At 71.5% G+C, this 112126-nt stretch carries 108 protein-coding genes, 1 tRNA gene and 1 riboswitch (2 of these 110 cut by a window edge); of the genes, 60 read left to right on the top strand and 49 right to left on the bottom strand.

The features are described from left to right. The 8 genes from ACLBYG_RS03705 to ACLBYG_RS03670 all read right to left on the bottom strand — a co-directional run. Positions 1-323, bottom strand: partial view of an ABC transporter ATP-binding protein gene (locus ACLBYG_RS03705; RefSeq protein ID WP_091679999.1) — the 5' portion only. It extends 703 nt beyond the left edge of the window; 323 of the gene's 1026 nt are visible here — the first part of the coding sequence; it begins with the start codon at positions 321-323; its stop codon lies beyond the left edge, outside the window. An 8-nt stretch (positions 324-331) separates the two neighbouring features. Next, positions 332-1387 (bottom strand): ABC transporter ATP-binding protein, encoded by a 1056-nt coding sequence (locus ACLBYG_RS03700; RefSeq protein WP_331326361.1) that lies wholly within the window; start codon positions 1385-1387, stop codon positions 332-334. Beyond that, a complete protein-coding gene (locus ACLBYG_RS03695; protein ID WP_020093449.1) occupies positions 1384-2319 on the bottom strand; it encodes an ABC transporter permease in 936 nt (311 codons plus the stop codon). Before ACLBYG_RS03695 ends, ACLBYG_RS03700 begins: the two co-directional genes overlap by 4 nt. Positions 2320-2333: 14 nt before the next feature. After that, positions 2334-3287 carry an ABC transporter permease gene (locus ACLBYG_RS03690; RefSeq protein WP_020093450.1) on the bottom strand — a complete coding sequence of 318 codons (954 nt, stop codon included), beginning with the start codon at positions 3285-3287 and terminating at the stop codon, positions 2334-2336. Between the two features lie 160 nt (positions 3288-3447). After that, positions 3448-5070, bottom strand: coding sequence for an ABC transporter substrate-binding protein (locus tag ACLBYG_RS03685; RefSeq protein WP_447680623.1), 1623 nt, complete (start codon positions 5068-5070; stop codon positions 3448-3450). 107 nt (positions 5071-5177) lie between these two features. Continuing rightward, a complete protein-coding gene (gene hpxZ / locus ACLBYG_RS03680; protein WP_447680622.1) occupies positions 5178-5561 on the bottom strand; it encodes an oxalurate catabolism protein HpxZ in 384 nt (127 codons plus the stop codon). Next, positions 5558-6958 (bottom strand): AtzE family amidohydrolase, encoded by a 1401-nt coding sequence (locus tag ACLBYG_RS03675; RefSeq protein WP_447680621.1) that lies wholly within the window; start codon positions 6956-6958, stop codon positions 5558-5560. The genes hpxZ and ACLBYG_RS03675 overlap by 4 nt, the downstream gene beginning before the upstream one ends. Beyond that, the gene (locus ACLBYG_RS03670) at positions 6955-7149 is read right to left on the bottom strand and encodes an AtzG-like protein (protein WP_447680620.1); all 195 of its coding nucleotides are present in this window, start codon (positions 7147-7149) and stop codon (positions 6955-6957) included. The genes ACLBYG_RS03675 and ACLBYG_RS03670 overlap by 4 nt, the downstream gene beginning before the upstream one ends. A gap of 770 nt (positions 7150-7919) precedes the next feature. Here ACLBYG_RS03670 and ACLBYG_RS03665 point away from each other — a divergent pair. The 3 genes from ACLBYG_RS03665 to ACLBYG_RS03655 all read left to right on the top strand — a co-directional run bounded on the left by ACLBYG_RS03665 (position 7920) and on the right by ACLBYG_RS03655 (position 9169). Continuing rightward, entirely contained in the window at positions 7920-8300 is a 381-nt protein-coding gene (locus ACLBYG_RS03665; RefSeq protein WP_447680619.1) for a DUF6481 family protein, read from the top strand. 171 nt (positions 8301-8471) lie between these two features. Then, positions 8472-8777, top strand: a complete 306-nt coding sequence (locus ACLBYG_RS03660) for a hypothetical protein (RefSeq protein WP_447680618.1) — start codon at positions 8472-8474, stop codon at positions 8775-8777. Positions 8778-8881: 104 nt separating this feature from the next. Next, positions 8882-9169 (top strand): hypothetical protein, encoded by a 288-nt coding sequence (locus ACLBYG_RS03655; RefSeq protein ID WP_447680617.1) that lies wholly within the window; start codon positions 8882-8884, stop codon positions 9167-9169. Between the two features lie 14 nt (positions 9170-9183). On the opposite strand, the gene ACLBYG_RS03650 is transcribed toward ACLBYG_RS03655, so the two are convergent. The 4 genes from ACLBYG_RS03650 to ACLBYG_RS03635 all read right to left on the bottom strand — a co-directional run bounded on the left by ACLBYG_RS03650 (position 9184) and on the right by ACLBYG_RS03635 (position 11409). Next, complete coding sequence (locus ACLBYG_RS03650) at positions 9184-9390, bottom strand: hypothetical protein (RefSeq protein WP_091680024.1); 207 nt, start codon at positions 9388-9390, stop codon at positions 9184-9186. A 189-nt stretch (positions 9391-9579) separates the two neighbouring features. Then, a complete protein-coding gene (locus ACLBYG_RS03645) occupies positions 9580-10245 on the bottom strand; it encodes an HAD family hydrolase (protein ID WP_103985329.1) in 666 nt (221 codons plus the stop codon). A gap of 154 nt (positions 10246-10399) precedes the next feature. Beyond that, on the bottom strand, positions 10400-10834 hold the full coding sequence (locus tag ACLBYG_RS03640) for a DUF2934 domain-containing protein (RefSeq protein WP_447680616.1): 435 nt from the start codon (positions 10832-10834) through the stop codon (positions 10400-10402). Between the two features lie 107 nt (positions 10835-10941). Further along, positions 10942-11409, bottom strand: a complete 468-nt coding sequence (locus tag ACLBYG_RS03635; RefSeq protein ID WP_056522717.1) for a hypothetical protein — start codon at positions 11407-11409, stop codon at positions 10942-10944. A 190-nt stretch (positions 11410-11599) separates the two neighbouring features. Here ACLBYG_RS03635 and ACLBYG_RS03630 point away from each other — a divergent pair, with 190 nt between their 5' ends. The 11 genes from ACLBYG_RS03630 to ACLBYG_RS03580 all read left to right on the top strand — a co-directional run bounded on the left by ACLBYG_RS03630 (position 11600) and on the right by ACLBYG_RS03580 (position 23842). Continuing rightward, positions 11600-12166, top strand: coding sequence for a NifU family protein (locus ACLBYG_RS03630; RefSeq protein ID WP_020093462.1), 567 nt, complete (start codon positions 11600-11602; stop codon positions 12164-12166). 288 nt (positions 12167-12454) lie between these two features. Beyond that, positions 12455-13129, top strand: coding sequence for a tRNA (adenosine(37)-N6)-threonylcarbamoyltransferase complex dimerization subunit type 1 TsaB (gene tsaB / locus ACLBYG_RS03625; RefSeq protein ID WP_026604975.1), 675 nt, complete (start codon positions 12455-12457; stop codon positions 13127-13129). Beyond that, complete coding sequence (locus ACLBYG_RS03620; protein ID WP_012317649.1) at positions 13126-13641, top strand: GNAT family N-acetyltransferase; 516 nt, start codon at positions 13126-13128, stop codon at positions 13639-13641. The genes tsaB and ACLBYG_RS03620 overlap by 4 nt, the downstream gene beginning before the upstream one ends. A 4-nt stretch (positions 13642-13645) precedes the next feature. Beyond that, positions 13646-14512 carry a lysophospholipid acyltransferase family protein gene (locus ACLBYG_RS03615; protein ID WP_091977043.1) on the top strand — a complete coding sequence of 289 codons (867 nt, stop codon included), beginning with the start codon at positions 13646-13648 and terminating at the stop codon, positions 14510-14512. 343 nt (positions 14513-14855) lie between these two features. Further along, positions 14856-16592 (top strand): L-lactate permease, encoded by a 1737-nt coding sequence (locus ACLBYG_RS03610; protein ID WP_447680615.1) that lies wholly within the window; start codon positions 14856-14858, stop codon positions 16590-16592. Positions 16593-16747: 155 nt separating this feature from the next. Beyond that, positions 16748-18085 carry a tRNA (N6-isopentenyl adenosine(37)-C2)-methylthiotransferase MiaB gene (gene miaB / locus ACLBYG_RS03605; RefSeq protein ID WP_447680614.1) on the top strand — a complete coding sequence of 446 codons (1338 nt, stop codon included), beginning with the start codon at positions 16748-16750 and terminating at the stop codon, positions 18083-18085. A gap of 37 nt (positions 18086-18122) precedes the next feature. Next, positions 18123-19229 (top strand): PhoH family protein, encoded by a 1107-nt coding sequence (locus tag ACLBYG_RS03600; protein WP_447680613.1) that lies wholly within the window; start codon positions 18123-18125, stop codon positions 19227-19229. 2 nt (positions 19230-19231) lie between these two features. Further along, positions 19232-19711: an rRNA maturation RNase YbeY gene (gene ybeY, locus ACLBYG_RS03595; protein ID WP_447680688.1), complete on the top strand. Its 480-nt coding sequence runs from the start codon at positions 19232-19234 to the stop codon at positions 19709-19711. Between the two features lie 36 nt (positions 19712-19747). Then, complete coding sequence (locus ACLBYG_RS03590) at positions 19748-20881, top strand: hemolysin family protein (protein WP_447680612.1); 1134 nt, start codon at positions 19748-19750, stop codon at positions 20879-20881. Between the two features lie 88 nt (positions 20882-20969). Next, the gene (lnt, locus tag ACLBYG_RS03585) at positions 20970-22601 is read left to right on the top strand and encodes an apolipoprotein N-acyltransferase (RefSeq protein ID WP_447680611.1); all 1632 of its coding nucleotides are present in this window, start codon (positions 20970-20972) and stop codon (positions 22599-22601) included. After that, positions 22598-23842 (top strand): MFS transporter, encoded by a 1245-nt coding sequence (locus tag ACLBYG_RS03580; protein ID WP_447680610.1) that lies wholly within the window; start codon positions 22598-22600, stop codon positions 23840-23842. The genes lnt and ACLBYG_RS03580 overlap by 4 nt, the downstream gene beginning before the upstream one ends. Here the strand turns inward: ACLBYG_RS03580 and ACLBYG_RS03575 are convergent. Beyond that, entirely contained in the window at positions 23794-24270 is a 477-nt protein-coding gene (locus ACLBYG_RS03575; RefSeq protein ID WP_447680609.1) for a cupin domain-containing protein, read from the bottom strand. The two genes, ACLBYG_RS03580 and ACLBYG_RS03575, sit on opposite strands and share 49 nt — an antisense overlap. Positions 24271-24355: 85 nt before the next feature. Beyond that, positions 24356-25945 carry a catalase gene (locus ACLBYG_RS03570; RefSeq protein ID WP_056522549.1) on the bottom strand — a complete coding sequence of 530 codons (1590 nt, stop codon included), beginning with the start codon at positions 25943-25945 and terminating at the stop codon, positions 24356-24358. A 136-nt stretch (positions 25946-26081) separates the two neighbouring features. Between ACLBYG_RS03570 and ACLBYG_RS03565 the strand changes: the two genes are divergently transcribed. From ACLBYG_RS03565 to ilvA, 5 genes are all read left to right on the top strand, one after another. Beyond that, positions 26082-27017, top strand: a complete 936-nt coding sequence (locus tag ACLBYG_RS03565; RefSeq protein WP_056522542.1) for a LysR substrate-binding domain-containing protein — start codon at positions 26082-26084, stop codon at positions 27015-27017. 90 nt (positions 27018-27107) lie between these two features. Continuing rightward, positions 27108-28598: an argininosuccinate lyase gene (locus tag ACLBYG_RS03560; protein WP_447680608.1), complete on the top strand. Its 1491-nt coding sequence runs from the start codon at positions 27108-27110 to the stop codon at positions 28596-28598. Between the two features lie 110 nt (positions 28599-28708). Further along, the gene (locus ACLBYG_RS03555; RefSeq protein WP_447680607.1) at positions 28709-29767 is read left to right on the top strand and encodes an AbrB family transcriptional regulator; all 1059 of its coding nucleotides are present in this window, start codon (positions 28709-28711) and stop codon (positions 29765-29767) included. After that, on the top strand, positions 29764-30111 hold the full coding sequence (locus tag ACLBYG_RS03550; protein ID WP_447680606.1) for a diacylglycerol kinase: 348 nt from the start codon (positions 29764-29766) through the stop codon (positions 30109-30111). Before ACLBYG_RS03555 ends, ACLBYG_RS03550 begins: the two co-directional genes overlap by 4 nt. Position 30112: 1 nt before the next feature. Continuing rightward, the gene (gene ilvA, locus ACLBYG_RS03545) at positions 30113-31729 is read left to right on the top strand and encodes a threonine ammonia-lyase, biosynthetic (protein ID WP_447680687.1); all 1617 of its coding nucleotides are present in this window, start codon (positions 30113-30115) and stop codon (positions 31727-31729) included. 34 nt (positions 31730-31763) lie between these two features. Here the strand turns inward: ilvA and ACLBYG_RS03540 are convergent, their stop codons facing one another. The 3 genes from ACLBYG_RS03540 to ACLBYG_RS03530 all read right to left on the bottom strand — a co-directional run bounded on the left by ACLBYG_RS03540 (position 31764) and on the right by ACLBYG_RS03530 (position 34855). Next, a complete protein-coding gene (locus tag ACLBYG_RS03540) occupies positions 31764-32423 on the bottom strand; it encodes an MgtC/SapB family protein (protein WP_273562479.1) in 660 nt (219 codons plus the stop codon). A gap of 82 nt (positions 32424-32505) precedes the next feature. Next, positions 32506-33444, bottom strand: a complete 939-nt coding sequence (locus tag ACLBYG_RS03535; RefSeq protein ID WP_447680605.1) for an EcsC family protein — start codon at positions 33442-33444, stop codon at positions 32506-32508. A gap of 25 nt (positions 33445-33469) precedes the next feature. Next, positions 33470-34855 (bottom strand): AmpG family muropeptide MFS transporter, encoded by a 1386-nt coding sequence (locus tag ACLBYG_RS03530; protein ID WP_447680604.1) that lies wholly within the window; start codon positions 34853-34855, stop codon positions 33470-33472. A 203-nt stretch (positions 34856-35058) separates the two neighbouring features. Here ACLBYG_RS03530 and ACLBYG_RS03525 point away from each other — a divergent pair, with 203 nt between their 5' ends. Both ACLBYG_RS03525 and ACLBYG_RS03520 read left to right on the top strand, forming a co-directional pair. Beyond that, positions 35059-36135, top strand: a complete 1077-nt coding sequence (locus tag ACLBYG_RS03525) for a histidine kinase dimerization/phosphoacceptor domain -containing protein (protein ID WP_447680603.1) — start codon at positions 35059-35061, stop codon at positions 36133-36135. A 57-nt stretch (positions 36136-36192) separates the two neighbouring features. Continuing rightward, positions 36193-36630, top strand: coding sequence for a response regulator (locus ACLBYG_RS03520; protein ID WP_020093483.1), 438 nt, complete (start codon positions 36193-36195; stop codon positions 36628-36630). Positions 36631-36670: 40 nt separating this feature from the next. On the opposite strand, the gene mutS is transcribed toward ACLBYG_RS03520, so the two are convergent. The 5 genes from mutS to ACLBYG_RS03495 form a co-directional block, all read right to left on the bottom strand. Next, positions 36671-39400 carry a DNA mismatch repair protein MutS gene (gene mutS, locus ACLBYG_RS03515; RefSeq protein ID WP_447680602.1) on the bottom strand — a complete coding sequence of 910 codons (2730 nt, stop codon included), beginning with the start codon at positions 39398-39400 and terminating at the stop codon, positions 36671-36673. Positions 39401-39542: 142 nt separating this feature from the next. Beyond that, positions 39543-39851, bottom strand: a complete 309-nt coding sequence (locus tag ACLBYG_RS03510; protein WP_026604979.1) for a hypothetical protein — start codon at positions 39849-39851, stop codon at positions 39543-39545. A 237-nt stretch (positions 39852-40088) separates the two neighbouring features. Further along, positions 40089-40946, bottom strand: a complete 858-nt coding sequence (locus ACLBYG_RS03505; protein ID WP_447680601.1) for an alpha/beta fold hydrolase — start codon at positions 40944-40946, stop codon at positions 40089-40091. Positions 40947-41016: 70 nt separating this feature from the next. Beyond that, positions 41017-41220, bottom strand: a complete 204-nt coding sequence (locus ACLBYG_RS03500; RefSeq protein ID WP_427509382.1) for a hypothetical protein — start codon at positions 41218-41220, stop codon at positions 41017-41019. A 127-nt stretch (positions 41221-41347) separates the two neighbouring features. Continuing rightward, on the bottom strand, positions 41348-43081 hold the full coding sequence (locus tag ACLBYG_RS03495; protein ID WP_447680600.1) for a patatin-like phospholipase family protein: 1734 nt from the start codon (positions 43079-43081) through the stop codon (positions 41348-41350). Between the two features lie 210 nt (positions 43082-43291). On the opposite strand from ACLBYG_RS03495, the gene ACLBYG_RS03490 reads away from it, so the two are divergent. The 4 genes from ACLBYG_RS03490 (at position 43292) to mmsB (ending at position 48516) form a co-directional block, all read left to right on the top strand. After that, complete coding sequence (locus ACLBYG_RS03490; protein ID WP_020093489.1) at positions 43292-44041, top strand: SDR family oxidoreductase; 750 nt, start codon at positions 43292-43294, stop codon at positions 44039-44041. A 543-nt stretch (positions 44042-44584) separates the two neighbouring features. Next, positions 44585-45658 (top strand): multiple monosaccharide ABC transporter substrate-binding protein, encoded by a 1074-nt coding sequence (gene chvE, locus ACLBYG_RS03485; RefSeq protein ID WP_447680599.1) that lies wholly within the window; start codon positions 44585-44587, stop codon positions 45656-45658. A 99-nt stretch (positions 45659-45757) separates the two neighbouring features. Further along, positions 45758-47293, top strand: coding sequence for a multiple monosaccharide ABC transporter ATP-binding protein (mmsA, locus tag ACLBYG_RS03480; protein ID WP_447680598.1), 1536 nt, complete (start codon positions 45758-45760; stop codon positions 47291-47293). Continuing rightward, positions 47290-48516 carry a multiple monosaccharide ABC transporter permease gene (mmsB, locus tag ACLBYG_RS03475; protein WP_447680597.1) on the top strand — a complete coding sequence of 409 codons (1227 nt, stop codon included), beginning with the start codon at positions 47290-47292 and terminating at the stop codon, positions 48514-48516. Before mmsA ends, mmsB begins: the two co-directional genes overlap by 4 nt. 184 nt (positions 48517-48700) lie before the next feature. Here mmsB and ACLBYG_RS03470 read toward each other — a convergent pair whose 3' ends face one another. Then, positions 48701-49672, bottom strand: a complete 972-nt coding sequence (locus ACLBYG_RS03470) for a polyprenyl synthetase family protein (protein ID WP_026604982.1) — start codon at positions 49670-49672, stop codon at positions 48701-48703. A 35-nt stretch (positions 49673-49707) separates the two neighbouring features. On the opposite strand from ACLBYG_RS03470, the gene mtgA reads away from it, so the two are divergent. Together mtgA and ACLBYG_RS03460 are read left to right on the top strand one after the other, a co-directional pair. Beyond that, entirely contained in the window at positions 49708-50478 is a 771-nt protein-coding gene (gene mtgA / locus ACLBYG_RS03465) for a monofunctional biosynthetic peptidoglycan transglycosylase (protein WP_447680686.1), read from the top strand. A 62-nt stretch (positions 50479-50540) separates the two neighbouring features. After that, complete coding sequence (locus tag ACLBYG_RS03460) at positions 50541-51185, top strand: hypothetical protein (protein ID WP_091680081.1); 645 nt, start codon at positions 50541-50543, stop codon at positions 51183-51185. Positions 51186-51234: 49 nt separating this feature from the next. Here the strand turns inward: ACLBYG_RS03460 and ACLBYG_RS03455 are convergent, their stop codons facing one another. Then, entirely contained in the window at positions 51235-52473 is a 1239-nt protein-coding gene (locus tag ACLBYG_RS03455; RefSeq protein ID WP_447680596.1) for an argininosuccinate synthase, read from the bottom strand. Positions 52474-52685: 212 nt separating this feature from the next. Here ACLBYG_RS03455 and ACLBYG_RS03450 point away from each other — a divergent pair, with 212 nt between their 5' ends. The 7 genes from ACLBYG_RS03450 (at position 52686) to ACLBYG_RS03420 (ending at position 59581) form a co-directional block, all read left to right on the top strand. Further along, positions 52686-53312 (top strand): 2-hydroxychromene-2-carboxylate isomerase, encoded by a 627-nt coding sequence (locus ACLBYG_RS03450; protein ID WP_020093497.1) that lies wholly within the window; start codon positions 52686-52688, stop codon positions 53310-53312. Between the two features lie 129 nt (positions 53313-53441). Next, on the top strand, positions 53442-54140 hold the full coding sequence (locus ACLBYG_RS03445; RefSeq protein ID WP_056522497.1) for a DsbA family protein: 699 nt from the start codon (positions 53442-53444) through the stop codon (positions 54138-54140). A 216-nt stretch (positions 54141-54356) separates the two neighbouring features. Then, positions 54357-54929 (top strand): F0F1 ATP synthase subunit delta, encoded by a 573-nt coding sequence (locus tag ACLBYG_RS03440; RefSeq protein WP_447680595.1) that lies wholly within the window; start codon positions 54357-54359, stop codon positions 54927-54929. Positions 54930-54983: 54 nt separating this feature from the next. Further along, the gene (gene atpA / locus ACLBYG_RS03435) at positions 54984-56516 is read left to right on the top strand and encodes a F0F1 ATP synthase subunit alpha (RefSeq protein WP_354454275.1); all 1533 of its coding nucleotides are present in this window, start codon (positions 54984-54986) and stop codon (positions 56514-56516) included. Between the two features lie 135 nt (positions 56517-56651). Then, positions 56652-57542: a F0F1 ATP synthase subunit gamma gene (locus ACLBYG_RS03430; RefSeq protein ID WP_103985306.1), complete on the top strand. Its 891-nt coding sequence runs from the start codon at positions 56652-56654 to the stop codon at positions 57540-57542. 42 nt (positions 57543-57584) lie between these two features. Then, positions 57585-59039, top strand: coding sequence for a F0F1 ATP synthase subunit beta (atpD, locus tag ACLBYG_RS03425; protein WP_020093502.1), 1455 nt, complete (start codon positions 57585-57587; stop codon positions 59037-59039). Positions 59040-59179: 140 nt separating this feature from the next. Next, on the top strand, positions 59180-59581 hold the full coding sequence (locus tag ACLBYG_RS03420) for a F0F1 ATP synthase subunit epsilon (RefSeq protein ID WP_020093503.1): 402 nt from the start codon (positions 59180-59182) through the stop codon (positions 59579-59581). Positions 59582-59588: 7 nt separating this feature from the next. Here the strand turns inward: ACLBYG_RS03420 and ACLBYG_RS03415 are convergent, their stop codons facing one another. The 7 genes from ACLBYG_RS03415 to hrpB all read right to left on the bottom strand — a co-directional run bounded on the left by ACLBYG_RS03415 (position 59589) and on the right by hrpB (position 66664). After that, complete coding sequence (locus ACLBYG_RS03415; RefSeq protein ID WP_447680594.1) at positions 59589-60827, bottom strand: CCA tRNA nucleotidyltransferase; 1239 nt, start codon at positions 60825-60827, stop codon at positions 59589-59591. Further along, entirely contained in the window at positions 60824-61081 is a 258-nt protein-coding gene (locus ACLBYG_RS03410) for a DUF6111 family protein (protein WP_020093505.1), read from the bottom strand. The genes ACLBYG_RS03415 and ACLBYG_RS03410 overlap by 4 nt, the downstream gene beginning before the upstream one ends. 9 nt (positions 61082-61090) lie before the next feature. Further along, complete coding sequence (locus ACLBYG_RS03405; RefSeq protein ID WP_056522483.1) at positions 61091-61762, bottom strand: CoA pyrophosphatase; 672 nt, start codon at positions 61760-61762, stop codon at positions 61091-61093. Continuing rightward, positions 61759-62343, bottom strand: a complete 585-nt coding sequence (locus ACLBYG_RS03400; RefSeq protein WP_331299465.1) for a DUF1285 domain-containing protein — start codon at positions 62341-62343, stop codon at positions 61759-61761. Before ACLBYG_RS03400 ends, ACLBYG_RS03405 begins: the two co-directional genes overlap by 4 nt. Before the next feature lie 90 nt (positions 62344-62433). Further along, the gene (locus tag ACLBYG_RS03395) at positions 62434-63657 is read right to left on the bottom strand and encodes an SMP-30/gluconolactonase/LRE family protein (RefSeq protein WP_447680593.1); all 1224 of its coding nucleotides are present in this window, start codon (positions 63655-63657) and stop codon (positions 62434-62436) included. A 74-nt stretch (positions 63658-63731) separates the two neighbouring features. Next, entirely contained in the window at positions 63732-64157 is a 426-nt protein-coding gene (locus tag ACLBYG_RS03390) for a PaaI family thioesterase (RefSeq protein WP_447680592.1), read from the bottom strand. Positions 64158-64198: 41 nt separating this feature from the next. After that, positions 64199-66664, bottom strand: a complete 2466-nt coding sequence (gene hrpB / locus ACLBYG_RS03385; protein ID WP_447680591.1) for an ATP-dependent helicase HrpB — start codon at positions 66662-66664, stop codon at positions 64199-64201. A 185-nt stretch (positions 66665-66849) separates the two neighbouring features. Between hrpB and ACLBYG_RS03380 the strand changes: the two genes are divergently transcribed. The 4 genes from ACLBYG_RS03380 to ACLBYG_RS03365 all read left to right on the top strand — a co-directional run bounded on the left by ACLBYG_RS03380 (position 66850) and on the right by ACLBYG_RS03365 (position 69171). Next, positions 66850-67497, top strand: a complete 648-nt coding sequence (locus ACLBYG_RS03380; RefSeq protein ID WP_020093511.1) for a carboxymuconolactone decarboxylase family protein — start codon at positions 66850-66852, stop codon at positions 67495-67497. Positions 67498-67647: 150 nt separating this feature from the next. Beyond that, positions 67648-67881: a hypothetical protein gene (locus ACLBYG_RS03375; protein WP_447680590.1), complete on the top strand. Its 234-nt coding sequence runs from the start codon at positions 67648-67650 to the stop codon at positions 67879-67881. 107 nt (positions 67882-67988) lie between these two features. Then, entirely contained in the window at positions 67989-68360 is a 372-nt protein-coding gene (locus tag ACLBYG_RS03370; RefSeq protein WP_447680589.1) for a hypothetical protein, read from the top strand. Positions 68361-68472: 112 nt separating this feature from the next. Beyond that, on the top strand, positions 68473-69171 hold the full coding sequence (locus tag ACLBYG_RS03365; RefSeq protein WP_447680588.1) for a YoaK family protein: 699 nt from the start codon (positions 68473-68475) through the stop codon (positions 69169-69171). Here ACLBYG_RS03365 and ACLBYG_RS03360 read toward each other — a convergent pair. The 5 genes from ACLBYG_RS03360 to ACLBYG_RS03340 all read right to left on the bottom strand — a co-directional run bounded on the left by ACLBYG_RS03360 (position 69161) and on the right by ACLBYG_RS03340 (position 71294). Next, positions 69161-69409 (bottom strand): flagellar protein, encoded by a 249-nt coding sequence (locus ACLBYG_RS03360; protein WP_447680587.1) that lies wholly within the window; start codon positions 69407-69409, stop codon positions 69161-69163. The two genes, ACLBYG_RS03365 and ACLBYG_RS03360, sit on opposite strands and share 11 nt — an antisense overlap. 93 nt (positions 69410-69502) lie before the next feature. After that, complete coding sequence (locus ACLBYG_RS03355; protein ID WP_020093516.1) at positions 69503-69685, bottom strand: hypothetical protein; 183 nt, start codon at positions 69683-69685, stop codon at positions 69503-69505. 25 nt (positions 69686-69710) lie between these two features. Further along, positions 69711-69797, bottom strand: a tRNA-Leu gene (locus ACLBYG_RS03350). 33 nt (positions 69798-69830) lie between these two features. Continuing rightward, positions 69831-71024, bottom strand: a complete 1194-nt coding sequence (locus tag ACLBYG_RS03345) for an FAD-dependent monooxygenase (RefSeq protein WP_447680586.1) — start codon at positions 71022-71024, stop codon at positions 69831-69833. 12 nt (positions 71025-71036) lie between these two features. After that, on the bottom strand, positions 71037-71294 hold the full coding sequence (locus ACLBYG_RS03340) for a zinc-finger domain-containing protein (RefSeq protein ID WP_020093518.1): 258 nt from the start codon (positions 71292-71294) through the stop codon (positions 71037-71039). Positions 71295-71494: 200 nt separating this feature from the next. On the opposite strand from ACLBYG_RS03340, the gene map reads away from it, so the two are divergent. From map to ACLBYG_RS03310, 6 genes are all read left to right on the top strand, one after another. Next, positions 71495-72322: a type I methionyl aminopeptidase gene (gene map / locus ACLBYG_RS03335; protein WP_056522448.1), complete on the top strand. Its 828-nt coding sequence runs from the start codon at positions 71495-71497 to the stop codon at positions 72320-72322. Positions 72323-72328: 6 nt separating this feature from the next. Next, positions 72329-73075 (top strand): RadC family protein, encoded by a 747-nt coding sequence (gene radC / locus ACLBYG_RS03330; RefSeq protein WP_447680585.1) that lies wholly within the window; start codon positions 72329-72331, stop codon positions 73073-73075. A 96-nt stretch (positions 73076-73171) separates the two neighbouring features. Then, positions 73172-74605, top strand: coding sequence for a circularly permuted type 2 ATP-grasp protein (locus ACLBYG_RS03325; protein WP_020093520.1), 1434 nt, complete (start codon positions 73172-73174; stop codon positions 74603-74605). Positions 74606-74670: 65 nt separating this feature from the next. After that, positions 74671-75618, top strand: coding sequence for an alpha-E domain-containing protein (locus tag ACLBYG_RS03320; protein ID WP_020093521.1), 948 nt, complete (start codon positions 74671-74673; stop codon positions 75616-75618). 21 nt (positions 75619-75639) lie between these two features. Next, positions 75640-76467 carry a transglutaminase family protein gene (locus tag ACLBYG_RS03315; RefSeq protein WP_100252221.1) on the top strand — a complete coding sequence of 276 codons (828 nt, stop codon included), beginning with the start codon at positions 75640-75642 and terminating at the stop codon, positions 76465-76467. A gap of 44 nt (positions 76468-76511) precedes the next feature. Continuing rightward, complete coding sequence (locus ACLBYG_RS03310; RefSeq protein ID WP_020093523.1) at positions 76512-77264, top strand: peptidase; 753 nt, start codon at positions 76512-76514, stop codon at positions 77262-77264. A 58-nt stretch (positions 77265-77322) separates the two neighbouring features. On the opposite strand, the gene ACLBYG_RS03305 is transcribed toward ACLBYG_RS03310, so the two are convergent. The 4 genes from ACLBYG_RS03305 to thiO are packed head-to-tail and all read right to left on the bottom strand — an operon-like array spanning position 77323 to position 80214. Beyond that, positions 77323-77979: a thiamine phosphate synthase gene (locus ACLBYG_RS03305; protein WP_447680584.1), complete on the bottom strand. Its 657-nt coding sequence runs from the start codon at positions 77977-77979 to the stop codon at positions 77323-77325. After that, the gene (thiG, locus tag ACLBYG_RS03300) at positions 77976-78779 is read right to left on the bottom strand and encodes a thiazole synthase (RefSeq protein WP_447680583.1); all 804 of its coding nucleotides are present in this window, start codon (positions 78777-78779) and stop codon (positions 77976-77978) included. The genes ACLBYG_RS03305 and thiG overlap by 4 nt, the downstream gene beginning before the upstream one ends. Before the next feature lie 2 nt (positions 78780-78781). Then, positions 78782-78994 carry a sulfur carrier protein ThiS gene (gene thiS, locus ACLBYG_RS03295; RefSeq protein ID WP_447680582.1) on the bottom strand — a complete coding sequence of 71 codons (213 nt, stop codon included), beginning with the start codon at positions 78992-78994 and terminating at the stop codon, positions 78782-78784. After that, positions 78991-80214 carry a glycine oxidase ThiO gene (gene thiO / locus ACLBYG_RS03290; protein WP_447680581.1) on the bottom strand — a complete coding sequence of 408 codons (1224 nt, stop codon included), beginning with the start codon at positions 80212-80214 and terminating at the stop codon, positions 78991-78993. The genes thiS and thiO overlap by 4 nt, the downstream gene beginning before the upstream one ends. A gap of 64 nt (positions 80215-80278) precedes the next feature. Beyond that, positions 80279-80407, bottom strand: a riboswitch (TPP riboswitch). A 233-nt stretch (positions 80408-80640) separates the two neighbouring features. Between thiO and ACLBYG_RS03285 the strand changes: the two genes are divergently transcribed. Beyond that, positions 80641-81147: a retropepsin-like aspartic protease family protein gene (locus ACLBYG_RS03285; protein WP_244491783.1), complete on the top strand. Its 507-nt coding sequence runs from the start codon at positions 80641-80643 to the stop codon at positions 81145-81147. A gap of 398 nt (positions 81148-81545) precedes the next feature. Then, complete coding sequence (locus tag ACLBYG_RS03280; RefSeq protein WP_244539839.1) at positions 81546-82667, top strand: glycosyltransferase; 1122 nt, start codon at positions 81546-81548, stop codon at positions 82665-82667. Positions 82668-82757: 90 nt separating this feature from the next. Here ACLBYG_RS03280 and ACLBYG_RS03275 read toward each other — a convergent pair whose 3' ends face one another. The 4 genes from ACLBYG_RS03275 to ACLBYG_RS03260 all read right to left on the bottom strand — a co-directional run bounded on the left by ACLBYG_RS03275 (position 82758) and on the right by ACLBYG_RS03260 (position 88726). Then, the gene (locus tag ACLBYG_RS03275) at positions 82758-84017 is read right to left on the bottom strand and encodes an adenylate/guanylate cyclase domain-containing protein (RefSeq protein ID WP_020093530.1); all 1260 of its coding nucleotides are present in this window, start codon (positions 84015-84017) and stop codon (positions 82758-82760) included. A gap of 76 nt (positions 84018-84093) precedes the next feature. After that, a complete protein-coding gene (rpoD, locus tag ACLBYG_RS03270; protein WP_020093531.1) occupies positions 84094-86076 on the bottom strand; it encodes an RNA polymerase sigma factor RpoD in 1983 nt (660 codons plus the stop codon). Positions 86077-86274: 198 nt separating this feature from the next. Further along, a complete protein-coding gene (gene dnaG, locus ACLBYG_RS03265) occupies positions 86275-88164 on the bottom strand; it encodes a DNA primase (RefSeq protein ID WP_447680580.1) in 1890 nt (629 codons plus the stop codon). A gap of 100 nt (positions 88165-88264) precedes the next feature. Then, positions 88265-88726: a GatB/YqeY domain-containing protein gene (locus ACLBYG_RS03260; RefSeq protein WP_447680579.1), complete on the bottom strand. Its 462-nt coding sequence runs from the start codon at positions 88724-88726 to the stop codon at positions 88265-88267. A gap of 192 nt (positions 88727-88918) precedes the next feature. On the opposite strand from ACLBYG_RS03260, the gene carA reads away from it, so the two are divergent. Together carA and ACLBYG_RS03250 are read left to right on the top strand one after the other, a co-directional pair. After that, the gene (gene carA, locus ACLBYG_RS03255) at positions 88919-90142 is read left to right on the top strand and encodes a glutamine-hydrolyzing carbamoyl-phosphate synthase small subunit (RefSeq protein WP_447680578.1); all 1224 of its coding nucleotides are present in this window, start codon (positions 88919-88921) and stop codon (positions 90140-90142) included. Positions 90143-90329: 187 nt separating this feature from the next. Beyond that, positions 90330-90707: a hypothetical protein gene (locus ACLBYG_RS03250; protein ID WP_020093535.1), complete on the top strand. Its 378-nt coding sequence runs from the start codon at positions 90330-90332 to the stop codon at positions 90705-90707. Between the two features lie 33 nt (positions 90708-90740). On the opposite strand, the gene ACLBYG_RS03245 is transcribed toward ACLBYG_RS03250, so the two are convergent. Next, positions 90741-91130 (bottom strand): pseudoazurin, encoded by a 390-nt coding sequence (locus ACLBYG_RS03245; RefSeq protein ID WP_447680577.1) that lies wholly within the window; start codon positions 91128-91130, stop codon positions 90741-90743. A gap of 353 nt (positions 91131-91483) precedes the next feature. Here ACLBYG_RS03245 and carB point away from each other — a divergent pair, with 353 nt between their 5' ends. The 7 genes from carB to ACLBYG_RS03210 all read left to right on the top strand — a co-directional run bounded on the left by carB (position 91484) and on the right by ACLBYG_RS03210 (position 99587). Next, complete coding sequence (gene carB, locus ACLBYG_RS03240; protein WP_447680576.1) at positions 91484-94957, top strand: carbamoyl-phosphate synthase large subunit; 3474 nt, start codon at positions 91484-91486, stop codon at positions 94955-94957. Between the two features lie 90 nt (positions 94958-95047). After that, positions 95048-95524 carry a transcription elongation factor GreA gene (gene greA, locus ACLBYG_RS03235; RefSeq protein WP_170855149.1) on the top strand — a complete coding sequence of 159 codons (477 nt, stop codon included), beginning with the start codon at positions 95048-95050 and terminating at the stop codon, positions 95522-95524. A 4-nt stretch (positions 95525-95528) separates the two neighbouring features. Next, positions 95529-96029 carry a hypothetical protein gene (locus tag ACLBYG_RS03230; RefSeq protein WP_447680575.1) on the top strand — a complete coding sequence of 167 codons (501 nt, stop codon included), beginning with the start codon at positions 95529-95531 and terminating at the stop codon, positions 96027-96029. A 51-nt stretch (positions 96030-96080) separates the two neighbouring features. Continuing rightward, positions 96081-97130 (top strand): mitochondrial fission ELM1 family protein, encoded by a 1050-nt coding sequence (locus ACLBYG_RS03225; protein WP_447680574.1) that lies wholly within the window; start codon positions 96081-96083, stop codon positions 97128-97130. 14 nt (positions 97131-97144) lie between these two features. Beyond that, positions 97145-98125, top strand: coding sequence for a thioredoxin-disulfide reductase (trxB, locus tag ACLBYG_RS03220; protein ID WP_447680573.1), 981 nt, complete (start codon positions 97145-97147; stop codon positions 98123-98125). Positions 98126-98394: 269 nt separating this feature from the next. Continuing rightward, positions 98395-99285, top strand: coding sequence for a LysR family transcriptional regulator (locus ACLBYG_RS03215; RefSeq protein ID WP_012317569.1), 891 nt, complete (start codon positions 98395-98397; stop codon positions 99283-99285). A 41-nt stretch (positions 99286-99326) separates the two neighbouring features. Then, positions 99327-99587 carry a YARHG domain-containing protein gene (locus tag ACLBYG_RS03210; protein WP_132366935.1) on the top strand — a complete coding sequence of 87 codons (261 nt, stop codon included), beginning with the start codon at positions 99327-99329 and terminating at the stop codon, positions 99585-99587. A gap of 96 nt (positions 99588-99683) precedes the next feature. Here the strand turns inward: ACLBYG_RS03210 and msrP are convergent, their stop codons facing one another. The 4 genes from msrP to ACLBYG_RS03190 all read right to left on the bottom strand — a co-directional run bounded on the left by msrP (position 99684) and on the right by ACLBYG_RS03190 (position 104936). Next, positions 99684-100637, bottom strand: coding sequence for a protein-methionine-sulfoxide reductase catalytic subunit MsrP (msrP, locus tag ACLBYG_RS03205; RefSeq protein ID WP_447680572.1), 954 nt, complete (start codon positions 100635-100637; stop codon positions 99684-99686). 161 nt (positions 100638-100798) lie between these two features. Continuing rightward, the gene (locus ACLBYG_RS03200) at positions 100799-102544 is read right to left on the bottom strand and encodes an AMP-binding protein (protein WP_447680571.1); all 1746 of its coding nucleotides are present in this window, start codon (positions 102542-102544) and stop codon (positions 100799-100801) included. 99 nt (positions 102545-102643) lie between these two features. After that, positions 102644-103375: a hypothetical protein gene (locus ACLBYG_RS03195; RefSeq protein WP_447680570.1), complete on the bottom strand. Its 732-nt coding sequence runs from the start codon at positions 103373-103375 to the stop codon at positions 102644-102646. Between the two features lie 49 nt (positions 103376-103424). Beyond that, positions 103425-104936, bottom strand: a complete 1512-nt coding sequence (locus ACLBYG_RS03190) for a leucyl aminopeptidase (RefSeq protein ID WP_447680569.1) — start codon at positions 104934-104936, stop codon at positions 103425-103427. Between the two features lie 184 nt (positions 104937-105120). On the opposite strand from ACLBYG_RS03190, the gene lptF reads away from it, so the two are divergent. From lptF to rsmA, 5 genes are all read left to right on the top strand, one after another. Next, entirely contained in the window at positions 105121-106281 is a 1161-nt protein-coding gene (gene lptF / locus ACLBYG_RS03185; protein WP_447680568.1) for an LPS export ABC transporter permease LptF, read from the top strand. 8 nt (positions 106282-106289) lie between these two features. Further along, complete coding sequence (gene lptG / locus ACLBYG_RS03180) at positions 106290-107378, top strand: LPS export ABC transporter permease LptG (RefSeq protein ID WP_091680187.1); 1089 nt, start codon at positions 106290-106292, stop codon at positions 107376-107378. 77 nt (positions 107379-107455) lie between these two features. Next, positions 107456-110035 (top strand): LPS-assembly protein LptD, encoded by a 2580-nt coding sequence (locus ACLBYG_RS03175; protein ID WP_091680147.1) that lies wholly within the window; start codon positions 107456-107458, stop codon positions 110033-110035. A 97-nt stretch (positions 110036-110132) separates the two neighbouring features. After that, positions 110133-111248 carry a 4-hydroxythreonine-4-phosphate dehydrogenase PdxA gene (gene pdxA, locus ACLBYG_RS03170; RefSeq protein WP_091680149.1) on the top strand — a complete coding sequence of 372 codons (1116 nt, stop codon included), beginning with the start codon at positions 110133-110135 and terminating at the stop codon, positions 111246-111248. 10 nt (positions 111249-111258) lie between these two features. Beyond that, a protein-coding gene (rsmA, locus tag ACLBYG_RS03165) for a 16S rRNA (adenine(1518)-N(6)/adenine(1519)-N(6))-dimethyltransferase RsmA (RefSeq protein WP_056522390.1) crosses the window boundary here: on the top strand, positions 111259-112126 show its 5' portion. The gene runs 11 nt beyond the window's last position; the window shows 868 of its 879 coding nt (coding positions 1-868); it begins with the start codon at positions 111259-111261; its stop codon lies beyond the right edge, outside the window.

The raw sequence follows: 112126 nt of genomic DNA, 5'->3' as shown, positions 1-112126 counted from the left end.
ACCGTGTAGACCGGGTCGAAGGCGAGCAGCGGCTCCTGGAAGATCATCGAGACGTCGCCGCCGCGGAAATCGGCGAGCTGGCGCCGGGTCAGCGCCTGCACGTCCTTGCCGGCGGCCCGGATGCCGCCCTCGATCCGGCTGCGCCCCTCCGGGAACAGCCGCAGGATCGCCCGCAGGGTGACGCTCTTGCCGGAGCCGGATTCGCCGATGAGCGCCAGCGCCTGACCGCGCTCCAGGCTCAGGTCGACGCCGTCGACGACCTGCACCTTGCCGAAGGCGACGCGCAGGTTCTCGAGGGCGACCGCGGGTTCTGAACCGGACATCGGGGTGCTCATGCTGCCAGCGCGCCCGCGGGCGCCGCGGAGTGGCCGGAACCCGGCTGGCGGGCGAGGCAGGCGACGCGGTGCAGCGGCCGGATCGTGTCGAGGGGCGGCTCCGTCCGGCCGCAGACGTCCTCCGCCAGGGCGCAGCGCGGGTGGAAGCGGCAGCCCGACGGCGGGTCGATCGGGTTCGGCGGGTCGCCCGCGAGCAGCGCCGCCTGGGTGCGGTTGTCGGGATCGAGCGACGGCATCGAGGCGAGCAGCGCCTCGGTGTAGGGGTGCGCCGGCGCGTCGAGCACCGTGTCGGAGGGGCCGATCTCGGAGACCCGGCCGAGATACATCACCATCACCCGGTCGGAGATGAAGCGCACGACGTTCAGGTCGTGGCTGATGAAGATGTAGGTCAGGCCGAACTCGGCCTTCAGGTCGAGGAGCAGGTTCAGGACCTGCGCCTCGACCGACTTGTCGAGCGCCGAGACCGCCTCGTCGAGGAGCACCAGCCGCGGCTCCAGGGCGAGCGAGCGGGCGATGTTCACCCGCTGGCGCTGGCCGCCGGAGATCTCGTGCGGGTAGCGGCCGGCGAAGCGCTTCGGCTCCAGCCCGACCCGGGCGAGCAGCCCGCGGGCGCGCTCCACCGCCTCGCGGGCGGGCACGCCGTTGACCTTCGGGCCGAAGGCGATCGACTGCTCGACGGTCATGCGCGGGTTGAGGGACGCGTAGCTGTCCTGGAACACCATCTGGGCCTGGCGGCGGTAGGACCGCCAGGGCATGGCGCGCTCGCCGACCGGCTGGCCGTCGTACAGCATGGTGCCGGAATCGCGCTCGATCAGGCCCATCAGCAGCTTGGCGGTCGTCGACTTCCCGCAGCCGGATTCGCCGACGATGCCGAGCGTCTCGCCCTTCAGGACATCGAAATCGACGCCGTCGACCGCGCGGACAACCTGCTTCTTGCCCCCGGCCTTGCGGACCGGGAAGTGCTTGACGAGGCCGGAGACCGACAGGAGCGGCTGGCCGGGTCCGCCGCGGTCGCGGGCGAACGGGTCGGGGGCGTCCGGGATGACGCTCACTGGCGAATCTCCATGGCGGACCGGAGCCCGTCCGAGAACAGGTTGAAGGCGATCGAGACGATGAAGATGCAGACGCCCGGGAGGGCGGCCACGACCGGATTGACGTAGATCGCGGTGCGCAGGGTGTTGAGCATCAGGCCCCATTCGGGCTCGGGCGGGCGCACGCCGAGGCCGAGGAACGAGAGGCCGGAGGCCAGGATCATCGAGACCGAGATCAGGCTGGTCGCGTAGACGAAGATCGGCCCGACGACGTTGCCGAGCACCTGCACGCGCATGATCGTCAGGGCCGAGGCGCCCGACAGCTTGGCGGCGTCGATGTAGTCGCGCTTGCGGATGCCCGTGGTGACGCTCTCGGCGACGCGGGCGATCTGGGGCACGAACACGCAGGTCAGCGACACGATCGAGTTGAAGATGCCGGCGCCGAGCGCCCCGGACAGCGCGATGGCCAGCAGCACCGACGGGAAGGCGAAGAAGACGTCGATGGTGCGCATCAGGATCGTGTTGGTCCAGCCGCCGACGTAGCCGGCGAGGATCCCGATCGCGGAGCCGATCACGAAGGCGATCAGCACCGGCGTGACGCCGATGAACAGCGACAGCCGCGAGCCCAGCATCAGCCGGCTGATCATGTCGCGGCCGAGCTCGTCGGATCCGAGCCAGTAGGTGGCGTCGCCGACGTGCCTGAGGCGGCGCAGCATGGAGCCCTTGTAGGGGTCCATCGGGGTGATCCAGGGCGAGAGGATCGCGATCAGCACGACGATCAGGATCACGGCGCCCGCGCCCATGGCGACGGGGTCGCGCACGAGCCGGTGGCCGACATGGCCCCAGAAGCCCCGCGACGGGGCGAAGGCGGCCTCGGGCCCGTGGGTCACGTCCTCGGCGGCGAGGACGCCGCCGTCGAGGGCCACGGAGGCCGCGGTGACGGGAACGGTCATCGTCGGGCTCCGGCTCAAGCGCGCTCGATGCGCGGGTCGAGGGCGGTCTGCATCACGTCCACCAGCAGGTTGAGGAGCACGAAGAACATCGCCAGCACGAGGATCGAGCCCTGGAGCAGGGGCAGGTCGCGCTGGAAGATCGCGGCGTTGAGAAGGAAGCCGGTGCCCGGCCACGCGAACACGGTCTCGACCAGGATCGAGCCGCCGAGCAGGTAGCCGAGCTGCAGGCCCATGATGGCGAGCGCGGTCGGGGCGGCGTTGCGAACGACGTGGCGGAACACGCCGCGCTCGTCCATGCCCTTGGCGCGCAGGGCCTCGACGAAGTCCTGGGACAGGATGTCGGCCACCAGCGCCCGGACCGTGCGGGCGATGATGCCCATCGGGATCACCGACATCGTGATGGCCGGCAGGATCAGGTAGCGCAGGTGCTCGAAGTCGGGCCGCCAGTTGCCGGAGCCGTCGGGCCCGGCCCCGGTGGGCGGCAGCCAGCCGAGATTGGCCGAGAACACGATCACCAGGACCATGCCGAGCCAGTAGTGCGGCACGCTCACGCCGAAGACCGACACGGCCGAGGCGGCCCGGTCGGCCAGCGAGTTGCGGTGATAGCCCGCCACGAAGCCGAACAGGGTACCGAAGGTGAAGCCGATCACGGTCGCCACCGAAGCGAGGATCAGCGAGTTCACCACGGCGCGGCTGACCTCGCCGAGCACCGGGCGGCCGGTGGCGATGGAGGTGCCGAGATCGCCGTGCAGCACGTGCCAGAGCCAGATCAGGTACTGGACCGGCAGGGGCTTATCGAAGCCGTAGGCCGACCGCATCTCGTCGATGGTGGCCTGGGTGGCGTCGGCGGGCAGGACCGCGCTCAGGGGATCGCCCGGGGCGAGGTGGACGAGGAGGAAGCAGACGACGCTGACCCCGAACGCCACGGGCGTCACGTAGACCAGTCGTTTGAGGATGTAGAGCAGCATTCAAGGGCCTGTTGTCTACTCAGCCGAGACTATTCCCCTCCCCCTTGTGGGGAGGGGTCAGGGGTGGGGGTGGTTCAGGAGGCACCGCAACGCTCTATCCTGCACCACCCCCACCTCCGGCTCCTCCCCACAAGGGGGAGGAGAGAGGCGCCCCGTTACGCTACCGCCCCGCCGAGGCGATGGTAATCTTCGAGAAGTCCTGGAACCAGTTCTGCGCCTGGACGAAGCCCTTCACCTTGGGGCTCATCGCGCGCGGATTGACGTCGTGCGTGATCATGATGAACAGCGCGTCGTCGACGTACTTCTCGTGGACCTTCTCCAGGACCTTCGTCTGCTCGGCCTTGTCGAAGGTGTTGCGGACCTGATCGAACAGCTTGTCCATCGCCGGATCGCAGTAATAGCCCCAGTTCGTGCCGTTCGGCGGCGCGAAGTTGCACTGCAGGTGGCGGATGAAGCCGGTGAACGGGTCCTGGATGAAGTACGAGTAGTTGATCGCCGAGACGCCGCGGGAGATGTCGGCCTTGGCCCCGGCCCGCCAGATGTTGATCAGCGTGTTCCACTCCACGACCTCGTAATCGACCTGGATGCCCACGTCGGCGAGGTTCTGCTGCACGAACTCGTTCATCGGCAGCGGCTGCATCTGCCCCGAGCCGGAGGCCGAGATCGCGACCATCAGCTTCAGGGGCTTGGCCGGGCTGTAGCCCGCCTCGGCCAGCAGCTTCTTGGCGGCGTCCGGGTCGTACTTGATGTCGAAGGTCGGGTGGCCGAACCACTGGTGGCCGGGCGGCATGAAGCCCTTGGCGGGGATCGCGAGGCCGCCGAGCAACTCCTTCAGCCCGTCACGGTCGATGGCGAGGTTGGCGGCCTTGCGGACGCGGATGTCGTTCCAGGGCGAGCCCTCGACCCGCGACAGGTGCCACGTCCAGTTATGCGGATAGGCGTTGGTGACGATGGTGAAGCCGGCGCTCTTCAGCGAGGCTACGGAATCGGGTGCCGGCGCCTCGATCCAGTCGACCTGACCGGAGCGCAGGGCGGCCGTCCGGGCGTTGGCCTCCGGCAGCGGGATCAGCACGAGCTTGTCGAGCTTCGGCACGCGGTCCTTGTCCCAGTACTCCTTGAACGGCACCATCTCGGCGCGCTCGCGCGGGGCGAACAGGGTCAGTTTCCACGGGCCGGTGCCCGAGGGCTGCTTGGCGAAGGCGTCCCAGGATTTTCCGAGCTTTTCCCATTGGGCCGGCGACGACATCATGATCCAGGCGATCTGATAGGGCAGCGTCGCGTCGGGGGCCTTGGTGGTGATCTCGACGGTCAGCGGGTCGACCACCCGGTAGCTCGCGACAGCCGGGATGCGGGTCTTGCCCTGCGCGGACTGGCGCGGGTCGTATTGCGGCGCGTCGGCCTTCAGGAGCTTGTCGAGGTTCCAGACCACCGCGTCGGCGGTGAAGTCCGAGCCGTCGTGGAATTTCACGCCCGGCCGGAGCTTGAAGGTCCACTTGGTCTTGTCGGTGGCGTCGACGCCCCAGCTGGTGGCGAGCCCCGGCACGAGGTCGGAGGCCAGCTCGGCGCTCGACAGGTCCCAGTTGATGAGGCCGTCGTAGACCGTGTAGCCCATGAACCGCATACCCTCGCCGCCGTTGTCGGTCTGGCCGGTGGTCAGCGGGATGTCGGAGGCGGTCATGCCGATCCGCAGCGTCCCCTGCGCGAGGGCAGCGGTGCTCGCGGAGAGCGCCAGGGCACCGGCCAGCGCCGCACGGGCGCCGAGTTTTCTCAGACGGGACAGCATCTTGGGTCGGGTACTCGCGTTGGTCCGCGCCAGACGGCGCGGAATACGCTCGACCGTATGCAAGCCCGCGGCCACACGCCCCCGCCGGGGCGCGGGCCGCTCCGCGGCTAGTCCGCGTCGATCAGGCTCACGTGGGCTGCGACCACCCGCCAGCCCTCCGGGAAGCGCGCCCAGGTCTGGCTCTGGCGACCGATCTTCCCCGGTGCGTTGGCGCGGGTGAACAGCGTCATCGCGGTGGCGAAGTCGCGCCCGTAGGTGGTGATCTGCGTCCGCGCCAGGGTCCGCTCCAGGCCCACCGGGGAGCGGGCCCGGCGGAAGGCGCGGATCGCGTCCATGCCGTAGAGGTTCTCGCCGATCCCGTAGCGGATGGTCAGCGGATCGTCCCGGAACAGCGCCTCCAGGGTCGGGACGTCGTTGGTGGTCAGCGCCGTCTCGTAGGCCCGGAACGCGGCCTCGACCTCGGCCTTCACGGCGGGATCGTCGATGATCATCGGTCAAGCTCCGCGATGGGCGCCGCGCTGACGCCGGTCCGTTCGAGATGGCGCGCCGCGCGCAGGACGAGATCCTCGCGCCAGGGGGCGGCGATGATCTGGACCCCCAGCGGCAGACCGGCGTCGAGCCGGACCGGCGCCGCCACGACCGGGAGGCCGATGAAGCTGACCGGCTGCGTGAACACGCCGATATTGGCGCGCACCGGCAGCGTCACGCCGTCGAGGACGAAGTGGGTCTGGCCGCCCCGCGGCGCGCGGCAGGGCGTGGCCGGGGCCAGGATCACGTCGACGGTCTCGAACAGCTCCAGCACCCGCGCCCGGTACCAGCGGCGGAACCGCTGCGCCCGCTCCACGTGGGGCGCCGGGATCATCGCCCCGGCGATCAGCCGGTCGCGCACCGCCGGGTCGAAATCCTGCGGCCGGGTGCGCAGACGGTCGAGGTGGAGCGTGGCGCCCTCCGCGGCGGTGATCAGGTAGGCGGCCGCGCGGGCGCGGTGCGCCTCCGGCAACTCGACGGTGCGCCGCGCGCCGAGCGCCTCGGCGGCGCGCGCCACCGCCGCGAAGGCTTCCGGATCGCCGTTGCGGGCGAAATGGCCGCCGGCCACCGCGACGCGCAGGCCGTCGATCCCCGCCTCGAGCCGCGGCAGGACCGGCTCCGCCGGGCGGAGCGTCGCCACCGGATCGTCCGGATCGGGGCCCTGCATGGCGTCGTAGGCGAGCGCGAGATCGGTCACGCTCCGGGCCATCGGCCCGAGGTGGTCGAGGCTGCCCACGAAGGGGAAGCTCCCCGCGCGGGTCAGCCGGCCGTAGGTCGGCTTGAGGCCGAAGCAGCCGCAGAACGCGGCGGGGACACGGATCGAGCCGTTCGTGTCCGAGCCCAGCGTGAGCGGCACCATCCCGGCGGCGATGGCCGCGCCCGAGCCGCCCGACGAGCCGCCGGTCATGTGATCCAGGGCGTGCGGGTTGTGGGCGTCGCCGTCGTGGATGTTCTCGCCGGTGAAGTCGTAGGCGTACTCACCCATGTTGAGGGCGCCGACGAGGATCGCCCCCGCGGCCTCCAGGCGCCGGACCAGGGCGCCGTCCCGCTCGGCCGGCGGCCGCTCCCGGTTGATCTTCGATCCGGCGCGGGTCGGCAGGCCGTCGATGTCGATCAGGTTCTTCACCGCGAACGGCACGCCGGCCAGCGGGCCCGGCGACGCCCCGTCGCGGCGCGCCGCGTCCTGCGCGTCGGCCCGGGCCAGGGCGCGGGCGGACAGCACGTCGGTGAAGGCGCCGACCCGGTCGTTGAGGCGCCCGATCCGGTCGAGCGCCGCCGTGACGGCCTGCCGCGCGGTGGTCCGGTCATCGGCGATCGCTGCGGCGATCGCCGTTGCCGTCGAGGGATCGCTCGCGCTCACGCTTCGAACCTCGGGGCCGCGTCGATCTCGTCGGCGAGCGGGAAGGCCTCCACCAGCTCGGCCGCCGCGGCCAGGACGCGCAGATTCGCGGTCACCGGGGCGATCCACGCGGGATCGAGGGTGAGCCCGAGATGGGCCGCCGCGGCCGCGGCGTAACTCTCGGGATCGTACGGGGGGCGGGTCTCGGACATGGAACTCCTCCGGCCGATCGCGCGGGACGCGATCGATCGCGGCAAGCAGGCCCTGTGCCGCGAGCCCGCGCGCAGTGCCGCGAACCAGCGCGCTCGCGTGCCTAGATCATAGGCAGGCAGGGACGTGCTGGCGATGGATTCGATGCGCTCCGATCCGCGTGCACAAGAATTAGGCGGCGGCGGAAGAGCGGTTTCCGGGCACGCCCGCGCGCCGAAGCGGAAGCGCGCCCCCCCCCCGCGGGATCGAAGGTCCGGCGACGAATACGCTGTCGATTTTGCAGGTCTGCTTTGCGATGAAAGTATAGGTCCGTCCAGCGGACAGGTGCGCCACGGGCGCCGGGCGAACACGAATCTTGTCTTCGCCCGGCGCGCGACCCATCTAGGGCTGGCAGGCAAGTCCAGGGGATGGATGCGCGCCCACCTGTCGAGCACCGAAGCCCCTGCCGGCCGCCGGCCTGAGGTATTTCCGCACCGCGGGTCGAAACTCTTACAGAGTGGGCCGGGATTGTCGCTGGACCGACCGCCTGCGCAGGTCTCGCCGATTGCATCTCGCGTGAAGCTCTGATTAAGGGCTCTGCGATCTTCGAACAATGGTCCGACCCGAGCGTTCAGACGCAGGCCGAACGCTCGGGTCGGACCATCGGTACAGCCGGTGGATCGGTGCGGTTCCGGGGCGCGGGGATGGCGTCGGAACCTGCAGACTCCGTACGTGCCCGGCCCCGCCGGATGTCCCCGCGACACGCGAGACGTACCCAACTGAGAAAGGTCAGATGAGCGCATTCGACTACAGGAATTTCGACGACCGTCGCCAGAACTCGCAGAACGCCAAGGCCGCCCTGCTGGCCAAGTTCAAGGCTCGCCCCGCGGCCGATGACCCCGAGGTGATCGCCAAGGCGAAGGCCCGCGCCGAGGTCGCCAAGGCCCGCGAGGAGCGCTCCCGCGAGCGCGAGGCTGCCCGGATCGCCGCCGAGCGGAAGGCCGCCGAGGAAAAGCGGCAGCGGGAGGAGGCGGAACTCGCCGCCCAGATCGCCCGCGAGGCCGCCGAGCTGGCCGCCGCGCAGGAGCGCAAGTCGGCCGACCTGGCCGCCAAGAAGGCCCAGCGCGACGCGCGCTACGCGGCCCGCAAGGCGAAGGTCAAGACCAAGCGCTAAGCGCAGGCCGTCGGCTCACCCGAGCTTCGGACGCCCACGACGCCCGCCCCTAAGGCGGGCGTCGTCGCGTTCGGGGGAGCGTGTCCGCACGCGGCAACCAACGCGCGCGGCAACGCGTTGAGGGCGGCCGAACCGCGACGCGCCCGTCCGGCGCGGGCAGCCGAGGCCGCGATGCTTTCCCGATCCCGACAGGTTCTCCCCGCGGTCCTCGTCCTCGCCGCCCTGTCCGGCGCCGTCGCGCCCCGGACGGCCCGCGCGCAGGGGGCGGACTCGGTGATGGCCTGCGAGACGCTGATCGCCGCCCGGCGGATCGACGCTGCCTCTGGCAGCAGTGGCCCCGCCCCCGCGGAGGCCGGCTGTCGGCGAATCCCGCGCAGCGCGATCGGCACCGTGGAGCAGCGGGCCCTGATCGGCGGGGCGCCCTACGAGTGCCTGACCGTCGCCGGCGGGGGGCCGTGCCGCTGGATCGTGCCCTGACGCGAAGGCTGTCGATTATTGCCGGAGCCCGCACTCTGACCAAGCTTCACGGGTGATCGAGACGCTCTATCTATGTCTCGAGCGAGTGAGGTCCGAACGTTAGTATGCCGAGTACCCTGGCAAGCACGCGCGTATCGATCGTGGCAGCGACCTGGATCGTCTCGGCCCTGGCCTGCGGGGCCGCCCGCGCGGAGCCGCCGATCCGGAGCCAGGAGGACGCGGCCTGCCGCAACGAGGCCCGCGCGAAGGTGTTCTCGGCGCCCAACCCGCAGGGTCTTGAACTCGAGGAGATCGGGCGCCGGATCTACTTCGCCTGCATGGACCGCGTCGCGAAGGCGGCCGCACCGGCGGCGAAGCGGGGTGGCCGGCGCCATCGGCACCGGCGGCATTGACCCGCGACGCGGGGTCAGGCGTCGAGCGGCGCGCCGATCCGGGCGCGGAGCCGCAGCCGCAGGGCCTCGTTACCGCCTTCGGCATCGAGGGCGGCCATCAGGCGGAGCAGCTGGCTGAGCGGGGTCGACCGGCTCTCGACCGCGTCGGCGATCTGCTCCGGCAGCGACTTGGCGACCGGTACGAAGCGCGGTGCCGGGCCGGCCTGGTGAGTCTGGGGCATGCGAGGCGCTCGTCCTTCGAAGGAGTCCAGATTGGCGGGCGGGTCGCTACGCCTTTCGATCGACGGGCACCAGTCCTTTTCGCGTGAATACGTAGCCGGCATCGCTCCGCGTCACCGCGCTGCAACAGCGTGGCGGGAATGTGTGGACGACGCCGGACCCGCCGCGGAATCCGCTTGCCGGGCCGGCGCTCAGCCGCCCGCCAGCGGCGACTCCGCGAATCGGTCGAGCAGATCCTCGGGGTCCCGGTAGATCGCCGCGCAGCCGGCCGCCCTCAGGTCCGCCTCCGGAAAGCCGCCGCAGAGGAGGCCGACGGTGCGCAGGCCCGCCTTCGCGGCGGCCTCGGCGTCGTAGGGGGTGTCGCCGACGACGATGATCGCGTCGGGCGGGACGCCGTCGAGCTTCGCCAGGGCGGCCTCGAAGATGTCGGGGTGCGGCTTGGACCGGTCCGCGTCGTCCGAGCTCGTGGCGACGTCGACGAGGTCTCCGATCTCCAGGATCTCGGTGTAGTGCTCGACCTCGGAGCGCTTGCCCGACGAGGCGAGCGCGATCTTCAGCCCGGCGGAGCGGATGTGCTCGAACAGCGGCCGGACACCCGGGAACGGCCGAACCTCGGACAGGTAGCGCCGCTTGAACAGGTCGGAGCGGTAGGCCTCGATGGTCTCGCCCTCCCGCGCGATCCGCTCCTCCGACAGGAAGACCGGCATCAGCTCGTCGCCGCCCTTGCCGATCTGCCGGCGGACTTCGGCGAAGCCGGTTTCCACGCCGAAATGCGCGAAAGCCTCCACCCAGGCGCGGGCATGCAGGTCGACGCTGTCGAGCAGCGTCCCGTCGATGTCGAAGATCACCGCGCGCATCGCAGCCCCGTCGCGGAGCCCTGCGCCCGCATCAGGCCGGACAACCTGCCGGCGCCCGGCCTGTTCCGCGCTGGGCCCACGAACGACGGAAGCCCGCCCCTGCGCGAGGGGCGGGCTCCGGGAAAGGCCGTGGTGGCGCCGCGGCGCCGACCCTTCAGTGCATCGAGGCCGGGGTCCGGGCAGGCTTCGCCTTGGCGGCGAGGCCGGCGGTCACCGCGGCCTTGGAGGCGCGGGCGGGCTTCGGAGCCGCCGGCTTCGCGGCGGCCTTCACGGCCGCGGGCTTGCCAGCGGCGGTCTTCGACGCGGCGGCCTTGGCGGCGGGCTTTGCAGCGGCGGTCTTGGTGGCAGCGGTCTTGGCGACCGGCTTGGCGACCGGCTTGGCGGCGATCTTCACCGGCGCGGCCTTCGCGGCGGCCTCGACGGGCTTGGCGGCCTCGACCGTCGCGGACGCGGCGGCCGCGAGCATCGCGTTCGCGCGCAGCTCGGACTCGGCGCGGATCCAGTGGGCCGCAGCGCGCCCGTGAATCCGGCCCTCGTTCTCCCAGATGTAGTAGGCGCACTCGCGCACGTGGTGCTCGCTGATCAGCATGCGGTCGATCTCCTGTCCGTCCCGGGGACGACGATGGGAGAGCCGGGTTAAGCGTCGGTTAACCCTGCCGCCGGCGACCGGTCGCGGTGCGCGCGCTTCGGGCCGCCCTATTGGGCGATCCCCAGCACCCGCCGCGCCTCGGTCAGCAGCACGGCGTGCCGGGCCGCGCCCGGACCCTGATCCGGCGCCTCGCGGCCGGCCCGGGCGATCAGGTCCTGGAAGCGCCGCCGGTCGAGGGCGCGGTGCCCGATGCTGGCGAGGACCGCGCCCAGGACGATCCGGACCGCCTCGGTGCGCTCGTCGGCCATCGCGGCGGCTTCGGACGCGGCCGCGTTCGCCTGCGCGTCCACCTGCGTCTCGGTCCGCGCGGTCGTGGCCGCCTCCGCGCGGGTCTGCGCCTCCGCGAGCGCCGCGGCGAGGCGCTGCCCCTCCTGCCAGGCCTGGTCGTGCTGATGCGTGCGCAGCGCGAGCAGCACCTTGAGCGAGGCCGCTTCCGCGCGCGCCGCGTCCAGCTTGGCTTGGGCCTCGCGCAGATCCTTCAGCAAGTCCTGCGCGAGGGTCTGGTCCGCGGTCATGTCCACTGCCGGCTCCTCTGGCGTTCGACGGCGTTCGTCCTGTCGCGCCGTCGGCCGAATGTCCACTCTCGCGCGCCGGCGGGACCGGACGACAGGTTGAGAAAATCCGATCGCCGGTCCACATGGGAGGCGGCGCCTCGCGGCGCCTGTCCCGGCCGGCCTTGAACCGGCGCAGCGGAGTATCGCCACCATGTTCATCCAGACCGAAGCCACGCCGAACCCGGCCACCCTGAAGTTCCTGCCCGGCCGCGTCGTGCTGGCGGAATCGACCTTCGAGGCGCGGGACGCCGAGGCCGCCGCCCGCTCGCCCCTGGCAGCGGCGCTGTTCACCGTCCCGGGCGTGGCGGGCGTCTATTTCGGCCACGATTTCATCTCGGTGACCAAGGCCGAGGACGGCTCGGACTGGGCGCAGGTCAAGCCGGCGGTGCTCGGCGCGATCATGGAGCACTTCCAGTCCGGCGCGCCCGTGATGGCCGAGGGCGGCCACGGCGAGATCGAGCCGGGCGACGAGTTCTACGACGAGGCGGACCACGACACCGTCGTGACCATCAAGGACCTGCTCGAGACCCGGGTGCGCCCGGCGGTGGCGGGCGATGGCGGCGACATCACCTTCCGCGGCTACAAGGAGGGCGTGGTCTATCTGGAGATGAAGGGGGCCTGCTCGGGCTGCCCGTCCTCCACGGCGACCCTGCGGCACGGCGTGCAGAACCTGTTCCGGCACTTCCTGCCGGAGATCCGCGAGGTCCAGGCGATCTGAGGATTTGCGCCCGCGCCGCGGTGCGGGCGGCACGCCGGAGGGCCGGAACGGCACTCGGCTGCCCCCCGGCTCCCGCCTTCGCGGCGGAGCCGGGGGCCGGTGCGCCGGACCCGTCCGAGGCCGCGGGCGCGCACCGGCGCAAGCCGGCAACACTCCACCGGTGATCCGCCCGGTGCGGGCACCCCGCCGCTGACGAGGCGGCGGTTTTGCTCTAACGCTGGAGGCTCTTCGCGCCCGTCGCGGCGCAGGGAGGCAACCGTCGGCGCGGACCGGCCTGTGGGAGTGAGCGTGCGTATCCTGGCCATCGACACAGCGCTGGACACCTGCGCCGCCTGCGTCATGGCGGAGGAGTCCGAGGCGCCCCTCGCCGCCGAGTCGCTGCCCATGGCGCGCGGCCACGCGGAATCCCTGCTGCCGCTGATCGAGCGGGTGATCGCCCGGGTCGAGGGCGGATTTGAGGCGATCGACCGGGTCGCCGTGACGGTCGGGCCCGGCAGCTACACCGGGCTGCGGGTCGGCCTGTCGGCGGCCCGCGCCATCGGCCTCTCGACCGGCAAGCCCGTCGTCGGCGTCGGCACCCTCTCGGCGCTCCTCGCGCCGCTCCTGGCCGACACCGTCGCGGGCACGATCGCCGCGGTGATCGACGCCCGCCACGGCGCCGTCTACGTGCAGGCCCTCGGGCCGGGCGACGGCCTCGCGCCCGCGCATCTCGCCGTCGAGGCGGCGGCCGAGCAGCTGGGCGACGGCCCGGTGGTGCTGACCGGTTCCGGCGCGCCGATGCTGGCCGCCGCGCTCGCCGCGCGCGGCGTCGCGGCGCGCGTCGCCCATGTCGGCGGTCCCGATATCGCGGCGGTGGCCTCCCTCGGCCTCGTCGCCGACCCGGCGCAGGCCCTGGCGCGGCCCCTCTACCTGCGGGGGCCGGATGCCCGGCCGCAGGACCACGCGCGGATCGCACGGCGATGACGCGCCCGCTGCCCTTCTGGCCCTTCGACTGGTGGTTCGCGTGGTGGGACGCGCTGACCCCGGAGCCCTACGTCGCGCCGCTCCGCGACGCCGCGCAGGCCCCTGCCCTCGCCCGCCTCCACGCGACCGCCTTCGCGCGGCCCTGGGACGCGCACGAGTTCGAGCGGATGCTCTGCGAGCGCTCGACCCACGCGCACGCCCTCTGGCGCGCGGGCGTGCTCCAGGGCTTCGTGCTCTCGCGCCGGGCCGCCGACGAGGCCGAGATCCTGACGGTCGTGCTGTCCCCGGCTCTGCGCGGCGGCGGCCACAGCCGCAAGCTGCTCCGCGAGCACCTGGCGAGCCTCGCCCTCGACGGCGTCGCCCGGGTGCATCTGGAGGTCGACGAGGGGAACGCCCCCGCCCTGCGGCTCTACGCCCGGCACGGATTCCGGCAGGTCGGTTCGCGCACCGGCTACTATCTCAAGGCCGACGGCAGCCGGGCGACCGCGCTGACGATGAGCGCCGACCTGTGACGCCGTGAGCCGCCTCGGCATCGCCTGGCGCGTCGCGGCCCTCGCCCTCGCCTTCGCGGTGCTGGGACCGCCCCACTGGATCGCCCTGCGGCTCCTCGGCCGCCGCGCGACCCTGGCGCCGATCCTGTTCCACCGCGTCTTCCTGTGGCTGTTCGGGGTGCGGGTCACGCAGAGCGGGACGCCCCCGGCCCCCGGCGAGGCGGCGCTGGTGCTCGCCAACCACGTCTCGTGGCTCGACATCATCGCGGTGGGCTCGCTGCGGCCGCTCTCCTTCGTGGCGAAGTCCGAGATCGCCGGCTGGCCGCTGATCGGCGTCCTCGCGGGGCTCCAGCGGACGATCTACATCGACCGGCAGCGCCGCGGCGCGACCGCGAGCGTCAGCACCGCCATGGGCCACCGCCTGGCCGAGGGGGAGCTGGTCGTCCTGTTCGCGGAGGGGACCACCGGCGACGGGACCCGGCTCCTGCCGTTCCGCTCGTCCCTCGTCGGCGCCGCCCGCGCGGCGCTGCAGGCCGAGGCCGGGCGCGGACGGGTGCGCCTCCAGCCGCTCGCCATCGCCTATCCACGGCGCAACGGCCTGCCGGTCACGCGCGCCGAGCGCGCGGAGATCGCGTGGTACGGCGACATGGAGCTGGTGCCGCACCTCGCGACCTTCGTGCAGGGCGGCCCCATCGACGTGCACGTGGTCTGGGGCGCGCCGATCCCCTTCGAGGCGACCACCGACCGGAAGGTCGCCACCGCGGCCGCCGAAGCCGAGGTGCGCGCGGCCCTGCGGGGCGCCGGCACGGGCGCCGGCACCGCCCCGGCACCCGACGCGCGGCCGGCCGCCCCGGAGATCGGTCTCCAGGGGCCGGAGATCGCGCCGGTTTGAATCCTCGGCGCTGCGCCGGACGCTGCGCCCGCCTCGGGATCCGGAGCCGGCGCGCCCGCGACCCCGGCACCGCGGGAGGCGCGCGCGGCCTGCTTCTCCACGCCTAAGCTCTTGACCGCGAACGGAATCCTGTCTCAGCTCCAGACTTTACGCCTGTTCCGGACGGGTCTGATCCTTTCGAGACCAGCTCGTCGCTGTTCGACCGGGCGGATCCGCCGATCCGCGCGAGAGAAAGCCGGTGGAATCACCGTCAGAATACATGATTCAACGCATTGAGCGGCCGGAACACGTCTGCTAGCTAGGCCGCAATCCGGAACAGACGGAAATTATTGGAGGACGCCCGGTGCAAACCTGGAACCAGGTTTACGACCCGTTCGGGAGCCCGTGGCTCTCGACGCTCGCCGCTTCAGTGCCGGTCATCGCACTGCTCGCCATGATCGCCAGCGGGCGCGTGAAGGCCCATATCGCGGCCGTCATCGCCCTCGGCCTCGCCATGCTGGTGGCCATCGTCGGCTTCGGCATGCCGACCGATCTCGCCACCCGCGCCGCCATCCTCGGGATGGTCACGGGCTTCTTCCCGATCGGCTGGATCATCCTCAACGTCATCTTCCTCTACCGGCTCACGGTGGAGAAGGGCTGGTTCGCGATCCTGCAGCAGTCCGTGGCCGGCATCACGGCCGACCGGCGGTTGCAGCTGCTCCTGGTGGCCTTCGCGTTCGGCGCCTTCTTCGAGGGCGCGGGCGGCTTCGGCACGCCGGTCGCCGTCACGGGCGCGATCCTGATCGGCCTCGGCTTCTCGCCGCTCGCCGCGTCCGGCCTGTCGCTGATCGCCAACACCGCGCCGGTGGCCTTCGGGGCGCTCGGCGCGCCCATCCAGGGCCTCGCCTCGGTGACCGGATACCCGCCCGAGATCCTCGGCGCGATGATCGGCCGGCAGCTGCCGCTGTTCTCGCTGATCGTGCCGTTCTGGCTGATCTGGGTGTTCGCGGGCTTCCGCGGCATGATCCGGGTGTGGCCGCCGATCCTGGTCTGCGGCGCCTCCTTCGCGGTCGCGCAGTTCCTGATCTCGAACTACGTCAACCCGTGGATCGTCGATATCGGCGCCTCGCTCGCCTCGATGCTCGCGCTGGTGCTGTTCCTGAAGGTCTGGCAGCCCAAGGAGATCTGGTCGTCGCCGGCTCTGCGCGGCCACGATCCGTCGCTCGCCGTCGCCGGTCCGCGGCCCGTGGCGCTCGGCGCCGGCGTGCCCGGCACGCCCCCGGTCCATACCGGCGCCCGCACCGCCTCGCAGGGCGAGATCCTGATGGCCTGGGTCCCGTGGATCGTCCTCTCGGTCATCGTCGCGGTCTGGGGGACCGGCTGGTTCAAGGGCATCGTCAACCCGCTCTTCACCTGGAAATACGAGGTGCCGGGCCTGCACAACGTGATCATGAAGGTGCCGCCGGTGGTGGCCAAGCCGGTGCCGGAGGGCGCGGTCTTCCTGTTCACCTACATGTCGTACACCGGCACCGGCGTGCTGATCGCGGCGATCATCTCCGGCCTGATCATGCGGTTCTCGCCGCTGCGCCTCGTCACCGCCTACTTCGAGACCATCTGGGCCCTGCGCTACTCGCTCATCACCATCGCGGCGATGCTCGCGCTCGGCGTCCTCACCCGCTACGCGGGCGTCGACGCCACGCTCGGCCTCGCCTTCGCGGGCACCGGCATCCTCTACCCGTTCTTCGGGACGCTGCTCGGCTGGCTCGGCGTGGCGCTCACGGGTTCGGACACGGCCTCGAACGTGCTGTTCGGCGGCCTCCAGAGGATCACCTCCGAGCAGCTCGGCCTCTCGGGCGTGCTGATGGCGGCGGCGAACTCGTCGGGCGGCGTGATGGGCAAGATGGTCGACGCCCAGTCGATCGTCGTCGCCTCCACGGCCACCGGCTATTTCGGCCAGGAAGGCAAGATCCTGCGCTTCGTGTTCTGGCACTCGATCGCGCTGGCCTGCCTCGTCGGCCTGTTCGTGATGCTGCAGGCCTACGTGCCGTTCTTCCAGCAGATGGTCATCGACCTGCCCGCGGCGGCGCCGGCCGCCCACTGAGGCCGGTTCGACCGCGACAGCCTCTGACCGGCCGCCCTCGGGCGGCCGGTCGCGTTTCGGGCGCCGCGACGGACCCCGCGATCCGTGCTACAGGCCGCGTGCCGGGCCCCGCGGGGCGGGTGCAAGGATCATCGGACGGTTCGGGACGGCGCGCGTTGAAGAAGGCTTTCGTCAAATCCTACGGTTGCCAGATGAACGCCTACGACGCGGCCCGCATGGCCGACGTCCTCGGCGCCGAGGGCTACACGGCGACCGACACGGTCGAGGACGCGGACGTCGTCGTCCTCAACACCTGCCACATCCGCGAGAAGGCCGCCGAGAAGGTCTATTCCGAACTCGGCCGCCTGCGCGTGCTCAAGGGTGAGCGGAAGGCGCAGGGCCTCGACACGCGCATCGTGGTCGCGGGCTGCGTCGCCCAGGCCGAGGGCGCCGAGATCCAGGCGCGCCAGCCCGCCGTCGACGTGGTCGTCGGCCCGCAGAGCTATCACCGGCTGCCGGACCTGCTGGCGCGCTCCCGCGAGCGCCGCGTCGTCGACACCGAGTTCCCGGTCGAGGACAAGTTCGACCACCTGCCCCGCCGGCGGACCCTCGGGACGTCGGCCTTCCTCACCGTGCAGGAGGGCTGCGACAAGTTCTGCGCCTTCTGCGTGGTGCCCTACACGCGGGGCGCGGAGGTCTCGCGCTCCGTGGCGGCGGTGCTCGCCGAGGCCGAGAAGCTCGCCGACGGGGGCGTCCGCGAGATCACGCTGATCGGGCAGAACGTCAACGCCTATCACGGCGACGGCCCCGACGGCGCGCCCGCGGGCCTCGCCGACCTGGTGCGCGCGGTGGCGAAGATCCCCGGCATCGCGCGGATCCGCTACACGACGAGCCACCCGAACGACTTCGACGACGCCCTGATCCGGGCGCACGCCGAGGTGCCGGCCCTGATGCCCTACCTGCACCTCCCGGTGCAGTCGGGCTCCGACCGGATCCTCGCCGCGATGAACCGCAAGCATACCGGCGACCAGTACCGCCGGCTGATGGACCGGATCCGCGCGGCGCGGCCCGACATCGCCCTGTCCTCCGACTTCATCGTCGGCTTCCCCGGCGAGACCGACGCGGACTTCGCCGAGACCCTGCGGCTCGTGCGCGACGTCGGCTTCGAGAGCGCCTTCTCGTTCAAGTACAGCCCGCGCCCCGGCACGCCGGCCGCCGACCGCACCGATCAGGTGCCGGAGGCCGTGATGGCGGCCCGGCTCGCCGAGCTGCAGGCGCTCCTCGACGGCCAGCGCCACGCCTATCAGCGGGCGGCCGTCGGCCGGGTCGTCGACGTTCTGGTCGAGAAGCCCGGGCGGCATCCCGGTCAGGTCGCGGGCAAGACGCCGCACCTGCTGGCCGTCCAGTTCAACGCCGCGCCTCACCATATCGGACAGGTCGTGCCCGTGCGGATCACCGAGGCAGGGTCCAACAGCCTGTTCGGAGAGCTCGTCTCCGCGGCTGCGGCGGCGTGAGGAGCGGAGCGGTCGGGATGATGGCGAGGATGGCGGCTTGAGCGCGTCGGACGGTGCGGGCGCGCGCGGCGCGCTCAAGGGGCGCGGCCCGGCGGCGCGGCCGGCCGGATCGGACGAGGCGGTCGAGGTGCCGCTGACCTTCGACGACAACCGCCTCGCGAGCCTCGTCTTCGGCCAGTACGACCAGAACGTCGCCCATATCGAGCGCCGGCTGGAGGTCACCGCCACCGCGCTCGGCAACCACCTCGTCATCAAGGGGCCGGCCGACGCCGCCGAGACGGCGCGGCGGGTGTTCCAGAAGCTCTACGCCCGGGTGCGGACCGGCGGCAGCACGCTGACCCTCGGCGACGTGGACGGCGCCATCCGCGAGGCCACCGCGCAGGCGACCCTGTTCCCGGCCGAGGTCATCGCGGCCGAGGCCGACAGGCCGCATTTCGAGCAGATCGCCACCCGCAAGCGCGGGGCCGTGCGGGCGCGCAACCCGGCGCAGGACGCCTACATCAAGCTCCTGCGCACCAACGAGCTGGTCTTCGCCGAGGGCCCGGCCGGGACCGGCAAGACCTGGCTCGCCGTCGGCCACGCCGTGTCGCTCCTGGAGCAGGGCCATGCCGAGCGGCTGATCCTGTCCAGGCCCGCGGTCGAGGCCGGCGAGCGCCTGGGCTTCCTGCCAGGCGACATGCGCGAGAAGGTCGACCCCTACCTCCGCCCGATCTACGACGCCCTGTACGACTTCATGGAGGCCCGCCACGTCGACCGCGGCCTCCAGACCGGCCAGATCGAGATCGCGCCGCTCGCCTTCATGCGCGGCCGAACCCTCACCAACGCGGTGGTGCTGCTCGACGAGGCGCAGAACACCACCTCCATGCAGATGAAGATGTTCCTCACTCGCCTGGGCGAGGGCTCGCGCATGATCATCACCGGCGATCCGAGCCAGATCGACCTGCCGCCGGGCCAGAAATCCGGGCTCGTGGAAGCGGTCAGCGTGCTGGAGGGCGTCGAGGGGATCGGGCACGTGCGGTTCAAGGACGTCGACGTGGTCCGCCACGACCTCGTCCGCCGGATCGTGACCGCCTACGAGAGCGCCGCCCACGGCAGCGCGGAGGCCGACCGCAACCCGAATCCCCGCCGCCGGCCGCTGGCGTGACCGTGCCCCACGAGATCGACCTCGCCGTCGAGGACGCGCGCTGGGAGGCGGCGGTCCCGGACCTCGAGGCCCTCGTCACCCGCGCCGTTGAGGCCGGACTCGCCGTCGCCCCCGAGAGGCCGGACGGGTCCGTCGAGGTCAGCGTCCTGCTGACGGACGATGCCGCCGTCCAGGAACTCAACAGGACCTGGCGCGGCAAGGACAAGCCCACCAACGTCCTGTCCTTCCCGGCCGCCCCGCAGCCGCGGCATGCCGGCACCGCCGCGCCCCTCGGCGACGTGGTCCTTGCGTACGAGACCCTGGTGCGCGAGAGTGCGGAGCAGTCGAAGCCGCTCCAGAATCACCTCGCCCACCTCCTCGTCCATGGCACCCTGCATTGTCTCGGTCAGGACCACGAGATCGGCGAGGCCGAGGCCGATGCCATGGAAGCCCTCGAGGTCGCGGCACTCGCGACCCTCGGCATCCCGGATCCCTATGCCTGAGCGCGCGACGTCCGAGCGACCCCAGACCCGAGAGACATGAGCAACGATCGAAGTCGCGGCGCGGCCCTGGCCGCGCCCAGTTCCACCGAGGGCGAGTCCCAGCACCGGGAGCCCTGGTACGACCGCCTGCTCCAGGCGCTCCATCTCAAGCCGCGCGATTCGCTGCGCGAGGGTCTTGAGGAGGCGCTGGCGGAGCCGGACGCCGGCGAGAGCGGCCTCACCCCGCTCGAGCGCGTCATGCTCAAGAACGTCCTCGGCCTGCACAAGGTGCGCGTCGACGACGTGATGGTCCCCCGGGCCGACATCGTCGCCGTCTCGAACGACACGAGCCTCGGCGAGTTGCTCAAGCTGTTCCGCACGGCCGGCCATTCCCGGCTGCCGGTCTACGGCGAGACCCTCGACGATCCCCGCGGCATGGTCCACATCCGCGACCTCGTCGACCACATCGCCGCCAAGGCCGAGCCGGCCCGGCGCAGCGCGCCCGCCGTCGCGAAGCCCGCCGAACTCGCGGTCGACGGCGCGGCGGACACGCCGCCCGCGCCGCGCCCGCGCCGGCCCGCGGCGCGCCTGCCGCGCGGCCTGGACCTCGGCAAGGTCGATCTCACGACCACGCTCGCGGCGGCGCGCATCCAGCGGCCGGTCCTGTTCGTGCCGCCCTCCATGCCGGCGATCGACCTGCTGGTGCGGATGCAGGCGACCCGCACCCACATGGCGCTGGTCATCGACGAGTACGGCGGCACCGACGGGCTGATCTCCATCGAGGACCTGATCGAGGTCGTGGTCGGCGACATCGAGGACGAGCACGACGTGGCCGAGGACAAGCACGTCCAGCGCGTCGAGGGTGAGGGCGAGGTCTTCGTGGCCGACGCGCGCACGCCGCTGGCCGAGGTCTCCGAGGTGACGGGCGTCGACCTCGTCGCGGCCGTCGGAGAGATGGCCGAGGAGATCGACACGCTGGGCGGCATGATCGTAACCCTGGCGGGCCGCGTGCCCTCGCGCGGCGAGCTGATCGCCGGCCCCGGCGACCTCGAGTTCGAGGTGCTCGACGCCGATCCGCGCCGCCTGAAGCGGCTCCGGTTCCACAAGGGCGCGGCGCGCATCGGCAATGTCGTGCCGCTCGCCCTGCCGCCGCCCGCGAACGCCCCGGTCGCCGAGACGCCGCACCCGTGACGGTCGCGGCGTGACGGGTCTGGTGGACGGTTTCGCCCGGTCGCCCGCGGCGGCCGGCGCACCGATGCGCGGGCCGATCCCGGGTCCCATGTCCGATCCGGAGCGGGCGCGCGTCCCCGGCGCGGTGCTGGCGATCGCGCGCCTGACCGGCTGGCGCCGGCTCGGGCTGGCGTGGCTCGCCGGCGCCCTGGGCGCGCTGGCGATGCCGCCCTACGGGCTCCTCCCGGCCCTCGCGGTCTCCCTGACGATCGCGGTCTGGCTGCAGGACGGGGCTGCGGCCGGTCGGACGACACTCCGGCGATTCGCGCCGTGCTTCCTCATCGGCTGGGCCTGGGGCTTCGGCTATCTCACTGCCGGGCTCTGGTGGCTGGGCCAGGCCTTCCTGGTCGAGGCCGACGAGTTCCTCTGGGCCCTGCCGCTGGGCGTGATCGGCCTGCCCTTCGTCCTCGGCCTGTTCTACGGCGCCGGTTTCGGCGCCGCGGGCCTGCTCTGGGGCCGCGGCGCGGCGCGGATCGCCGCCCTGGCCTTCGGGCTCGGCGCGGCCGACTGGCTGCGCGGCCACCTGTTCACGGGGTTCCCCTGGAACACCCTCGGGATGGCGCTGGCCCAGAACCTCTGGCTGATGCAGGGGGCGGCGGCGATCGGGCTCTACGGCCTGTGCATCCTGGCCGCGCTGGTCTGCGCGGCGCCCGCGACGCTCGCCACCGGCGCGAATCCGCGCGCCCGGTTCGGGCCGAGCGTCGCCGCCGCGATCGTCCTCGCCGGCCTGGCGCTCTACGGGGCCGAGCGGCTCGGTCCGCCCGACCCGGTGGTCACGGGTGTCCGGCTGCGGCTCGTCCAGCCCAACCTGCCCCAGGACGCCAAGTTCAGGCCCGAGAACCGGGCCGACATCGTCGACCGCTACATCGAGCTGAGCCAGCGCCCGACGGAGACCGGCGCGCCGGAACCGACCCACATCGTCTGGCCGGAATCGGCCTTCCCGTTCCTGATCCAGCGCGACCCCGACGCCCTGGCCAAGGTGGCGGCCGGCCTCAAGCCCGGGCAGCACCTGATCACCGGGGCGGCCCGCGCCGAGGAGCCGCTGCCGGGCGAGCGCCTGCGCTTCTACAACGCCGTCCTGGTGATCGGCCCGGACGGCCGGATCTCCGACAGCTACGACAAGGTCCACCTCGTCCCGTTCGGGGAGTATCTCCCCGCGCCCCTCGACGCCGCCCTGCGGGCCGTGGGGCTGCGCCAGTTCGTGGCGATCCCCGGCGGGTTCTCGGCCGGGACGCTCGCCGGGCAGCGGATCCTGACGGTGCCGGGCCTGCCGCCGGTCGCGGCGACCATCTGCTACGAGGCGATCTTCCCGGGCGCGATCCTGCCCGCCGGGCACGCCGCGCCGTCCCCGCAGCCGCCGGGGCTGATCCTGAACGTCACCAACGACGCGTGGTTCGGCGACACGCCGGGGCCGCGCCAGCACCTCGCCCAGGCGCGCCTGCGCGCCGTCGAGGAGGGGCTGCCGCTCGTGCGCGACGCCAATACCGGGATCTCCGCGGTGATCGACCCGCACGGCCGCGTCGTCGCCCGCACCGCGCTCGACACCGAGACCTGGCTCGACGCCGACCTGCCCGCCCGCATCGTCGGCGGCACGCTCTACGGCCAGTTCGGCGACGCCGCCTTCGCGCTGATGCTGGCCGCCTGCCTGGGCGGGGCCGTGATCGCGCGGCGGCGCCCGTGAGCGCGGACCGGGCGACCGCCAACCGGTTCCTGCTCGGCCTCGCGCTGATGCTGGTCGCGTTCAACCTGCGCCCGGCGCTGAGCACGGTCGGCCCGCTGCTGGCGACGATCCGGGACGGCACGGGGCTCGGCGCCGGCGGCGCCGCCATCCTCACGACGCTGCCGGTCATGTGCCTCGGCATCGCCTGCGCGCTGGCCGCGCCGCTGATCCGCCGGATCGGGCCCGACCTCGCGGTGCTCGCCGGCTCGACCATCCTCGTCGCCGGCCTGACGCTCCGCGGTCTCGGCGGCCTCGTGCCGCTCTTCGCCGGGACGGCGCTGGCGGCCATCGGGATCGGGATCGACAACGTCCTGCTGCCGGCGCTGGTGAAGCGCGATTTCGCCGGCAACGGTGGCCTGATGACCGGCCTCTACACCATGACCCTGTGCCTCGGCGCGGCCGCGGGCGCCGGCGCCTCGGTGCCGGTGGAGCACGCCCTCGGGGGCGGCTGGCCCTCCGCCCTGGCGATCTGGTCGCTGCCCGCGCTGGTGGCGGCCTTCGTGTGGATCCCGTTCGCCCGCCGGACCGCCTCGACCGCCGCGCCCTCGGCCGGGCGGCTGCTCCGCAACCCGCTCGCGTGGTGGGTGACGGGCTTCATGGGCCTGCAATCGTCGCTCGCCTACATCCTGTTCGGCTGGCTGCCGCTGCTGCTGCAGGGCCGCGGGCTGACGCCGCTGAATGCCGGGCTCTACGCCTCGCTGGCGACGCTGGTGCAGGCGCCGGGCGCTCTGCTCGTTGCCATGCTGGCGGCCCGCGCCCGCGACCAGCGCGCCTGGATCGTCGTGATTCCCGGCCTGACGGCCGCCGCCTTCGTGGTCCTCGCCTTCGGGGCGGATTCTCTGCGGATCCCCGCCGCCTGCGCGCTGGGCTTCGGGATCGGCGGCTGCTTCGGGCTGGGCCTGACCCTGATCGTGCTGCGCGCCGCGGACGCGGCGAGCGCCGCCGGCCTCTCTGCCATGGCGCAGGGCATCGGCTACACCTGCGCCGCGCTGGGGCCGCTGGTCTTCGGTCTCGCCCACGAGGCGACCGGCGGCTGGGCCGTGCCGGGCGCCCTGTTCGTCGGCATCACCGTCGCGGCGATCCTGATCGGGCTGGCCGCCGGACGCGACCGGAAGGTCAGCGCGGCCGAACCCGAGCCGCGGGATCCGGCCGCTCAGCCGCTCACCGAACTCCAGCCGGCGAACCCGGCCAGCGGTTCCTGATCGTAGCGGGCCATCAGGTCGGTCATCGCGGCGGCGTCGCCGAGCCGCCCCTCCGCGGCGAGGCGGGCCAGACCCTCGAAGAAGCCCTCGCGGCCGAGCGCCGGCGCGAAGCTCAGCGTGAACCGCACCGGGCGGTCGCCACGATTGGCGAAGGCGTGCGCGACGCCGGGCGGGATGAGCGCGAAATCGCCGGGTCCCAGGTCGTGGTCCGCACCGTCGACGTGGAGGGCGAGCCGGCCCGCCTCGACCGAGAAGGTCTCGGTCAGCCGGGCGTGGCGATGCAGTCCCGCGCCCGGCGTCCGGGGATCCATCGCGACGCGGTAGATGCCGAGGCCGTCGCCGGTCTCGTCGCTGCGCGCGAGATAGGAGACCCGCATGCCGCCGATGACGGCGTTCGGGCCGGGCCCGCGGTGCACGACACTCGCCATCTTCGCCCCCGTCCGTTCCGCAAACGAGAACCCCGCGCGGCCGGGTGACCGCGCGGGGCTGTGTCGATGAGCGCGCGCGCGAGGCTTACTCGGCGGCGACCCGGTGGGCCTGCGAGCCGTCGGTCAGGGTCTCGGACTGCAGGCGCTTGCCCGGGGCGGCGCGACCCGGCAGCGGCGGCAGGGCCTTGGCCTTCTCCAGATCGATCCCGGCGCCCTCGGCGACGCGGCGGCCGTAATCCTCGTCGGCGTGCCAGAAGTGCCAGACCATCCGCAGCTGGATCGGCTCGGGGCACTGCTTCATGTCGGCCACGAGGTTGGCGATCAGGTCGTCGCGCTCCCAATCCTGGAACGACCGGTACCGGACGCCGGCCTGGGTGTAGTCGTCCTCGGTGCGTGAGGTCTGGTAGCGGCCGAGGCGGCCCTCCACCGGCTGGTGGTAGTCCTTGGCGGGCTTCGGCGCCTCGCGCAGGCCCTCGGCCAGCGTCGACGGCTCGTAGTTGATGTGCTTGTTCGGGCCGGTGCCGTCGACCGTGTAGGCCATCTGACCGTCGCGCTGGTTCGAGTAGACCTTCACGCCGGGCTGCGGCGCGTTGATCGGCAGCTGGAGGTAGTTGGCGCCGACGCGGTAGCGCTGCGTGTCCGAGTAGGACAGCGTCCGCCCCTGCAGCATCTTGTCGTCCGAGAAGTCGATGCCGTCGACCAGCACGCCGGTGCCGAAGGCCGACTGCTCGACCTCGGCGAAGAAGTTGTCCGGCACGCGGTCGAGCACCATGCGGCCCACCGGCAGCAGCGGGAACTGGTCGACCGGCCACAGCTTCGTGTCGTCCAGCGGGTCGAACGACAGGTGGTCGTTCGGGCCGTCCGGCATGATCTGGACGCAGAATTCCCACTCGGGGAAATTCCCGGCCTTGATGTTGTCGTACAGGTCGCGGGTCGCGTGGCCGACATCCTTGGCCTGGATCTCGGAGGCTTGGCTCGAGGTCAGGTTGCGCACGCCCTGCTTCGGCTCCCAGTGGAACTTGCAGAGCACGGCCTCACCCTGGTCGTTGACGAGCTTGTAGGTGTTGACGCCCGAGCCTTCCATCTCGCGGTAATTGGCCGGGATGCCCCAGGGCGACTTCAGGTGCGTCACCATGTGGATCGACTCGGGGTGCTGGGCCACGAAGTCGAAGAAGCGCCACGCCTCCTGCCGGTTCGTCACCGGGTCCGGCTTGAACGCGTGGATCATGTCGGGGAACTTGATCGCGTCGCGGATGAAGAAGACCTTGAGGTTGTTGCCCACGAGGTCCCAGTTGCCGTCGACGGTCTTGAACTTGACCGCGAAGCCGCGCGGATCGCGCTCGGTCTCCGGGCTCTCCTTGGCGCCGGCGACCGTCGAGAAGCGCACGAACATCGGCGTCTTCACGCCGGTCTCGTTCAGCACGCGGGCGCGGGTGTACTTGGAGGCCGGCTCGTCGCCGATCTTGCCGTAGGCCTCGAACCAGCCGTGGGCGCCGGCGCCGCGGGCGTGGACGACGCGCTCCGGGATCCGCTCGCGGTCGAAGTGCGTGATCTTCTCGATGAACTGGTAGTTCTCGAGCGTGGCCGGGCCCCGCTCACCGACCGTGCGGGTGCTCTGGTTGTCGCGGACCGGATGGCCCTGGCGGGTGGTCAGGATCGGGCGTTGATCGCTCATGCGTACCGTCTCTCCGTACTGCGAAGGCTCTCGGTGGACAGCGGAGTCAGCCTGGAACCGTTCTGGTGAAGGGTTATGACCGGGGCGTGACCCCGAGGCAAATGCATCGTCACAAAGGTTCTGATAGACGCAGCCTATGAATCTGGCTGGCCTCTCCCTCCGCGATCTCGAATACGTCGTCGCAGTCGCCGACGAGGGGCATTTCGGCCGGGCTGCCGAGCGCTGCAACGTCAGCCAGCCGACGCTGAGCGTGCAGGTCCGTAAGCTGGAAACCGCGCTCGGCCTGACTTTGTTCGAGCGCTCGAACCGGCGGATCCTGCTCACCGAGGCGGGCCAGGCCATCGTCCGGCAGGCGCGGGTCGTCCTTGCGGAGGCGCAGCGGCTCCTGGCGCTGGCCAGCGAGGGGCGCGGCTCGCCGCTCACCGGGCGTCTCGTGCTGGCGGCGATCCAGACGCTCGGCCCCTACTTCTTCCCGCTGGTGCTGCGGCCCCTGCGCGAGCAGTACCCGCTGCTGATGCTCTCGCTGTCCGAATCGCGGACGGCCGACATCGTCGAGGGGCTGCGCGACGGGCGCATCGACGCGGCCCTGGTCTCGCTGCCGCTGCCGTCGCACGGGCTCGCGGTCTCGCCGCTGTTCGTCGAGCCGTTCTGGCTCGCCTGCCCGGCCGAGCACACCCTCGCCCGGGGCGGCGCGCTCTCCGCCAACGAGATCGCGGGGCCGGACCTGCTGTTGCTCGACGAGGGCAACTGCCTGCGCGACCAGACGATCGCGGCCTGCGGCGCCGGCTCCTCGGTCGGCCGCCACGCGACCAGCCTGGAGACGCTCCGCTCGATGGTGGCGGCGGGCGCCGGATACACGCTGCTCCCGGCCCTGGCGGTGCCGGCGAGCCCCGATCCCAGCGGCCTGACGGTGACCCGCGCCTTCGACGTCGACGGTCCCGGTCGGACCATCGCGCTGGTCTGGCGCGCGAGCGATCCGCGGGCCGCCGGCCTCGCGAGCCTGGCCGCCTTCTTCCGGGCGCACGCGCCAGCGGGCACGGCCGCCTGCCGCGACGGGGAGGCCGTCGCCTGAGCCGCCGCGGACGCCCACCTTGAGCGGTTGTGAATAGGAAGAGGGGCCGCGACCGGTCTATCAGGAGGGGTGATGACAGGGAGCGGCTCGATGCGGCGCACGATAATCTGGGCCGTACTGGCGCTGCTGATCCCCGCGGGCGCGCGGGCCGAGCCGAAGGACAGCTTCGCCCGGATCGACCAGATCAACCGCGCCTCCCTGGTGATGACGGTGGAGACCGGCATCGTGCCGCGGGCGCTGGGCGCGACCGTCGCCCGCGCCCTCGACCAGGTCGCCGCCGACGCCGCCAAGCCGGGCGCCGAGCGGCCGGACGATTACCTGCGGATCGAGCCGCTGATCACCGCCATCGCGGGGGCCGACGCCACCCGGATGCATTCCGGGCGCAGCCGCCAGGACATCATCCCGACGGTGCTGAAGCTCGAGCAGCGCGACCGTCTCCTGAACCTGGCCAGGGCGCTCGACGAGACCCGGGCGGCTCTGCTGGCGGTGGCCGAGCGCGAGGCCGACACGATCGTCCCGGCTTACACCAACGGGGTGCAGGCCCAGCCGACGACGCTCGGCCACGTCTACCTGGGCTACGCATCCGTCCTCGCTCGCGATGCCGATCGCCTCCGGGAGACCTGGGCGCGGCTGAACCTGTCGCCCCTGGGCGCGGCCGCCCTCGGCACGTCGAGCTTCCCGGTGGATCGCGAGAGGCTGGCGGCGCTGCTCGGCTTCGACGCGCCGGTGGAGAACAGCTACGATTCCGGCCAGCTCGCGCCCATGGACATGGGGCTCGAGCTGACCGGGCTCGCGGCGAACCTCGCCACCACGGCCGGCAGCTTCGCGCAGGACCTCTACGCGCAGTACCACCAGACCCGGCCCTGGATCCTGCTGCGGGAGGGCGCGCTCACCGGGCCGAGCAGCATCATGCCGCAGAAGCGCAACCCCGTCGCGCTCTACAGCCTGCGCATGAAGGCCAGCGACGTCGTGGGGGCCGCCCAGGCCTTCGTCATCATGGCGCACAACGTCGATTCCGGCATGCCGGACTACAAGCGCAACCAGGCCGAGCCGCCGGGGCGGACCCTGGCCGAGGCCGCCGAGATGTGCCGGCGCTGGACGCGCGTCCTCGACGGGCTGGTCGTGGACCGGGCGCGCGCCGCCGACGAGGTCGCGGCGGACTACTCCACCACCACCGAGCTCGCCGACACGCTCCAGCGCGAGGCCGACGTGCCGTTCCGGCTCGGCCACCACTTCGCGTCCGAGCTCGTGAGCTACGGCCGCAGCCACGACCTGCGCCCGGCCGACCTGCCCTTCCCGGAGGTGCGGCGCATCTACGCCGAGGCCGCGGCGGGGTCGGGGCTGAAGCCGGACCTGCCCCTCGACGAGGCCCGCTTCCGGGCGGCGCTGTCGGCCCGCGGCATGGTCGACGCCGCGAAGGGGCTCGGCGGCCCGCAGCCCGCGGAGGTCCGGCGGATGCTGGGCGCCGCGCAGGCGCGGCTGCGGACCGACCGCGACTGGCTCGACGCCCGCCGGAAGGGCCTGGCCGACGCCCGGGCGCGCCTCGACGCCGCCTTCGCGGCCCTCACGCGCGAGCCCTGAGTTCCGCGCGGGGGCGCCGTGCCGAAACTCTGCCGTGACAGGGCCAATATTGCGGTATAGCGCGCGCCTGACGCCTGCCGGCTGAAGCGGGCCTCTCCCGATCGGTCGCCTTGCCCCCTCTCCGCACCCTCGGCCTCTGGGCCGCCCTCGCCGCCGCGTCGGCGGCCGTGTCGTACGGCCTGATGCAGGCGCAGTTCCCGGCCGCGCTGCTGCTCGGGCCGATGATCGCGGCCATCGCCTTCGGCGTCGGCGGTTCGCGCCTGCGCGTCCCGCGGCCCGCGTTCCAGGCCTCCCAGGCGGCGATCGGCTGCCTCGTCGCGCACGCCGTCACCGGGCAGATCGCCCAGACCCTGATGGAGGACGGGCCGCTCATCGTCGCGGTCGTGCTGGTCACCGTCGCGGTCAGCGGCCTCGTCGGCTGGATCCTGACCCGCCTGCGCGTGCTCCCCGGGACCACCGCGGCCTGGGGCTCGTCCCCCGGGGGCGCCTCCGCCATGGTGGCGATGGCCGAGGATTTCGGCGCCGATCCGCGCCTCGTCGCCTTCATGCAGTACGTGCGCGTCGCCGCCGTGGTGTTCTCGGCCTCGCTGGCGGCCCGCTTCCTGATGGAGGCCCCGGTCCCGGGGGCGTCGGCCGGCGCCGGCGAGGTCATCGGTCCGCTCTCGCTGCTGGCGACGCTCGCGGTCGCCATCGTCGGCGCGGGCGCGGCGCTCGCCCTGCGGGTTCCGGCCGGCGCGCAGATCGGGCCGATGGTGCTCGGCAGCCTGCTCCACGCCACCGGGCTCGTGCGCATGGCGCTGCCGGTGCCGCTCCTCGAACTCGCCTACGCCTGCATCGGCATCTACGTGGGGCTGCGCTTCACCCGCGAGACGCTGCGCCTGACCGTCACCGCCCTGCCGGGCATCCTGGCGGCGACCTTCTCGGTCATCGCCCTCTGCGCGGCGTGGGGCTGGGGGCTGACCCTCCTGCTGCCCATCGACCTGCTGACCGCGATCCTCGCCACGAGCCCCGGCGGCCTCGACTCGGTGGCGATCATCGCGGTCGGCTCGAAGGCGGACGTCTCCTTCGTGCTGGCCGTCCAGACCCTGCGCCTGTTCGTGGTGCTGCTCACCGGCCCGCTGCTCGCCAAGTGGATCAGCCGGTCCGTGCGGGAGGCCGCCATCCGATGAACGCCCTGGTCCTCGCCTTCCTCAACTCCTGGCGCGGCCTGCGCCACGGCGCCCGCACCGAGCGGGCCGTGCGCCAGGAACTCGTCCTCCTGGCGCTCGGGATCCCGGTCGCGCTGTTCCTCGGCGCGACGCTCTGGGTGCGCGTCGCCCTGATGGTCAGCCTGCTGGTGATGCTGGCCGCGGAGTTCCTGAACACCGCCGTCGAGAAGCTCTGCGACCACGTCCATCCGGGCCATCACCCGATGATCGGGACCGTGAAGGACCTCGCCTCCGCCGGCACCTTCATGGCGCAGATGGCGGCGCTGCTCGTCTGGGTGGCGGCTCTGGTGGACCGTCTCGGCTGACCTGCCGCGCGCGGGGCGCGCTCGCATCCGCGGGCCGGAGGGTCTATCTGGCCGGCATCGCCCCGCGCATCGGCCGAGACTGCACACCGTGACGGACTACATCCGCAAGATCCTCACCGCCCGCGTCTACGACGTCGCGATCGAGAGCCCCCTCGATCCGATGCCGCGCCTGACGCAGCGGCTCGGCCGGCCGGTCCTGCTCAAGCGCGAGGATCTCCAGCCGGTCTTCTCGTTCAAGCTGCGCGGCGCCTACAACAAGATGTCGGGCCTGCACCCCGACCAGATCGCCCGCGGCGTCGTCTGCGCCTCGGCGGGCAACCACGCCCAGGGCGTCGCCCTCGCCGCCGCCAAGCTCGGCGCGCGGGCCGTCATCGTGATGCCGCGCACCACCCCCTCGATCAAGGTCGATGCCTGCCGGGCGCGCGGGGCCGAGGTCGTGCTGCACGGCGACGCCTTCGACGAGGCCCTGGCGCAGGCCAAGATCCTCGAGGCCGAGCAGGGCCTGACCTTCCTGCACCCCTTCGACGATCCGGACGTGATCGCCGGCCAGGGCACCATCGGCAAGGAGATCCTGGAGCAGCATACCGGCCCGATCGAGGCGATCTTCGTGCCGGTGGGCGGCGGCGGGCTGGCCGCCGGGATCGCCACCTTCGTGAAGTACCTGCGGCCCGGCACCAAGGTGATCGGCGTCGAGCCCGAGGACGCCGCCTGCATGGCCGCCGCGCTCGCGGCCGACACCCGGGTCAGCCTCCCGAGCGTCGGCCTGTTCGCCGACGGCGTCGCCGTGCGGCAGGCCGGCGAGGAGACCTTCCGGCTCTGCCGCGAGCACCTCGACGAGGTCATCACCGTGGACACCGACGCCATGTGCGCCGCGGTCAAGGACATCTTCGACGACACCCGCGCGGTGTCCGAGCCCTCCGGGGCGCTGAGCCTCGCCGGCGCCAAGATGTACGCCGAACGCGAGGGCGGCGACGGCACGCTGATCGCCATCTCGTCGGGGGCGAACCTGAACTTCGACCGCCTGCGCCACATCGCCGAGCGCGCCGAGATCGGCGAGCAGCGCGAGGTCCTGATCGGGGTCACCATCCCCGAGCGGCCCGGTGCCTACCGGGCCTTCATCCAGGCGCTCGGTCCGCGCGCCGTCACCGAGTTCAACTACCGCCACGCCCCGGGCTCCGAGGCGCAGATCTTCGTGGGCATCAACGTCGGCGGCGGCAAGCGCGAGAAGCAGGCGCTGATCGGCTCCCTGCGCGACGCCGGCTACCGCGTCCTCGACATGAGCGACAACGAGATGGCCAAGGTCCATGTCCGCTACATGGTCGGCGGCCGGGCCGTGGGGGTGGCGCACGAGCGCCTGTTCCGCTTCCAGTTCCCGGAGCGGCCGGGCGCGCTGATGAAGTTCCTGGAGGCGCTGGGCCCGGACTTCGACATCACGCTGTTCCACTACCGCAACCACGGCGCCGATTACGGCCGGGTGCTGGCCGGGATCGCTGTGCCGCCGGCCGAGCGCGACCGGTTCGACGCCGTCATCGAGGCGCTCGGCTACCCGGCCACCGACGAGACCGAGAACCCGGCCTACCGCCTGTTCCTAGACGGCGAGGGCTCCGGGGCGCTCTGAGCGCCGGCGGCGGCTCGCCCCGCGTCACATCCCGTCAGCTCTCCGCCACGTCGACGGAGGTGACGTCCGGCATCGCCCGCAGCTTCGCCGCGATGGTCTCGAAACTCGTGCGCGACAGGCGCACGAAGGTGACGGTGACCTCGTCGTGGTCGGGGTCGGGCCCCGGGTGGACCGTGAAGGTCCGGACGCGCGAGGCGCGCTCGCCGGTCGCCGCCTGGAGGGTGTCGATCGACATGGTGCCCCGTCGGGCGGTCAGTCGCAGCGTCTGGGCGCGCATCCGGTCGCGCCAGCGCTCCTCGAAGGGCTTCACGCCGGCCAGGATCCCGACGATGAGCGCCGTCGCGGCGAGCGCCGGAACGTAGAGGCCGCTGCCGATCGCCAGTCCGATCGCCGCCACGCCCCACAGGCTCGCCGCCGTGGTGAGGCCCTTCACGACTTCGCCCCGCAGCAGGATCGTCCCCGCGCCGAGGAAGCCGATGCCGGAGACGACCTGCGCGGCGATCCGGGACGGGTCGAGGACGACGTGCTCGGCGCCCAGCACGTCGGCGAAGCCGAAGGCCGAGACCAGCATGATCAGGCAGGAGCCGACGCAGACCAGCATGTGGGTCCGCAGGCCCGCCGCCCAGAGCAGGCGCTCGCGCTCCAGGCCGACCACGCTGCCGAACAGGGCCGCCAGCGCCAGCCGGGCCACCATCTCGCCGTTGCCGATCAGAGCCGCCTCCGTGCCTCCGCCCCGCGCGGATCGCGCGGATCCTTGCGGCTTTAGCGTGGGCGGATCAAGCGATCCCGAGTGCCGCCTTCTCGACCTCGTAGGCGGCCCGCACGGCGGCGGCGCCGTAGGCGCGCTCCAGGCGGCGCACGGTGAAATGCGCCCGCGCGGTCGACTGGAAGTGGTTCATGAAGGCGGTGTTGACCGCAGCCCCGCCGAAGGCGCCGAGGATCGGCACCGCCTGGGCGGCGACCTTCTGGGAGACCACGAGGCCGAAGCGCGCGGCGATCTGCGCGGTAAAGCGGATCAGAGCCGGGGCCGACTGGTCGAGGAGCGTCTTGCTCCCGGCGTAGCGGGCCGCCTCCGACAGGGTCTTGGCCAGCGCGGCGCGGACCGCGAAGTAGCCGCTCTCGGTGAGCGCCGAGCCCGCCTCGGTCTCCGCCATGGCCCGGCCGCCGAGGGCGAAGACCTGCACGCAGGCGAGCGCGCCTTCGGGGGTCTCGAGATCCTCCCCCTCCTCCCGGGCGATCTCGGCGATCGAGCGCAGCATCAGCGTGGTCGAGACCGGCAGCTCGACCGCCAGCGTCGCGAGGCCGAACGCGCCGCCGACCGCGCCCGAGAGCGCCGCCATCGCCTTGTGCTTGGCGTCGCCCGAGCCGAGCAGCCGCGTGAGACGGCTCTCGGCCTTCGCGGCCGCGCCGCCGAGACCCTCGCCCTCGGCGGGGACGAGTTCCTTGCGCGGCAGCGTCGCCAGCGCGACGCGCAGCGCGCCCCGCATCGCCACCTCGGTGCTGCGGCTGACGGCCTCGGTGACCGGGGTCGGCAGCGATCGGCCGATGATGTCGAGGGGTGCGCCGGCCGCCGCGGAGAGCCGCGCCGCGAGGCTCGGACGCTCCAGCACCTGCACGGCGCGGCGCAGGGCGGCGAGGTCCGCGTCGCTCAGCGCTATCTCTGGCGTCTCCGCCGGCAGCGTCTCGCCGGCGCGGGTGAGGTCGCTCGTGCTCATCCGTCGATCCCTGGATCTGTCCCGCTCACGCGGCCCCTGGGGCGCGCGCCGTGGTAGGAAGCTCGGGCCCCGGGATGCGGTTCCCCGGCTCCTGGGCGTCCCGCGCCGGGGCCGCGGCCTCTCCGCGCCCGCTCCGCCGCCCGACCGCGAGGCAGAGCACGAGGACGGGGATTCCCACGAGGGAGGTCATGACGAAGAAGGCCGGGTAGCCGATCGCCGCGACCACGAAGCCCGACGAGCCCGCGATCAGCTTGCCCGGCAGCGCGTAGAGCGAGGAGAACAGCGCGTACTGCGTCGCCGCGTAGGCCGGGCTGGTGAGGCTCGACATGTAGGCGATCAGCACGATCCCCGCGAAGGAGCCGCAGAAGTTCTCGATCGAGATGGCCACGGTCAGGCGCCAGATCTCGGGCGCGCCGGCCGCCAGCCACGCGAAGGCGAGGTGGGAGGCGGCGGCCAGGAAGGCGCCGAGCAGCAGCGTCGGGAACAGGCCGAACCGGGCGAGCGCCCAGCCGCCCGCGAAGCCGCCCGCGATGCCGACCCAGATGCCGTAGAGCTTGGTGACGGTGGCGATCTCCTTCAGGTCGAAGCCCAGCGTCCGGTAGAGCGGGCTCGCCATGACGCCGGACAGGAAGTCGGGCAGTCGGAACAGGGCCACGAGCAGGAGGATGCCCCAGAGCGCGCCGCCGAACCGGCCGTGCAGCTCGGTCAGCGGCTCCAGGATGGCGCGGCGCATCGACCAGAACCGGGACCGGCCGGGCGTCTCGGCGGGGGCCGCGCGCGGTCTGTCGAAGGCCGGGGCCAGCAGGGCGGCGATCATCCCGACCAGCATGAGGGCGGCCATGATCAGGTAGGCCAGCGTCCAGCCCCCCGCGGAGGCGATGAACAGCGCGCCCGCGCCGGCGGTGATCAGGCCCAGCCGGTAGCCGAGGTTCGAGGTCGCCGCCAGGATGCCCTGGAAGTCGCTGCCGGCGGCGTCGATGCGCCAGCCGTCGATCACGACGTCCTGGCTGGCCGCGCAGAACGCCACCAGGAAGGCCCCGAGCCCGAGGAGCGCGAGGTTGGTCTTCGGGTCCGAGAAGGCCATCAGGATCAGGCACAGCGCGACCGCGGCCTGGGTCGTCACCATCCAGGCGCGGCGGCGCCCGAGCCGGGCGCTCAGCACCGGCACGTTCAGGCGGTCGATCGCCGGCGCCCAGAGGAACTTCAGCGAGTAGGGCAGCGCCACGTAGCTGAACAGGCCGATCGCCCGCACGTCGATGTCCGAGAAGGCGAGGCGGAGCGTGAAGGTCCCCAGCACGAGGAGCAGCGGCAGGCCGGACGAGAATCCGAGCGCCAGCATGAGCGCGATCCGCCGGTCCTCGACGATGTCGCGGAGCCGGAATCGACGCGTCGCCTGTGGCTGGTTCGCCATGGCATGGAACTCCTGAGCCTTCGTGGCCTTGATCCCGCGAAATCGTGGCAGCCTTACGCCGCACCTGTCTCCGCTGGATCCTGCTGTCTTGCGCCCCAATCTTGGTAGAAGCTTGCTTAACGCGGTGTCCACGTCCCGCGGTCGGAGCGCGATGGTGGCGCCGCCGGACGAACGGGGTCACCGCCTGACTGTGGAATGACGCGTTGAGTGCCCGATCCGAGACCGGTCCGCCCCTCGCGACGCTCGTCGACGCGTTCGCGTCGAGCCCGTCGCCGATGGTCATCACCGATGCGCGCGCGCCCGACAACCCGATCGCCTGGGCGAACGACGCGTTCCTTAGCGCCACGGGCTACGCCGCGGACGAGATCGTCGGGCGCAACTGCCGGATGCTGCAGGGGCCGGCCACCGATCGGTCGACGGTGCAGCGGATCCGCTCGGCCGTGGAGGCCGAAGAGCCGATCTCGGTGGAGCTGCTCAACTATCGCAAGGACGGGACGTCCTTCTGGAACGCGATGACCATCACCCCGGTGCGCGACGCCGAGGGGCTCGCCTACTTCTACGCCGCCCAGGCGGACATGACCCATGTCCACCAGATGGAAGTGTCGATGCGCGGCACCAACGACGAGCTGGAGCGCCTCGTCGCGGCGCGGACCCAGGACCTGACATCGGCGCTGGAGCAGAAGACCGCCCTCCTCCACGAGGTCGATCACCGGGTGAAGAACAACCTCCAGGTGATCTCGTCGCTGATGCTCCTGAAGGCGCGGCGCACGCCCGAGGGTGAGGCGCGCGACGCGCTCCAGGGCATGGCGGAGCGGATCGGCGCGCTCTCGACGGCGCACCGGATGCTCTACTCCGAGGGCGACTGCACGCACTTCAACCTCGGCGACTTCGCGGCCGAGTTCCTGGCCGACATGAATGCCGGCCTGGACCCGGAGCGGCGCCGGGTGGAGGCCGACGTCGAGCCGATCGCGGTGGCCGCCGCGATGGCGGCGCCTCTCGCGCTGATGATCCACGAACTGACGGCCAACGCCCTGCGCCACGCCTTCCCGGGCGAGCGCGAGGGGCGCGTGTCGATCGTCGCCCGCCGCACCTATGGCGGGATGCACATGACGATCCGCGACGACGGCGTCGGCGTCGCCGCGGCGGCCCCGAACCCGGCGGGGTTCGGGCGCAATCTCGTGGAGATGGTGGTCCGGCAGATGCGCGGGACCATCGCCTGGGCGGATGCCGGCCCGGGCACGACCGTCGAGATCGACATCCCGCTCCAGCAGCCGGCTTGAGAAATCGACGTGGAGGCATCAAGCTCGTCGGCCGCGGGGCCGGAGGACGAAGAGCGCATGGGGACCGGGAACGCCGCCGCGGACGCCGCCCTCCGCATCCTCGTGGTCGAGGACGAGGCCCTGATCGCCCTCGAGCTGGAATGCCTGCTGGACGATCTCGGGCACGTCACCGTCGGCGTCGCCGGCAACGCGACGGAGGCCATCGCGATGGGCCGGTCCACGGCGCCCGACGTCGCCCTCGTCGACATCCACCTCGTCGACGGCCCGACCGGCATCGACGTGGCCCGGGCGCTCTCGGCCGACCGGCGCACCACCGTGGTGTTCATGACCGCCAACGCCAAGCGCATCCCGGCCGATTTCGCCGGCGCGATCGGGGTGATCGCCAAGCCCTATTCCGAGCGCGTCGTGGCCAGCACCCTGGACTACGTGGCCGATCGCCGGGCCGGCCGCGACGGGCCGGCCTGCCCGGACGGGTTCTCGCCCGCGCCCGTCTGAGGTTCTTCGGGTCAGGCCCCTGGCGCGCGGCCCACGGGTCTCAGCCCCGCGCCGCCCGCTCGCGCTTCAGCCGGTAGAGCGCGTCCAGCGCCTCGCGCGGCGTCAGCGCGTCCGGGTCGATCCCGTCGAGCAGCGCGCCCAGCGGATCCTCCGGCGGCGGCTCCGGCGGCGGGGGTGGCGCGAGGGCCGCGAAGAGCGGCAGGTCGTCGATCCGGGCGCGGGCGGGGCGGCCCCGCTCGGCCTTCTCCAGACTCTTGAGGATCGCCCCGGCCCGGGTCACGACGCTGCCCGGGAGGCCGGCGAGCCGTGCCACCTGCAGCCCGTAGCTGCGCTCGGCGACGCCCGGCACGACCTCGTGCAGGAACACGACGCCGTCCCGGTGCTCGGCCACCTTCAGGGTGGCGTTCTCCAGCCGCGCCAGCCGGTCGCCCAGCGCCGTCAGCTCGTGGAAATGCGTGGCGAACAGCGCCCGGCAGGCATTCACCTCGTGGAGGTGCTCCAGGCAGGCCCAGGCGATCGACAGGCCGTCGAAGGTCGCGGTGCCGCGGCCGATCTCGTCCAGGATCACCAGGGAGCGCCGGGTCGCCTGGTTGAGGATCGCCGCGGTCTCGACCATCTCGACCATGAAGGTCGATTGCCCCCGGGCGAGATCGTCGGCGGCGCCGACGCGGGAGAACAGCCGGTCGACCCGGCCTATCCGCGCCTCCGCGGCCGGCACGAAGGCGCCGATCTGGGCGAGCACCGCGATCAGCGCGTTCTGGCGCAGGAAGGTCGACTTGCCGCCCATGTTGGGGCCGGTGATCAGGCGGATCCGGCCGCGCGTGTCGCCGGACAGGTCGCAGTCGTTGGCGATGAACGGCTCGCCGGCCCGGCGCAGGGCCGCCTCGACCACCGGGTGGCGGCCACCGACCACGACGAAGCTGAGCGAGTCGTCGACCACGGGACGCCGCCAGTCGAGCTCGACGGCGAGTTCCGCGTGGCTCGCCGCTACGTCGAGCCCGGCCAGCGCCTCGGCCACCTCGGCGACGGGCTCGGCCTGGGCCAGCACGCGGGCCGCGAGGTCGTCGAAGACGGCGGCCTCCAGGGCCAGGGCCCGGTCGGAGGCGCCCGAGATCTTCGATTCGAGCTCGCCCAGCTCGACGCTGGTGAAGCGCATCGCGTCCACCATGGTCTGGCGATGGACGAACTCGCTCTGCAGGCCCTTCAGGCAGGCCTCGCCGACCGATTGCGGGACCTCGATGAAGTAGCCCAGCAGGTTGTTGTGCTTGATCCGCAGGGTCCGGCAGCCGGTCTGCTCGGCGTAGCGCGCCTGAAGGGCGGCGATCACCTTGCGGGAATCCTGTCCGAGGGTCCGCGCCTCGTCGATCTCCGGGTGGTAGCCCGTGCGGACGAAGCCGCCGTCGCGCCGGCTGAGGGGCAGCTCGTCGGCGAGCGCCGCCGCCAGGGTCGCGATGAGCGCCCGGTCGGCCTCGGCCAGATGCTCGGCCAGCCGGGCGAGTTCCGCCGGGAGGCCGTGCATGGCGGCGAGGCGCGCGCCGAGATCCGCCGCGACCGCGAGGCCGTCGCGGATGGCCGCGAGGTCCCGAGGACCCGCGCGACCGAGCCCCGTCCGCGAGAGCGCCCGCGCGAGGTCGGGCGCGCGGGCCAGGGCGTCGCGCAGGAAGCCGCGCAGGCGCGCGTCGTCCACCAGGTACGCCACCGCGGCGTGCCGCCGGGCGATGGCGTCGAGATGGGTCAACGGGCCCGCGAGGTGCTCGGCGAGCAGCCGCGCCCCGTTCGCCGTCACGGTCCGGTCGATCGTGGCGAGGAGGCTCCCGGCGCGCTCGCCCGACAGGGTGCGGGTGAGTTCGAGATTGGCCCGCGTCGCCGCGTCGATCGCCAGGGTGGCGCCGCCATCCTCGCGGGTCGGAACCGCCAGGGGCGGACGGGCCGCGAGCTGCGTCCGGGCGATGTAGAGCAGCGCCGCCCCGGCGGCCGCGATCTCGGCCCGGGTGAACTGGCCGAACCCCTCCAGGGTCGAGACCCCGTATTGCTCGCGCAGGCGCCGCTCGGCGGCCGCGGGCTCGAGCTCGGCCTGCGCCAGAGGTACGACGGCCGCGCGGCTCTCCTGCCACAGGCGCGCGAGGGCCGGATCGGCGTGGATCGCCTCCGACAGGACGATCTCCCGCGGGTCGTGCCGGGCGATGGCGCCGGACAGGTCGCCGCCCGCGACCTCGCTGAGGGAGAAGCGGCCCGTCGAGATGTCCACCGCGGCGAGGCCGTAGGCGACCGCGCCCTCCCCCGTCTTCCGGCGGCCGATGGCCAGGAGGAGGTTGGCGCGGGCCGGGTCGAGGAGCCGGTCCTCGGTGATCGTGCCGGGGGTGACGAGCCGCACGACCTCGCGGCGGACGACGGATTTCGGCCCGCGCTTCTTGGCCTCGGCCGGATCCTCGGTCTGCTCGCACACCGCCACGCGGTGGCCGAGGGCGATGAGGCGGTTGAGATAGTCGTCGGACCGGTCGACCGGCACGCCGCACATCGGGATCTCGCCGCCCGCGTGCTTGCCGCGCTTCGTCAGGACGATGCCGAGGGCCCGTGACGCGATCTCCGCGTCCTCGAAGAACAGCTCGTAGAAGTCGCCCATCCGGTAGAACAGCAGGCAGTCCGGATTGGCGGCCTTGATCTCGATGTACTGCGCCATCATCGGCGTCGCGCCGGCCGGGTCCAGGCCGGGCGTGGGCGTCGCGTCGGCGGCGGGGCGGGCGTCGGTTCGGACGGCGGTTCTGGCCATGCCGCCTCTTAGCAGAGCGACGCCGGCGAATCAGGCCGGGCGAACCGATGCGCCTGGGGAGAAGGCGCCCGGACGCCGCATCGCCGGTGGATGGCGCCCGGATCCGCCACAGCCTGCGCGGGATCCGGGCGCGGTCGCGATGTCAGTAGCGCGGGCCGCCCGTGGTGTTGCCGAGCTGCTGCTGGTAGCCCGGGCGCGACGGGTTGCGGGCGTTCGGGTTGCCGTGGCGCATCGTGTTCATGCGCCGCATCCGGCGCTCATGCCGGGTCGAGTGATGGCGGTGCATCCGGTGATGATGCATGCGGTGGTGGCGATGCATCGCCACGGTCTCGACCATGTCGGATCCGGCGAAGCCGGGCTGCGCGATCGCGGGCGCGGCCTGCGACGCGACGGTTCCCGCCAGGAGGCCGCCGAAGACCACACCCGCGGTCAGGAAAGAACGAAAAGACATCGTGGAGTAGCTCCGATCAGCCCTCATGGGCCACCACCAAGTGACAAGTGCTCGTCTTGTTCCGGAGCGGCGAGCGAAAAATAGTACTTGGCTTCCGAGAAGCGAACGGATTACCGCACCGCCCGACGCGCGTCCGCACGCACCGGCGCGGAGACTTGCGAGATCCGGCCGTGCATTGAATATCGCTCTACAACTTGCCCGCGTGGACCGGCCCGCTTTCACGCGGGTGCAAGGCGGCTAGCGGAGGAAAGCGCCGAGGTCAGCGTTGACCGCCTCGGGCTCCTCGTGGGCGAGCCAGTGGCTGGCCCGCTCGTACCAGCGGAGCCGGCCGGCGTCGCAGTACGCGAGGCTCGCCTCCGCCAAGCCGGGCTGCAGCGCCGTATCCCGTCGCCCCCAGAGGATCAGCACCGGCACGCGCACCCGCGGCGGCCGCGCCCGGGGCAGCTGCACCAGGGCCCGGTACCAGTTCAGCATGCCGGTCATCGCGCCGGGCCGGAGCCACGCCGCGACGTAATGGTCGAGATCGGCCTGCGCGAAGGTGCCCGGCCGGCTGGAGGTCGTCAGCGCGCGCCGCAGGGCCCGGCCGCGATCCGCCGTGAGCAGCCGCTCGGGCAGGCGCGGGAGCTGGAAGAGGCCCACATAGGTGCTGCGCAGCCACTGACCGGGGTGGCGGCGCATGTAGGTGCCGACGATCGCGGGATGCGGCGCGTTGAGGATCGCCAGCCGGTCGATCCGCTCGGGGTGGCGGCTCGCCACCCACCACGCGACGAGACCACCCCAGTCGTGGCCGACGAGCCGCACCGTGGGCGCGCCGTAGGCGTCGGCCAGGGCCAGGACGTCGCCGGCCAGCCGGTCCAGGTGGTAGGCGGCGATCCCCGCCGGCTTGTCGCTGAGGCCGTAGCCGCGCTGATCCGGCGCGATGATCCGCAGCCCCGCCTCGGCGAGCGGCCCGATCTGGTGGCGCCAGCCGTACCAGGATTCCGGGAAGCCGTGCAGCAGGATGGTCGGCGGCCCCGTCTCGGGGCCTGCCTCGGCCACGTGCAGGCCGACCTCCGGCAGGGCTATCCGGCGAAACCTCACTCCCGCGACGGTCATCCTCGCGCGCGCTCCGTCATGTCCGGCTCCCCCGCGGCGGAGAACGCGCGCGTCCTCCGGTCCGATCCGCTCAGAAGCCGAGCGCGGCGCCGTCGCCGGCGTCCGGGGAGAGCTGGTCGCGCAGACGCTCCGGCGCGGTCCGCGTCCAGAGGCACAGCAGCACGAAGGCGGCGCCGTGCAGGAGGGCGTGCGGCCCGGAATGGTCGGCCGCGGCGCGCCGGTCCGGCGCGGAACCGGGCACGGCGCCGGTCAGGGTCTTGGCAGGATGGGTCATGGTTCCGGTCTCCCGATGACGTGTTGCACCGGAGATCGTCGGCGGATGGTCCGGGTTACAGGGCCGCGGGCGCCGCGCGTGCGCCGCCGCACGCGGACATCTCGGCGCACCGGGTCAGTGCACCCGTTCAGCGCATCGGATCGAGCCAGCGCGCGAGGGTCCCGGTCGCGATGCCCGCGCGGGTCTCCCGGTAGCCGAGCTCCGCCGATTCCCGGAAGCGCGACCACGCCCGCAGGTCGATGCCGGAGAGCTGCGGCTTCAGCACGGCGGTCGCGTGGGCCGCCGCCATCAGGCTCTGCGCGTCGCTCGACACGGTGGCGGCGCGCAGGAGCAGCGGGGCCAGGCCCGGCATCGCCAGCGGCGAGCCGATCAGTCTGCGCATGAGCCGGCCGCTCCACCCGCGCCGCGGCATGTCCTGGAACGCCCGGTCGGTCCCGACATCGACGGCCAGGACCGGTCCGCGCTCCAGCCCGGCGGCGACGTCGGCCGGCAGGTTGTTCATCATGCCGCCGTCGACCAGGACGCCCTCGTCGCACAGCACGGGCGGCAGGAGGCCGGGGATCGCGATGCTGGCGCGCAGGGCCTTCGGCAGGTCGCCCGAGCGGTGCACCATGGTGTTGCCGGTCGTCAGGTTCGACGAGACGCAGAAGAACGGCAGCCAGAGGTCCTCGATGCGCACGCCGCCGTAGCGCGCCGCGAGGCCGGCATCGACCTTGGCGCCGCGGGTCAGCGCGTGCAGCGGCAGCGTGTAGTCGTTGATCGGGTTGCTGGTGGCGAAGAACGCCTCGATCTGGGCCTGGATCTCTGCGACGCTCCAACCCATGGCGAGGCTCGCCGCGATGATCGCGCCCATGCTGGTCCCGCCGACGAAGTCGGGCGCGCAGGAGACCTCGTCGAGGGCCTTGAGCACCCCGAGATGGGCGAGCCCCCGCGCCCCGCCGCCGCCGAGGACGAGGCCGCGCGCCGATCCGCTGGCGAGCCGCGCGAGGCGATGCAGATCCCCCCGGTCGCCGTCCCGGACCTGGATGCGCATCGCCGCGGGCAGCGCGGCGACCTCCGGATGCAGGGCCCTCGGGCGCCGGGCCGCGGGGTCCTGGCGCACGACGAGGTCCATGCGGATCCAGTCGGAGCGCACCCGGTCGAGATAGGCCGCCGCGCCCGGCCGCGGCGGCGCGCCGGGCTCGGCGAGGAGCAGGACATGGTCGCCCCGCCGCTGGCTCTGCCGGCACCAGGGGCAGTCGATGTCGTGCGCCGCGAAGATCGTGCGCGCGTGGGCGCCCTCGAAGGCCTGGAACCACGCCTCGTCGGCGCCCTCCGGCCAGTCGGTGAGGCAGCCGGTCTTCCCGGGCAGCAGGGCGTCGAAGGCGGCGGCGAGCTGCCGCGCCACCCGCGCCGGATCGGGCCCCTCGGTCACGGCCAGGATCGTGAAGATCCGCGGTGCGTGGTGGACCGAGTGGCCGTCGTAGATCGCCCGCAGGCGGTCGGCGAGCATCCGGGCGAAGTAGAGGAGTGTGTGCGGGTGCTCGGCGATCACCGCCTCGAAGGCCCCGCGGGTGAGTTGCAGGAGGTGCGAATCGCGCAGCGCCATAACGGTCGCCGCCCGCGGGGCGTCCGACAGCAGGGCCATCTCGCCGAAGGTCTCGGGCGGCCGCAGGCGCGCGATCCGGGTCGGCCGCCCGGCATGGTCGCGGGCCGAGACGCCGACCGCGCCGGAGACCAGCGTGTACAGGGCGTCCCCGGTCTCGCCCTGCTCGAACAGGGTCCGGCCGCCCGGCACCGCCACCGGCACCATCCGGGCCCGCACGGCCGCGACCGCCGGCGCGTCGAGGCCGGCGAGGAACGGGATCTCGGGGGCGCTCACGCCGGGACCGCCGCGTCGCTCGTCCCGCGCAGGCCTGCCGACGAACCCTGCCCCATCGTTCCGTTCCCGTCCCCGTGTCTTTCGACCACCATAGCGCATGGCGGCCGCCGGTACGCCCCGTGACCGCGGCCCGCATCTGAAACGCCGACGCCTTCGCGCGGCGGCGGCCATCCGCTACAGGCGGTGAAACACCGGAACCGGGAGGAACGCATGTCGGGGCTTGAGCGGATCGCGATCGTGACCGGGGCCGGGACGGGTGTCGGCAAGGCCGCCGCCCTGGCGCTCGCCGATGCCGGATGGCGCGTCGTCCTCTCGGGGCGGCGTCAGGCTCCCCTCGAGGAGGTCGCCGCGCGGATCGGGCACGGGGCCCTGGCGGTCCCGACCGACGTGACCGATCCCGACTCGATCGCCGCCCTGTTCGCGCGCACCAAGGCGGAGTTCGGCCGGCTCGACCTGCTGTTCAACAATGCCGGGATCGGCGCTCCGGCGGTCCCGCTGGAGGACCTGCCCCTCGAGACCTGGCGGCAGGTGGTCGACACCAACCTCACGGCGCTGTTCCTGTGCACGCAGCACGCCTTCCGGATCATGCGCGACCAAGATCCCCGGGGCGGCCGGATCATCAACAACGGCTCGATCTCGGCCCACGCGCCCCGACCGAACTCCATCGCCTACACGGCGACCAAGCACGCCGTGACCGGGCTGACCAAGGCGACCTCCCTCGACGGCCGGGCCTACGACATCGCCTGCGGCCAGATCGATATCGGCAACGCCGACACGCCCATGGGCGGCAAGATGAAGGCCGGCGTCCCGCAGGCGGACGGCTCTCTGCGGGCCGAGGCGGTGATGGATCCGGACCATGTCGGCCAGGCCGTGCTGTCCATGGCGAGCCTGCCGCTGGAGGCCAACGTGCAGTTCATGACCATCATGGCCACCAAGATGCCGTTCGTCGGCCGCGGCTGAACCAACGCCGTTTCCGGGCCCGCGCGGCGACGCCCCGCTGAACTGCTTGGCGGTGCGGACACGCGATCCGGCCTGCCCTGATCCGATCGAGCGGACCGGTCATGGCCGCCGTGCCGATCGGCCGGCCGCGCCCCGTGGCCCACCCGACCCCATCGCGCCGAGCGGCGATCGAATCCGGGCCTGAATCCGCGGCCGGCTCCACACACGTCTCAGGCCGCGCTTCGCGACGGCGCCCCGCGCGCGCCGATTGACGGCCCGTTCTATAACTCATACAAATCGAACGCTCGAGCTTCGCGGGCGCGGGCTCAGCCCTCGAAGAGGCTGCCGGCGGCGCCCGTATCGCGCCTCTGCCTGCCAACCCGGCCAAGCTTGCCGGATCGGCTCCCGCATGGGTATTCGGTCGGGCAGTAAATGGGTGTTGGTCATAGACTGGGTAAGTCCAACATCGCGTTGTAACTATAAAAATTTTCAATCGGCAATAACGGGAGCGCGGACTCGCTTCGATTGAAGTCGAAGTCCGGCCGCGAAGCGATAGGGGGGATTATGATCGCCAGGCAGACGGTTCTCAAATACATCCTGGGCTTGTCGCTCCTCGGCGTGTCCGCCGCGACATCCGCGCAGGCGGCCGGCGGGGATCCGATCGGGGTCGCCATGCCGACCAAGTCGTCGCAGCGCTGGATCGACGACGGCAACAACATCGTCAGGCTTCTGAAGGCCAAGGGCTACAAGCCGGATCTACAATACGCGGACGACGACATCCCGACCCAGCTCGCCCAGATCGAGAACATGCTCACCACCGGCGTGAAGATCCTGGTGATCGCTTCCATCGACGGCACGACCCTCAGCGATGTGCTGTCGAAAGCGAGCGAGCGCGGCGTCAGGGTCATCGCCTACGACCGGCTCATCCGGGGGACGCCGAACGTCGATTTCTACGCCACCTTCGACAACTACAAGGTTGGCGTTCAGCAGGCGACATCCATCGTGGACGCCCTCGGCCTGAAGGACGGGAAGGGGCCCTTCAACATCGAGCTGTTCGGCGGTTCGCCCGACGACAATAACGCATACTTTTTCTACGACGGCGCCCTGTCGGTGCTGAAGCCCTACATCGACGCGAAGAGGCTCGTTGTGCGCTCGGGCCAGTTCGGCATGGACAAGGTGTCCACCCTGCGCTGGGACGCCGCGACCGCCCAGGCGCGGATGGATAACCTGCTCTCGGCCTATTACGGCAACGCCCATCTGGATGCCGTGCTCTCGCCCTACGACGGCATCTCCACGGCGATCCTCTCGTCGGTGAAGAGCGTGGGCTACGGGTCGGGCGGCGTGAAGCTGCCGGTGATCAGCGGCCAGGACGCCGAGCTGCAATCGGTCAAATCGATCATCGCCGGTGAGCAGACGGCGACGATCTTCAAGGACACCCGGGACCTGGCCAAGGTGACGGTGGCGATGATCGACGCCATCGAGGCGGGCCGACAGCCCGAGGTCAACGACGTGAAGACCTACGATAACGGCAAGAAGATCGTCCCGTCCTACCTGCTCACGCCGGTGATCGTTACCCGGGCCAACTGGAAGCCGGCCCTGATCGACACGGGCTACTACACGCTCGACCAGCTCAAGTGACCGATGCCGGGGTGGAGCCCGGTCGCTCCGCCCGATCCGATCCCCGCCGCGACGACTGTCGCGCGGGCCGAACGTGCAGTCCGAGCTGGTAGGCGCCGCATGCAGCCCGTTCTCGAGATGCGGGGAATCACCAAGACCTTCCCCGGCGTGAAGGCCCTCGCCGACGTCAACCTGACGGTCGAGCCCGCCGAGATCCTCGCCCTGGTCGGCGAGAACGGCGCGGGGAAGTCGACGCTGATGAAGGTGCTGAGCGGCGTGTATCCCTACGGGTCGTACACGGGCGACATAACCTACGAGGGGCGGCCGGGCCGCTTCCGGGACATCACGGACAGCGAGCGCCTCGGCATCGTGATCATCCACCAGGAACTCGCCCTGGTGCCGTACCTGTCGATCGCCGAGAACATCTTCCTCGGCAACGAGCCGGCCCGGTTCGGGGTCATCGACCGGGATCGTGTCCAGGCCCGCGCCCGCGCGCTGATGGCGATGGTGGGGCTCGACGAGAGCCCCGACACCCTCGTCACCCATCTCGGGGTCGGCAAGCAGCAGCTCGTGGAGATCGCCAAGGCGCTCTCCAAGGAGGTGAAGCTCCTGATCCTCGACGAACCGACCGCGTCGTTGAGCGAGACCGACAGCGAGGCCCTGCTGCAGCTCCTGCTGCGCTTCAAAGCGCAGGGCATCGCCTCGATCCTGATTTCCCACAAGCTCAACGAGATCGCCAAGGTGGCCGACCGGATCACGGTCCTGCGCGACGGCAGCACCGTCGAGACCCTCGACTGCCGCGGCGGCGCGATCGACGAGGACCGCATCATCCGGGCGATGGTCGGCCGCACGCTGGAGAGCCGCTACCCGGTCCGCACGCCGCGGATCGGAGCGGTGCTGATGGAGGTGCGCGACTGGACGGTCCACCACCCCGTCCACGCCGACCGGGCGGTGGTGCGCGACGTCGACCTGAGCCTGCGCCGGGGCGAGATCGTCGGGATCGCGGGCCTGATGGGCTCGGGCCGGACCGAGCTTGCCATGAGCCTCTTCGGCCGGTCCTACGGCCGGGACATCCGGGGCACGGTCCGGATCGAGGGTGTCGAGGTCGACGTCTCGACGATCGACCGGGCGATCGCGGCCGGCCTCGCCTACGTCACCGAGGATCGCAAGCAGCTCGGGCTCGTGCTGGGCGAGGACATCGCCCGGAACACCACCCTGGCGAACCTGCCCGGGATCTCCACCGCCGCGGTGATCGACGAGGCGGCCGAGCACCGGGTCGCGACCGGCTACCGCACCAAGATGCGCATCCGCTCCGTCGGGGTGACGCAGCAGACCGTGAACCTGTCGGGCGGCAACCAACAGAAGGTCGTGCTGAGCAAGTGGCTGTTCACCCGGCCCAAGGTGCTGATCCTCGACGAGCCGACCCGCGGCATCGATGTCGGCGCGAAGTACGAGATCTACAGCATCATCAACGAGCTGGCCGAGGACGGCCGCGGCGTCCTCCTGATCTCCTCGGAGATGCCGGAACTGCTCGGCCTCTGCGACCGCATCTACGTGATGAACGAGGGGCGCTTCGTGGGCGAATTCGACCGCGCCGAGGCCAGCCAGGAAGCGATCATGCGCGCCATCATGCGCTCCAGGGGGCCGAACGGATGACCGACATCACAGTGAGCAAGTCCATGAGCCCCGGCAGCGAACTCATCCCGGCCGCCGCCGCGGGCGAAGTCCGGGCCGGGCGCGGCCGCCTGCCGATGGCGCAGCTGCGCGCCTACGGGCTCGTCGTCGCGCTGGCGGCGATCACGCTGTTCTTCGAGGTCGCGACGGGCGGCGTCCTGTTCCAGCCGCTGAACCTGACCAACCTGATCCTCCAGAACAGCTACGTCGTCGTGATGGCGCTCGGGATGCTGCTGGTCATCGTGGCCGGGCATATCGACCTGTCGGTCGGCTCGGTGGTCGGTTTCGTGGGGGCGCTCGCCGCCCTGCTGATGGTCCGCTTCCACGTCGACCCGTTCTCGGCCGCCCTCCTGTGCCTCGCGGTAGGCGCGGTCATCGGCGGTCTACAGGGCTACTTCGTGGCCTACCTCGCCATCCCGAGCTTCATCGTCACCCTGGCCGGCATGATGGTGTTCCGCGGCCTGACGCAGGTGCTGCTTCAGGGGGCCTCCATCGGACCGTTCCCGGAGGTGTTCCAGCTCCTCGCCAAGGGCTTCCTCGTCAACGGCGCCGGACCCTGGACCGCCGTCCTGATCGCCGCCGCGCTGGTCGCGACGCTGACCGGGCTGAACTGGCGACGGCGGCAGGCTCGGCTGCGGAACGAGAGCCCGGCCGAGTCCCCGGCGGCGTTCATCGGCCGCAACGGCGTGACCGCCATCCTGATCCTGGCCTTCGCCTGGCAGATGAGCGCGTACCGGGGCCTGCCCAATGTGCTCCTCGTGCTGCTGGCGCTGGTGACGCTCTACGGCTTCGTGACGACGCGGACGACGATCGGGCGCCGGATCTACGCGCTGGGCGGGAACATCAAGGCCGCGCGCCTCTCGGGCATCAAGACCGAGCGGCTGACCTTCCTGACCTTCGCCAACATGGGCGCGCTGGCGGGCCTCGCCGGCATGATCTTCGTCGCCCGGCTCAACACCGCGAACTCGAAGGCCGGCGTCGGGATGGAGCTCGACGTGATCGCGGCCTGCTTCATCGGCGGCGCCTCGGCGGCGGGCGGCATCGGCAAGGTCTCGGGTGTCGTGATCGGCGCCTTCATCATCGGCATCATGAACAACGGCATGTCGATCCTGGGGATCGGCGTCGACTGGCAGCAGGTGATCAAGGGTGTCGTCCTGCTCGCCGCCGTGTGCCTCGACGTCCACAACAAGACCAACCGGCTCTGACCGGCGCCGCGCGCTCCGCGGTCCTGCCTCCGGTTCGGATGGCCCCGATCGGGACGGCGCGGGTCCGCCTCGCGGAGGGTTTCGATCCGGCGGAGCCGCGATCGCTTGTGGCGTGCCCCGCGTGGTCGTGGCGCAGTGTTCGCGGAGGTCGGGCCGCCGGGCCCGGCCCGGCCGCCCGGCGCGATCAGGTCTTGCGGGCGACCGTGAAGCGGGCGGCGTCGCGCAGGACGCGGGCGCCCTCCCCCCAGGACGACACCGCGTCCTCGCAGACGCCGACGAGGCGGTCGCACTCGGCGCGGGCCCCGTCGATGCCGAGACGGTCGACGAGCGTCGCCTTGCCGGCATCCTTGTCCTTGCCGGTGGCCTTGCCCATGGCCTCGGGCGAGGCCTCCCGGTCGAGGATGTCGTCGGCGATCTGGAAGGCCTGCCCCAGGGCGAGGCCGTAGCGCAGGAGTGCGGCCTGCTGGTCCTTGTCGGCACCGCCGACGATCGCGCCGGCCTCCACCGAGAAGGCCAGGATCGCGCCGGTCTTCATCGCCTGCATCCGCAGGGTGTCGTCCACGTCCATGTTGGCCGCACCGAACCGGCCCTCGGCGGTGAGGTCGAGGAGCTGGCCGCCGACCATGCCGCCGAGGCCCGAGGCCCGGGCGAGGCCGAGCACGAGGTCGGCGCGGATGCGCGCATCCGGCTGCCAGGTCGGGTCGGCCACGATCTCGAAGGCCAGCGTCTGCAGGGCGTCGCCGACGAGGATGGCGGTGGCCTCGTCGTAGGCCTTGTGGACCGTGGGCTTGCCGCGGCGCATGTCGTCGTCGTCCATCGCCGGCAGGTCGTCGTGGACGAGGCTGTAGCAGTGGACCAGCTCGACGCCGGCGCCGGCCGCCAGCGCGGCGGCCTCGGAGCCGCCGAGCATCCGGGCGGTCTCGATGGCCAGGAACGGCCGGAGACGCTTGCCGCCGCCGAGCACGGCGTGCCGCATGGCCTCCATCAGGCGGGGCGGCCGGGCGATCTCGCCGGCGCCGACCGCGGGGCCGAGCCGCTCGACCAGGAAGGTCTCGACCGTGCCGGCGACCTCCGTCAACCTGTGGGTAAAATCGGCGGCCGGCGTGACTGCCTTGACCGAACCGGTCGGTGCCTGCGTTGAGGGGGTCGGGGTCATCGGGCTTACGTCCGGTCCTGGCCTTGCGAAAACCAATCGGGTGTCAGTTGGGCGGGGACGGACTCACGGTGGACGGGGCTCGACGCAGGCGGGAGACGGCAGGTCGCGACCTCCCGCTCGCGCGCCCGCGCCGTTCCCGTCGCGTCCGACAGCTTGTGGGAGCGCTGCTGCTGCTCCCCGCCGCCGGGTTCGTCCTCGCGCTGACGTTGGCGCTCGTCTATAGCGCGGTGATGCCGCCGTCGACCCTGATGCTGGGACGGTGGTTGACGCTTCAGCCGGTGAGTCGGGATCCGGTCCCGCTCTCCGCCATCGCGCCGGCCCTGCCGCAGGCGGTGATCGCCTCGGAGGATCAGCGCTTCTGCCTGGATCACGGGGTCGATTTCGGCGCGATCCGCGACGTGGTCGAGGACGAGGATTCCCCGAGCCGCGGCGCCTCCACGATCGCCATGCAGACGGTGAAGAACGTCTTCCTGTGGCCCGGCCGCTCCTACATCCGGAAGGCCATCGAGATCCCGCTGGCGCTGGCGCTCGACACGCTCTGGGGCAAGCGCCGTATGATGGAGATCTACCTCAACGTCGCCGAGTGGGGCGACGGGATCTACGGCGCGCAGGCCGCGAGCCGGCACTGGTTCGGCAAGGACGCGAGCCGGCTGACCCGCAACGAGGCCGCCCTGCTCGCCGCCGTGCTGCCGAACCCGATCACCCGCAGCGCCGGCCGGCCCTCCCCCGGGGTGCGCCGCCGGGCCGCGCGGATCCAGGCGATGATGGGACAGATCGACGGCCTCACGGGCTGCTTGCGGCGGTAGCAGGGGGCGACTCGCCTCTGTAAGACGGGCCTTCCAAGCGTGAGAGCCGGGACCGATACACGATGAGCGATGCCGTCTACGACCTGAGCCTGGAGCGCATCGCCCTGATCCGCCGGATGGTCGTCGCCTGGGACGGCGCCGAGCCGGGGGCGCCGACCATCCACCCGGCCGCCCCCTATGGCAGCCTCGACCGCGACGGCGACATCGCCAACGTCACCGGCGACGACGAGGGCGCCGAGGAGGAGCACCGGTCGCTCGAGGACGGCCTCGCCGTCTTCGTCCAGAACGGGCAGCTGAAGCCGGGCCGGTACCAGTACCACAACGGTCTGGCCAAGCTCGATCCGGGCGCCGTGGGCGACGTCTTCCGGGACGCGGCCACCGGCGAGACCCCGGACCTGATCACCTTCGCGGTGACGCCCGAGCACCTCGCGCTGATCCCGCAGCTGAATATCGGGTGGAACGCCGAGCAGGGGGTACCGCGCGTCGACCCGGAACGGCCCTACGGCGCGGACGGCGCCTACACCGCGGCGATGAAGCGCCTTCTCGCCGCCGTGCCGGGCGCGGCCGCGAACGACGACGAGGACGCGGAGACGCGGCTCGTGCGCCTCCATCGCGAATTGCAGCCGGCCCTGCAGATCTTCCTGCGCTACGCCGATCTCGGGCCCGGCGACTTCCGTCGGGCCGCCGAGCGCTGGCTCCCCGCCTGACGGCTACCTCCGGTCGCGGCCGCCCGCGCGGCGGCGACCGGCACCGGGCTCAGCCCTCGCGCTTCTTGCGCTGGGCCAGGGTGCGCAGGCGCAGGGCGTTGAGCTTGATGAAGCCCGCCGCGTCGCGGTGATCGTAGGCGACGGCGCCCTCCTCGAAGGTCACGAGGTCCTGGTCGTAGAGCGAGTGCGGACTCTCGCGGCCGATCACGTGGACGCCGCCCTTGTAGAGCTTCAGCCGCACCGTGCCGGTGACCTTCTCCTGGCTCTTGTCGATCAGGGCCTGGATCATCTCGCGCTCCGGCGAGAACCAGAAGCCGTTGTAGATCAGCTCGGCGTATTGCGGCATGAGCTGGTCCTTGAGGTGCGCGGCCCCCCGGTCCAGCGTGATCGACTCGATGGCGCGGTGCGCCGGCAGCAGGATCGTGCCGCCCGGCGTCTCGTACATGCCGCGGCTCTTCATGCCGACGAAGCGGTTCTCCACCAGGTCGAGCCGGCCGATGCCGTTGGCGCGGCCGAGCTCGTTGAGCTTGGTCAGAAGGCTCGCGGGCGACAGAGCCTCGCCGTCGATCGAGACGGCGTCGCCGCGCTCGAACCCGATCGTGATGATCGTCGGCTGGTCGGGCGCCTCCTCGGGGGAGAGGGTGCGCGAGTAGACGTAGTCCGGCACCTCGACGGCCGGATCCTCCAGCACCTTGCCCTCCGAGGAGGCGTGCAGGAGGTTGGCGTCCACCGAGAACGGGCTCTCGCCGCGCTTGTCCTTGGCGATCGGGATCTGGTGCTGCTCGGCGAAGGCGATGAGCTGCTCGCGCGAGCGCAGGTCCCACTCGCGCCAGGGCGCGATTACCGTGACGTCGGGCTTCAGCGCGTAGTAGCCGAGCTCGAACCGGACCTGATCGTTCCCCTTGCCGGTGGCGCCGTGGCAGACCGCGTCGGCGCCGACGCGCTCGGCGATCTCGATCTGCTTCTTGGCGATCAGCGGCCGGGCGATCGAGGTGCCGAGCAGGTAGACGCCCTCGTAGACGGCGTTCGCCCGGAACATCGGGAAGACGTAGTCGCGGACGAATTCCTCGCGCAGGTCCTCGATGTAGATGTTCTCGGGCTTGATGCCGAGGAGCTCCGCCTTGCGGCGCGCGGGCTCCAGCTCCTCGCCCTGGCCGAGATCGGCCGTGAAGGTGACGACCTCGCAGCCGTAGGTGGTCTGCAGCCACTTCAGGATGATCGATGTGTCGAGGCCGCCGGAATAGGCCAGCACGACCTTCTTCACGGGGCTCTTCGCGGGGACGGACATGGGACTTCCGGAACTGGGCGAGGGATCTGGCTCGGCGTCTGCGGCTTATCGCGGGTGTCACCGGCCTGCAACCGGCGCGCCGCCTCGCGCGTAGCCGAGATGCCGGAGGATCGGCCGCGTTTCGCCTCACGACGGCCTTGCGGTTGTGTCAGAAACGGCGCGGGCGTTGCAGGTCGTCATCGCCGCGAGAGTGCATCGGAGAAGCGAAGTCTATGGCGCGCCAGCCAATTCTGGAGTTCTGGTACGAATTCGCCTCCACCTACTCCTACCTCGCGGCCATGCGCGTCGAGGCCGCCGCCGCCGAGGCGGACGTGGCGATCCGGTGGCGCCCCTTCTTGGTCGGGCCGCTCTTCGCCGCGCAGGGCTGGACCACCTCGCCGTTCAATCTCTACGCGGCCAAGGGCAAGAACATGTGGCGCGACGTCGAGCGCGAGGCCGCGCGCCTCGGTCTGCCGCCGGTGACGCGCCCCGCCCAGTTCCCGCAGAACAGCCTCAGCGCGGTGCGGGTCGCGATCCTCGGTCAGGACCAGCCCTGGCTGGTCCCGTTCTCGAAGGCGGTCTTCACCGCGAGCTTCGCCGAGGGCCGCTCGATCGCGGAGCCGGCGGCCGTCGCGGAGATCCTCGATTCGCTCGGGCTCGACGGCACGCAGACCGTGCGGGCCGCCGCCGCCGAGGCCAACAAGACGAAGCTGCGGGTCAGCGTCGAGGAGGCGCGCTCCCGCGGGATCTACGGGGCGCCGACGTTCCTGGCCGACGACGGCGAGCTGTTCTGGGGCAACGACCGGCTCGAGCAGGCCCTGGCCTGGGCGACCGGCGACCGGCCGAAGGGGCTGCGCTAGGCCGCGCCCGCCCCGCGGTCGCGCGACGTTCACGGCCGCTCGGCCATGAAACCGACTCGACCCCCTGGTTCTGGTCCGGCTCCGCTTCGGCGCGGCCGGAGCGGGACAGCGATGCCCCGGACGAGTCCCATGCCTGTTTCGAAGCCTGTCTCGCGACGTCTCCTGCTCGCCGCAGCCGCCACCTTCGGTGCCGGCCTGACCGGCGCCTCCGCGCAATCCTACGGCCAGCGGGTCGCGGTGACGGGCGACGACGGGCGCGCGGTGGCGAACTCGATCCTGCCGGGCGAGATCACCGGGCAGATCCCGGCCCTGCGCGGCGTGACCTATGTCGGGCCGCGGGATGCCGGGACCACGCTCTACGAGTTCTTCGACTTCAACTGCCCGTACTGCCGGAAGGCGGCCGCCGACGTGGTCGCCCTGCACGACAGCGATCCGGAGCTGCGGATCGGGCTTGTCCACAACCCGATCCTGTCGCCGCAATCCGCCCAGGCCGCCAAGGTGATGCTGGCGGTGCAGCGCAAGCTCGGCTCCGAGGCCGCGTGGCGCTTCTACCAGACGCTGCTGGGCAAGCCCGGCCGCATCGACGGGCCCGGCGCGCTCGCCGTCGCCGCCACGATGGGGATCCCGCAGGCGGAGGTCGAGGAGATCGCCGACAGCGAGGAGGTGCGCGCGGCGCTGAAGAGCCAGATGCGGATGGCCGCGGATCTCGGCCTCTACGCGACGCCGTCCTACGTGATCGGCAACAGCGGGATCCTCGGGCATCCCGGCGCCGGCGCCATGGCCAAGATGATCGCGAGCGTGCGGCGCTGCGACCGGCTCGCCTGCTGAGGCGGGACCCGCGTCACACTTCCGCCGTCCTGACGCGCAGCGACGCGCGCCTGCCGTGTTGCGCGCGGCCATGCTGGCATGCTAGGCGGTCGCCGCGCCGCGAGGACAGTTCTCGACCTGTCCGTTGCCGGCGCGATCCCACGTCCCGAACGGTCTCGCACCGCGCTCCAGCCGGAGCGCGCGGAGCGGACGGGCAACCAGAGAAGAGAGCGACGGGTGGCGCAGAACGGTTCCGAGGCTGGTCCCCTGGTCGCAGGCGTGGCGGGCCGGTACGCTTCCGCCCTGTTCGAGCTCGCGCGCGACGAGCGCCAGGTCGACGCGGTCGCCGAGTCTCTCGATCAATTCGACACGCTGCTGAAGGAGAGCGCGGATCTCCGCCGCCTCGTCCGCAGCCCGGTCTTCAGCGCCGAGGAGCAGGCGGCCGCCATCGGCGCCGTGCTCGACAAGGCGGGCATCGGCGGCCTCGCCGGCAATTTCATCCGCCTCGCGGCCTCGAACCGCCGGCTCTTCGCCCTGCCCGACATGATCGACGCGTTCCGGACCCTGGTCCAGGACTCGAAGGGCATCGTGCGCGCCCAGGTCCGGGTGGCCGAGAAGCCCTCCGACGCGGTGGTCGAGGAGATCAAGGCGTCGCTGCGCGACATCGCCAAGGCCGATGTCGCCGTCGACCTCATGGTCGACCCCAGCCTGATCGGCGGCCTCGTCGTGAAGATGGGCTCGCGCATGGTCGACGCCTCCCTCAAGACCAAGCTCAACGGTATCCGCCTCGCGATGCGGGCCGCGCGGTAAGCGCCCCCATCCGACCCGAACACGCATAGACGCATCAGCGACAGAGGCCCGAGTATGGACATCCGCGCCGCCGAGATCTCCGCGATCCTGAAAGAGCAGATCAAGAACTTCGGCGAGGAGGCCGAGGTCTCCGAGGTCGGGCAGGTCCTGTCCGTCGGCGACGGCATCGCCCGCGCCTACGGCCTCGACAACGTCCAGGCCGGCGAGATGGTCGAGTTCGAGTCGGGCGTGCGCGGCATGGCCCTGAACCTCGAGCAGGACAACGTCGGCATCGTGATCTTCGGCTCCGACCGCGAGATCAAGGAAGGCCAGACCGTCAAGCGGACCGGCGCCATCGTGGACGTGCCGGTCGGCAAGGGCCTGCTCGGCCGCGTCGTCGACGCCCTCGGCAACCCGATCGACGGCAAGGGCCCGATCCAGTCGACCGAGCGTCGCCGCGTCGACGTCAAGGCCCCGGGCATCATCCCGCGCAAGTCTGTGCACGAGCCGATGGCCACGGGCCTGAAGGCGATCGACGCCCTGATCCCGGTCGGCCGCGGCCAGCGCGAGCTGATCATCGGTGATCGCCAGACCGGCAAGACCGCCATCGCCCTCGACACGATCCTGAACCAGAAGCCGGGCCACACCGCCGGCGGTGACGAGAAGGCCAAGCTCTACTGCATCTACGTCGCCATCGGCCAGAAGCGCTCGACGGTGGCCCAGTTCGTGAAGGTCCTGGAGGACCAGGGCGCGCTGGAGTACTCCATCGTCATCGCCGCGACGGCGTCCGACGCGGCCCCGATGCAGTTCATCGCGCCGTTCGCCGGCTGCGCCATGGGCGAGTACTTCCGCGACAACGGCATGCACGCCGTGATCGTGTACGACGATCTCTCCAAGCAGGCCGTGGCCTACCGCCAGATGTCGCTGCTGCTGCGCCGCCCGCCGGGCCGCGAGGCGTATCCGGGCGACGTGTTCTACCTCCACAGCCGCCTGCTCGAGCGCGCCGCCAAGATGGGCGACGCCGCCGGCAACGGCTCGCTGACCGCGCTGCCGGTCATCGAGACCCAGGCCAACGACGTGTCGGCCTACATCCCGACCAACGTGATCTCGATCACCGACGGCCAGATCTTCCTCGAGACCGACCTGTTCTACCAGGGCATCCGCCCGGCGGTGAACGTCGGCCTCTCGGTGTCGCGGGTGGGCTCCTCGGCCCAGACCAAGGCGATGAAGAAGGTCGCCGGCAAGATCAAGGGCGAGCTCGCGCAGTACCGCGAGATGGCCGCCTTCGCGCAGTTCGGCTCGGACCTCGACGCCTCCACCCAGGCCCTCCTGAACCGCGGCTCGCGGCTCACCGAGCTCCTGAAGCAGCCGCAGTTCTCGCCACTGAAGATGGAAGAGCAGGTCGCGGTGATCTACGCCGGCGTGAACGGCTACCTCGACAAGATGCCGGTGACCAAGGTCCGCCCGTTCGAGGACGCGCTGCTCTCGACCCTGCGCTCCAAGCACAAGGACCTGCTCGACTCGATCGCCGCCTCCAAGGACCTGTCGGACGAGAACGCCGGCAAGCTGAAGAGCGTCGTCGAGAGCGTCGCCAAGTCGATCGGCTGATGTGAGGCCCCTCCCCTCGGGGAGGGATCTTGGGTGGTGCCGGGGGGATCCCGGTCCCCGCCGCACCGCCCGAACTTCCGGCTCCTTCCCGCCGAGGGAAGGAGAGGCCCATAGAACGGACCTGGACCTCACCCGATGGCGAGTTTGAAGGACCTGCGCAACCGCATCACCTCGGTGAAGGCGACGCAGAAGATCACCAAGGCCATGCAGATGGTCGCCGCCGCCAAGCTGCGCCGGGCGCAGATGGCCGCTGAGGCGGGCCGTCCCTACGCCGAGAAGATGTCGGCGGTGCTCGGCAACCTCGCGGGCAACCTCGTCGGCGGCGTCGGCGCCCCGCGGCTCCTGTCCGGGACCGGCTCAGAGCAGACGCACCTGCTCGTGGTGTGCACGGGCGACCGCGGCCTCGCCGGCGCGTTCAACTCATCGATCGTCCGCCTCGCGGTGCGCGAGCACGCCCAGAAGCTCGCCGCCGAGGGCAAGACGGTCAAGATCATGACGGTCGGCAAGAAGGGCCTCGACGCGCTGCGCCGGCAGTACCGCGACCAGATCGTCGAGAGCATGGACATCCGCGGCAACCGCCCGGTGGATTACGAGTTCGCCGCCTCGATCGCCGACAAGATCCTGACCCGCTTCGAGAACGGCGAGTTCGACGTCGCGACCCTGTTCTACTCCGAGTTCCGCTCGGTCATCTCGCAGATCCCGACCGCGCAGCGCCTGATCCCCGCGGAGCTGCCGGCGGTCGACACGACCGCGAAGGCGGCCGCCGGCAACGCCGCCCTGGAATTCGAGCCGTCCGAGGAGGCGATCCTCGAGACGCTGCTGCCGAAGAACCTGACGGTGCAGATCTACCGGGCGCTCCTGGAGAACGCCGCCTCCGAGCAGGGCGCGCGCATGAGCGCCATGGACTCGGCGACCCGCAACGCGGGCGAGATGATCAAGAAGCAGACGCTGATCTACAACCGGACGCGTCAGGCCATGATCACCAAGGAACTCATCGAGATCATCTCGGGTGCGGAAGCCCTCTGAGGCACCGCGACCCGACCGCACAGCTTGAAGGGTAGGTTAACGATGGCGAACACCGCACTCCCCGGCACCGGCTCCAACAAGGTCGGCAAGATCACCCAGGTCATCGGCCCCGTGGTCGACGTGCAGTTCGAGGGCCACCTGCCCGAGATCCTGAACGCGCTGGAGACCAAGAACAACGGCGCCCGCCTCGTCCTCGAGGTCGCCCAGCAGCTCGGCGAGAACACCGTCCGCTGCATCGCCATGGACACGTCCGAGGGCCTGACCCGCGGCCAGGAGTGCACCGACACCGGCGAGCCGATCAAGGTTCCGGTCGGCATGAACACGCTCGGCCGCATCATGAACGTCATCGGCGAGCCGATCGACGAGGCCGGCCCGGTCCAGGCCGACACGTTCCGCGCCATCCACCAGCCGGCCCCCTCCTACGCCGAGCAGTCGACCGAGGCCCAGATCCTCGTCACCGGCATCAAGGTGGTGGACCTGCTCGCCCCCTACGCGAAGGGCGGCAAGATCGGCCTGTTCGGCGGCGCCGGCGTCGGCAAGACCGTGCTGATCATGGAGCTGATCAACAATATCGCCAAGGTGCACTCGGGCTACTCGGTGTTCGCCGGCGTGGGTGAGCGCACCCGCGAGGGCAACGACCTCTATCACGAGATGATCGAGTCCAAGGTGAACGTCGACCCGAAGGAGCACGGCTCCGCCGAGGGTTCGAAGTGCGCCCTGGTCTACGGCCAGATGAACGAGTCGCCGGGTGCCCGCTCGCGTGTCGCCCTGACCGGCCTCACGATCGCCGAGCAGTTCCGCGACGACGGCCAGGACGTGCTGTTCTTCGTCGACAACATCTTCCGCTTCACGCAGGCGGGCTCCGAGGTGTCGGCGCTCCTCGGCCGCATCCCCTCGGCGGTGGGCTACCAGCCGACGCTCGCCACCGACATGGGCGCCCTCCAGGAGCGCATCACCACCACGACCAAGGGCTCGATCACCTCGGTGCAGGCCATCTACGTTCCGGCCGACGACCTGACCGACCCGGCGCCCGCCGCCTCGTTCGCCCACCTCGACGCCACGACCGTGCTGTCGCGCTCGATCGCCGAGAAGGGCATCTACCCGGCCGTGGACCCGCTGGACTCGACCTCGCGCATGCTGTCGCCGGCGATCCTCGGCGAGGAGCACTACGACGTCGCGCGCCGCGTCCAGCAGACGCTGCAGCGCTATAAGGCGCTCCAGGACATCATCGCGATCCTGGGCATGGACGAGCTGTCCGAGGAGGACAAGCTGACCGTGGCGCGCGCCCGCAAGATCGAGCGCTTCTTCTCCCAGCCCTTCTCGGTGGCCGAGGTGTTCACCGGTTCGCCGGGCAAGCAGGTCGCCCTCGAGGACACCATCAAGGGCTTCAAGGGCCTGGTGAACGGCGACTACGACGACCTCCCGGAGGCCGCCTTCTACATGGTCGGCACCATCGAGGAGGCCCAGGAGAAGGCCAAGAAGCTCAAGGCCGCGTAAGACGACACCCCCTTCCCCGCGCGGGAAGGGGACAGAGGCCGCGCGGGCGACCCTGACCGGTGCCGTCCGCGCAGCCTTTTTCCGAGACGCTCCGCCCGCTTGGCGGGGCGCGCGCCGCCGATCCGGGAACACGTCAGGCCATGGCCACCTTCCACTTCGATTTCGTCGGCCCCGAGCGGACGCTGTATTCCGGCGAGGTGACCGCCGTTCAGCTGCCCGGCACCGAGGGCGAGATGACCGTGATGCCGGGCCATGCGCCCGTGCTGACCTCCCTCCGGGTCGGCGTCATCGTGATCACCGAGAGCCAGGGCAGCGGCAAGCGGATCTACGTCCGCGGCGGCTTCGCCGATATCGGCCCGACAGCCGTGACCGTGCTGGCCGAGCGCGCCGCCCCGATCGAGGAGCTGACGCACGAATCCCTCGACCGCGACATCGAGGCGATCGAGATGCAGCGCGACGCCACCGAGGACCTGCAGAAGCGCGAGGAGCTGAACGGCCAGATCGTCCAGCTCCAGGAGACCAAGGCGCTCCTGAAGCTCTGAGCCTCGTTCAGCGGGCGCTCTCCAGCGCCCGCGCCAGCAGGTTGGCCCGCGCTTCCGCGTCCGTCGGGCAGCCCCGCTCCAGCCAGATCCTCCGCGCCGCGGCCAACCCGCGCCCGATCCCGGGCCCCGGCGCCACCCCGGCCGCGACGAGATCCGCCCCCGTCAGGGGAAAGGCCGGCGACGCCCCCTCCCCCTCCAGGGCCCGCAGGGCCGCCCGCGCCGCCTCCGTCACGGCGGGCCGCGGCTCTCCGGCCAGGATCGCCAGCGCGTCGGTCAGGCACGACGGGCCGTGCTCCGCCGCCAGGGCCCGCGCCGCGACCGCGTCCAGCACCGCGCATCCGTGGAGATCGGCCAGCGCCGCGGCGTAGCCGAGCAGCTGCCCGTGCTCGCTCTTCGACAGGCGCAGCCGCTCGCGCAGCCGGTCGGCGTCGTGCCGGGCGCCGACGGCGAGGGCCGCGAGGCGCGTCACCGGAGGCAGGCCCGCGGCTGCGGCCCGTTCCAGCCGCCCGAGCTCCCCGACGCCGCCGGTGATCCGCGGCAGCAGCCCGGTCGCGCTCAGCGTCGTCACCATGGCCGGGCCGCCGGGGGCCGCGAGCAGCTTCAGGAATTCCGCGCGCACCCGCTCGCGAGAGAGCCGGTCCAGGCTGTCCCGCGCGGCCACGCAGGCCGCCAGGGCCGCGGCGTCGGGCGCGCCGGCGCCGAACCGCGCATGGAAGCGGAAGAAGCGCAGGATCCGCAGCGCGTCCTCCCGGATCCGGGTCGCCGGATCGCCGATGAAGCGCACCCGCCCGTCCGCGAGGTCGGGCCGGCCGCCCACCGGGTCGTGCAGACTTCCGTCGGCGCCGAGGGAGAGCGCGTTGACGGTGAAGTCCCGGCGCTCGGCGTCGCGGCGGAAGTCGGTGCCGAAGCGGACGACGGCGTGCCGCCCGTCGGTCTCGACGTCTTCGCGCAGGGTCGTGACCTCGACCGGCCCGTCCTCGGTCACCAGCGTGATGGTGCCGTGCTCGATGCCGGTCGGCACCGCCTTGAGGCCGGGCGCCCGCTGCGCCGCCCGCATCACCGCCTCGGGCCGGTGCGTCGTCGCCATGTCGATGTCGGCGGTCGGCGCGCCGAGGAGCGCATCTCGGACGCAGCCGCCGATCAGGCGGGTCTCCGCGCCCGGCGCGTCCAGGGCCGCGAGGACGCGGCGGACGCCCGGGCGCTCGAGCAGGGCTGCCAGCCCCGCCGGATCGAGGGCGCGGCTCACCGGAAGCCACCGGGGACGAGGCGGCCGTTCTCCATGTGGGTCGGCACGTAGCCCCCGGGACGGCGCTCCGAGAACAGGCCCTCGTAGACGAGGGTTCCGATCACCACCGCCAGCCCGGCCAGGACCAAACGGAACAGGTGCGCGTCCCAGTGCACCCGGCGCAGGGGATTGCGACCGGACAGCAGCAGGTAGACGAGGAACAGCGCGAAGGGGATGAGGAAGAGGCCGAACTCTTCGAGGATGCGGCGGAGCATGCGGTCAGCCTAACGCGCCGCGCGGTCGGCGTCGCCGGGCGCCGCCTCCGGGTAGAGCCGTTCCCGCAGATTGTTCAGGATCCCCGCCGTGACGCCCCAGATCAGCCGCTCGCCGAAGGTCAGGGCGTAGAACCAGCGCTCGCGGCCCTGCCACGCGCGGGAGCGCAGGCGGTAGCGCTCCGGGTCCATGAGGAACGGGAGCGGCACCTCGAAGACGTCGGCCACCTCGTCCGGGTTCGGCGTCAGCACCGCGCCGGGATCGACCAGGCCGATGACCGGGGTCACGAGGAAGCCGGTGCCCGAGAGGTACGGGTCGAGATAGCCGAGGAACCGCACCGCCTCGGGCGGCAGCCCGATCTCCTCGTAGGCTTCCCGCAGGGCCGCGTCCGCAGGGCCGGGATCGGAGGGATCGATCTTGCCCCCCGGCAGCGCCACCTGCCCGGAATGGTCGCGCAGGTTGGCGGCCCGCATCGTCAGGATCAGGGTCGGACCGTCCGCGCGCGGCACGACCGGCACGAGGACGGCGGCCCGGCGGTGCGGCGGCGGCGGGATCACGGCCGTCCCGTCCGGATCGAGGCTGTGGTCGCCCCGGGGATTGGAGGTCGGATCGTCCGGTCCGGGCGGGTCCGGCGACAGGCCGGCGGCGGCGCGGGCGAGGAAGTCGGCGAGCGGGTCGCTCACGCGGCGGCGACCGGCGCGATCGTGTGGAAGGCGCCGCCGGCCCACAGGCCCAGCCAGGGCTTCCCGTCGACCAGACGCTCCTCGGCGAGGTCCACGAGGTCGTAGGTGAGCGCCCGGGTCACGAGCGCCCACAGCCCGCGGCGGACATGGAGGTAGGGCTTCAGCGCCCCGTCCGGCGCCTCCTCGAAGCGGAGGGCGTGGTCGGCGTCGACGCTTACCAGGTCGTCGACGTTGGTCCGGAACGAGACCCGCCGGTCCGCCCCGCTCCCGTCCACCGCCATCTCGACGGCCACGAAGGCCGCGTCGTCCACGGTGATGCCCACGCTCTCCACCGGCGTGACCAGGACGGTCCGGCCGTCCGGCTCGCGCCGCAGGATGGTGGCGAAGAGCTTGACCAGCTTGTCCCGTCGGATCGGCGAGCCGTTGTGGAACCACGTCCCGTCCGCGGCGATGCGGATGTCGATGGCGCCGCAATAGGGTGGGTCCCACCGCTCGACCGGCGGCAGCCCGCGCTTCGGCAGATCCCCGAGGGCCGCGCTGAGGCGGCTCAAGGTCGGGTCGGGGGCGGGATCCTCGCTCATGCCCGTGACAGATAGCGTCGCGATGCCCGGTCAGCCATGGCCGAGAGGAGGATCGGCGCCGGTTCCGTCCCGGATCGCGGGTGCGCGATCCTAGGCCGGCCCGGCGCCCTGGGTATTCACCGTCAGGGCGTAGAGCGACTGGCTCGCCGCCATGAACAGGCGGTTGCGCTTGGGGCCGCCGAAGGTGAGATTCCCGCACACTTCCGGCAGGCGGATCCGACCGATGAGCTTGCCCTGGGGCGTCCAGACGGTGACGCCGTTGTAGCCCACGGCCCGGCCGGCATTGCTCGACACCCAGAGATTGCCGTCGACGTCGGTCCGCAGGCCGTCGGGCCCGCATTTCACCCCGTCGACGACGCAGTCCGAGAAGAGGCGCTTGTTCGAGAGCGCCGCCCCAGCCCCGACGTCGAAGGCGTAGATCTCGCCCTTGCCGCCGGGTCCGGTATCCCCGGGACCCTTGCCGGTGGAGCAGACGTAGAGCGTCCGGTGATCGGGCGAGAAGCACAGGCCGTTGGGGTCGGGCACCTCGTCGTCGGTGAGCACCCGGTCGATCCGGCCGGACGGGTCGATGCGGTAGACGGCGTTCGGGAGCACGCGTCGCCGCGGGACGGTCCCGGCGGGCTGGCCGAGCCGCGGATCGAGATGGCCCTGCCGGTTGCTCGGGCCACCGGCGACGTCGGGCAGGCCCTCGTAGAGCAGCGCCCCGTAGGGCGGATCGGAGAACCAGTACGCGCCGTCCGGGTGCTGGACGACGTCGTTGGGCGAGTTGAGCGGCTTGCCCTCGAACGAATCGGCCAGGACCGTCGCCGAGCCGTCGAGCTCGTAGCGGACGACCCGCCCGGTGGCGTGCTCGCAGGTAAGCTGTCGCCCCTGTCGATCGAAGCTGTTGCCGTTGGAGTTGTTGCTCGGCATCCGGAAGGTGGAGACGTGCCCGTCCTCCTCCAGCCAGCGCATCTGCCGGTTGTTCGGGATGTCGCTCCAGACCAGGTAACGGCCGACCGAGTTCCAGGCCGGTCCCTCCGCCCAGAGGGCGCCGGTCCAGAGCCGGCGGATGGCACTGTTGGGCACGATGTAGGGCTCGAACGCCGGGTCGACCGTGACGATGTCCGGATCGGTGAAGTAGGTGGTCGGGGCGGCGCCAGGCCGGAAGTCGCGCGGCGGGCTCGTCACCGTGCTGGGCGGTTCCGGTCGGGCCGCCGCGTCGCCGGCAGTGACGGCCAGGGCCCCCAGGCCCGCGAGGATCGTGCGCCGGGATCGCGGGGCGGACCCGCGTTCAGCCGCGATCCCGGATGCGTCGGTCGGCGACGGTCGCATGCGATCCTCCCCCGCACATCGGGCCTCTGCGCCGCGATGCGCCCAAGCAGGTTAGGACCGTCGTCCTGCGCGGGTCAATCGGGACGGCGCCTCAGGATCTTCCAGACGCCGTCCGCCGAGGCGAGGAGACGTGTGCCGTCGCGGACGTCGCCGCGCATGAACACCAGGGAGCCCGTGCGCTTGACGACCTGCGGCCGGATCTCGATCCAGTCGCCGAGGCGGCCGACATCGATGAACTTCATCTCCAGCTGGATGGTCACGCAGTTGGCGCCCCCGGCGGCGCGCATCGCGGTCTCGCCGAGGGCGCGGTCGGCGAAGCTCATCAGCATGCCGCCGTGGACCACGCCGATCAGGTTGGCGTGCTTCTGATCGGCCCGGAACGCGTAGGCGCCGTCCGCGCCGCGGACGTGCAGCGGCCCGACATGGGCGATGAAGCCCTTGTCCTCCACCAGCGTCCAGCCTTCGGCGGCGGGGTCGTGGGCATCCGTGTCGGTCGTCATCGCGTCGGGTCCGTTCGTGTCGGGGTCTCGAAGGGCGGCTGTCAGGTTCCCCGGGGCTTGGCCCGGCGGGTCGGGGCCTCGCTGAGCGGGTCCTCCGGCCAGGGATGGCGCGGGTAGCGCCCGCGCATCTCGGACCGCACGGCCGCCCAGGATCCTCGCCAGAAACCCGGCAGGTCCCGGGTGATCTGGATCGGTCGCTGCGCCGGCGACAGCAGGTGCAGGACTAGCGGGCGCCCGCCGGCCCTGGGATGCCGGTCGAGGCCGAACAGCTCCTGCACCCGGACCGCCAGCGCCGGCTCCTCGGCCGTGTAATCGACCGGGATGCGCGAGCCGGTTGGCACCTCGACATGAGTCGGCGCCTCCGCGTCGAGTCGGGCGCGCAGGTCCCAGGGCAGCTGGGCCTGGAGGGCGTCCGCGAGGTCGCTCGCCGTGACCGACGCCAGGGCGGCGCGCCCCACCACGGCGGGCGCCAGCCACGTCTCCGCCGTGCGGGCCAGGGCGTCGGCCGACAGGTCGGGCCAGGCCGCGCCGTCGGCGGCGTGCAAGAAGGTCACCCGGGCCCGCCACTGCGCCAGGGCCGGCGTCCACGGCAGGCGGTCGATCCCGAGATCGGCGATGCCGCGCGCCAGGATCGCGGCGCTGTCCGTGTCGGGCGGCACCGGCAGCGGCCGTGACCCGAGACTGACCGCTCCGAGCCGCCGGACAGCCCGCGCCCGCAGGGCCGCCGCCTGCGGATCGAAGGTGATCTCGGTGCGCGACTCGATCCGGTCGGCGAAGAGGCGCTCGATCGCCTCGGTGCCGATCGCCGCCGCGGCCAGGATCCGCGCATTCCCGGCCGACCCGGCGAGGTCGGCGATCACCAGATGGGTCTCCCGGGCGAGCGGGCTCGCCGGGTCGAGGCGCCCGGCCCGACCGCTCGCCATCACGAACTCGCCCTCGCGGCCGCGCGCCCGGGCGACCCGGTCGGGATAGGCGAGTGCCAGGAGCGGCCCGGCGGCGGCCGGGCCGGCATCCGGACTCGCCGGCCCGTCGGCCCCGGCGCTCCGGGCCCAGTTCTCGGCGAGCCGGCGCATGTCGGCGGCGCGCCCGCCCCGGTCGCGGCGGAAGCGCTCGACCCGCTCGTCGAGGTCGACCCCGTCGCCCCCGAGGCCCCGCTCCACCAGCACGGCGGCGAGGTCGGCCGCGGCCCGCGCCTGGCCGGTACCGGCCGCGACCGTCACCATCCGGGCGAGCCGCGGCGGCAGCGGCAGCGCCCGCAGGCGCGCGCCGACCGGCGTCAGGCGGCCGTCGGCGTCGAGGGCGCCCAGCTCACTCAGCAGGGCGCGGGCCTCCGCCAGGGCCGGCGCCGGCGGCGGGTCGAGGAAGGCGAGCGCGCCCGGGTCGGTCACGCCCCAGGCGGCGCAGTCGAGGAGCAGCCCGGCGAGGTCGGCCGACAGGATCTCGGGCCGCGTGAACGGCTCCAGGGCGTTGGTGCCAGCCTCGGACCAGAGCCGCCAGCACAGGCCGGGCTCGGTGCGGCCGGCGCGGCCCCGGCGCTGGTCCACCGAGGCGCGGGAGGCGCGGGCCGTGACCAAGCGGGTCAGACCGAGGCCCGGCTCGTAGACCGGGACCCGCGCCAGCCCCGAATCGACCACGATCCGGACGCCCTCGATGGTGAGGGAGGTCTCGGCGATGCTGGTTGCGAGGACGACCTTCCGCGTTCCGGCGGAGGCCGGCGCGACGGCGCGGTCCTGCTCGGCGGGCGTCAGCGCGCCGTAGAGGGGTGCGACCTGCACGTCGGGGCCGACCTTCTCGGCCAGCAGGTCGGCGGTCCGGCGGATCTCGGCCTGCCCGGGCAGGAACACCAGGATCGAGCCCGGATCCGCCCGCAGGGCGCGCAAAGTGACCTCGGCGACCGAGTCCTCGATCCGCCGGTTCGGATCGCGCTCCGCGTAGCGGGTCTCCACCGGGAAGGCGCGCCCCTCGGAGGCCACGACCGGGGCGTCGCCCATCAGCCGCGCGACCCGGGCGCCGTCGAGGGTCGCCGACATGACGAGGATCCGCAGGTCTTCCCGCAGGCCGCCCTGCGCGTCGAGCGCCAGCGCGAGGCCGAGATCGGCGTCGAGGGAGCGCTCGTGGAACTCGTCGAACAGGACGGCTCCGACCCCGGATAGTTCCGGATCGTCCAGGATCATCCGGGTGAAGATACCCTCGGTGACGACCTCGATCCGCGTGCGGCCCGAGATCTTCGAGCCGAGGCGGACGCGCAGGCCGACCGTGCCGCCGACCGGCTCGCCCAAAGTCTGGGCCATCCGCGCGGCGGCGGCCCGGGCCGCGAGGCGGCGCGGCTCCAGCAGGACGATCTTGCGCCCGTCGAGCCAGGGCGCCGCGAGCAGGTCGAGGGGCACGCGGGTCGTCTTGCCGGCGCCGGGGGGCGCCACCAGGACGGCGGCGTTCCGCGCGGCGAGCGCGCGGCGCAGATCGGGGAGCGCCGCCTCGATCGGCAGCACGGGTGCGGGACCGGCCATCGCGGCCGCTGATGGCGCGGTGCGGCGCCGAGCGCAACCGGGCCGGGCCCGGGACCGCGACGCGTCCGGCATTCCCGTGACGCCGCGCGCGATTCGACACGGGCTTGCCGCCCCGGGCCCTGGTGGCCGCGCGGCGCCGCCGCGATCGTGCGGCGCGACTGCACAGATCCAACGGGAGCTAAACGATGACCCTCCGCCGCCGCGCGCTGACTCTGGCCGCCCTCGCCCTGGCCCTGCCGCTGGCGACTCCGCTGGCGACCGTGGCGGCGCGGGCGCAAGACCGGCTGCCGACCATCCCGCCCCAGGACTACACGCCCGAGCAGAAACAGGCGGCCGAGGCCTTCGCGCAGGCACGCGGCAAGCCGCCCTTCGGGCCGTTCGAGCCGCTCATGTACTCGCCGGAAGTGATGACGCTCGCCCGGTCGATGGGCGACTACCTCCGCTTCAAGCCGAAGATCGGCACCACGCTCTCGGAGCTGGTGATCCTGATGACCGCCCGCCGCTGGACGCAGGACTACGAGTGGTACGTCCACGCGCCGATCGCCGAGAAGGCCGGCATCTCCGCCGACATCATCGCGGCGATCCGCGACGGCCGCCGGCCGGCGAAGATGAGCGACGACGAGACCCTCGTGTACGATTTCACCGCCGAGCTCCAGGACACGAAGCGCGTCTCCGACGCGACCTTCGCGCGCGCCGAGGCCCGGTTCGGCAAGCCCGGCGTCGTCGATCTGGCGGCGATCTCGGGCTACTACACGTTCCTGGCGATGGAGCTGAACGCGGCCCGCTACCCGATTCCCGCCGACGGCAAGCCCCTGCCGCGCATGCCCGAGTGACCCCGCTTATCCACAGTCGCCCGGCAGCGGCAACGGCGTTGTCCACAGGGTTTGGCTGGTCCCGTGCGGCTGGCCCGGCCGCCGTTGACGGAACGTTAACCCTGATGGCTTGTTCTCTTTTCGTTCCCGGACGCGACGAAGGAGAACCCGATGCTGACCCAGGTCCTGGCCCAGCGCGACGATCACGTATGCCCCGTCGAGGCGATCAGCGCCGCGTATCTCGGCTTCGCGGGCGGCGATGCCGGGATCGCCCTGCGCTGCGCGATCGCCGACGCCCTGTCCGACCTGATGGAGGCCGAGCGGCGCACGCGCGAGCGCAGTCGCCTGATCTCCCGAGGCTACGTCCGCACCGCCCCCGACACGGAGGCCGGAGCGGCAAGCTGAACCGTGGCTGCAGGCCGGCTTCAGCATCGGTGCAGCGCGGGCGCGGCATTGTCCCTCCTGTGATCCGGGGCGCCGCAGGCGCTCCCCGCACCCACCGGAGACAGGTCATGACACGCATCGCTCTGCTCTCGGCCGCCGCGCTGATCGGCGCGGGCACCCTGGCCTCCACCGCCGCCGAGGCCCGCGGCGGCGGCGCCATCGCGGCCGGCATCATCGGCGGCCTCGCGGCCGGCGCCCTGATCGGCGCCGCGACCCAGGCCCACGCGGCGCCCGGCTACGGCTACGGATACGCGGATTACGGCTACGCCCCGGCTCCCGTGGTCGTGCGGCGGGCCCCGGTCTACCGCGTCTACGAGGAGGACGCGCCGGTCTACGCCACCCGCCGGACCGTGACCTACGAGCGAGTCCCGGTCGGCTACGGCCCCGCCCGCCACTGGGGCGGGGATTACGAGGGCGGCTACGGCTATCGCGGCTGGTGAGCCGGGGGTTGCGCCCGGCGCCGTGACGGCGCCCGGGCGCGTGGCTTAAGACGGTGGCGGCGCCGACCGAATCGGGTTCTCGGCACCCCACCGACGGGTCATCGACGGGTCCATGCTGGTCCACGAAGGCGAGACGCGTACCCCCGAGGCCGACAGGGCGCTCGCCCTCTCCCTCGCCGGGGTGGCCGGCGCGCTGAACACCGCCGGCTTCTACGCGGTGGGCCTCTACGCCTCGAACATGACCGGGAACGTCTCGGCCATCTCGGACAGGACCGGCACGGGCGACCTGCTCCTCGCCCTGCAAGCCGGTCTGCTCGTCGTCCTGTTCGTGCTCGGCGCCGTCACCGCGACGCTGCTGATCCGCCGCCGCCGCCGCGGGCACCGACCGGGCGCCTACGCCTACGGGGTCTGCGCGGAGGCGATCCTCCTCGTCGCCGTCGGCCTAGTCGTGCTGCCGCTCCACGAGCCGGCGCGGAGCCACGCCCTAGTGCTCGGCCTGAGCTTCGTCCTGGGCCTCCAGAACGCGGCCGTGACCAAGATTTCCGAATCGCGGGTGCGGACCACGCACGTGACCGGCATGATCACCGACATCGGCATCGAACTCGCGCGCTGGCTGGACCGCGGCCCATCCGGCGCGGATCCACTCAAGCCCCACGATCCGGAGCGGCTGCGGCTGTACCTGCTGACCGTCGGCGCCTTCCTGGCGGGCGGTGTGGTGGGGGTCGTGGCCTACCGCCTCGTCGGCGTGGCCCTGCTCTTCGCGGCGGCCGCGATCCTGGCCGGACTCGCCCTCCCCGCTCTCAGGCGGTGACGTCGAGGAGCTGGCCCATCATGCGGTCGGCGGAGCGCGCCACCGCGGCGTTCAGCGCGAAGGCCGACCGCGACCCGATGAGGTCCAGCGCGGCCCCCGACAGGTCCACCTGCGCGGCCGGCGGCAGGGCCGTGTCGCCGGTGGGCGCGCCGCTCGCCGCGATGGTCTCGGCCGCTCTCCCGAGCCGGTCGGTGGCCCGGCTCATGCCGGTGGCGGCGGTCTGAAGGGCGTCGATCATACCGGAATCTCCCCGCCGCCACTCTGGCAGGGACACGACAAGGGCCGGTTTCGGCGATCGCTCAAATGCGATCCATCCGGCGCGACGGCCGCCTCACCCCTTCGGCGCGCACACGGTCACCGGAGAGGCGCCGCCGTAGGGCCGCTCCGCCTCGGCGATCTGCTTCGCGGCGGCCTCGCAGGCCTGCTTGGTGTTGAACTCGACCGATCCGATCGCGGAGCCCGAGCCGGCGAGCATGATGATGAGCACGTAGACCACGCCATTCCCCTCCGGCATCCCGGTCCGGCGTCGCGCTGCGTGCTGGTGCGGACGGCGGGACTCGAACCCGCACGGCCTCGCGGCCGCAAGATTTTAAGTCTCGTGCGTCTACCGGTTCCGCCACGTCCGCATGCACCCTCGGTAGCGGGGGCGGCGGGTCCGATCAAGCGGGGGGCGTCCAGCCATACAGCCAGGCGTAGCGGTCGCGCATGCCGTCCGGGCCGAGACGGGCCATCACGGCGTTACGCAGGAACGCCACCACGCCGCCGGCGTGGTAGGTCCGGCCGTTGCTCCGCGCCGCTTTCTGAACCCGTCGCACCCGTGCGGTCCGCGCGCCCGAGAACGCAGCGAGCGCGGCCGGCACGTCCGCGTGGTCCGCCAGCGCGCGGGTCAGGACCGCGGCGTCCTCGATCGCCAGGGCGGCCCCCTGCGCGAGATAGGGCAGCACCGGGTGGCCGGCATCGCCGATCAGCGCGAGCCGGTCGCGGGCGAGCGGGCGCGCCACGGCCCGGTCGGCGAGCGACCAGACCAGCCAGGAATCCGGCAGGCTCAGGAGGTCGCGCAGGGGCGCGGCGCTGCCGCGCAGATGCCCGCGCAGCACGGCCGGCTCCCCAAGCCGGCCCCAGCCCTCGTCGCCCACCGCCTCGGGCACCACCGCCACCACGTTCAGGAACTGGCCGTCCCGCACCGGGTAATGCACCACGTGCCGGCCGCGGCCGAGCCACAGGCCGGTGGCGCCGCCGCGCAGGTCCTGCGGAACCGCCTCCATCGGGATGAGCGCGCGCCACGCCGCGGCCTGACCCGGCCGGAGCGGGGCCGAATCGAGATGCGCGCGCAGCCGGGACCTCAGCCCGTCCGCGCCGATCGCGAGGTCGAAGGCGACCGGTTGGGCCCCACTCGCGCCCTCGACGGTGAGGACGGCCTCGGACGTCGTCTGGGACACGGCCGTGACGGTGCGCCCCATCATCAGGCGGATCGTCGAGCGGCTCCGGAGCGCGTCGAGCAGCAGCGTCTGCAGGTCGGCGCGGTGGATCACGTAGTAGGGCGCGCCGAAGCGGCTCTGCGCCTGTGCGCCGAGCGCCACGCCGCCGATGCGGCGGCCGCTGTCCAGGGCCCGCACCTCGACGGCGGGCGGCTCGCTCGCCGCCCGGCGCAGCGCCGCGGAGAGCCCGAGGCCCGCCAGAACCCGGCTCGCGTTGGGCGAGATCTGAATCCCGGCCCCGACCTCGCTGAAGCCGGTCCGGCGCTCGATCACCGTGACGGCGTGGCCGGCATCCGACAGCGCCAGCGCCGCCGTCAGGCCGCCGATCCCGGCCCCGACGATCCCGATCCGCAGAGATGGACTGCCAGAAGGCACGGTGGGCGGCGCCTACTCCGCCGCGACCTTGGCGTCGTCCCGCCACACGCAGGCCTGCGGCTCCGCCTCGTCGGCCTTCAGGCCGGCCCGGTAGCGGTAGAGCGTCGAGCAGTACTGGCAGATGATCTCGCTGTCGGCGCCCATGTCGAGGAACACGTGCGGGTGGTCGAACGGCGGCAGCGCGCCGATGCACATGAACTCCTTCACGCCCACGGTGATCACCGGCACGCCCGGCTCGTTGTGGAAGTGCGGTACCGCCTTGCCTGCCATCCGGCCCTCGCCTGCCCCGCGACCGACCGCGCGGCGAATCTGCCAGCGCGCTCCCGGGCGTCTCGCGGCCGCTTATGCCGCCAGCCCCGCGACCGGCGCAAGCCTCGCCCGACCTACGACCGATGCGGCTTGGACTCGCGGGCCCCGCGCCGTACATAGGGCGAAGCCCGATTGACGCCGCCGCGAAAAAAGTCCCGATCATGCAGCAGGAACAGGCCAGTGCGCAGGGTGCGCGCCGCGCCCCGGAACCGCCGATCCACGGTCCCGAGGGCTTCGAGGGCATGCGCCGGGCGGGTCGGCTCACCGCCGAGGCCCTCGACCTGCTGATGGAGGCGACGCAGCCCGGCGTCACCACCGAGGAACTCGACCGGCTCGCCTACACCTTCGCCATGGATCACGGCGCCTATCCGGCCTCGCTGCTCTACCGCGGCTATCCGAAGTCGATCTGCACCTCGATCAACCACGTGGTCTGCCACGGCATCCCCAACGACAAGCCGCTGCGCGAGGGCGACATCGTCAACCTCGACATCTGCCTGATCCTCGACGGCTGGCACGGTGATTCGAGCCGGATGGCCTATGTCGGCGAGGTGCCGCGCAAGGCCCAGCGCCTGTGCGAGATCACCTACGAGGCGCTGATGCGGGGCGTCGCCGCCGTGAAGCCCGGCGGATCGACCAACGACATCGGCCGGGCGATCCAGTCCTACGCCGAGGGCGAGCGCTGCTCGGTGGTGCGCGATTTCTGCGGCCACGGCCTCGGGCGCACCTACCACGACGCGCCCACGATCCTGCACTACGTCGAGGCCAGCTACGACGTGCCGTTCAAGCCCGGCCAGTTCTTCACGATCGAGCCGATGATCAATCTGGGCCGTCCCGCCGTGAAGGTCCTGGGCGACGGCTGGACCGCCGTGACCCGCGACCGCTCGCTCTCCGCCCAATTCGAGCACACGGTCGGTGTCACCGAGACCGGCGTCGAGATCTTCACGATCTCGCCGAAGGGGCTGCACCAGCCCGTCAACCCGGCCGCCTGACCGGCCGTGCCCGAGCGGCAGGATGACGGTGAGGCGGGGCTGTTCGCCGACAGCGCCGCCCCGTCGCCGGTCGAGAAGGAGACGCCGCACTACCACGGCCACCGCGACCGCCTGCGGGAGAACTTCTCCGCCGCGGGGCCCGACGCGCTGCCCGATTACGAGCTGCTGGAGCTCGTCCTGTTCCGGGCGATTCCCCGGCGCGACGTGAAGCCCCTCGCCAAGGCGCTGGTCGCCCGGTTCGGCAGCTTCGCCGAGGTGGTCAGCGCCGAGCCGGCGCGGCTCATGGAAGTGGAGGGCGTGAGCGCCGGGGTCGCGTCCGACCTCAAGGTGATCGAGGCCGCGGCGCGGCGGCTGGCCCGGGGCGCGATCCGCGAGCGCGCGCTCCTGGGCTCGTGGAGCGCCCTGCACGAGTACCTGCGCGCCACCATGGCGTTCGCCCCGCGCGAGGAGTTCCGCGTCCTCTTTCTCGACAAGCGCAACCACCTCATCGCCGACGAGGTGCAAGGGCGCGGCACCGTCGACCACACGCCGGTCTACCCGCGCGAGGTCGCCCGCCGGGCGCTCGAACTGTCGGCGACGGCCATCATTCTGGCCCACAACCACCCGTCCGGCGACCCGGCTCCGTCGGCGGCCGACGTGGCGATGACCCGCGAGATCGTGGCCGTCCTGGCGCCGCTCAAGATCGTGGTCCACGACCACGTGATCCTCGGCCGAAACGGTCACGCCAGCCTGAAAGGCCTGAAGTTGATCTGATCCTCCGGCCTCCTTGAGCGTTATCGCCCGCGGATATAGCCATGATCGGGTGGCGCGCCTCTTGCCTCAAGAGCGGGAGCGTACGGGAGGAGCGAGATGGCGGTGACGGCCTTCGACGAGATGAACGGGATCGGCGCGGCCGATCCAGCGGCCGTCCGCGACGCCTACGGTCAGCTCAAGGCCTGGCTCGACTCCACGCCGCCCGAGCATTTCAACACCCGCCGCAGCCAGGCCGAGCTGCTGTTCCGCCGGATCGGCATCACCTTCGCGGTCTACGGCGACAACGAGTCGACCGAGCGGCTGATCCCGTTCGACATCATCCCCCGGGTGATCACCAAGCCGGAATGGGCCTTCCTGGAGCGCGGGCTGACGCAGCGGGTCACCGCCATCAACCTGTTCCTCAAGGACATCTACGGCGCCCAGGAATGCATCAAGGCCGGCATCATCCCGGCCGACCTCGTCTACCGCAACGCCCATTACCGCATGGAGATGCGGTCCTTCCGCGTGCCGCACGACCTCTACGTGCACATCGCCGGCATCGACATCGTCCGGACCGGCGAGAACGACTTCTTCGTGCTGGAGGACAACGCCCGGATCCCGTCCGGCGTCTCCTACATGCTGGAGAACCGAGAGGTGATGCTACGCCTGTTCCCGGACCTGTTCTCGAAGCACCGGGTCGCGCCGGTGGAGAACTACCCGGACGCCCTGCTCGCCACCCTGCGCAGCCTCGCGCCGGGCTCGGCGACCCGGGACCCGACCGTCGTGCTGCTGACCCCCGGACGCTACAATTCCGCGTTCTACGAGCACTCGTTCCTGGCCGACAAGCTCGGCGTCGAGCTGGTGGAGGCGTCCGACCTCTTCACCAAGGACGACGTCGTCTACATGCGCACCACCGAGGGGCCGCGGAAGGTCGACGTCATCTACCGCCGCCTCGACGACGACTTCCTCGACCCGCTGGTCTTCCGCCCGGACTCGGTGCTCGGCGTGCCCGGCCTGATGAACGCCTACGAGCGCGGTTCGGTCACCCTCGCCAACGCGGTCGGGACCGGCATCTCGGACGACAAGGCGGTCTACAGCTACATGCCGGAGATCGTGAAGTTCTTCACCGGCGAGGAGCCGATCCTGCACAACGTGCCGACCTATCGGTGCCGCGAGAAGGACGCGTTCGCGTACGTGATGGACAACCTGTCCGACCTGGTGGTGAAGGAGGTCAACGGCTCGGGAGGGTACGGGATGCTGGTCGGGCCGCATGCCAGCAAGCGCGAGCTCGACGATTTCGCCAAGAAGCTCAAGCACGCCCCGGACGGGTTCATCGCCCAGCCGACGCTGTCGCTCTCCACCTGCCCGACCTTCGTGGCCTCGGGCGTCGCGCCCCGCCACGTCGACCTGCGGCCCTTCGTGCTGTGCGGGGCCGACAAGATCCGCATCGTTCCGGGCGGCCTGACCCGGGTGGCGCTGAAGGAAGGCTCCCTGGTGGTCAATTCCAGCCAGGGCGGTGGCACCAAGGATACCTGGGTGCTCGACGCCTGAGCTCCGCGATATCCGGACGTTCCGAGGCGCGGACACCGTGGTCCGCACGACTTGGCTGAAGACCGATGCTCTCCAGGACTGCCGACAACCTCTTCTGGCTCTCCCGCTACGTCGAGCGCGCCGACTTTGTCGCCCGCATCCTCGACGCGGCGCACCGATTCGCGTCGCTGCCGACGAGCTACGGCGGTGGCGGGAGCAACGAGTGGGAATCGGCCCTGGCCTCGGCCGGCGACCCCGACGCGTTCAAGACCCATTACAGCGCGATCAACGCCGACACGGTCTGCGATTTCCTGGCCTTCAGCCCGCACAACCCCTCCTCGATCCGTTCCTGCATCGAGGCGGCCCGCGAGAATGCCCGCTCGGTGCGCACGGCGCTCACCACCGAGATGTGGGACGCGATCAACGGCGCGTGGCTGGAGCTGCGCAACTACGCCGGCAAGGACCTGAACCGCGACGAGTTCGGCCGCTTCCTCGACTGGGTGAAGACCGTCTCGCTGACCTTCGACGGCTCGGCGTTCCGGACGATGCTGCGCAACGACGCCTTCTGGTTCACCCGGCTCGGCACGGCGATCGAGCGGGCGGACAACACCGCCCGCATCCTCGACGTGAAGTACCAGATCCTGCTGCCGCACGACGAGACGGTGGGCGGCAGCCTCGACTACTTCCAGTGGACCACGATCCTGCGCGAAGTGTCGGCGTTCAACGCTTACCACTGGGTCTACCGGGAGAGCATCAAGCCGCTGCTGGTGGCCGACCTCCTGATGCTCAACAAGCAGATGCCGCGCTCCTTCGCGAACTGCTACGGCGTGATCGTCGAGTATCTCGACCTGATCGCCGACGCCTACGGCCGCCGGGGCCCGAGCCAGCGCCTCGCCGGAAACATGTTGGCGAAGCTGGAGGGCGAGGATATCGACCGGGTCTTCGCCACCGGGCTGCACGAGTTCGTCGAGGCGTTCATCGCCGAGAACAACAAGGTGGGCGAGGCGATCGCGAAGCAGTATCTGGTCGGCTGAACAGGACGGACAGGACGGCGCATGCGCATCCGCGTGGTTCACGAGACCATCTACACGTACGAGCAGCCGGCCCGCGGGCTCGTGCAGGTCCTGCGGCTGACGCCGCGCGACCATGATGGGCAGTACGTCCGCGGGTGGCGGATCGACACCACCGTCGACGGGCGGCTGACCGCCCGCGAGGACGGGTTCGGCAACGTCGTCCACTGGTTCACCCCGGACGAGCCGGCCGACGCCCTGACCATCCGGGTCACCGGCGAGGTCGACACCGACGACACGCACGGTGTCGTGCGTGGCACGGTGGAGCGCCTGCCGGACGAGTTCTACCTGCGCGACACGGACCTGTGCGCCGCGAGCCCTGAGTTGCACGCCTTCGCGGAGCGCGTCGCCGCCGAGGACGACGGTGCGACCTTGGGCCGACTTCACCGGCTGATGGGGGCGGTCCACGGTGCTGTGGCCCACGAGCCCGGTCCCGCGAGCGGCGCGGTGCCGGCCGGCAAGGCGTTCGCGGCGGGCCGCGGGATCTGCCAGGATCTCGCCCACGTGCTCATCGCCGCCGCACGCCACATCGGCATCCCGGCGCGCTACGTCGCCGGCTACCGGGCCCGGGAGGACGGGCAGGCGGATGTCGAGGCGCCCCACGGCTGGGTCGAGGCCCTGGTGCCGGATCTCGGCTGGGTGGCGTTCGACCCGTGCTACGACGTCAGCCCGACGGACAACTACATCCGCGTCGCCACCGGCCTGGACTATCTCGGGGCGGCGCCGATCCGCGGCAGCCGGACCGGCGGTGGCACCGAGACACTGGACGTGAAGCTCCGGGTCGAGCAAGGCAGGGCCGCCGCTCAATCCTGACCGTCCCGACCCCGGTCCGCCGACCGCACGAGAGCCCGAAGACGATGACTTACTGCGTCGGTGTCCTGGTGGAGGAAGGGCTGGTCATGGTCGCCGATACCCGCACCAATGCGGGGCTCGACGACATCTCGACCTACCGCAAGCTCCACCATTTCAACGTGCCGGGCGAGCGGGTGATGATGCTCGCCTCCGCGGGCAACCTCTCGATCACCCAGTCGGTGCTCAGCCTGCTCCAGGAGGGCGTGCCCGGCGAGGAGGAGGGTGAGCCGCCGCAGAAGCTCGTCGAGGCGCCGACGATGTTCCAGGCGGCGCAGCTGATCGGCCGGGCCATCCGGCGGGTGCGCGCCATCGAGAAGGACGGGTTCGAGGCCGCCAACATCCGGTTCTCGATCTCGCTGCTGTTCGGCGGCCAGATCGGCACCGGCGAGATGCGGCTGTACCTGATCTACTCCGCCGGCAACTTCATCGAGTGCAGCACCGATGCGCCGTTCCTCCAGATCGGCGAGCACAAGTACGGCAAGCCGATCCTCGACCGCGCCGTGAAGTACACGACCGACCTCTATGACGCCCTCAAGGTGAGCTTGGTCTCGATGGATTCGACCATGCGGTCGAATCTGGGCGTCGGCCTGCCGATCGACATCGCGGTCGCCCGCAGGAACGCGCTGACGCTCGAGGTGAACCACCGGATCGAGGCCGGCGAGGGCTACTTCCACGATCTGCGCGAGCGCTGGTCGGCGGCGCTGCGCGCGGCGCACCGGGCGATCCCGCGCCCGCCCTACGGACCGTCCAATGCCTAGGGCAACCACAGCATCGGCCGTCTTGCTCCGCTGTGCTCGCCGGGACGGGGGCAGATTTCTACGTGGTTGTCCGAGCCGCTGAAGACTCCGCTGCGCCCCAGGCCTTCATTAGCGCCCGGGTCGCCTCGGCCGGATCCATCGCCCGCATCGGGCCGCCCATGACGGCGAAGCCCGCCGCCCCCGCCGCGCGACAGGCCCCGATCACCTCCGGACCGACACCGCCCAGGGCCACGATCGGCAGGCCCGCCGCGCGTGCGGCGGCGAGGCCCTCCGGTCCGAGAGCCGGTCCGTAACCGGGCTTGCTCGCTGTCGCGTAGATCGGGCTGAGGGTCACGTAGTCGGCGCCGGCCCGCGCGGCGGCCGCGGCCTCGTGCGGCGCGTGCGCGGAAACGCCGATCAGCGCGGCCTCGCCCAGGGTGGCCCGCGCCGCCGCGATAACCTCCAGTCCCGAGCCGCCGCCGAGATGCACGCCGTCGGCGCCGAGGGCGTGCGCGAACGCGACGTCGCCTCCGACCGTCAGGACGCCGTTCGCGGCCCGCACGCGCTCGGCCACGCGCACGCCGAGACGCAGGCGGGCATCCGCCTCCAAGTCCCTGTCGCGGAACCAGATCCAGCGCCCGCCGCCGTCGAGGACCGCCTGGACGGTCTCGGCGAGGGGCCGCGGATGCCCGTGCCGGTCCGTCACCGCGAGCAGCGGCGACGGCAGCGCCCTCACGAGCCGACGAGGCCGAGCTGCGGGCTCGACGGCTCGGCCCGGCCGCGGCGGGGGATCCGCCCGGCCAGATGTGCGTCGCGCCCGGCTTCCACGGCCCGGCCCATGGCGCGGGCCATCCGCACCGGATCGTCGGCCTTGGCGATCGCGGTGTTGATCAGGCAGGCGGAGGCGCCGAGTTCCATGGCGATCACCGCGTCCGAGGCGGTGCCGATGCCGGCATCGACCACCACCGGTACCGTCGCCCGGCGGCAGATCAGCTCCAGGTTGGCCGGGTTGGCCACCCCCATCCCGGAGCCGATCAGCGAGCCCATGGGCATCACCGCGGCGCAGCCGAGATCCTCCAGGCGCTGGCACACGATCGGGTCGTCGTTGCAGTAGGGCAGCACCACGAAGCCGTCGTCCACGAGATGGCGGCAGGCCTCGATCAGCTCCATCACGTCCGGGTAGAGCGTCTCCCGGTCGCCGATCACCTCGACCTTGATCCAGTTGGTGTCGAGCGCCTCGCGGGCGAGCTCGGCGGTCATGATCGCGTCCCGGGCCGTCTCGCAGCCGGCCGTGTTCGGCAGGAAGCGCTTGCCCTTCAGGATCTTGACCGTGTCCGAGCCGTGGCCCTGGAGCGAGACCCGGCGGATCGAGGCGGTGACCACGTCGGCGCCGCTCGCCGCGACGGCGTCGCGCATGATCGCCTGCGTCGGGTAGCCGGCGGTGCCGATGAACAGCCGGGACGACATCCTCACCCCGGCGATGGTCAGGCTGTCATCCCCACCCTCGGGGCGCGGCGGCGTGTGACTCTGGTCCATGCTCAACCTCCCTGCATGGCGCGGACGATCTCGACCCGGTCGCCCTCCGCGACCGGTGTCTCGCCCCAGTCCCGGCGGCGCAGAACGCGGCCGTTCAGCGCGATGGCGACGCCCTGCGGACTCTCGATACCGCTCTCCTCCGCCTCGAGGCGGAACAGGGCGTCCACAGTCTCGACCGCGCACTCGCGCGGCTCACCGTTGACCAGGAGTCTCATGCCGAGGCCCTCAGCGCTTCCGGCTGGCCGAAGCGCGCGCGGGTGAAGGGACGCGCCACCTCCGGCAGCGCGCCGCGCAGCACCAGCGCGGCGATCGCGTCGGCGGTGACCGGGGCGAGCAGGTAGCCGTTGCGGTGATGCCCGGTGGCGGCGACGAGGCCAGGGGCGATCGCGTCGAGGATCGGCGCGTCGTCGTCCGAGGTCGGTCGGTAGCCGCTCCACACAGCCTCCACCTCCATCTCCTCGATGCCGGGCAGCACCCGGCGGGCGCCCTCCAGCAGGGCGTAGAGCCCGCCCGCGGTGACGCCGGGACGGAAGCCGCAATCCTCCACGGTCGCGCCCACGACGAGCTGGCCGTCGCTCTTCGGGGCCATGTGGACCTGCTCGGTCCAGACCATCCGCGCCAGGGTACCGGTCCGGGCGGTGGTGCGCAGGGCCAGGGACTGGCCCTTCAGCGGGCGGATCGGAAGGGCGAGCGCGTCGGGCAGCAGGCCGCCCTCCCCGCTCCAGGCGCCGGAGGCGAGGATGACGGTCTCAGCCGACACGACGCGGTCGCCGGCGCGGATCCCGGTCACGCGGCCACCCGACCAGTCCAGGGCGGTGACGGGGGTCCGCTCCGCCAGGATCACGCCGGCGCGGCGGCAGGCCTCGGTGAGGGCGTCCATGACCAGGCGAGGATCGACCTGATGGTCGCGCGGACAGTGGATCCCGGCGGTGACGGAGGGGCGCAGGCCCGGCTCCAGGCGCCGGACCTCGCTGCCCGGCAGCCACGTGGCCTCGAGCCCCGAGCGGCGCTGAAGGTCGTAGCGGAAGCGCAGGCGCTCGACCTCGTCGCGGCCGACCGCCAGCACCAGGGTGCCGTCGGCGCGGTAGTCGATCGCCCGGCCGGACTCGGCCTCCAGGGCGTCGCGGAACGCGGGCCAGAGCCGGAGCGAGTCCAGGGCGAGCGGGAGCAGCGGATCGGAGCCCGGCTCGTGCTCGGCGGCCGGGGCCAGCATGCCGGTGGCCGCGAGGCTCGCGCCCGCCCCGATCGTGTCCCGCTCCAGCACCATCACGGCGCGGCCGGCCCGGGCGAGGCGCCACGCGATCGACAGCCCAATCAGCCCGCCGCCGACCACGGCGACGTCCGTCCGCGCCGGAAGGGTCGCCGGCGCGACGCTGCCGTCCGGGTTGCGGCGGCGGCCGATCGGTGAGGCGGGTCGGTCGAGGGGCACAATCATCTCCGCGGATTGCCGTCGCGGAGATCGGGCCGTGCGCTTCGGTGAGAAGCTGTGGCCTGCCTTTCAGGCGGCCGCGGTCCAATCCCTACGCCGGTATGAGCCGGATCAGGTTCGAAGGATTTCCGCGCCGCAGGTCCTGACGGACGTGCCAGCGGTTTCTCAGCCCCTTGCCGGGGATCTCCCTGGAACAGACGCAGATGTGGCTCCCCGGCCGCTGCCGGTCAACCCCGCGCCGCGAGCATCCAGTCGTTCCCGCGACAATCCGCGGATCCCGGTGACGATCTGGACACCAAGCGGAGCGGAATCGGCGCGCGCGCCGCGGCGGCGACCGCGATCGCGCACCATCCCTTCACCGGTCTGGCATCTCATCACCGGGATTCCGGAACGTCTCCGGTCGCCGGCACTCCACGTCACGGGCGGACTCGCGTGCGCGCAATCCTATTGATCTGCCTGCTCGGTTTCCTCGGTGTCACGGCCGCCTTGAAGCTGCGCGACGGCATGAGGCCGGCGCCGGTGGCCCTCGCCGTCACGCCGCCGCCGGAGCCCGTTCCCGCAGTCGACGCCGCCGGCGTGGCTCTCCAGGCCGGGCGCAACGGCCACTTCTTCGTCAACGCGCTGCTGGACGGCCGCTCGCTGCCGATGATGGTCGATACGGGAGCGAGCGCCTGCGCGTTCTCTGAGGAGGATGCCGCGCGGATCGGGATCCGGGTCACTCCGACCGATTTCACCCGCGTCTGGAACACCGCGAACGGCACGGTCCGCGTGGCGCCGATCCGGATCGCCATCGTGCAGATCGGATCGATCACGGTGCGGGACGTCGATGCGGTCGTGATCCCGCGCGGGCTCCTGTCGACGAGTTTGCTGGGCATGTCGTTCCTCAGGCGTCTGCGCGATTTCGGCATCTCCGGCAGCACGATGACGCTCAGGGGCTGAAGCGGCCGGAGATCGACGCTGATCTGTCTGGTCGAGGCGCGCCTGTGGCGGGCCCCCGGGTTTGCACCACGGGATCGGCTGCGGGCCCAACGCCCGCGCCGATGACGTACGGCGTTCGGGCCTCGTGCCAGCCCGATGGCGGGTGTCTCCTGATCCGCTCGATCAGTCTATCGGTCGCGTGTATTTGCAGTCATAAGACCGTGAGCCGGAGTATTTATATATAACTGGCCGATTATAAGTCGTTTCAGATATTTAATCCAAATTTTGCCGAAGGATATGTTTGTTTTGTCAGCGCATTCCGGCAATGCTAGGAGCGTTCATGACTGCGCATCCGACGCGTGAGCGCACGATGGGACGGCTTCGGTATGAAGAATCGCGGATCGACGATCTGTTTGTCCATGATCGTGAAGGACGAGGCCCACGTTATCCGGCGTTGCCTCGATTCTGTTCGTCCGATCATCGATCATTGGATCGTCGTCGATACCGGCTCGACGGATGGAACACAGGATGTCGTCCGTGCCGCGCTCGCGGACATACCGGGTGCCCTGGTCGAGCGCCCCTGGGTTGATTTCGCCTTCAACCGGAACGAGGCCTTGAAACTCGCGCGGCGTCACGCGCAGTACGCATTGATCATCGACGCCGACGATGAGCTGATCATCCCGGCGGACTTCACGATGCCGAAGCTGCGTGCGCCCGGCTATCGGTTCGAGATCATCGACGCGCACACGCGGTACTGGCGCAACCAGCTGGTCAGCACCCGGGAGAACTGGCGTTACCGGGGCGTCCTGCACGAATTCCTCAGCTGCCCCGGCGTGACAGAGACACCGATCCTCCCCCTCGCGATGCGTCGGGGCGACGACGGTGCCCGCCACCGCGACGCGACGGCGGACGCGCGGGATATCGCCGTCCTCGAGAAGGCGCTGGCGGTCGAGACGGACCCCTTCATGATCGCCCGGTACACGATGTACCTCGGCACCACCTACGACGCCGCCGGCGAGTACCGGAAAGCGCTCGCCTGCTTCCTGAAGCGGGCCGATCTCGGCGGATGGGACGAGGAAGTCTATTTCAACCTGCTGATGGCTGCGGTGAACGCGGAGCGCCTCGACGAGCCGGAGGACAGGGTGCTGCAGCTCTACGAGCGCGCCACCGCAATCCGTCCGGGGCGGGCGGAAGCGCGTCACGGGGCCAGCCGATTCTGCAGGCTGAGGAAGCGGTTCGCGGAAGGCTATCGTTACGCCGAGGCGGGCTTGGCTCTCGAGCTTCCGAGCGAGGGCATCTCCCTGAACCCGTGGGTCTACGAGTACGGTTTGCTCGACGAGTTCGCCCTCAACGCGTACCACAGCGGCCAGTTCAGCGCCTGCGGACATGCCTGCCTGAAGATCCTCGAGCGGGCGCATGTCCCGCGGGAGGTCGCCATACGCGCCGGCGCCCTGGCCCGGGACGTGATGGCGCAGATGATCGATCCGGTCTGGGGTTGCCGGCACACGCCCTACGCTCTGCCGTTCGTGCCGACGTGGTGAACGCGCACCGCGCGCGGATCGCCCGCGAGCCTCAGATCGCGGCTTATCTCCGCGAGCGCCGCGTGACGTCGGGTCCGATCGGAGGGCCGCTCAGCTGGACTTGCGCGGGCGCAGGAATTTCGGCCGGAACACCGCCATGGGCTCGTCGAAGCCGTTGAGCCGGTGCTCTCCCATTGGGATCGGGTCTCCCCAGAGGAAGTCCACGAAGGGCTTCGACATCAGCAGCGGCTCGCCGAGGGCGCGGTTCAGCTGCGCGATGCGGCTCGCGAGGTTCACGTCGCGGCCGATCACCGTGAAGTCGAGGCGTGAGCCGGACCCGACATTGCCGTAGGCGGCCTCGCCGTGGTGGAGCGCGATGCCGGCGGCCACCGGCACCGGGAACTGGTGCAGGGCGTTCGCCTCGTCGAGGGCCGCCAGGGCGTGCTGGGCCGCCGTGAGCGCGCCCTTGGCCGCGCCGCCCAGATCGTCGCCGGTTTCCCGGAAGATCGCCAGCAGGCCGTCGCCGAGATACTTCAGGACCTCGCCGCCCTCACGCTCGATCGGCGGCACGAGGCAGTCGAAGAACACGTTGAGCAGGCCCACCGCCTCCTCCGGCGTCATGTCGGCGGTGGTGCGGGTGTAGTCGCGCATGTCGGCGAACAGGATCGCCGAGCGGATCCGGGTCACCTGCCCGCGGCGGATGTCGCCGGCCAGGATCGCCCGGTGCGGCTCGTCGCCGACATAGAGCCGGAGCACGTGGTCGAGCTGCTTGTTGAGGACGCGCATCTCCATCACGGCCGCCAGCGCCGGCATGACGAAGCGGAGGATCGCGATGTCGTCGTCCCGGAACCCCTCGGGGGCCCGCGTGGCGAAGGTGATGCCGTTCTGCGTGCCGTTCGTGAAGAACAGGGGCGCCACGACGTAGTGGGTGTAGCCGCCGGCCTTCAGGTCGGGAACGATCGCGTAGGCGTCGTCCGGGGTCTTCGACAGGTCGAGGATCAGCCACTCGCCGGTCTCGTGGACCGTGTGGAACGGGCTGTTGAGGTACGCGTCCGTCGAGCGGGCCCCGTGGGGGAACAGCCGCACGGTGGTGCCGCCGTCGCGGGTCCAGATTCGGCCGACTCCGGCATATTCCGAGTGCAGGGTGTCGATCGCCGTGGAGGCCCGGTCCACCGGCACGCCGATCGCGATCAGGCGCTCGGCCAGCCCGGCCAGCATCTCCTCGGCGTTGGGCATCCGCGCGCCTTCGCCGAGCAGCCAGTCGCGGATGCCCACGGAGGGCTGGAGCGCGCCGAAGGGCACGTCGTCGGCCTCCGAGCCGTCCGCGAAGGCCGTCGGGGATCCGGGCGTTGGCGGGCGGCGTTCGAGCATGGCGCCAGACTGGATGCCGCGCGGCACCGTGGCAACGCGGGCGACGGGGAAGCGCCGCGCGGTTCGCGGCGCGGGCTCAGTTGTCCAAGAAGCTCCTGAGCTTCCGGCTGCGCGAGGGATGCTTCAGCTTCCGCAGCGCCTTCGCCTCGATCTGGCGGATGCGCTCGCGGGTCACCGAGAACTGCTGGCCGACTTCCTCCAGGGTGTGGTCGGTGTTCATGCCGATGCCGAAGCGCATGCGCAGGACGCGCTCCTCGCGGGGCGTGAGCGAGGCGAGCACGCGCGTCGTGGTCTCGCGCAGGTTCGACTGGATCGCCGCGTCGATCGGCAGGACGACGTTCTTGTCCTCGATGAAGTCGCCCAGGTGGCTGTCCTCCTCGTCGCCGATAGGCGTCTCGAGGGAGATCGGCTCCTTGGCGATCTTCAGGACCTTGCGGACCTTCTCCAGCGGCATGGCCAGCTTCTCGGCCAACTCCTCCGGGGTCGGCTCGCGGCCGATCTCGTGCAGCATCTGGCGCGACGTGCGAACGATCTTGTTGATCGTCTCGATCATGTGCACCGGGATGCGGATGGTCCGGGCCTGGTCGGCGATCGAGCGGGTGATCGCCTGCCGGATCCACCACGTGGCGTAGGTCGAGAACTTGTAGCCGCGGCGGTACTCGAACTTGTCGACCGCCTTCATCAGGCCGATGTTGCCCTCCTGGATCAAGTCCAGGAACTGCAGGCCGCGGTTCGTGTACTTCTTGGCGATCGAGATCACGAGGCGCAGGTTCGCCTCGATCATCTCCTTCTTGGCCTGACGGGCCTCGCGCTCGCCCTTCTGGACCATGTTGACGATGCGGCGGTACTCGCCGATCTCCAGGCCCGTCTCCGAGGCGAGGTCGAGGATCTGCGCGCGCAGCTCCGCCACCTGCCGCGAGCCGCGCTCGACCAGGTTCTTCCAGCCCTTGCCGCCGAGCGTCCCGACGCGCTCCATCCAGTTCGGATCGAGCTCGTAGCCCTGGTAGTGGCGCAGGAACTCGTCGCGGGCCACGCCGTGGCTCTCGGCGAAGCGCATCAGCCGGCCCTCGTGGCCGATCAGCTGCTTGTTGATCGAGTAGAGCTGGCCGACCAGCGCCTCGATGCGGTTGTTGTTCAGAGACAGGGACTTCACGTCGGCGACGACGATGTCCTTCAGCTCGATCTGCTTCTGGTTCTGGGCCGGGGTGTTCTGCTCGCCGGCGGCCTTGCGCTCGGTGCCCTCGATCTGGAACTTGCGCAACTTGCGGTAGTTCGCGGCGATCGCGTCGAAGGTCTCGAGGACCCGCGGCTTGATCTCCGCCTCCATGGCGGCAAGCGAGACGTTGTTCTCGAGGTCGTCCTCGTCGTCGCCACCCTCCGGCGGCGCGGGCGGCTCCGCGTCGTCCCCGCCATCCTCGCCCTCGGCGATCTGCGGCGCGTTCTTGCCGTCCGGGCCCGCGTAGGTCGCCTCGAGGTCGATGATGTCGCGCAGGAGAACCTTGCCCTCCACGAGCTCGTCCCGCCAGATGATGATCGCCTGGAAGGTCAGCGGGCTCTCGCAGAGACCCGCGATCATCGCCTCGCGGCCGGCCTCGATGCGCTTGGCGATGGCGATCTCGCCCTCGCGGGACAGGAGCTCCACCGAGCCCATCTCGCGCAGGTACATGCGCACCGGATCGTCGGTGCGGTCGGTCGGCTCCTTGGTGGTCGTGGCGACCGCGACGGCGCGCGCCGGCGCGACCTCGGCGACCTCGCCGCCCTCGGCCTCCTCCTCCTCGCCGTCCGCGGCCTTCTCGCCCGCGGCCTCGTCGGTCTCCTCGGCCTCGACGACGTTGATGCCCATCTCGGAGAGCTGCGAGAGCACGTCCTCGAGCTGGTCCGGATCGGACTGCCCCTCGGGCAGGACCTCGTTGACCTCCTCGTAGGTCACGTAGCCGCGCTTCTTGGCGAGCTTGACCATCCGCTTGACCGAAGCATCCGTCAGGTCGAGGAGCGGCCCGTCGGTCTGCTGCTCGGGGGCAGCGTCCGTCTCGTCCCGTTCCGTTGCCTTCGTCGCCATGATCAGCCTATTGTTTCGCACGCGGCGCGTAGCGGAGGCCCCGATGAGGCCAGTCCACGCCGTCGGCGCCGCTGTATGAGATCGGCGCCGGATCGCTCCGGTCGCCGTGAGTCGTCGGTTTCCGTATGCAAGCCCGAGGCTTGACCGATTGTTAACTATGGCGGGACACGTCACCCCGCCACCGCCATGACACAGGCATCACACGGCCGTCGAGTCGCTCGACACCGGTGCATCGGCCTCCGCCTCGGCGGCGATGACGGTTTCCAGCCTCGCCTTCACTTCGCAGAGCCATGCCCACCCGGCATCGGTCGGATCGTCCTCAAACGCCTGCCGTGCTTCGCGAAGTTCGCTATGTAGCGCTCCTGCCTGCCGGTGCAAGATCATCGCCTGTCGGAGCGCGTCTGCGCGGTGGGCAGGATCGGCGTGCGGGGCCAGGGTCGTGCGGTCCCGCGAGCGGGCCAGGGCGAGGATTCGGTCGGCCGCCCCTGTGAGTCCGGCGCGATTGATGCGGTTCTGCAACACCTCGGGCGCCGTGTCCTCGTCCTCGGCCGCGCAGGCCAGCAGGACCGACAGCAGCGCCCGGGCGTCGGGATCGGCGAAGTCGAGCTCGGCCGCCTCCTCGCCGAACTCCGCCATCATCTCGGGATGGGCCAGCAGGGTGCCGACGATCACCGCCTCACGCACCGGGGCGGCGCCCGTGAAGCCCGCCGAGGCCGTCACCGAGGGACTCGGGCTCCCGGTGATGCGCGGCGAGACCGGCTCGCCGGGCCGGGCGAAGCGCTGGCGCCCGCGCGGGGTCCCGCCGGCGGCGCGGTTGCCGCGGGGCGACAAGCCGCGCAGGCGCTCCTCGATATCGTCGCGGTAGTAGCGCCGCACGGTCTCGTCGCGGATCGTCGCGACGGTGGTGCGCAGGGTCTGGGTCAGGCCGGCGCGGCGCTCCGGCGTGTCGACCGGTCCCGCCTCGAGGGCGCGCCGCCACAGCAGCTCCGAGAGGGGAAGCGCGGCCGCGAGCACCTGGTCGATGGCCGTCGGGCCGCCCGAGCGCAGCAGGTCGTCCGGATCCTGGCCGCCCGGCAGCAGCGCGATCCGCAGCGAGCGGCCGGGCTCGAGGAGCGGCAGCGCGATGTCGAGGGCCCGGAAGGCCGCCCGCTGGCCGGCCTTGTCGCCGTCGAAGCACAGGATCGGCTCGTCGGCGTGGCGCCAGAGCAGCCCGAGCTGGTCCTCGGTGAGAGCGGTGCCCAGCGGCGCCACCGTCTCGGGATGGCCCGCGAGCGTCATGGCGATGACGTCGACGTAGCCCTCCACCGCGATGATCGAGCCGCGATCATGCGCGGCCTTGCGGGCGCCGTGCAGGTTGTAGAGCGTGCGTCCCTTGTGGAAGAGCGGCGTCTCCGGCGAGTTGAGGTACTTGGCGCGCACCTCCTTGGCGAGCGCCCGGCCGCCGAAGGCCACGACCCGGCCGCGGGTGTCGGTGATCGGGAACATCACCCGGTCCCGGAAATAGTCGTAGGGGACGGAGACCCCCTCCCCCGCCGCGAGCAGGCCGAGTTCGACCATCAGCGCCTTCTCGACGCCCTGACCGGCGAGGTGGTCGCGCAGGGCGTAGCGCTCGCCCGGGGCATAGCCGAGGCGGAAGGCGCGCTGCGTCTCGTCCCGCAACCCGCGCAGATCGAGATAGGCGCGGGCCTCGCTGCCCTGGCCGGACCGCAGGCGCTCCTCGAACCAGCGCGCGGCCATCTCCATGACCTCGATCGCCCCGGCCCGCTTCTGCTCGCTGGCGCGGTTGTCCTCGGTGGGCGCTGGCAGGCTGACGCCGGCCTCGCCCGCCAGCCGCTCGACCGCCTCGGGGAAGCTGAGGCCCTCCGTCTCCATCAGGAAGGTGAAGATGTCGCCGTGCTTGGAGGACGAGAAGCAGTGGTAGAACTGCTTCTGGTCGTTCACGTAGAAGGACGGCGTCTTCTCGGCGTTGAACGGCGACAGGCCGCGCCACTCGCGGCCGGCCTTCTTCAACTGCACGCGGCGGCCGACCACCGACGAGGCCGGCAGCCGGGAACGGATCTCTTCCAGGATGTGGGGCGGATAGCGCACGGGGCCTGGGACGGGTTGCGTGAACCCGCTCCTATAGCGCGAGAGGCGTGACCGAGTCCCTCACACGCCCGGAATCCGGTGGAGGATTGCGGGGAGAGGTTCAGCCCTTCGCCGCCAGCGCGGCCTTCACCAGGCCGCTCGCCTTGCCGAAATCCATGCGGCCCGCGAAGGTGCCCTTCAGGGCGGCGATCACCTTGCCCATGTCCTTCGGGCCGGCCGCGCCGGTCTCGAGGATCGCCGCCTCGACCGCCGCCTTCATCTCGGTATCGTCCATCTGCTTCGGCAGGAACGTCTCGACGATGGCGATCTCGGCGCGCTCGTTGGCGGCGAGTTCCGGCCGGCCGCCCTGCTCGTAGACCGCGGCCGATTCGGTGCGCTGCTTGATCATCTTCTGGAGCAGCGACAGGATCTCCTCATCGGAGATCGGCTCCTTGCCGTTGCCGCGGGCCTCGATGTCCCGGTCTTTCAGGGCGGCCTGAATCATCCGGACGGTCGCCAGCCGCTCCTTGTCGCCGGCCTTCATGGCCTCCTTCATCTCGGTGGTGAAGCGCGCGCGCAGCATCTCGATGAACCTTCCAACGGTCGAAGCGGGGGGCTGGCCTGCGATTTGCGGGTGTTGAGCCCTGCCGGCAGCGGAGCCACATTGACCCCATCGCGGGCCGCTCGCTAAGAGCGCCGCACACGATCATGCCGCAAGCCGAGAGCGCCGCAACCCGGCGCCCGCCTTCGGCCGGACATAAGCGAGACTCAGCCCATGCTGCAAGACGCCGCCGCGCATGCCCCCGAGCCTCAGGCTCCCGAGCCCTGGGCCGAGCCCGTCGCGACGGCCCTGCTGGTGCTGGCCGACGGCACCATCCTGGAGGGATTCGGCATCGGCCAGACCGGCGTGGCCGACGGCGAGGTCTGCTTCAACACCGCGATGACCGGCTACCAGGAAATCCTGACCGACCCGTCCTATGCCGGCCAGATCGTCACCTTCACCTTCCCGCATATCGGCAATGTCGGCACCAACGACGAGGATCTGGAGAGCCTGGAGGCGGCGCCGGCCTCGGGCGTCCGCGGCACCGTCATCGCCTCGGCGGTGACGAACCCGTCGAACTGGCGGTCCTCGTCGCACCTCGACGGGTGGCTCAGGGCGCGCGGCATCGTCGGCATCACGGGCGTCGACACCCGGGCGCTCACGGCCCGCATCCGCGACCGGGGCATGCCCAACGCCGTGATCGCCAACGATCCCCAGGGCAATTTCGACCGCGAGGCCCTCAAGGCCCGCGCGGCGGCCCTCGCCCCCATGGAGGGGCTAGACCTCGTTCCGCCGGTGACGAGCCGCGCGCCGTCGGAATGGTCCGAGACCGTCTGGGCGCTCGGTAACGGCTACGGCACGCGCGCACCCGGCGAGGGCCTCAAAGTCGTGGCCATCGATTACGGCGTGAAGCGCAACATCCTGCGCCTCCTCGCCCAGGCCGGCTGCGACGTCACCGTCGTGCCGGCCACCACGACGGCCGAGGAGATCCTGGCGCTGAAGCCGGACGGCGTGTTCCTGTCGAACGGCCCCGGCGACCCGGCCGCCACCGGCGCCTACGCGGTCCCGGTGATTCGCAAGCTCCTGGACGAGAAGGTGCCGACCTTCGGCATCTGCCTCGGCCACCAATTGATGGGTCTCGCCCTCGGCGGCCGGACCGTGAAGATGGGCCAGGGCCACCACGGCGCGAACCACCCGGTGAAGGATAAGACCACCGGCAAGGTCGAGATCGTGTCGATGAACCACGGCTTCGCGGTGGATCCGGACAGCCTGCCGGAGACGGCCGTGGAGACCCACGTGTCGCTGTTCGACGGCTCGAATTGCGGCCTGACCCTCACCGACCGCCCGGCCTTCTCGGTGCAGCACCACCCGGAGGCCTCCCCCGGCCCGCGCGACAGCCACTACCTCTTCGAGCGCTTCGTGACGCTGATGCGCTCGGGTGAGCCCGAGCGCGCCTGACGCGTCGTCTTCGCGAGCGCGGCAGAGCCGCGGCGCGCGGCCTTTCAGTCCTGCGTCCCGACCCCAATCGGGCCGCGGCGGGGCCATAAAATCCGCTAGATCGGACGGCTTAAGGGAGCCCACGACGGCCCCTGAACGGCGGCGCATCCGCGCCCGGCGACGGCGGCCCGTCGCAGGGGATTGCCGGATGACCATCGACGAGGCGCGCGACGATTTCTCCCGCCTGCACCGCAGCTTCACCTTCCATCTCGGCGTCGCCGCGGGCCTGTCCTGGCTGACCGCCCTCTACGCCGCCGTCTACGCCCCCTGGGTGCGCAACATCCGGGCGCTGATCGATCCGACCGGCGGCTTCGACCGCGTCGAGAGCACGGTGTCCTACCTCTTCGCCATGCCGGCGGTCCTCGCCCTCGCCTGGGTCTCGGTCTATTTCGGCCGCGAGGCCCTGCGCCGCGCGCAGACGCTCTCGAACGTCGCCGTGGAATTCGCGGCCGCCGCATTGGTGGCCTTCGGAGTGTTCTACCTCTCGATCGACCGGGCGGTCGCCGCGCTACACGCCGGCTTCTGAGACGGATCGGGGCGGCCAGAGCCGCCCCGGCGCCTACTGGACCTTCTCGAACAGCGGCTCGAACCGCTTGGCGGCCAGCTTGTTCTGCGGCACCGCCCGGGCCGCCTCCAGATTGTCGGGCTTGTCGCCGACCTGGACGAGGCCGACCATCCCCATGATGTAGTGCGGCGAGCACTTGATGCCGTAGAGGCCGGGCTTGTCGAAGGTCACGGCCTCCTCCTTGCCGACCACCGTCTTGAACGGCGCCGCGCCCTCGGGCGCCATCCCCTTGATCAGCTCGGCATTGTGACCCTTGTCGGCCGGCACGAACCGCACCGTGTCGCCGGGCTGGATTTTCACGAAGGCCGGGTCGAAGACCATCATCCCGCCCGGACCGCTGTTCAAGGTCTTGATGGCGACCTCCGAAGCGTTCGCGCCCGTCATCGGGCCGATCAGAAGTATCGCGAAGAGTGTCTCTCGCCTGGGCATTTTCGGTCTCGAACGATGATGATGTCGATCGGCGCGCTGGCCGACCCATCGGAGCTTAAAGTCCGGCGTCGATTTCCTGCAAGAAATCGATGAATTCTTGTGAGAATTTATAAATCCTCCAAATCGAAGGATCGATGCCGCATCCATGCGCCGGGCGCGCGGCCAGACTGCGCGGTTGTCCCGGCCTTCCAATGCGCCCGTCGCCCGTGTAAACGCGGGGCTCAACGACATTCCCGCCACGCGCGTCCGGGAGCAGGGCTCACTCGAGCCGTGCCCGATCGGGCGCGCTTGGCCTGAGAAGGCCCACGATGCCCAAACGCACCGACATCTCCTCGATCCTGATCATCGGTGCGGGTCCGATCATCATCGGACAGGCCTGCGAGTTCGATTATTCCGGCACCCAGGCCTGCAAGGCGCTCCGCGAGGAGGGCTACCGCATCGTCCTGGTGAACTCGAACCCCGCGACCATCATGACCGACCCGGACATGGCGGACGCGACCTACGTCGAGCCGATCACCCCGGAGATCGTCGCCAAGATCATCGAGAAGGAGCGCCCCGACGCGATCCTGCCCACGATGGGCGGCCAGACGGCGCTCAACTGCGCCCTGTCGCTTCAGAAGATGGGCGTGCTCGCGAAGTACGGCGTGCAGATGATCGGCGCCACCGCCGAGGCCATCGACAAGGCCGAGGACCGGAGCCTGTTCCGCGACGCCATGACCAAGATCGGGCTCGACACCCCGAAATCGGCGCTCGCCAACGCGTCCGCCGCCAAGAAGGCGGACCGTCAGGCCTACCTGGCCGAGATCGCCAGGATCGAGGCGGCGAACAGCGATCCGGCGGCGCGCCAGGCCGCGCTGGCGGCCTACGAGAAGAGCTGGGCCGCGGGCGAGACCGAGCGGCGCAAGCGCTACGGTGAGCACGCGATCGGGCAGGCGCTGATCGCGCTGGCCGAGGTCGGCCTGCCGGCGATCATCCGGCCGTCCTTCACCATGGGCGGCACCGGCGGCGGCATCGCCTACAACCGCGAGGAGTTCCTCGACATCGTCGAGCGCGGCATCGACGCGTCGCCGACCAACGAGGTGCTCATCGAGGAGAGCGTGCTCGGGTGGAAGGAGTACGAGATGGAGGTCGTTCGCGATAAGAACGACAACTGCATCATCGTCTGCTCGATCGAGAACATCGACCCGATGGGCGTGCACACGGGCGATTCGATCACCGTCGCCCCGGCGCTGACGCTCACCGACAAGGAGTACCAAGTGATGCGCGACGCATCGCTGGCGGTGCTCCGCGAGATCGGCGTCGAGACCGGCGGCTCGAACGTGCAGTTCGCGATCAACCCCGAGAACGGGCGCATGATCGTGATCGAGATGAACCCGCGCGTCTCGCGCTCCTCGGCGCTCGCCTCCAAGGCCACCGGCTTCCCGATCGCCAAGGTCGCGGCCAAGCTCGCGGTCGGCTACACGCTGGACGAGATCGCCAACGACATCACCGGCGGCGCGACGCCGGCCTCGTTCGAGCCGACGATCGACTACGTCGTCACCAAGATCCCGCGCTTCGCCTTCGAGAAGTTCCCGGGCGCCGAGCCGACGCTGACCACCGCCATGAAGTCGGTGGGCGAGGCCATGGCGATCGGCCGCTGCTTCGCCGAATCGCTTCAGAAGGCCCTGCGCTCGCTCGAGACCGGCCTGACCGGCCTCGACGACATCGAGATCGAGGGGCTCGGCAAGGGCGACGACCACAACGCCATCAAGGCGGCGATCGGCACCCCGACCCCGGACCGGCTGCTGAAGGTCGCGCAGGCCCTGCGGCTCGGCGTGAGCCACGAGCAGGTCTACGCCTCCTGCAAGATCGACCCGTGGTTCCTCGAGCAGCTCCAGGCGATCATCGACCTCGAGAACCGCGTGAAGGCCCACGGCCTGCCGAAGACGGCCGGCGCCTTCCGCCAGCTCAAGGCCGCCGGCTTCTCGGATGCCCGCCTCGCGGTGCTGGCCAGGACCGACGAGGCCGCCGTCAGCGCGGCCCGGCGCGCGCTGGCGGTGCGCCCGGTCTACAAGCGGATCGACACCTGCGCGGCCGAGTTCAAGTCGCCCACCGCCTACATGTACTCGACCTACGTGGCGCCCTTCGCGGGCACCGTCGTCGACGAGGCGGAGCCCTCGGACCGCAAGAAGGTCGTGATCCTCGGGGGCGGCCCGAACCGGATCGGCCAGGGCATCGAGTTCGACTATTGCTGCTGCCACGCCTGCTTCGCGCTGTCGGACGCCGGCTACGAGACCATCATGGTCAACTGCAACCCGGAGACGGTCTCGACCGACTACGACACCTCGGACCGGCTCTACTTCGAGCCGCTGACCGCCGAGGACGTGCTGGAGATCATCGAGACCGAGCGGCAGGCCGGCACCCTGCACGGCGTGATCGTGCAGTTCGGCGGCCAGACCCCGCTGAAGCTCGCCCGCGCCCTCGAGGCCGCCGGCGTGCCGATCCTCGGCACTTCGCCCGATGCGATCGACCTCGCCGAGGACCGGGACCAGTTCAAGCGGCTCCTCGACAAGCTCGCGATGAAGCAGCCGAAGAACGGCATCGCCTACTCGGTCGAGCAGAGCCGGCTGGTGGCCGAGACGCTCGGCCTGCCCTTCGTGGTCCGCCCGAGCTACGTGCTCGGCGGCCGCGCCATGGCGATCATCCGCGACGAGACGCAGTTCGCCGACTACCTGCTCGACACGCTGCCGAGCCTGATCCCCTCCGAAGTGAAGGCCCGCTACCCGAACGACAAGACCGGCCAGATCAACACGGTGCTGGGCAAGAACCCGCTCCTGTTCGACCGCTACCTCTCGGACGCGGTCGAGGTCGATGTCGACGCGGTCTGCGACGGCAAGGACGTGTTCATCGCCGGCATCATGGAGCACATCGAGGAGGCCGGCATCCATTCCGGCGATTCGGCCTGCTCCCTGCCGCCGCGCTCGCTCTCGCCCGAGATCGTGGACGAGCTGGAGCGGCAGACCAAGGCCATGGCGCTGGCGCTCAACGTCGTCGGCCTGATGAACGTGCAGTACGCCATCAAGGACGGCACGATCTACGTGCTGGAGGTGAACCCCCGCGCCTCGCGCACGGTGCCGTTCGTCGCCAAGGTCATCGGCGAGCCGATCGCCAAGATCGCGGCCCGGATCATGGCGGGCGAGCCGCTCGCGACCTTCGGCCTGAAGCCCAAGACCCTGCCGCACATCGCCGTGAAGGAAGCAGTCTTCCCCTTCGCCCGCTTCCCCGGCGTCGACGTGCTGCTCGGACCGGAGATGCGTTCCACCGGCGAGGTGATCGGGCTCGACGCCAGCTTCGGCGTGGCCTTCGCCAAGAGCCAGCTCGGCTCGGGCACCCAGGTACCGAAGGCGGGGGCCGTCTTCGTCTCGGTGCGGGATGCCGACAAGGCCCGCATCCTGCCGACCATGAAGCTCCTGTCCGATCTCGGCTTCACCATCCTGGCGACCGGCGGCACGCAGCGCTACCTCGCGGAGAACGGCGTTCCGGCAGAGCGGATCAACAAGGTTCTGGAGGGCCGGCCGCACGTGGTCGACGCGATCAAGAACGGCGGGATCCACCTCGTCCTGAACACCACCGAGGGGGCCGGCGCCCTCTCGGACTCGCGCTCGCTCCGACGCGCGGCCCTCTTGCATAAGGTGCCGTATTACACCACTCTAGCCGGCGCGATGGCCGCGGCCGAGGGGATCAAGGCCTATCTAGAAGGCGATCTCAAGGTCCGCGCGTTGCAGGAATACTTCGCGGCCTGAACCTCAGGGTTCCGCTGACTTCATTTCATGGCCCGGGGAGAGTGCTGCACTCTCGGCCGGGCCTCTTCATTGTGGCGCGAGACGATGGCGATAGACAAGGTTCCGATCACGGTGCGCGGGCTGGCAGCCCTCGAAGAGGAGCTGAAGCACCGCCAGCAGGTGGAGCGCCAGCGCATCATCCAGGCGATCGCGGAGGCCCGCGCGCTCGGCGACCTGTCGGAGAACGCCGAGTACCACGCCGCCAAGGAGGCGCAGTCCCACAACGAGGGCCGCGTCCTCGAACTGGAGAGCATGATCGCGCGGGCCGAAGTGATCGACGTCACGAAGCTCTCGGGTGACAGGATCAAGTTCGGCGCCACCGTGAAGCTCGTCGACGAGGACACGGAGGAGGAAAAGACCTACCAGATCGTGGGAGAGCCGGAGGCCGACGTGCGCTCGGGCCGCGTCTCGATCACCTCGCCGATCGCCCGCGCGCTGATCGGCAAGGGCGTCGGCGACACGGTCGAGGTCACCACGCCCGGGGGCGGCAAGTCCTACGAGGTCGTCGCCGTCCAGTACGGCGGCTGAGCCGATGCGCCTGCGTACGTGGGGCCGGCTCGCCGGCCTGCTCCTCGGTGCCGTCGCGGGGTCCGCGGCGGCGAGCGACTTTCCCCCGACCCCGGTCTTCTCCGACGTCCGGGTCGACGTGCGGCCGCTCCTGAACAAGGGCGCGGGGCTGCAGGCCGAGGCGCTGGCCGGCGACCTGACCGACGCCCTCCGGAAGAACTTCGCCGGTCGCATCGGGGGCCGCGGGCCGCGCCTCGTCGTGGTCGTGACGAGCCTGTCGCTGCGGCCCTATGTCGGCAGCGGTTCCCTGCGCGGCCTGGGCGGCAATTTCGAGACCGACTACATGGAGGGCGAGGCGCTGCTCGTCGGGCCCAAGGGGCAGGTGCTCGGGCGCTACCCGCAGATGACCGCGACGCCGTCGAGCTACGGCGGCGCGTGGTACGATCCGCAATTCGAGCAGCGCCGGCTCGCCGCCATCGCCGACATCTACGCCCAGTGGCTCGCCCGCGACCTGCCGCGGGATTAGAAGACGGCCGCCGGCCCCGGTCGGCAGCGTGGGGCGTATCTGGTGAGGAGCATGGCAAGCATCGACGTGTCGGAGGCGCAGAGCGCGCCGGTCAGCAGTCCGGATCCGCGGCGCGAGCGCCTGCCCGAGCTCGCCCGCGCCCGCGCCTGGATCGTCACGGACGGCAAGGCCGGCGACGAGAACCAGTGCGTCGGCATCGCCGAGACCCTGGGTCTCGACTTCGAGATCCGGAAGGTGCCGGCCTCAGGACCATTCGGCTGGATGGCGCCCTGGGGGCCGATAGACCCGCGCGAGGGCCCGCGCCGCCGCGCCGGAGCCCTGTCGGGCCCCTACCCCGACATCCTGATCGCCTCCGGCCGCCGGTCGGTCCCGTACCTGCGGACCGTGCGGCGCGCCACCGGCGGCCGGACGTTCACGGCCTTCCTGAAGGATCCGCGGACCGGCGCCGACAGCGCCGACTTCATCTGGGTGCCGGATTACGACGATCTGCGCGGTCCCAACGTCTTCACCACGCTCACGGCGCCGCACCTCGTCACCGCGGCGCGCCTGGCCGCGGCCCGGGCCCGGCCGGATCCGCGGCTCGCGCGCCTCGACGGCCCGCGGGTGGCGGTGCTGGTCGGCGGCGACAGCCGTCACCTGAGCTACCGCAAGACCGACATGAACCGCCTCGTGGAGGATCTGCGCGGGCTGGCCGCGCAGGGCTGCCGGCTGATGGTGACGATCTCCCGCCGGACGCCGAACCCGCTCCGCGATGCCGTGAAGGTGCTCGCCGCCGAGACCGGGGGGTTCCTCTGGGACGGGAGCGGCGACAACCCCTACGTGGCCATGCTGGCGCTCGCCGAGGCGATCGTCGTGACCTCCGACTCGGCCAACATGGTGAGCGAGGCGGTGTCCACCGGCGCGCCGGTCCTGCTGTTCGACTTGCCGCGTACCTATATCCGGCATCGGCGCATGTTCGCCGGGCTGGCGATCGCCGGGGCGCTGCGACCGTTCACCGGTCAGTTGGCAGATCTGACGTACAAGCCGATCGACGCGACTCCGGTGATCGCCCGGGCGCTCGCCGACGCCTATGCCGCGCGCCGCGCGGCCGGACCGGCCTGAGGAGACCGAGACAGATGGCCCACACCCACGCCAAGCTCGTCATCATCGGCTCGGGACCCGCCGGCTACACGGCGGCGATCTACGCCGCCCGCGCCATGGTCGAGCCGCTGCTGATCTCCGGCTTCCAGCCGGGCGGCCAGCTCATGATCACCACGGATGTCGAGAACTACCCGGGCTTCGCCGAGGCCATCCAGGGCCCCTGGCTGATGGAGCAGATGCGCCTCCAGGCCGAGCACGTCGGTACCCGGATCGTCTCGGAATACATCACGAAGGTCGATCTCAAGCAGCGGCCGTTCCGCCTCGAGGCCGATTCCGGCGAGACCTACTCGTGCGACGCCCTGGTCATCGCCACGGGGGCGCAGGCCAAGTGGCTCGGCATCCCATCCGAGGCGGCGTTCCAGGGGGGCGGCGTCTCGGCCTGCGCGACCTGCGACGGTTTCTTCTTCCGCGGCAAGGAGGTCGTGGTGGTCGGCGGCGGCAACACCGCGGTCGAGGAGGCCCTGTACCTCGCCAACATCGCCAGCAAGGTGACGGTGGTCCACCGCCGCGACAGCTTCCGCGCCGAGCGGATCCTTCAGGAGCGCCTGTTCAAGCACCCGAACGTGGAGGTGCTGTGGCACCGCGAGATCGCCGAGATCTGCGGCGTGCAGAAGCCGGCACCGAACGTGACGCACGTCCGTCTCAAGGATCCGCGTTCGGGCGAGATCAGCGAGGTGAAGGCCGACGGCGTGTTCGTGGCGATCGGCCATCAGCCGGCGACCGCCATCTTCGAGGGTCAGCTGCCCATGCGCCACGGCGGTTATCTCACCGTGAAGCCCGGCACGACCGAGACCGAGATCCCGGGCGTGTTCGCCGCCGGCGACGTCACGGACGACGTCTACCGCCAGGCGATCACCGCCGCCGGCATGGGCTGCATGGCGGCGCTGGAGGCGGAGAAGTTCCTGGCCAATCTCGAGATCGGTGAGAGCCCGGTCCAGGCCGCCGCGGCGGAATGACGGCCGGACGGGCTTCCGCACCTCCCGCGCGGAGCCGTCAGGCCCGGCATTTCAACAAGTTCGCGCTGCTTATGCTTGCGCAGGACCATGCACCGTGTGCATAGGAGTGCTGACTGCGCCGGGATGCACCGATTGCATGCCCGCGCGGTGTCGAGAGCGGCCATCCGCACGAGGCACCGCGCAGTTCGCCCGGTGATCTGCCCGCCGCTTCGCGCCCATTCTCCACCCCGGGCGCGACCCGCGGGCGCGCGCTGGTAGGGGTTCTCGCCTTGGACTGGGACAAGATCCGGATCTTCCTCAACGTCGCGGAGGCGGGGAGCTTCACCAAGGCGGGTGACGATATCGGACTCAGCCAATCGGCGGTCAGCCGCCAGATCAGCGCCCTGGAGCGCGAGCTGAAGGCGCCGCTCTTCCACCGCCACGCCCGCGGCCTCCTGCTCACCGAGCAGGGCGACCTGCTGTTCCGCGCTGCGCGGGACATGAAGCTGCGCCTGGAGAATACCCGGGCCCGCCTCGTCGAGACCTCCGAGCGGCCGACCGGCGACCTGAAGGTCACCACCACAGTCGGCCTCGGCACGTCCTGGCTGTCGCAGCGGGTCGGCGAGTTCCTGGACCTCTACCCGGACGTGCGCATCGAGCTGATCCTCACCAACGAGGAGCTCGATCTGGCCATGCGGGAGGCCGACGTGGCGATCCGCATGCGCCGCCCGGCGCAGCCGGACCTGATCCAGCGGCGGCTGTTCACCGTGCACTACCACGCCTTCGCCAGCCCGGATTACGTGAAGCGGTTCGGCGAGCCCAAGACCATCGAGGAGCTCGACGACCATCGCCTCGTCTCCTTCGGCGGCAACGAGCCCTCGTACCTGCTGGCCGCCCACTGGCTCGCCGATGCGGGCCGTGAGGGCCGCGAGCGGCGCCAGGTCCACCTGACGGTGAACAATATCGGCGCCCTGCAGCGCGCCATGGAGGCCGGCGCCGGCATCGGCATCTTGCCCGATTACGCGGTGGATGGCGGCCAGCAGCTCGTGCAGGTGCTGCGCGAGACCGAGATGCCGAGCCTGGAGAGCTACCTCGTCTACGCCGAGGAGATGCGCTCGGTCGCCCGGGTGCAGGCGTTCCGCGACTTCCTCGTCTCGAAGGCGCAGCGCTGGACCTACTGAGCATCCGATGGTTGGATCCGGCTCCTCACGGAGACGATTCGATGCGCGCTGCTCTCTACGCTCTGATCCTCGTCGCGGGCTCCACCGGCGCGATGGCGGATGACTGCGCGGAAGCTTGGTACCAACGCAACCTGATCTACAAGCAGGCCGGCTACTGCTTCACCACGCCGCGCGCGATCCGGACCTTCGGCAACGCCGATTGCCGGTACGACGCCATGGATCGCGTGCCGCTCTCGCGCCAGGAGCAGGCGACGGTGGCGGATCTGCAGGCCTTCGAGCGGGCCCATGCCTGCCCGCGCTAGGCCGCGGACCGTCGACCTCGTCGGCCGGGCAGCGTAGGAGCCGCATCGTCGCTGCGGAAGCCGCGCCAGATCAGCGCGGCTCCGGCAGGCCCGTGCTCACACGAACAGGCGCTCGCCCTCGAGGCCCTTGTAGAGGCCGGCGACCTGCTCGCCGTAGCCGTTAAAGATCAGCGTCGGTACGCGCTGATCGGTGCCGAGGACGCGCTCGGTCGCTTGGCTCCAGCGCGGGTGCGGCACGGCCGGGTTAACGTTGGCCCAGAAGCCGTACTCCGAGGCCTGCAGGCCCTCCCAGAAGGTCTTCGGCCGGTCGGCAGTGAACGAGATCTTTACCAGCGACTTGGCCGACTTGAACCCGTACTTCCACGGCACCGCGACGCGGATCGGCGCCCCGAACTGGTTGGGCAGCGGCTTGCCGTAGATCCCCGTGACCATGAAGGCGAGGTCGTTCCCGGCCTCAGCCAGGGTCAGGCCCTCCGTGTAGGGCCAGGGATAGAAGAACGCCCGCTGGCCGGGCGCCATCGCCTTGTCCATGAAAGTCTCGAAGCGGATGTACTTCGCGCCGGAGGCGGGCTTGGCCAGCGCCACGAGCTTCGCCAGCGGGAATCCGGTCCAGGGCACCGCCATCGACCACGCCTCGACGCAGCGGTGACGGTAGAGACGCTCCTCCAGGCCGACCTTCCGGATCAGGTCGTCGACGCCGATCTCGAACGGCTTCTCGACGAGCCCGTCGATCTTCAGGGTCCAGGGCTGCGTCTTGAGGGCGTTGGCCGCCGGCAGCACCGTCTTCGACGTGCCGAACTCGTAGAAATTGTTGTAGTCGGCGCTGAAGCGCTCCGGGGTCAGGGGGCGATCGAGCGTGTAGGCGAGGTTCTGCGGCGCCGGGTAGAGCGGCTGGTCGCCCGCTGCCGCGAGGGCCGCGCGCCCACCCAGGAGCGAGCCGGCCGCGAGCCCGGCCGCGCCGCCGATCAGGGCCCGCCGATTGAGGAAGACGGCCTCCGGCGTCGCCAGATGCTCCGGAATCTCCCAACCGCGCCTGCGCTTGATCAACATGGCCGTCTCCTCGGATCTCCTGCCTGCACAACCCACAGATCGGCCGCGGCCGACAGGGGCGCAAGCGCCGCAGCCTCACCTTTCGGCGAACGGCGCGCAGGAGTTACGCCGCCCGTGAGCGGCACCGGGACGCAGGCCGTCTTCCGCCGCGCGGGCGAGGCTCAGGCCGGCGGCGTCTCGTCGCGCAGCATCCGCCGCAGCACCTTGCCGACATTGGTCTTCGGCAGGGTCTCGTGGAGCACCACGCGGCGGGGAACCTTGTAGCCGGTGAGCTGGGTGCGGGCATGCGCCCGCAGGATATCGGTGGAGACCGACGGGTCCTTCAGGACCACGTGGGCCACCACCATCTCGCCGGTCTCCTCGCTCGGCGCGCCGACCACCGCGCATTCGAGCACGGCCGGGTGGGCCGCCAGCACGTCCTCGACCTCGTTCGGATAGACGTTGAAGCCGGACACGAGGATCATGTCCTTCATCCGGTCGACGATCCGGACCTGGCCGTCCGCCTGCAGGATCGCGACGTCGCCCGTCCGGAAGAACCCGTCCGCGGTCATCGCCCGCGCGGTCTCCTCCGGCCGATTCCAGTAGCCGCGCATCACCTGCGGGCCGCGCACGCAGATCTCGCCCGGCTGCCCGGCCGGGAGGGGCTCGCCGGAGACGGCGCGGATCGAGACCTCCGTGGAGGGCAGCGGGTAGCCGATCGTGCCGGAGAAGTCGCGCATGCCCCGCGGGTTGACGCACACGACCGGCGAGGTCTCCGACAGGCCGTAGCCCTCGATGATCGTGTTGCCGGTCAGGGCCTTCCAGCGCTCGGCCACCGCCCGCTGGACGGCCGTGCCGCCGCCGACCACGAAGTCGAGGTGGGCAAAATCCACCGTGCCGATCTTCGGATGGTTGATCAGGACGTTGAACAGCGTGTTCACGCCCATCAGGTGGGTGAAGCGCGTGCGGCTCAGGGTCTTGACCATGCCGTCGCAGTCGCGCGGATTGGGGATCAGCAGGCAGGAGCCGCCGCTGCGCATGAACTGGAAGAAGCACGCGGTGAGCGCGAAGATGTGGTAGAGCGGCAGCGCCGTGACCACGCAGCGCGCGATGCTCGGATCCTTCGAGTTGAACCAGAGCTGCGACTGCTCGACGTTCGCCATGATGTTGCGGTGGCTCAGCATCGCCGCCTTGGCGATGCCGGTGGTGCCCCCGGTATATTGCAGGAAGGCGAGGTCCTCCGGGTCGACCGCGGCGGACGCGCGCGGCATCGTCCGGCCCTGGCGGAGCACGGTGGCGAACGGGATCGCCAGCCCTTCCGGCAGGCGGAACGGCGGCACCGCCTTGCGGACGTGCCGGCTCGCGAGGTTGATCACCCGCCCCTTCAGCCCCAGCCCGTCGCCCGGACCCACGAGAACGACCCGCTCCAGGGCCACGTCCGGCAGCGCCGCCGCGATGGTGGCGCCGAAATTCTCCAGGACGATCAGGATCCGCGCGCCGGAATCGTGGATCTGCTGCACGCATTCCCGGGGCGTGTAGAGCGGGTTGGTGTTGACCACCGTTCCCCCCGCCAGGAGGACGCCGAAGATCGCCACGGCGTAGGCGGGGACGTTCGGCAGCATGATCGCCACGCGGTCGCCCTTCGCCAGACCCTGTCCGCGCAGCCAGGCCGCGAGGTCGCGCGCCTGCTGGCCGAGGGTCGCGTAGGTCATGGTCGAGCCGAAGCACAGCATCGCCGGCCGGTCGGCGAAGTCGGTGACGCTGGTCTCGAACAGGTCGACCAGGGTCCCGAGGCCCGCGACGTCGATCTCCGCCGGCACGCCGGGCGGATAGAAGGGCAGCCAGGGCCGGTCGGAGGCCCCGTGGCCCGGCATCGCTCCGGCCGTGGCGGCTCGAGCGCCGTGCTCCATCACGTTCGCCTCATGCATCGCGATGCCTCCCGCGGGCCCGACTCTCGGGGGCCGAGTCCCGCAACGCCTGTCGCGCGGACTCTGCGGGAACGGAGGCCGGCCCGCAAGGCAGGGGGGTCAGAGGGCTGGACGATGCCGGCGCAATGTCGCCAGCACGTTGTGGGGCAGGGCCGCCGCGATCAGCAGGCCGGCGGCGAGCGCGGCCTCCTCCGGCCGCATCGCACGCCGCGGCCAGGGGCCGACGCCCAGGTCGCAGGCGAGGCCGATCAGGATCGCGCCGAGCCACAGGGTCAGGAAGGCGAGCGCGCCGTAGCCGACCCGGCGCAGCCGCGGCCGCAGGGGCCGGTTGGCCGCGACCGCGAACAGGCCGAGGACGCCGCCGAACGTCAGCGCGCCCACGGCGGCGCCGAGCCCGTAGGCCAGCCACAGGGGCTGGTGGGTGAGGAAGGCCATGCCCCCGGTGGCGAAGGCGCCGCGCAGGACGAGGCCGCCGAAGGTCGGGTAGAGCCCGGCGGCGAGGAGCGCGGCCGCGCCCGCCAGTCCGAACACGATCCGGCGCGGCGCGGAGCCCGGGCCCGGGCCCGTCGCCACCCGCGCGAGGTGGCCGAGCCCGTAGACCAGTGCGAAGGCGAAGAGCGGGTAGCGGCCGATGAAGTAGCCGAAGATCCAGGGCTCGAGGGCCTCCGGCACGGCGTCGCGCTGGCTCAGGCCGGTCGCCGCGACGAGAGCCAGGGCGGCCAGCATGGCGAGGATCGGCCCCGCCGCTGCCAGAAGGCCGCCGGAGCGGCCTCCGAACGTCCCGGCGCCCGGGCCGACCCGGTCGAGCGCGGCGTTGGCGTGTGCGGCCATGCTGGGATCAGCCGGAGAGGCGCGCGGGGTCAGGAAAGCCGCCGCCGCCTCAGCGGGCCTCGTAATGGTCGCGGATCAGCCGGTCGAGGAGGCGCACGCCCCAGCCCGCGCCCCAGCTGCGGTTGATCTCGCTGGCGTTCGACGACATCGCGACGCCGGCGATGTCGAGATGCGCCCACGGAACGTCCTCGACGTAGCGCTTGATGAACGACGCCGCAGTGGCGGCGCCGCCGTGGCGGCCGCCGGTGTTCTTCATGTCGGCGAACTTGGAATCGATCGCCTTGTCGTAGGCGGGGATCAGCGGCATCCGCCACACCTTCTCGCCGGTCGCTTCGCCGGCAGCGTGGATGTTGCCCGCCAGCGTGTCGTCGTTCGAGAACATGCCGGCGATGTCCTGGCCCAGCGCCACGATGATCGCGCCGGTCAGCGTCGCGAGGTCGACGATCGCCTTGGGCTTGGTGCTGCGGATGACGTGGGTGATCACGTCGGCCAGCACCAGCCGACCCTCGGCGTCGGTGTTGATCACCTCGATGGTCTGGCCCGACATGGAGGTCAGGATGTCGGACGGGCGGTACGAGCCGCCGTCCGGCATGTTCTCCACGATGCCGATGGCGCCGACCACGTTGCAGCGCGCCTTGCGGGCGGCGAGCGCGTGGAGCGCGCCGACGACGGCGGCGGCGCCGCCCATGTCGCCCTTCATGTCCTCCATGCCGCCGCCCGGCTTGATCGAGACTCCGCCGGAATCGAACACGACGCCCTTGCCGATGAGGGCCACGGGCGCCTCGGCCGCGGGGCCGCCGTTCCAGCGCATGATCACGATCCGCGGCTCGCGGGCCGAGCCCTGCGCCACCGCGAGCAGCGCGCCCATGCCGAGCTCCCGCATCCGGGCCGGCTCCAGCACCTCGATCTCGACGCCGAGCTTGGCGAGTTCCGAGGCGCGGCGGGCGAACTCAGCCGGGAAGAGCACGTTCGGCGGCTCGTTCACGAGGTCGCGGGCCAGGACCACGCCGTCGGACAGGCTCTTGGCGCCCTCGCCCTCGCGGGCGGCCGCGCCGTGATCGGCGAGCAGCAGGGTCAGCGCGGTGACGGTCTTGTCGTCGGCGTCGGGCTTCTTCTTGGTCTTGTAGCGGTCGAACGCGTAGGTCCGCAGGCGCGCGCCGAGGGCGAACTCGCCGGCCTGCGCCGCCGTGACCGTCGCGCCCGGCCAGTCGAGCACGACCCGGGCGGTCCGTCCCGCCACCTTGCCGGCGGTGAAGCCGCCGAGCGCCGGCCAGTCGGTCTTGGCCCGGTCCTTCTCCGAGCCCAGGCCCACGACCACGAGGCGGTCGGCACCGACGCCCGCCGGGGCCGGCAGGGACAGGGCGCTGAGCGAGCGGCCCTTGAACTTCTCGGAGGCCGCGGCGCGGGCCACGAGATCCGCCCCGGAGGCGCCGAGTGCCTCGCGGGCAGCCGACCCGAGCGACAGGTCGTCGCCGACGAAGACCACGAGATCGCCGGATCCGCCGGGGCCCTGGCCGCTCTGCTCCAGGGGACCGAAACCGATCTCGATACCGTCCGCCATACCCGTCGCCCTGCCCGTTAGTCCGGAGCCGTACTACGCACCCGCGCGCCGAGGCGCGGGCGATCCGCCCTGTGTAGCCGCTGAGACGGAGAACGCAACGCGGCGTGACAGCCCTGGAATCGCCCCTTTTGTCGGGTCCCTGCCGCCTCGAGGGCGCGAGAGGACGAGCGGGACTGCCGGGCCGATGAGGCAGATCGAGCGCTACATCTTTCGGATCGCCCTGGGCGCCACCCTCGCCTGCCTGATCGGGCTGACGGGCACCATCTGGCTGACCCAGGCCCTGCGCGAGCTCGATCTCGTGACCGCCAAGGGCCAGACGCTGCTGGTCTTCCTCTTCGTCACCGGCCTGTCGCTGCCGACCCTCGTCGTCGTCATCGCCCCCGTGGCGCTGTTCATCGGCACGATCTACGCGCTCAACAAGCTGAACGGCGATTCCGAGCTGATCGTCATGTCGGCGGCCGGTATGCCGCCGCGCTCGCTGCTGCGGCCCTTCCTCACCCTGGCGCTGTTCGTCAGCTTCCTGGTGGGATTCCTGGTCGTGGTGGTCATGCCCGCGAGCTTCCAGGAGCTGCGCGACGTGATCACCCGGGTGCGCGGCGACTTCATCGCGAACGTCGTCAAGGAAGGGCAGTTCACCCAGCTCGACAACGGCATCACCTTCCACTTCCGCGAGCGCGGGCCGGGCGGCACCCTCAAGGGGCTGTTCATCCAGGACCGGCGCGAGGCCGGGAAGACCAAGGTCTACCTCGCGGAGCGCGGCAACGCGGTCGACGTCGACGGGCAGAGCTACCTGATCCTGGAGAACGGCAGCGTCCACCAGCAGCAGAAGGACTCGCGCGATTCCTCGATCCTGACCTTCGAGCGCTACACGATCGACCTCGCGGCCTTCGCGCCCCCGGATTCCGACACGATCTACAAGCCGCGCGAGCGCTCGACGGCGCAGCTCCTGTTCCCCGACACGACGGAGGGCTACTACAAGCTGCAGAAGGGCCGGTTCCGCGCCGAGCTGCACGACCGGCTCTCCGCCTGCCTCTACCCGCTGGCCCTGGTCTTCATCGCCTTCGCGGCTCTGGGCGATCCCCGCACGACCCGGCAGGGGCGCGGCGTCGCGATCGCCGGCGCGATCGTCGCCGTCGTGGCGCTGCGCATCGGCGGCTTCGCGGCGGTCAGCGCCGCCGCGCGCAGCCCCGCGGCGGTCCTGGCGGTCTACGGCGTGCCGCTGCTCGCGATCCTCCTGTCGAGCCTCCTCATCTTCTACGGGCCCCGGGCGCGCGCCTTCAACGCCGCCCTGGCCCGCGCCGTCCGCGGCCGGTTCCGCGGCCCGCGCCTCGCGCCGGCGGCCTAGATCCGATGATGCTGATCGGTCCCACCCTCGGGCGGTACTTCGCCGCCCGGTTCCTCCGCACGGTGCTCGGCGTCTTCATCACCGTGTTCGCGCTGGTCTACACGCTCGACTTCGTCGAGCTGCTCCGCCGCGCCGGCGAGGCCCAGGGCGCGTCCGCCGGCCTGATGGCGCAGCTCTCGCTCTACCGCACCCCCGCGGTGGCGGAGGGCGTGCTGCCCTTCGCGGTCCTGTTCGGCTCCATGGCGGCCCTGCTCCAGCTCTCGCGCAAGCTGGAGCTGGTGGTCGCCCGCGCGGCCGGGATCTCGGCTTGGCAGTTCCTGCAGCCCGGCTTCTTCGTGGCCCTCGCCCTCGGCGCGCTGGCGGTCGGCGTCTACAACCCGGTCTCCGCGATGCTGAAGCAGCGCTCCACCGAGATCGAGGCGAAGATCTTCGCCAAATCCACCAAGGCGAGTTCGGGCAAGGACCTCTGGATCCGCCAGAAGGGCCTCGATGGCGAGGCGATCCTGCGCGCCGAGACCGCCATCGAGGGCACGACCACCCTGGCGGGCGTGTCGGTCTTCACCTTCGACGACGCCGGCAAGTTCGCCGAGCAGCTCGTCGCGGCCCGCGCGACGCTCCACGACGGCTACTGGGAGCTCTCCGATGTGCGCGTTCTCACACCGGGCGCACCGCCTGAGTCGTTCGACACCTACCTGATCGCCTCGAACCTCGACCCCGGACAGGTGCGTCAGGGGTTCACCCCCCCGGAATCTGTGCCTTTCTGGCAACTTCCCACAACGATCGCGCGGACCGAGCGGGCCGGTTTGGACGCCACCCGCTACCGTCTCCAGTACGATGTCCTGTGGGCGCGGCCGGTGCTGTTCGTGGCCATGGTCATCGTCGCCGCAACCGTTTCCTTACGGTTCTTCCGCTTTGGTGGTGTCGGTAAACTCGTCCTCGGTGGCGTCGCGGCCGGCTTCGCCCTCTACGTGGTCCGACAGGTCATGGAGGGGCTCGGAGCATCCGGACTCGTCGCCGCACCGGTGGCGGCCTGGTTCCCGGCCGTGGTAGGCAGTCTTCTCGGTACGCTCACGCTTCTGTACCAGGAAGACGGCTGACTTCCGCGATCCTTCGCGGGACGGGAGACGGGTGTTGAGGTTGGTGGCGGCAGACGTCACAGGGGTTGGGACGCGCGTTGCGTAAGGTCGCCGACATCCTGCGGAAGGCTGGTTTCCGGGCCGCGCTGGCGCTCGCCGCGCCACTGGCCGGGGGCCTGTCCGCCCATGCCCAGGGCCTGCCCGCCGTCGCGGCCGGCAAGCCCGGCGACAAGCTGCTCGTCGAGGCCGACGAGCTGATCTACGACAACGACCGCGGCACCGTGACGGCCCGGGGCAACGCCGAGCTGCATTACGGCCCCCGGACCCTGCAGGCCGACCGCGTGCGCTACGACCGGAATTCCGGCCGGGTCTTCGCCGAGGGCAATGTCCGCCTCACCGAGGCCGACGGCGGCGTCGTGACCGGCGCGCGCATGGAGCTCACCGACGACTTCAAGACCGGCTTCGTCGACGCCTTCCGCGGGCAGCAGACCGTGCAGCGGAAGTTCGAGACGGTGCGCACCCGCTTCTCCGCGCCGCGGGCCGAGCGCCTGAACGGCGAGCAGACGAGCTTCGAGTCCGGCAGCTACACGGCCTGCGAGCCGTGCAAGGACAACCCTGAGACGCCGCCGCTGTGGCAGATCAAGGCGAAGAAGATCATCCACGACAACGAGACCCACACGGTCTACTTCGACGACTCGACGCTCGAGATCGCCGGCATCCCGGTGGCCTACCTGCCGTATTTCGAGGCGCCGGATCCGACGGTGAAGCGCAAGACCGGCTTCCTGACGCCGCGCTTCGTCACGACGACCGCGCTCGGCAACGGCGTGTCGCTCCCGTACTTCATAAACCTCGCGCCGAACTACGACCTGACGCTGACGCCGACCCTGCTCAGCCGCCAGGGCCTGCTCGCGCAGGGCGAGTTCCGCCAGCGGATCGACAACGGCTTCTACAACATTCGCCTGTCGGGCATCTCGCAGACGACGCCCTCGGCGTTCCTGCCGAGCCCCCTCGGCGCCGGCGAGCGCGACTTCCGCGGCTCCGTCGAATCGCAGGGCCGGTTCTACATCAACCCGCGCTGGCGCACGGGCTGGGACCTCGTCGGCGTGACCGACAAGTGGTTCCTCGACAATTACCGGATCCGCAACCAGAACATCACCACGGACTATTTCCGTGAGGCCACCTCGACGGCCTTCCTGATCGGCCAGGGCGACCGCTCGTGGTTCGAGGCGCGGGGCTACTACTTCAAGGGCCTGTCGAGCTTCGACTGGCAGAAGCAGCAGCCGATCGTGGCGCCGGTGATCGACTACGACAAGCGGATCAACGGCCCATCGGAGATCGGCGGCGAGGTGCGCTTCCAGGCGAACATCACCAGCCTGACCCGCGAGACCACGCAGTACCAGGGCCTGCCGCGGACCTCGAGCTACCTGTTCTCGCCGAGCGTCAACGGCGTCAGCTTCCCGCTCTACCAGACCTGCACGGTTTTCCAGCGCGGCCTGTGCGCCATCGACGGGCTCGCCGGCACGAACACCCGCGCCTCCGCGGAGCTGTCCTGGCGCCGCAGCTTCATCGACGATCTGGGCCAGAAATTCACGCCCTTCGCCTACCTGCGCACGGACGCGTTCTTCAACAGCACGAGCTTTTCGGGCTACCAGAACGACCTCGTCCCGCAGGTCGCGCACGTCGATCAGGGCTTTGCCGGGCGGGTCATGCCGGCGATCGGCCTCGACTACCGCTACCCGTTCGTCGCCAATTTCGGCGCCCTCGGCGTCCACACCCTGGAGCCGATCGGCCAGATCATCGCGCGCCCGTCGGAGACCCGGATCGGCCGCCTGCCGAACGAGGACGCGCAGAGCCTCGTCTTCGACGACACCTCGCTGTTCGAGTGGGACAAATTCTCGGGCTACGACCGGGTCGAGGGCGGCGTGCGCACCAATCTCGGCGGCCAGTACTCCGTCGTGACCCCGTCCGGCTGGTACGCGAACGTCCTGTTCGGCGAGTCCATCCAGCTCGCGGGCGTCAACTCGTTCCGCCGCGGCGACATCGCCAACACCGGCCTCGATTCGGGGCTCGAGACGCAGCGCTCCGACTTCGTCGGGCGTTTCCAGGTCTCGCCGAACCAGAACATCACGTTCATCAGCCGGGCCCGGTTCAACCAGTCCGACTTCCACGTGGCGCGGTTCGAGACCGGCGCGACGGCGCGGTTCGCGCCGTTCCTGCCGCTCACCGTCTCGGCCTTCTACTCGTACTACGAGGCGCAGCCGCTGCTGGGCTACAGCCACTACCGCGAGGGCATCACCGCCACCGCGACCTACAACATCACGCCGAACTGGTTCGTGTCGGGCTCGCTGCTCGTCGACCTGACCCACTACCTCGACGTGCGCAACACCTACACGGACGCGCTGAGCTCGTACCTGGCGAACCCGATCGGGACCGTGCCGATCTACCAGAACCCGGGCCGCTTCTACCTGTCGGGCGCGAGCTTCGGCGGCGGCTACCAGGACGAGTGCACCACCGTCTCGCTGAACTACATCAACTCGCCGATCGCGACCGCGACGGGTGTCCGCGAGCGCAACCAGACCGTGCTGCTGCGGGTCGAGCTGAAGACCCTGGGCGAGGCCGACCTGCGCCAGAACGTCGGGACCGCCACCACCGCCGACGGCATCGCCTCGATCCGCTGAGGAACCGGGACCGGCGGCGCGTCGCCCGCCGCGATCCCGCCGCTCGGTCTGAGCCGCCGAGGATGCGCCCGCGCCGCGCGGGCGCTATAGAGCGCCCATGCCGCCCCTCGCCCTCACCCTCGGAGATCCCGCCGGCATCGGCCCGGAGCTGGCGCTCAGCGCGTGGCTCGGGCGCGGCGGGGCGGATCCGTTGCCGCCGTTCTTCCTGGTGGCCGATCCCGACTTCGTCGAGCGCCTCGCCCACCGCCTCGACCGCCCCGTCCCGGTGGCGGAGGTCGATCCCGAGACGGCCGCCGAGGTATTTCCGCGCGCGCTCCCCGTGGTGCCCTTGCCGAGCGGCGCCCGCGTCGCCGCCGATCCCGGCGTCCCCGATTCCGGCAACGCCGGCGCGACCATCGAGTCGATCACCGCGGCGGTGGAGTTCGTGAAGGCCGGGCGCGCGAGCGCGGTGGTGACCAACCCGATCGCCAAGTTCGTGCTGACCCGGACGGGCTTCGCCCATCCCGGGCACACCGAGTTCCTGGCCGCCCTCGCGGTGCCGCCCGGCGTGACGCCGCCCCGGCCGGTGATGATGATCTGGAGCGCCGGCCTCTCGGTCGTGCCGGTGACGATCCACGTGCCGCTGAGGGACGTGCCGGACCTGCTCACCCAGGAGCTCGTCGAGGAGACCGCCGCGATCGTCGCTCGGGACCTGCGGGAGCGCTTCGGCCTGCCCGAGCCGCGCCTCGTCCTCGCCGGCCTGAACCCTCACGCGGGCGAGGCCGGGACGATCGGCCGGGAGGACCGCGACGTCCTCGCCCCCGCCGTGGCGCGCCTGCGGGCGCGGGGCATCGACATCCGCGGGCCGCTCCCCGCCGACACCCTGTTCCACGCCCGCGCCCGGGAGACCTACGACGTCGCCCTCGCGCCCACGCACGATCAGGCCCTGATCCCGATCAAGACGATCGCGTTCGACGACGGCGTGAACGTCACCCTCGGCCTGCCCTTCGTGCGCACCTCGCCGGACCACGGGACGGCCTTCGACATCGCCGGCCAGGGCGTCGCCCGGCCGGACAGCCTCGTGGCGGCCCTGCGCCTCGCCGACCGGCTGGCCGCCAACGCGGCCGCGCGGAGCGAGGCCCCCGCCGGGGCCGAGATCATCCCGTTCAGCGTCTATGCCGGCCGTCCCCGGCCCGTCGGCGCCCGCCACTTCGATCCCGAGGACGAGCTGTGAGGCAGCCAGCATGAGCGCCGGGGACGGTCTTCCCCCGCTGCGCGAGGTCGTCGCCCGCCACGGCCTGGAGCCGAAGAAGGCGCTCGGCCAGAACTTCCTCTACGACCTCAACCTGACCGGCCGGATCGCCCGGGCGGCCGGTCCGCTCGCGGGGGTGACCGTGGTGGAGGTCGGGCCGGGCCCGGGGGGGCTGACCCGCGCGCTCCTCGCCGAGGGCGCCGCCCGCGTCGTGGCGATCGAGCGCGACCCGCGCGCCCTGCCGGCCCTCGCCGAGATCGCTGCCCACTATCCCGGCCGGCTCGAGGTGGTCGACGCCGACGCCCTCGCCTTCGACCCGCGGCCGCTGGTGGGCGAGGCCCCGGCGCGGATCGTCGCCAACCTGCCCTACAATGTCGGGACCGCCCTGCTCACCGGCTGGCTCGACGGGGAGGTCTGGCCGCCCTGGTGGGACCAGGCCGTGCTGATGTTCCAGCGGGAGGTCGCCGAGCGGATCGTCGCCGGCCCGGAGGAGCGGGCCGATTACGGCCGGCTCGGCGTCCTCTGCGGCTGGCGCACGGAGGCCGAGATCCTGTTCGACGTCAGCCCCTCGGCCTTCGTGCCGCCACCCAAGGTGACCTCGAGCGTGGTCCGGCTGGTGCCGCGCGCCCAGCCCCTGCCCTGCCGCGCCGGCGCGCTCGAAGCCGTCACCCGGGCGGCCTTCGGCCAGCGGCGGAAGATGCTGCGCCAGAGCCTCAAGGCCTTGACGCCCGAGGCCGGCGCCCTGCTGGCCGCCGCCGGCCTGTCCGAGACCGCGCGCGCCGAGGAGATCCCGGTGTCCGGGTTCGTCGATCTCGCCAATCGGTGGGACGCGCACAGAAAGGCCGGCGCCCCGGTGGGGA

The sequence above is a fragment of the Methylobacterium sp. D53M genome (assembly GCF_053345625.1).
This window is presented reverse-complemented; position numbering and strand designations above follow the sequence as displayed.

Bases quoted from the DNA above. Each gene is read 5' to 3' on its own strand.
- ACLBYG_RS03250 (WP_020093535.1), top strand. From the start codon at position 90,330: ATGACCATCGACGAGGCGCGCGACGATTTCTCCCGCCTGCACCGCAGC.
- ACLBYG_RS03260 (WP_447680579.1), bottom strand. From the start codon at position 88,726: ATGCTGCGCGCGCGCTTCACCACCGAGATGAAGGAGGCCATGAAGGCC.
- lnt (WP_447680611.1), top strand. From the start codon at position 20,970: ATGTCCGATCCGGAGCGGGCGCGCGTCCCCGGCGCGGTGCTGGCGATC.
- ACLBYG_RS03535 (WP_447680605.1), bottom strand. From the start codon at position 33,444: ATGAGCACGAGCGACCTCACCCGCGCCGGCGAGACGCTGCCGGCGGAG.
- hrpB (WP_447680591.1), bottom strand. From the start codon at position 66,664: ATGGCCGGTCCCGCACCCGTGCTGCCGATCGAGGCGGCGCTCCCCGAT.
- msrP (WP_447680572.1), bottom strand. From the start codon at position 100,637: ATGTTGATCAAGCGCAGGCGCGGTTGGGAGATTCCGGAGCATCTGGCG.
- ACLBYG_RS03340 (WP_020093518.1), bottom strand. From the start codon at position 71,294: ATGGCAGGCAAGGCGGTACCGCACTTCCACAACGAGCCGGGCGTGCCG.
- ACLBYG_RS03655 (WP_447680617.1), top strand. From the start codon at position 8,882: ATGCCGAGTACCCTGGCAAGCACGCGCGTATCGATCGTGGCAGCGACC.
- ACLBYG_RS03380 (WP_020093511.1), top strand. From the start codon at position 66,850: ATGACCCTCCGCCGCCGCGCGCTGACTCTGGCCGCCCTCGCCCTGGCC.
- carB (WP_447680576.1), top strand. From the start codon at position 91,484: ATGCCCAAACGCACCGACATCTCCTCGATCCTGATCATCGGTGCGGGT.
- ACLBYG_RS03200 (WP_447680571.1), bottom strand. From the start codon at position 102,544: ATGCATGAGGCGAACGTGATGGAGCACGGCGCTCGAGCCGCCACGGCC.
- ACLBYG_RS03635 (WP_056522717.1), bottom strand. From the start codon at position 11,409: ATGACCGCGGACCAGACCCTCGCGCAGGACTTGCTGAAGGATCTGCGC.
- ACLBYG_RS03310 (WP_020093523.1), top strand. From the start codon at position 76,512: ATGACTTACTGCGTCGGTGTCCTGGTGGAGGAAGGGCTGGTCATGGTC.
- rpoD (WP_020093531.1), bottom strand. From the start codon at position 86,076: ATGGCGACGAAGGCAACGGAACGGGACGAGACGGACGCTGCCCCCGAG.
- ACLBYG_RS03570 (WP_056522549.1), bottom strand. From the start codon at position 25,945: ATGAGCGATCAACGCCCGATCCTGACCACCCGCCAGGGCCATCCGGTC.
- lptF (WP_447680568.1), top strand. From the start codon at position 105,121: ATGAGGCAGATCGAGCGCTACATCTTTCGGATCGCCCTGGGCGCCACC.
- ACLBYG_RS03500 (WP_427509382.1), bottom strand. From the start codon at position 41,220: ATGACCCATCCTGCCAAGACCCTGACCGGCGCCGTGCCCGGTTCCGCG.
- ACLBYG_RS03325 (WP_020093520.1), top strand. From the start codon at position 73,172: ATGGCGGTGACGGCCTTCGACGAGATGAACGGGATCGGCGCGGCCGAT.
- ACLBYG_RS03490 (WP_020093489.1), top strand. From the start codon at position 43,292: ATGTCGGGGCTTGAGCGGATCGCGATCGTGACCGGGGCCGGGACGGGT.
- ACLBYG_RS03670 (WP_447680620.1), bottom strand. From the start codon at position 7,149: ATGTCCGAGACCCGCCCCCCGTACGATCCCGAGAGTTACGCCGCGGCC.
- ACLBYG_RS03620 (WP_012317649.1), top strand. From the start codon at position 13,126: ATGACGCGCCCGCTGCCCTTCTGGCCCTTCGACTGGTGGTTCGCGTGG.
- ACLBYG_RS03395 (WP_447680593.1), bottom strand. From the start codon at position 63,657: ATGCGACCGTCGCCGACCGACGCATCCGGGATCGCGGCTGAACGCGGG.
- ACLBYG_RS03540 (WP_273562479.1), bottom strand. From the start codon at position 32,423: ATGGTGGCCCGGCTGGCGCTGGCGGCCCTGTTCGGCAGCGTGGTCGGC.
- ACLBYG_RS03695 (WP_020093449.1), bottom strand. From the start codon at position 2,319: ATGACCGTTCCCGTCACCGCGGCCTCCGTGGCCCTCGACGGCGGCGTC.
- ACLBYG_RS03245 (WP_447680577.1), bottom strand. From the start codon at position 91,130: ATGACGGGCGCGAACGCTTCGGAGGTCGCCATCAAGACCTTGAACAGC.
- ACLBYG_RS03445 (WP_056522497.1), top strand. From the start codon at position 53,442: ATGCCTGTTTCGAAGCCTGTCTCGCGACGTCTCCTGCTCGCCGCAGCC.
- lptG (WP_091680187.1), top strand. From the start codon at position 106,290: ATGCTGATCGGTCCCACCCTCGGGCGGTACTTCGCCGCCCGGTTCCTC.
- ACLBYG_RS03560 (WP_447680608.1), top strand. From the start codon at position 27,108: ATGCGGCGCACGATAATCTGGGCCGTACTGGCGCTGCTGATCCCCGCG.
- ACLBYG_RS03640 (WP_447680616.1), bottom strand. From the start codon at position 10,834: ATGCTGATCAGCGAGCACCACGTGCGCGAGTGCGCCTACTACATCTGG.
- ACLBYG_RS03470 (WP_026604982.1), bottom strand. From the start codon at position 49,672: ATGACCCCGACCCCCTCAACGCAGGCACCGACCGGTTCGGTCAAGGCA.
- ACLBYG_RS03455 (WP_447680596.1), bottom strand. From the start codon at position 52,473: ATGTCCGTCCCCGCGAAGAGCCCCGTGAAGAAGGTCGTGCTGGCCTAT.
- ACLBYG_RS03530 (WP_447680604.1), bottom strand. From the start codon at position 34,855: ATGGCGAACCAGCCACAGGCGACGCGTCGATTCCGGCTCCGCGACATC.
- ACLBYG_RS03420 (WP_020093503.1), top strand. From the start codon at position 59,180: ATGGCCACCTTCCACTTCGATTTCGTCGGCCCCGAGCGGACGCTGTAT.
- ACLBYG_RS03225 (WP_447680574.1), top strand. From the start codon at position 96,081: ATGGCAAGCATCGACGTGTCGGAGGCGCAGAGCGCGCCGGTCAGCAGT.
- ACLBYG_RS03355 (WP_020093516.1), bottom strand. From the start codon at position 69,685: ATGCCGGAGGGGAATGGCGTGGTCTACGTGCTCATCATCATGCTCGCC.
- ACLBYG_RS03550 (WP_447680606.1), top strand. From the start codon at position 29,764: ATGAACGCCCTGGTCCTCGCCTTCCTCAACTCCTGGCGCGGCCTGCGC.
- ACLBYG_RS03510 (WP_026604979.1), bottom strand. From the start codon at position 39,851: ATGTCTTTTCGTTCTTTCCTGACCGCGGGTGTGGTCTTCGGCGGCCTC.
- ACLBYG_RS03230 (WP_447680575.1), top strand. From the start codon at position 95,529: ATGCGCCTGCGTACGTGGGGCCGGCTCGCCGGCCTGCTCCTCGGTGCC.
- mmsA (WP_447680598.1), top strand. From the start codon at position 45,758: ATGCAGCCCGTTCTCGAGATGCGGGGAATCACCAAGACCTTCCCCGGC.
- atpA (WP_354454275.1), top strand. From the start codon at position 54,984: ATGGACATCCGCGCCGCCGAGATCTCCGCGATCCTGAAAGAGCAGATC.
- ACLBYG_RS03575 (WP_447680609.1), bottom strand. From the start codon at position 24,270: ATGGCGAGTGTCGTGCACCGCGGGCCCGGCCCGAACGCCGTCATCGGC.
- mutS (WP_447680602.1), bottom strand. From the start codon at position 39,400: ATGGCCAGAACCGCCGTCCGAACCGACGCCCGCCCCGCCGCCGACGCG.
- ACLBYG_RS03195 (WP_447680570.1), bottom strand. From the start codon at position 103,375: ATGGCCGCACACGCCAACGCCGCGCTCGACCGGGTCGGCCCGGGCGCC.
- mmsB (WP_447680597.1), top strand. From the start codon at position 47,290: ATGACCGACATCACAGTGAGCAAGTCCATGAGCCCCGGCAGCGAACTC.
- ACLBYG_RS03660 (WP_447680618.1), top strand. From the start codon at position 8,472: ATGCTTTCCCGATCCCGACAGGTTCTCCCCGCGGTCCTCGTCCTCGCC.
- hpxZ (WP_447680622.1), bottom strand. From the start codon at position 5,561: ATGATCATCGACGATCCCGCCGTGAAGGCCGAGGTCGAGGCCGCGTTC.
- ACLBYG_RS03390 (WP_447680592.1), bottom strand. From the start codon at position 64,157: ATGACGACCGACACGGATGCCCACGACCCCGCCGCCGAAGGCTGGACG.
- ACLBYG_RS03430 (WP_103985306.1), top strand. From the start codon at position 56,652: ATGGCGAGTTTGAAGGACCTGCGCAACCGCATCACCTCGGTGAAGGCG.
- ACLBYG_RS03370 (WP_447680589.1), top strand. From the start codon at position 67,989: ATGACACGCATCGCTCTGCTCTCGGCCGCCGCGCTGATCGGCGCGGGC.
- ACLBYG_RS03315 (WP_100252221.1), top strand. From the start codon at position 75,640: ATGCGCATCCGCGTGGTTCACGAGACCATCTACACGTACGAGCAGCCG.
- ACLBYG_RS03645 (WP_103985329.1), bottom strand. From the start codon at position 10,245: ATGCGCGCGGTGATCTTCGACATCGACGGGACGCTGCTCGACAGCGTC.
- thiS (WP_447680582.1), bottom strand. From the start codon at position 78,994: ATGAGACTCCTGGTCAACGGTGAGCCGCGCGAGTGCGCGGTCGAGACT.
- ACLBYG_RS03460 (WP_091680081.1), top strand. From the start codon at position 50,541: ATGAGCGATGCCGTCTACGACCTGAGCCTGGAGCGCATCGCCCTGATC.
- thiG (WP_447680583.1), bottom strand. From the start codon at position 78,779: ATGGACCAGAGTCACACGCCGCCGCGCCCCGAGGGTGGGGATGACAGC.
- map (WP_056522448.1), top strand. From the start codon at position 71,495: ATGCAGCAGGAACAGGCCAGTGCGCAGGGTGCGCGCCGCGCCCCGGAA.
- ACLBYG_RS03450 (WP_020093497.1), top strand. From the start codon at position 52,686: ATGGCGCGCCAGCCAATTCTGGAGTTCTGGTACGAATTCGCCTCCACC.
- thiO (WP_447680581.1), bottom strand. From the start codon at position 80,214: ATGATTGTGCCCCTCGACCGACCCGCCTCACCGATCGGCCGCCGCCGC.
- ACLBYG_RS03650 (WP_091680024.1), bottom strand. From the start codon at position 9,390: ATGCCCCAGACTCACCAGGCCGGCCCGGCACCGCGCTTCGTACCGGTC.
- ACLBYG_RS03360 (WP_447680587.1), bottom strand. From the start codon at position 69,409: ATGATCGACGCCCTTCAGACCGCCGCCACCGGCATGAGCCGGGCCACC.
- ACLBYG_RS03275 (WP_020093530.1), bottom strand. From the start codon at position 84,017: ATGCTCGAACGCCGCCCGCCAACGCCCGGATCCCCGACGGCCTTCGCG.
- ACLBYG_RS03505 (WP_447680601.1), bottom strand. From the start codon at position 40,946: ATGACCGTCGCGGGAGTGAGGTTTCGCCGGATAGCCCTGCCGGAGGTC.
- ACLBYG_RS03400 (WP_331299465.1), bottom strand. From the start codon at position 62,343: ATGAGCGAGGATCCCGCCCCCGACCCGACCTTGAGCCGCCTCAGCGCG.
- ACLBYG_RS03210 (WP_132366935.1), top strand. From the start codon at position 99,327: ATGCGCGCTGCTCTCTACGCTCTGATCCTCGTCGCGGGCTCCACCGGC.
- pdxA (WP_091680149.1), top strand. From the start codon at position 110,133: ATGCCGCCCCTCGCCCTCACCCTCGGAGATCCCGCCGGCATCGGCCCG.
- ACLBYG_RS03565 (WP_056522542.1), top strand. From the start codon at position 26,082: ATGAATCTGGCTGGCCTCTCCCTCCGCGATCTCGAATACGTCGTCGCA.
- chvE (WP_447680599.1), top strand. From the start codon at position 44,585: ATGATCGCCAGGCAGACGGTTCTCAAATACATCCTGGGCTTGTCGCTC.
- ACLBYG_RS03520 (WP_020093483.1), top strand. From the start codon at position 36,193: ATGGGGACCGGGAACGCCGCCGCGGACGCCGCCCTCCGCATCCTCGTG.
- ACLBYG_RS03190 (WP_447680569.1), bottom strand. From the start codon at position 104,936: ATGGCGGACGGTATCGAGATCGGTTTCGGTCCCCTGGAGCAGAGCGGC.
- ACLBYG_RS03665 (WP_447680619.1), top strand. From the start codon at position 7,920: ATGAGCGCATTCGACTACAGGAATTTCGACGACCGTCGCCAGAACTCG.
- ACLBYG_RS03410 (WP_020093505.1), bottom strand. From the start codon at position 61,081: ATGCTCCGCCGCATCCTCGAAGAGTTCGGCCTCTTCCTCATCCCCTTC.
- atpD (WP_020093502.1), top strand. From the start codon at position 57,585: ATGGCGAACACCGCACTCCCCGGCACCGGCTCCAACAAGGTCGGCAAG.
- ACLBYG_RS03630 (WP_020093462.1), top strand. From the start codon at position 11,600: ATGTTCATCCAGACCGAAGCCACGCCGAACCCGGCCACCCTGAAGTTC.
- ACLBYG_RS03375 (WP_447680590.1), top strand. From the start codon at position 67,648: ATGCTGACCCAGGTCCTGGCCCAGCGCGACGATCACGTATGCCCCGTC.
- ACLBYG_RS03590 (WP_447680612.1), top strand. From the start codon at position 19,748: ATGAGCAACGATCGAAGTCGCGGCGCGGCCCTGGCCGCGCCCAGTTCC.
- ACLBYG_RS03365 (WP_447680588.1), top strand. From the start codon at position 68,473: ATGCTGGTCCACGAAGGCGAGACGCGTACCCCCGAGGCCGACAGGGCG.
- ACLBYG_RS03280 (WP_244539839.1), top strand. From the start codon at position 81,546: ATGATCGTGAAGGACGAGGCCCACGTTATCCGGCGTTGCCTCGATTCT.
- ACLBYG_RS03685 (WP_447680623.1), bottom strand. From the start codon at position 5,070: ATGCTGTCCCGTCTGAGAAAACTCGGCGCCCGTGCGGCGCTGGCCGGT.
- trxB (WP_447680573.1), top strand. From the start codon at position 97,145: ATGGCCCACACCCACGCCAAGCTCGTCATCATCGGCTCGGGACCCGCC.
- ACLBYG_RS03320 (WP_020093521.1), top strand. From the start codon at position 74,671: ATGCTCTCCAGGACTGCCGACAACCTCTTCTGGCTCTCCCGCTACGTC.
- carA (WP_447680578.1), top strand. From the start codon at position 88,919: ATGCTGCAAGACGCCGCCGCGCATGCCCCCGAGCCTCAGGCTCCCGAG.
- ACLBYG_RS03690 (WP_020093450.1), bottom strand. From the start codon at position 3,287: ATGCTGCTCTACATCCTCAAACGACTGGTCTACGTGACGCCCGTGGCG.